The 115343-nt window shown below is 51.6% G+C and carries 120 protein-coding genes, 2 tRNA genes and 1 other RNA gene (2 of these 123 running past the window's edge); 37 read left to right on the top strand and 86 right to left on the bottom strand.

Annotated elements, in window-relative coordinates; translation table 11 throughout:
- The 5 genes from rsmH to rsmI form a co-directional block, all read right to left on the bottom strand.
- Window positions 1-980 carry the 5' portion of a 16S rRNA (cytosine(1402)-N(4))-methyltransferase RsmH gene (rsmH, locus tag CHB59_RS01430; protein WP_089374439.1) on the bottom strand. 55 nt of this gene lie to the left of the window's left edge, so the window shows 980 of its 1035 coding nt (coding positions 1-980); the start codon lies at window positions 978-980; its stop codon lies beyond the left edge, outside the window.
- Window positions 902-1348 carry a division/cell wall cluster transcriptional repressor MraZ gene (gene mraZ, locus CHB59_RS01425; RefSeq protein ID WP_089374604.1) on the bottom strand — a complete coding sequence of 149 codons (447 nt, stop codon included), beginning with the start codon at window positions 1346-1348 and terminating at the stop codon, window positions 902-904. The genes rsmH and mraZ overlap by 79 nt, the downstream gene beginning before the upstream one ends.
- A 382-nt stretch (window positions 1349-1730) precedes the next feature.
- Window positions 1731-2035: RNase P RNA component class A (gene rnpB, locus CHB59_RS01420), an RNA gene on the bottom strand.
- Window positions 2036-2121: 86 nt separating this feature from the next.
- Window positions 2122-3156 (bottom strand): dihydroorotase, encoded by a 1035-nt coding sequence (gene pyrC / locus CHB59_RS01415; RefSeq protein ID WP_089374438.1) that lies wholly within the window; start codon window positions 3154-3156, stop codon window positions 2122-2124.
- Between the two features lie 22 nt (window positions 3157-3178).
- Window positions 3179-4033, bottom strand: a complete 855-nt coding sequence (gene rsmI, locus CHB59_RS01410) for a 16S rRNA (cytidine(1402)-2'-O)-methyltransferase (protein WP_089374437.1) — start codon at window positions 4031-4033, stop codon at window positions 3179-3181.
- A gap of 39 nt (window positions 4034-4072) precedes the next feature.
- Here rsmI and CHB59_RS01405 point away from each other — a divergent pair, with 39 nt between their 5' ends.
- From CHB59_RS01405 to CHB59_RS01365, 9 genes are all read left to right on the top strand, one after another.
- Window positions 4073-5680: a penicillin-binding protein activator gene (locus CHB59_RS01405; RefSeq protein WP_179212028.1), complete on the top strand. Its 1608-nt coding sequence runs from the start codon at window positions 4073-4075 to the stop codon at window positions 5678-5680.
- Window positions 5677-6018: a YraN family protein gene (locus CHB59_RS01400; protein WP_089374435.1), complete on the top strand. Its 342-nt coding sequence runs from the start codon at window positions 5677-5679 to the stop codon at window positions 6016-6018. The genes CHB59_RS01405 and CHB59_RS01400 overlap by 4 nt, the downstream gene beginning before the upstream one ends.
- A 31-nt stretch (window positions 6019-6049) precedes the next feature.
- Window positions 6050-6643, top strand: coding sequence for an SIS domain-containing protein (locus CHB59_RS01395; protein WP_089374434.1), 594 nt, complete (start codon window positions 6050-6052; stop codon window positions 6641-6643).
- Window position 6644: 1 nt separating this feature from the next.
- Window positions 6645-7214 carry a BON domain-containing protein gene (locus tag CHB59_RS01390; protein ID WP_089374433.1) on the top strand — a complete coding sequence of 190 codons (570 nt, stop codon included), beginning with the start codon at window positions 6645-6647 and terminating at the stop codon, window positions 7212-7214.
- 78 nt (window positions 7215-7292) lie between these two features.
- The gene (locus tag CHB59_RS01385; RefSeq protein ID WP_089374603.1) at window positions 7293-7604 is read left to right on the top strand and encodes a DUF3579 domain-containing protein; all 312 of its coding nucleotides are present in this window, start codon (window positions 7293-7295) and stop codon (window positions 7602-7604) included.
- Between the two features lie 126 nt (window positions 7605-7730).
- Window positions 7731-8057: a thioredoxin TrxA gene (trxA, locus tag CHB59_RS01380; RefSeq protein WP_089374432.1), complete on the top strand. Its 327-nt coding sequence runs from the start codon at window positions 7731-7733 to the stop codon at window positions 8055-8057.
- 123 nt (window positions 8058-8180) lie between these two features.
- Window positions 8181-9440 (top strand): transcription termination factor Rho, encoded by a 1260-nt coding sequence (rho, locus tag CHB59_RS01375; RefSeq protein ID WP_089374431.1) that lies wholly within the window; start codon window positions 8181-8183, stop codon window positions 9438-9440.
- A gap of 110 nt (window positions 9441-9550) precedes the next feature.
- The gene (locus CHB59_RS01370; RefSeq protein WP_089374430.1) at window positions 9551-9793 is read left to right on the top strand and encodes a type B 50S ribosomal protein L31; all 243 of its coding nucleotides are present in this window, start codon (window positions 9551-9553) and stop codon (window positions 9791-9793) included.
- Between the two features lie 115 nt (window positions 9794-9908).
- Window positions 9909-11606 carry an ArnT family glycosyltransferase gene (locus tag CHB59_RS01365; RefSeq protein ID WP_089374429.1) on the top strand — a complete coding sequence of 566 codons (1698 nt, stop codon included), beginning with the start codon at window positions 9909-9911 and terminating at the stop codon, window positions 11604-11606.
- On the opposite strand, the gene CHB59_RS01360 is transcribed toward CHB59_RS01365, so the two are convergent.
- Window positions 11603-11950: a winged helix-turn-helix domain-containing protein gene (locus CHB59_RS01360; RefSeq protein WP_089374428.1), complete on the bottom strand. Its 348-nt coding sequence runs from the start codon at window positions 11948-11950 to the stop codon at window positions 11603-11605. The two genes, CHB59_RS01365 and CHB59_RS01360, sit on opposite strands and share 4 nt — an antisense overlap.
- Before the next feature lie 124 nt (window positions 11951-12074).
- On the opposite strand from CHB59_RS01360, the gene moaA reads away from it, so the two are divergent.
- The 6 genes from moaA to CHB59_RS01330 all read left to right on the top strand — a co-directional run bounded on the left by moaA (window position 12075) and on the right by CHB59_RS01330 (window position 18747).
- Complete coding sequence (gene moaA / locus CHB59_RS01355) at window positions 12075-13082, top strand: GTP 3',8-cyclase MoaA (RefSeq protein ID WP_089374427.1); 1008 nt, start codon at window positions 12075-12077, stop codon at window positions 13080-13082.
- 114 nt (window positions 13083-13196) lie between these two features.
- The gene (gene mobA, locus CHB59_RS01350) at window positions 13197-13775 is read left to right on the top strand and encodes a molybdenum cofactor guanylyltransferase MobA (RefSeq protein ID WP_089374426.1); all 579 of its coding nucleotides are present in this window, start codon (window positions 13197-13199) and stop codon (window positions 13773-13775) included.
- On the top strand, window positions 13772-14338 hold the full coding sequence (gene mobB / locus CHB59_RS01345; RefSeq protein WP_089374425.1) for a molybdopterin-guanine dinucleotide biosynthesis protein B: 567 nt from the start codon (window positions 13772-13774) through the stop codon (window positions 14336-14338). Before mobA ends, mobB begins: the two co-directional genes overlap by 4 nt.
- The gene (gene moeA / locus CHB59_RS01340; protein WP_089374424.1) at window positions 14319-15581 is read left to right on the top strand and encodes a molybdopterin molybdotransferase MoeA; all 1263 of its coding nucleotides are present in this window, start codon (window positions 14319-14321) and stop codon (window positions 15579-15581) included. Before mobB ends, moeA begins: the two co-directional genes overlap by 20 nt.
- A gap of 115 nt (window positions 15582-15696) precedes the next feature.
- On the top strand, window positions 15697-17820 hold the full coding sequence (locus tag CHB59_RS01335) for a TonB-dependent receptor family protein (RefSeq protein ID WP_089374423.1): 2124 nt from the start codon (window positions 15697-15699) through the stop codon (window positions 17818-17820).
- Window positions 17821-17946: 126 nt separating this feature from the next.
- Window positions 17947-18747, top strand: coding sequence for a quinoprotein dehydrogenase-associated SoxYZ-like carrier (locus CHB59_RS01330; RefSeq protein ID WP_089374422.1), 801 nt, complete (start codon window positions 17947-17949; stop codon window positions 18745-18747).
- 78 nt (window positions 18748-18825) lie between these two features.
- Here the strand turns inward: CHB59_RS01330 and CHB59_RS01325 are convergent, their stop codons facing one another.
- The gene (locus tag CHB59_RS01325; protein ID WP_179212027.1) at window positions 18826-19425 is read right to left on the bottom strand and encodes a cytochrome b; all 600 of its coding nucleotides are present in this window, start codon (window positions 19423-19425) and stop codon (window positions 18826-18828) included.
- Between the two features lie 71 nt (window positions 19426-19496).
- Window positions 19497-20450, bottom strand: a complete 954-nt coding sequence (locus tag CHB59_RS01320; protein WP_089374601.1) for a beta-propeller fold lactonase family protein — start codon at window positions 20448-20450, stop codon at window positions 19497-19499.
- A 143-nt stretch (window positions 20451-20593) separates the two neighbouring features.
- Here CHB59_RS01320 and CHB59_RS01315 point away from each other — a divergent pair, with 143 nt between their 5' ends.
- From CHB59_RS01315 to lplT, 6 genes are all read left to right on the top strand, one after another.
- Entirely contained in the window at window positions 20594-21526 is a 933-nt protein-coding gene (locus tag CHB59_RS01315; RefSeq protein ID WP_089374421.1) for a quinoprotein relay system zinc metallohydrolase 2, read from the top strand.
- 151 nt (window positions 21527-21677) lie between these two features.
- Window positions 21678-22427 (top strand): energy transducer TonB family protein, encoded by a 750-nt coding sequence (locus CHB59_RS01310; RefSeq protein ID WP_143738676.1) that lies wholly within the window; start codon window positions 21678-21680, stop codon window positions 22425-22427.
- Complete coding sequence (locus CHB59_RS01305) at window positions 22424-23896, top strand: sensor histidine kinase (protein WP_089374419.1); 1473 nt, start codon at window positions 22424-22426, stop codon at window positions 23894-23896. Before CHB59_RS01310 ends, CHB59_RS01305 begins: the two co-directional genes overlap by 4 nt.
- A gap of 85 nt (window positions 23897-23981) precedes the next feature.
- Window positions 23982-24443, top strand: a complete 462-nt coding sequence (locus CHB59_RS01300; protein ID WP_089374418.1) for a peroxiredoxin — start codon at window positions 23982-23984, stop codon at window positions 24441-24443.
- A 4-nt stretch (window positions 24444-24447) separates the two neighbouring features.
- Complete coding sequence (locus tag CHB59_RS01295; RefSeq protein WP_089374417.1) at window positions 24448-25845, top strand: PhoH family protein; 1398 nt, start codon at window positions 24448-24450, stop codon at window positions 25843-25845.
- An 88-nt stretch (window positions 25846-25933) separates the two neighbouring features.
- On the top strand, window positions 25934-27112 hold the full coding sequence (gene lplT, locus CHB59_RS01290; protein WP_089374416.1) for a lysophospholipid transporter LplT: 1179 nt from the start codon (window positions 25934-25936) through the stop codon (window positions 27110-27112).
- An 86-nt stretch (window positions 27113-27198) separates the two neighbouring features.
- Here lplT and CHB59_RS01285 read toward each other — a convergent pair whose 3' ends face one another.
- The 4 genes from CHB59_RS01285 to CHB59_RS01270 form a co-directional block, all read right to left on the bottom strand.
- Entirely contained in the window at window positions 27199-28533 is a 1335-nt protein-coding gene (locus CHB59_RS01285) for an NAD(P)/FAD-dependent oxidoreductase (RefSeq protein WP_089374415.1), read from the bottom strand.
- 255 nt (window positions 28534-28788) lie between these two features.
- Window positions 28789-29319, bottom strand: a complete 531-nt coding sequence (locus CHB59_RS01280) for a c-type cytochrome (protein WP_089374414.1) — start codon at window positions 29317-29319, stop codon at window positions 28789-28791.
- Window positions 29320-29438: 119 nt separating this feature from the next.
- Entirely contained in the window at window positions 29439-30356 is a 918-nt protein-coding gene (locus tag CHB59_RS01275; protein ID WP_089374413.1) for a substrate-binding domain-containing protein, read from the bottom strand.
- Window positions 30357-30489: 133 nt separating this feature from the next.
- Window positions 30490-32367 carry a methanol/ethanol family PQQ-dependent dehydrogenase gene (locus CHB59_RS01270; RefSeq protein WP_089374412.1) on the bottom strand — a complete coding sequence of 626 codons (1878 nt, stop codon included), beginning with the start codon at window positions 32365-32367 and terminating at the stop codon, window positions 30490-30492.
- Window positions 32368-32642: 275 nt separating this feature from the next.
- Between CHB59_RS01270 and pip the strand changes: the two genes are divergently transcribed.
- Together pip and CHB59_RS01260 are read left to right on the top strand one after the other, a co-directional pair.
- Window positions 32643-33602 carry a prolyl aminopeptidase gene (pip, locus tag CHB59_RS01265; RefSeq protein WP_089374411.1) on the top strand — a complete coding sequence of 320 codons (960 nt, stop codon included), beginning with the start codon at window positions 32643-32645 and terminating at the stop codon, window positions 33600-33602.
- Between the two features lie 16 nt (window positions 33603-33618).
- A complete protein-coding gene (locus tag CHB59_RS01260) occupies window positions 33619-34905 on the top strand; it encodes a YhjD/YihY/BrkB family envelope integrity protein (RefSeq protein WP_089374410.1) in 1287 nt (428 codons plus the stop codon).
- Between the two features lie 52 nt (window positions 34906-34957).
- On the opposite strand, the gene CHB59_RS01255 is transcribed toward CHB59_RS01260, so the two are convergent.
- The 3 genes from CHB59_RS01255 to CHB59_RS01245 form a co-directional block, all read right to left on the bottom strand.
- Window positions 34958-35641, bottom strand: a complete 684-nt coding sequence (locus CHB59_RS01255; protein ID WP_089374409.1) for a Fe2+-dependent dioxygenase — start codon at window positions 35639-35641, stop codon at window positions 34958-34960.
- Window positions 35642-35737: 96 nt separating this feature from the next.
- Window positions 35738-37891: a TonB-dependent receptor gene (locus tag CHB59_RS01250; protein ID WP_179212026.1), complete on the bottom strand. Its 2154-nt coding sequence runs from the start codon at window positions 37889-37891 to the stop codon at window positions 35738-35740.
- Between the two features lie 323 nt (window positions 37892-38214).
- On the bottom strand, window positions 38215-40365 hold the full coding sequence (locus tag CHB59_RS01245) for a TonB-dependent receptor (RefSeq protein WP_089374407.1): 2151 nt from the start codon (window positions 40363-40365) through the stop codon (window positions 38215-38217).
- 239 nt (window positions 40366-40604) lie between these two features.
- On the opposite strand from CHB59_RS01245, the gene trhO reads away from it, so the two are divergent.
- On the top strand, window positions 40605-41576 hold the full coding sequence (gene trhO / locus CHB59_RS01240) for an oxygen-dependent tRNA uridine(34) hydroxylase TrhO (protein WP_089374406.1): 972 nt from the start codon (window positions 40605-40607) through the stop codon (window positions 41574-41576).
- A 70-nt stretch (window positions 41577-41646) separates the two neighbouring features.
- Here the strand turns inward: trhO and CHB59_RS01235 are convergent, their stop codons facing one another.
- Window positions 41647-41997, bottom strand: coding sequence for a hypothetical protein (locus tag CHB59_RS01235; protein WP_089374405.1), 351 nt, complete (start codon window positions 41995-41997; stop codon window positions 41647-41649).
- A gap of 147 nt (window positions 41998-42144) precedes the next feature.
- On the opposite strand from CHB59_RS01235, the gene nhaR reads away from it, so the two are divergent.
- Entirely contained in the window at window positions 42145-43053 is a 909-nt protein-coding gene (gene nhaR / locus CHB59_RS01230; RefSeq protein WP_089374404.1) for a transcriptional activator NhaR, read from the top strand.
- A gap of 418 nt (window positions 43054-43471) precedes the next feature.
- Here nhaR and darG read toward each other — a convergent pair whose 3' ends face one another.
- The 13 genes from darG to rpsU all read right to left on the bottom strand — a co-directional run bounded on the left by darG (window position 43472) and on the right by rpsU (window position 57415).
- A complete protein-coding gene (gene darG, locus CHB59_RS01225) occupies window positions 43472-44566 on the bottom strand; it encodes a type II toxin-antitoxin system antitoxin DNA ADP-ribosyl glycohydrolase DarG (RefSeq protein ID WP_089374403.1) in 1095 nt (364 codons plus the stop codon).
- A 1-nt stretch (window position 44567) separates the two neighbouring features.
- The gene (gene darT, locus CHB59_RS01220) at window positions 44568-45221 is read right to left on the bottom strand and encodes a type II toxin-antitoxin system toxin DNA ADP-ribosyl transferase DarT (protein ID WP_089374402.1); all 654 of its coding nucleotides are present in this window, start codon (window positions 45219-45221) and stop codon (window positions 44568-44570) included.
- Window positions 45222-45962: 741 nt separating this feature from the next.
- On the bottom strand, window positions 45963-48815 hold the full coding sequence (locus CHB59_RS01215) for a DUF927 domain-containing protein (RefSeq protein WP_089374401.1): 2853 nt from the start codon (window positions 48813-48815) through the stop codon (window positions 45963-45965).
- 2 nt (window positions 48816-48817) lie between these two features.
- Entirely contained in the window at window positions 48818-49393 is a 576-nt protein-coding gene (locus CHB59_RS01210) for a hypothetical protein (RefSeq protein WP_089374400.1), read from the bottom strand.
- Window positions 49390-49599, bottom strand: coding sequence for a helix-turn-helix transcriptional regulator (locus CHB59_RS01205; protein WP_089374399.1), 210 nt, complete (start codon window positions 49597-49599; stop codon window positions 49390-49392). The genes CHB59_RS01210 and CHB59_RS01205 overlap by 4 nt, the downstream gene beginning before the upstream one ends.
- A gap of 95 nt (window positions 49600-49694) precedes the next feature.
- A complete protein-coding gene (locus CHB59_RS01200; RefSeq protein ID WP_089374398.1) occupies window positions 49695-50414 on the bottom strand; it encodes a hypothetical protein in 720 nt (239 codons plus the stop codon).
- A 68-nt stretch (window positions 50415-50482) separates the two neighbouring features.
- Entirely contained in the window at window positions 50483-51190 is a 708-nt protein-coding gene (locus CHB59_RS01195; protein WP_089374397.1) for a hypothetical protein, read from the bottom strand.
- A 245-nt stretch (window positions 51191-51435) separates the two neighbouring features.
- Window positions 51436-52650 (bottom strand): tyrosine-type recombinase/integrase, encoded by a 1215-nt coding sequence (locus tag CHB59_RS01190; protein ID WP_089374396.1) that lies wholly within the window; start codon window positions 52648-52650, stop codon window positions 51436-51438.
- A 164-nt stretch (window positions 52651-52814) separates the two neighbouring features.
- Window positions 52815-52891, bottom strand: a tRNA-Ile gene (locus tag CHB59_RS01185).
- A gap of 19 nt (window positions 52892-52910) precedes the next feature.
- Window positions 52911-54833 carry an RNA polymerase sigma factor RpoD gene (rpoD, locus tag CHB59_RS01180; protein WP_089374395.1) on the bottom strand — a complete coding sequence of 641 codons (1923 nt, stop codon included), beginning with the start codon at window positions 54831-54833 and terminating at the stop codon, window positions 52911-52913.
- A 98-nt stretch (window positions 54834-54931) separates the two neighbouring features.
- Window positions 54932-56662, bottom strand: a complete 1731-nt coding sequence (gene dnaG / locus CHB59_RS01175; RefSeq protein ID WP_089374394.1) for a DNA primase — start codon at window positions 56660-56662, stop codon at window positions 54932-54934.
- 75 nt (window positions 56663-56737) lie between these two features.
- Window positions 56738-57184, bottom strand: coding sequence for a GatB/YqeY domain-containing protein (locus CHB59_RS01170; protein WP_089374393.1), 447 nt, complete (start codon window positions 57182-57184; stop codon window positions 56738-56740).
- An 18-nt stretch (window positions 57185-57202) separates the two neighbouring features.
- On the bottom strand, window positions 57203-57415 hold the full coding sequence (rpsU, locus tag CHB59_RS01165) for a 30S ribosomal protein S21 (protein WP_067263231.1): 213 nt from the start codon (window positions 57413-57415) through the stop codon (window positions 57203-57205).
- Between the two features lie 87 nt (window positions 57416-57502).
- On the opposite strand from rpsU, the gene tsaD reads away from it, so the two are divergent.
- On the top strand, window positions 57503-58525 hold the full coding sequence (tsaD, locus tag CHB59_RS01160) for a tRNA (adenosine(37)-N6)-threonylcarbamoyltransferase complex transferase subunit TsaD (protein ID WP_089374392.1): 1023 nt from the start codon (window positions 57503-57505) through the stop codon (window positions 58523-58525).
- Between the two features lie 131 nt (window positions 58526-58656).
- On the opposite strand, the gene plsY is transcribed toward tsaD, so the two are convergent.
- Window positions 58657-59247, bottom strand: coding sequence for a glycerol-3-phosphate 1-O-acyltransferase PlsY (plsY, locus tag CHB59_RS01155; RefSeq protein WP_089374391.1), 591 nt, complete (start codon window positions 59245-59247; stop codon window positions 58657-58659).
- Window positions 59248-59311: 64 nt separating this feature from the next.
- Here plsY and folB point away from each other — a divergent pair, with 64 nt between their 5' ends.
- Window positions 59312-59671 carry a dihydroneopterin aldolase gene (folB, locus tag CHB59_RS01150; RefSeq protein ID WP_089374600.1) on the top strand — a complete coding sequence of 120 codons (360 nt, stop codon included), beginning with the start codon at window positions 59312-59314 and terminating at the stop codon, window positions 59669-59671.
- Here the strand turns inward: folB and xerD are convergent, their stop codons facing one another.
- From xerD to CHB59_RS01035, 23 genes are all read right to left on the bottom strand, one after another.
- Window positions 59672-60565, bottom strand: coding sequence for a site-specific tyrosine recombinase XerD (gene xerD / locus CHB59_RS01145; protein ID WP_425435857.1), 894 nt, complete (start codon window positions 60563-60565; stop codon window positions 59672-59674). It lies immediately after the preceding gene.
- Entirely contained in the window at window positions 60552-61040 is a 489-nt protein-coding gene (locus tag CHB59_RS01140) for a methylated-DNA--[protein]-cysteine S-methyltransferase (protein ID WP_245834990.1), read from the bottom strand. The genes xerD and CHB59_RS01140 overlap by 14 nt, the downstream gene beginning before the upstream one ends.
- A gap of 105 nt (window positions 61041-61145) precedes the next feature.
- Window positions 61146-61532, bottom strand: a complete 387-nt coding sequence (gene rplS / locus CHB59_RS01135; RefSeq protein ID WP_089374388.1) for a 50S ribosomal protein L19 — start codon at window positions 61530-61532, stop codon at window positions 61146-61148.
- Between the two features lie 13 nt (window positions 61533-61545).
- Window positions 61546-62304: a tRNA (guanosine(37)-N1)-methyltransferase TrmD gene (gene trmD, locus CHB59_RS01130; RefSeq protein WP_089374387.1), complete on the bottom strand. Its 759-nt coding sequence runs from the start codon at window positions 62302-62304 to the stop codon at window positions 61546-61548.
- Window positions 62305-62336: 32 nt separating this feature from the next.
- Window positions 62337-62831, bottom strand: a complete 495-nt coding sequence (gene rimM, locus CHB59_RS01125) for a ribosome maturation factor RimM (RefSeq protein ID WP_218816188.1) — start codon at window positions 62829-62831, stop codon at window positions 62337-62339.
- A 51-nt stretch (window positions 62832-62882) separates the two neighbouring features.
- Window positions 62883-63131 (bottom strand): 30S ribosomal protein S16, encoded by a 249-nt coding sequence (gene rpsP, locus CHB59_RS01120; protein ID WP_089374386.1) that lies wholly within the window; start codon window positions 63129-63131, stop codon window positions 62883-62885.
- 69 nt (window positions 63132-63200) lie between these two features.
- Window positions 63201-63893 carry a 7-cyano-7-deazaguanine synthase QueC gene (gene queC, locus CHB59_RS01115; RefSeq protein ID WP_089374385.1) on the bottom strand — a complete coding sequence of 231 codons (693 nt, stop codon included), beginning with the start codon at window positions 63891-63893 and terminating at the stop codon, window positions 63201-63203.
- A gap of 51 nt (window positions 63894-63944) precedes the next feature.
- Entirely contained in the window at window positions 63945-64583 is a 639-nt protein-coding gene (queE, locus tag CHB59_RS01110; protein ID WP_089374384.1) for a 7-carboxy-7-deazaguanine synthase QueE, read from the bottom strand.
- Window positions 64584-64588: 5 nt separating this feature from the next.
- On the bottom strand, window positions 64589-65413 hold the full coding sequence (gene ybgF, locus CHB59_RS01105; protein WP_089374383.1) for a tol-pal system protein YbgF: 825 nt from the start codon (window positions 65411-65413) through the stop codon (window positions 64589-64591).
- A 3-nt stretch (window positions 65414-65416) separates the two neighbouring features.
- Window positions 65417-65956 carry a peptidoglycan-associated lipoprotein Pal gene (gene pal / locus CHB59_RS01100; RefSeq protein WP_089374382.1) on the bottom strand — a complete coding sequence of 180 codons (540 nt, stop codon included), beginning with the start codon at window positions 65954-65956 and terminating at the stop codon, window positions 65417-65419.
- A gap of 121 nt (window positions 65957-66077) precedes the next feature.
- Window positions 66078-67364: a Tol-Pal system beta propeller repeat protein TolB gene (tolB, locus tag CHB59_RS01095; RefSeq protein ID WP_089374381.1), complete on the bottom strand. Its 1287-nt coding sequence runs from the start codon at window positions 67362-67364 to the stop codon at window positions 66078-66080.
- Window positions 67365-67485: 121 nt separating this feature from the next.
- Window positions 67486-68307 (bottom strand): energy transducer TonB, encoded by an 822-nt coding sequence (locus CHB59_RS01090; protein WP_089374380.1) that lies wholly within the window; start codon window positions 68305-68307, stop codon window positions 67486-67488.
- A 6-nt stretch (window positions 68308-68313) separates the two neighbouring features.
- Entirely contained in the window at window positions 68314-68700 is a 387-nt protein-coding gene (locus CHB59_RS01085; RefSeq protein WP_089374379.1) for a biopolymer transporter ExbD, read from the bottom strand.
- Window positions 68701-68710: 10 nt separating this feature from the next.
- The gene (tolQ, locus tag CHB59_RS01080) at window positions 68711-69385 is read right to left on the bottom strand and encodes a protein TolQ (RefSeq protein ID WP_089374378.1); all 675 of its coding nucleotides are present in this window, start codon (window positions 69383-69385) and stop codon (window positions 68711-68713) included.
- Window positions 69382-69801, bottom strand: coding sequence for a tol-pal system-associated acyl-CoA thioesterase (gene ybgC, locus CHB59_RS01075; RefSeq protein WP_089374377.1), 420 nt, complete (start codon window positions 69799-69801; stop codon window positions 69382-69384). The genes tolQ and ybgC overlap by 4 nt, the downstream gene beginning before the upstream one ends.
- The gene (gene ruvB, locus CHB59_RS01070) at window positions 69798-70835 is read right to left on the bottom strand and encodes a Holliday junction branch migration DNA helicase RuvB (RefSeq protein ID WP_089374376.1); all 1038 of its coding nucleotides are present in this window, start codon (window positions 70833-70835) and stop codon (window positions 69798-69800) included. Before ruvB ends, ybgC begins: the two co-directional genes overlap by 4 nt.
- Before the next feature lie 198 nt (window positions 70836-71033).
- Window positions 71034-71615 (bottom strand): Holliday junction branch migration protein RuvA, encoded by a 582-nt coding sequence (gene ruvA, locus CHB59_RS01065; protein ID WP_089374375.1) that lies wholly within the window; start codon window positions 71613-71615, stop codon window positions 71034-71036.
- Entirely contained in the window at window positions 71612-72154 is a 543-nt protein-coding gene (gene ruvC, locus CHB59_RS01060) for a crossover junction endodeoxyribonuclease RuvC (RefSeq protein ID WP_089374374.1), read from the bottom strand. Before ruvC ends, ruvA begins: the two co-directional genes overlap by 4 nt.
- A complete protein-coding gene (locus tag CHB59_RS01055; protein ID WP_089374373.1) occupies window positions 72154-72879 on the bottom strand; it encodes a YebC/PmpR family DNA-binding transcriptional regulator in 726 nt (241 codons plus the stop codon). The genes ruvC and CHB59_RS01055 overlap by 1 nt, the downstream gene beginning before the upstream one ends.
- An 81-nt stretch (window positions 72880-72960) precedes the next feature.
- Window positions 72961-73878, bottom strand: coding sequence for a DMT family transporter (locus CHB59_RS01050; protein ID WP_089374372.1), 918 nt, complete (start codon window positions 73876-73878; stop codon window positions 72961-72963).
- 31 nt (window positions 73879-73909) lie between these two features.
- Window positions 73910-74290: a YybH family protein gene (locus CHB59_RS01045; RefSeq protein ID WP_089374371.1), complete on the bottom strand. Its 381-nt coding sequence runs from the start codon at window positions 74288-74290 to the stop codon at window positions 73910-73912.
- Window positions 74291-74315: 25 nt separating this feature from the next.
- Window positions 74316-74786, bottom strand: a complete 471-nt coding sequence (locus CHB59_RS01040; protein ID WP_089374370.1) for a YybH family protein — start codon at window positions 74784-74786, stop codon at window positions 74316-74318.
- A 68-nt stretch (window positions 74787-74854) separates the two neighbouring features.
- The gene (locus CHB59_RS01035) at window positions 74855-75358 is read right to left on the bottom strand and encodes a MarR family winged helix-turn-helix transcriptional regulator (RefSeq protein ID WP_089374369.1); all 504 of its coding nucleotides are present in this window, start codon (window positions 75356-75358) and stop codon (window positions 74855-74857) included.
- Between the two features lie 165 nt (window positions 75359-75523).
- Here CHB59_RS01035 and CHB59_RS01030 point away from each other — a divergent pair, with 165 nt between their 5' ends.
- Entirely contained in the window at window positions 75524-75952 is a 429-nt protein-coding gene (locus tag CHB59_RS01030; RefSeq protein ID WP_089374368.1) for a CBS domain-containing protein, read from the top strand.
- Here CHB59_RS01030 and CHB59_RS01025 read toward each other — a convergent pair whose 3' ends face one another.
- Genes CHB59_RS01025 through CHB59_RS01015 form a run of 3 tightly spaced genes read right to left on the bottom strand, consistent with a single transcriptional unit; the run spans window position 75953 to window position 78867 of the window.
- Window positions 75953-77827, bottom strand: coding sequence for a monovalent cation:proton antiporter-2 (CPA2) family protein (locus tag CHB59_RS01025; RefSeq protein ID WP_089374367.1), 1875 nt, complete (start codon window positions 77825-77827; stop codon window positions 75953-75955).
- A 2-nt stretch (window positions 77828-77829) separates the two neighbouring features.
- Entirely contained in the window at window positions 77830-78444 is a 615-nt protein-coding gene (locus CHB59_RS01020; RefSeq protein WP_089374366.1) for an NAD(P)H-dependent oxidoreductase, read from the bottom strand.
- A 3-nt stretch (window positions 78445-78447) separates the two neighbouring features.
- A complete protein-coding gene (locus tag CHB59_RS01015) occupies window positions 78448-78867 on the bottom strand; it encodes a secondary thiamine-phosphate synthase enzyme YjbQ (protein ID WP_089374365.1) in 420 nt (139 codons plus the stop codon).
- 152 nt (window positions 78868-79019) lie between these two features.
- Here CHB59_RS01015 and fae point away from each other — a divergent pair, with 152 nt between their 5' ends.
- From fae to CHB59_RS00985, 6 genes are all read left to right on the top strand, one after another.
- On the top strand, window positions 79020-79568 hold the full coding sequence (gene fae / locus CHB59_RS01010) for a formaldehyde-activating enzyme (RefSeq protein WP_089374364.1): 549 nt from the start codon (window positions 79020-79022) through the stop codon (window positions 79566-79568).
- Window positions 79569-79673: 105 nt separating this feature from the next.
- Window positions 79674-80792, top strand: coding sequence for an MlaE family ABC transporter permease (locus CHB59_RS01005; protein WP_089374363.1), 1119 nt, complete (start codon window positions 79674-79676; stop codon window positions 80790-80792).
- A 2-nt stretch (window positions 80793-80794) separates the two neighbouring features.
- Window positions 80795-81568: an ABC transporter ATP-binding protein gene (locus CHB59_RS01000; RefSeq protein WP_089374362.1), complete on the top strand. Its 774-nt coding sequence runs from the start codon at window positions 80795-80797 to the stop codon at window positions 81566-81568.
- A 3-nt stretch (window positions 81569-81571) separates the two neighbouring features.
- Window positions 81572-82522 (top strand): MlaD family protein, encoded by a 951-nt coding sequence (locus CHB59_RS00995; RefSeq protein ID WP_089374361.1) that lies wholly within the window; start codon window positions 81572-81574, stop codon window positions 82520-82522.
- An 8-nt stretch (window positions 82523-82530) separates the two neighbouring features.
- The gene (locus CHB59_RS00990; protein WP_089374360.1) at window positions 82531-83121 is read left to right on the top strand and encodes an ABC-type transport auxiliary lipoprotein family protein; all 591 of its coding nucleotides are present in this window, start codon (window positions 82531-82533) and stop codon (window positions 83119-83121) included.
- A gap of 18 nt (window positions 83122-83139) precedes the next feature.
- Window positions 83140-83958 carry an AraC family transcriptional regulator gene (locus CHB59_RS00985; protein WP_089374359.1) on the top strand — a complete coding sequence of 273 codons (819 nt, stop codon included), beginning with the start codon at window positions 83140-83142 and terminating at the stop codon, window positions 83956-83958.
- A gap of 12 nt (window positions 83959-83970) precedes the next feature.
- Here CHB59_RS00985 and CHB59_RS00980 read toward each other — a convergent pair whose 3' ends face one another.
- The 21 genes from CHB59_RS00980 to CHB59_RS00880 all read right to left on the bottom strand — a co-directional run bounded on the left by CHB59_RS00980 (window position 83971) and on the right by CHB59_RS00880 (window position 105316).
- Complete coding sequence (locus CHB59_RS00980; protein ID WP_218816185.1) at window positions 83971-84819, bottom strand: DMT family transporter; 849 nt, start codon at window positions 84817-84819, stop codon at window positions 83971-83973.
- Window positions 84820-84891: 72 nt separating this feature from the next.
- Window positions 84892-86319, bottom strand: a complete 1428-nt coding sequence (locus CHB59_RS00975; protein ID WP_089374358.1) for an efflux transporter outer membrane subunit — start codon at window positions 86317-86319, stop codon at window positions 84892-84894.
- Window positions 86316-87479, bottom strand: a complete 1164-nt coding sequence (locus tag CHB59_RS00970; RefSeq protein ID WP_089374357.1) for an efflux RND transporter periplasmic adaptor subunit — start codon at window positions 87477-87479, stop codon at window positions 86316-86318. The genes CHB59_RS00975 and CHB59_RS00970 overlap by 4 nt, the downstream gene beginning before the upstream one ends.
- Window positions 87469-90687 (bottom strand): efflux RND transporter permease subunit, encoded by a 3219-nt coding sequence (locus CHB59_RS00965; RefSeq protein ID WP_089374356.1) that lies wholly within the window; start codon window positions 90685-90687, stop codon window positions 87469-87471. Before CHB59_RS00965 ends, CHB59_RS00970 begins: the two co-directional genes overlap by 11 nt.
- A gap of 204 nt (window positions 90688-90891) precedes the next feature.
- The gene (locus tag CHB59_RS00960; RefSeq protein WP_143738675.1) at window positions 90892-91239 is read right to left on the bottom strand and encodes a hypothetical protein; all 348 of its coding nucleotides are present in this window, start codon (window positions 91237-91239) and stop codon (window positions 90892-90894) included.
- A gap of 90 nt (window positions 91240-91329) precedes the next feature.
- On the bottom strand, window positions 91330-93420 hold the full coding sequence (locus CHB59_RS00955) for a putative bifunctional diguanylate cyclase/phosphodiesterase (RefSeq protein WP_089374354.1): 2091 nt from the start codon (window positions 93418-93420) through the stop codon (window positions 91330-91332).
- Window positions 93421-93554: 134 nt separating this feature from the next.
- Window positions 93555-93630 (bottom strand) — tRNA-Thr (locus CHB59_RS00950).
- Window positions 93631-93665: 35 nt separating this feature from the next.
- Window positions 93666-94103: a DUF2721 domain-containing protein gene (locus tag CHB59_RS00945; RefSeq protein ID WP_089374353.1), complete on the bottom strand. Its 438-nt coding sequence runs from the start codon at window positions 94101-94103 to the stop codon at window positions 93666-93668.
- Window positions 94103-95254 carry a cardiolipin synthase ClsB gene (gene clsB, locus CHB59_RS00940; RefSeq protein WP_089374597.1) on the bottom strand — a complete coding sequence of 384 codons (1152 nt, stop codon included), beginning with the start codon at window positions 95252-95254 and terminating at the stop codon, window positions 94103-94105. The genes CHB59_RS00945 and clsB overlap by 1 nt, the downstream gene beginning before the upstream one ends.
- Window positions 95254-96012 carry an endonuclease/exonuclease/phosphatase family protein gene (locus CHB59_RS00935; RefSeq protein WP_089374596.1) on the bottom strand — a complete coding sequence of 253 codons (759 nt, stop codon included), beginning with the start codon at window positions 96010-96012 and terminating at the stop codon, window positions 95254-95256. The genes clsB and CHB59_RS00935 overlap by 1 nt, the downstream gene beginning before the upstream one ends.
- A gap of 13 nt (window positions 96013-96025) precedes the next feature.
- Window positions 96026-97165 (bottom strand): quinolinate synthase NadA, encoded by a 1140-nt coding sequence (gene nadA, locus CHB59_RS00930; RefSeq protein ID WP_089374352.1) that lies wholly within the window; start codon window positions 97163-97165, stop codon window positions 96026-96028.
- 10 nt (window positions 97166-97175) lie between these two features.
- Window positions 97176-97655: a dihydroneopterin triphosphate diphosphatase gene (gene nudB / locus CHB59_RS00925; RefSeq protein WP_089374351.1), complete on the bottom strand. Its 480-nt coding sequence runs from the start codon at window positions 97653-97655 to the stop codon at window positions 97176-97178.
- Window positions 97655-98182, bottom strand: a complete 528-nt coding sequence (locus tag CHB59_RS00920; RefSeq protein ID WP_089374350.1) for an adenine phosphoribosyltransferase — start codon at window positions 98180-98182, stop codon at window positions 97655-97657. The genes nudB and CHB59_RS00920 overlap by 1 nt, the downstream gene beginning before the upstream one ends.
- A gap of 458 nt (window positions 98183-98640) precedes the next feature.
- On the bottom strand, window positions 98641-100425 hold the full coding sequence (aspS, locus tag CHB59_RS00915) for an aspartate--tRNA ligase (protein ID WP_089374349.1): 1785 nt from the start codon (window positions 100423-100425) through the stop codon (window positions 98641-98643).
- Window positions 100426-100459: 34 nt separating this feature from the next.
- On the bottom strand, window positions 100460-101062 hold the full coding sequence (locus tag CHB59_RS00910) for a DUF502 domain-containing protein (RefSeq protein WP_089374348.1): 603 nt from the start codon (window positions 101060-101062) through the stop codon (window positions 100460-100462).
- A gap of 28 nt (window positions 101063-101090) precedes the next feature.
- Complete coding sequence (locus CHB59_RS00905; RefSeq protein WP_089374347.1) at window positions 101091-101342, bottom strand: FmdB family zinc ribbon protein; 252 nt, start codon at window positions 101340-101342, stop codon at window positions 101091-101093.
- 153 nt (window positions 101343-101495) lie between these two features.
- Window positions 101496-101765 (bottom strand): cell division topological specificity factor MinE, encoded by a 270-nt coding sequence (gene minE, locus CHB59_RS00900; protein WP_089374346.1) that lies wholly within the window; start codon window positions 101763-101765, stop codon window positions 101496-101498.
- 1 nt (window position 101766) lies between these two features.
- The gene (gene minD / locus CHB59_RS00895; RefSeq protein ID WP_089374345.1) at window positions 101767-102573 is read right to left on the bottom strand and encodes a septum site-determining protein MinD; all 807 of its coding nucleotides are present in this window, start codon (window positions 102571-102573) and stop codon (window positions 101767-101769) included.
- A 49-nt stretch (window positions 102574-102622) separates the two neighbouring features.
- Window positions 102623-103369 carry a septum site-determining protein MinC gene (gene minC / locus CHB59_RS00890; protein WP_089374344.1) on the bottom strand — a complete coding sequence of 249 codons (747 nt, stop codon included), beginning with the start codon at window positions 103367-103369 and terminating at the stop codon, window positions 102623-102625.
- A gap of 63 nt (window positions 103370-103432) precedes the next feature.
- On the bottom strand, window positions 103433-103936 hold the full coding sequence (ssb, locus tag CHB59_RS00885; RefSeq protein WP_089374343.1) for a single-stranded DNA-binding protein: 504 nt from the start codon (window positions 103934-103936) through the stop codon (window positions 103433-103435).
- A gap of 3 nt (window positions 103937-103939) precedes the next feature.
- Entirely contained in the window at window positions 103940-105316 is a 1377-nt protein-coding gene (locus CHB59_RS00880) for an MFS transporter (RefSeq protein ID WP_089374342.1), read from the bottom strand.
- Window positions 105317-105403: 87 nt separating this feature from the next.
- Between CHB59_RS00880 and uvrA the strand changes: the two genes are divergently transcribed.
- A complete protein-coding gene (gene uvrA, locus CHB59_RS00875; RefSeq protein ID WP_089374341.1) occupies window positions 105404-108223 on the top strand; it encodes an excinuclease ABC subunit UvrA in 2820 nt (939 codons plus the stop codon).
- Between the two features lie 57 nt (window positions 108224-108280).
- On the opposite strand, the gene CHB59_RS00870 is transcribed toward uvrA, so the two are convergent.
- On the bottom strand, window positions 108281-108703 hold the full coding sequence (locus tag CHB59_RS00870) for a GNAT family N-acetyltransferase (protein ID WP_089374340.1): 423 nt from the start codon (window positions 108701-108703) through the stop codon (window positions 108281-108283).
- Between the two features lie 178 nt (window positions 108704-108881).
- On the opposite strand from CHB59_RS00870, the gene CHB59_RS00865 reads away from it, so the two are divergent.
- Window positions 108882-109274, top strand: a complete 393-nt coding sequence (locus tag CHB59_RS00865) for a DoxX family protein (RefSeq protein WP_089374339.1) — start codon at window positions 108882-108884, stop codon at window positions 109272-109274.
- Window positions 109275-109325: 51 nt separating this feature from the next.
- Here the strand turns inward: CHB59_RS00865 and ispH are convergent, their stop codons facing one another.
- The 3 genes from ispH to CHB59_RS00850 are packed head-to-tail and all read right to left on the bottom strand — an operon-like array spanning window position 109326 to window position 111721.
- A complete protein-coding gene (ispH, locus tag CHB59_RS00860; RefSeq protein WP_089374338.1) occupies window positions 109326-110252 on the bottom strand; it encodes a 4-hydroxy-3-methylbut-2-enyl diphosphate reductase in 927 nt (308 codons plus the stop codon).
- 9 nt (window positions 110253-110261) lie between these two features.
- A complete protein-coding gene (locus CHB59_RS00855; protein ID WP_089374337.1) occupies window positions 110262-111176 on the bottom strand; it encodes a CobD/CbiB family protein in 915 nt (304 codons plus the stop codon).
- The gene (locus CHB59_RS00850) at window positions 111173-111721 is read right to left on the bottom strand and encodes a GyrI-like domain-containing protein (RefSeq protein ID WP_089374336.1); all 549 of its coding nucleotides are present in this window, start codon (window positions 111719-111721) and stop codon (window positions 111173-111175) included. The genes CHB59_RS00855 and CHB59_RS00850 overlap by 4 nt, the downstream gene beginning before the upstream one ends.
- 209 nt (window positions 111722-111930) lie before the next feature.
- Here CHB59_RS00850 and purU point away from each other — a divergent pair, with 209 nt between their 5' ends.
- The gene (gene purU, locus CHB59_RS00845) at window positions 111931-112785 is read left to right on the top strand and encodes a formyltetrahydrofolate deformylase (protein ID WP_089374335.1); all 855 of its coding nucleotides are present in this window, start codon (window positions 111931-111933) and stop codon (window positions 112783-112785) included.
- Between the two features lie 68 nt (window positions 112786-112853).
- Here the strand turns inward: purU and CHB59_RS00840 are convergent, their stop codons facing one another.
- The 5 genes in view from CHB59_RS00840 to aroE are tightly spaced (at most 48 nt apart) and all read right to left on the bottom strand, a layout consistent with a single transcriptional unit that may run on beyond the window.
- Window positions 112854-113042: a YqaE/Pmp3 family membrane protein gene (locus tag CHB59_RS00840; protein WP_089374334.1), complete on the bottom strand. Its 189-nt coding sequence runs from the start codon at window positions 113040-113042 to the stop codon at window positions 112854-112856.
- A gap of 45 nt (window positions 113043-113087) precedes the next feature.
- Window positions 113088-114335, bottom strand: coding sequence for a diaminopimelate decarboxylase (gene lysA / locus CHB59_RS00835; protein ID WP_089374333.1), 1248 nt, complete (start codon window positions 114333-114335; stop codon window positions 113088-113090).
- 10 nt (window positions 114336-114345) lie between these two features.
- Entirely contained in the window at window positions 114346-114468 is a 123-nt protein-coding gene (gene lptM, locus CHB59_RS11620; RefSeq protein WP_143738678.1) for an LPS translocon maturation chaperone LptM, read from the bottom strand.
- 48 nt (window positions 114469-114516) lie between these two features.
- Window positions 114517-115206, bottom strand: a complete 690-nt coding sequence (gene mtgA / locus CHB59_RS00830; protein ID WP_179212024.1) for a monofunctional biosynthetic peptidoglycan transglycosylase — start codon at window positions 115204-115206, stop codon at window positions 114517-114519.
- A protein-coding gene (gene aroE, locus CHB59_RS00825; protein ID WP_089374331.1) for a shikimate dehydrogenase crosses the window boundary here: on the bottom strand, window positions 115203-115343 show its 3' end. 672 nt of this gene lie beyond the right edge of the window; the window shows 141 of its 813 coding nt (coding positions 673-813); its start codon lies beyond the right edge, outside the window — the gene reads right to left on this strand; it ends in the stop codon at window positions 115203-115205. The genes mtgA and aroE overlap by 4 nt, the downstream gene beginning before the upstream one ends.

Below are 115343 nucleotides of genomic sequence, written 5' to 3'. Positions count from 1 at the left end.
TTACGCTTGATCTCAGCCTCTCCAGGACGAATTGCCTTACCCACCATTTTCAATCTGGGTTGAGGCAAGTCCTTTGCCAGCACCGGGAAATTTGCAGGCAAATCATCCCTATCCTGCTCGGCACGGATGAATCGCTTCACAATACGATCCTCGAGCGAATGAAAACTGATCACTGCAAGCCTTCCTTGCGGAGCAAGCACTGACATACATTGCGGCAATATCAGCGATAATTCCTCAAGCTCCTGATTGAGGAAAATCCGTAAAGCCTGAAAGGTGCGCGTCGCCGGATCTTGGCCAGGCTCGACTTTGGGGACCGCCCCTGCCACGATCTTGGCAAGTTGTCCGGTAGTGGAGATGACCACCCCTCCTGCGCGCTGCGCAATAATCGCCCTTGCAATCTGCTTAGCAAACCGTTCTTCACCATATTCCTTTATCACCCCCATCAGTTCCTGCTCTGTTGTTGATGCAATGAACTCGGCCGCAGTCTGTCCACGACTCTGATCCATGCGCATATCGAGCGGACCATCAAACCTGAAACTAAATCCACGCTCACCTTCATCAATCTGCGGAGATGAAATCCCCAGATCAAGCAATACCCCATCCACTTTTTGAATGTGCATATCTGCCAGTACATCTGCCATCGCAGCAAAATGACTGTGAACAATTGTGAACCTGGCATCCCTGATACTATCAGCGGCCCTAATGGCCGCCATATCTCGATCCAGTGCAATCAAACGTCCATCAGCCCCCAAGTGCTCAAGTACCCTGCGGCTATGGCCTCCACGCCCAAAAGTACCATCCACATAGGTTCCATGCGGCTTGATCGCCAATCCATCCACTGCCTCGTCCAACAAAACCGTGACATGAGGAGAAGTTTGCACAGCAGACTCACGACTGACACTCACAGCGAGAACCCTCCGAGCTCGACGGGCAACTCCATCGCCCCATCCATCATGACCTGTTGCAATTGCTGCTGCCATGCCTCTGCACTCCAGAGCTCGAAGTGACTACCCTGCCCGACCAGCATGACCTGCTTTTCCAGCCCCGCAAACTCGCGCAATACAGGCGAAACCAGCAAGCGGCCAGCGCCATCCAGATCAACATCTTCCGCAAAACCCACCAACAACCGCTGTAACGCACTGGATTGCCGATCAAAACTAGACAAGGCCATGATCTTGGCCTGAATTGGCTCCCAGGCGGGCTGGGGATACAGAAGCAAGCAGCGGTGAAGATGCGCCGTCAGAACCAGATGTCCCTCACTTTGAGCGTGCAGGGCGACACGGTGCTTAGCTGGCACAGCCAGCCTGCCTTTGGCATCCATATTCAAAGATGTCGCACCGCGAAACATGAGGGTCCTTTTCATCATCCCGACACCACCTCGCAAAGGCATCGGCAATTCCATTGAAAGAAAATGCAGCTCTAAGGAAACGCCAGCTGATCTGGAGATGAGCAATCAACTTTCAGCTGGCAATACCCACAAAACCCCACTTTTCTCCACTAGCACCCACTATAGATAAAAAAAAACCGCTATGCAAGGGCTTTTTTAAGGATTTTCCTTTACAGGACAATGACTTAGCTTATTTTGCTTGAGAAAAATTTTCCCTTAATAAATAAGGAGATAGAAAATGAACTGAAAGTTATGCGTGAGAAAAGGCCGAGAGGTGACTGAATCTTGGTATATGGATTATTGCAGTGGAAGGAAACTATAGATATTCAATTTTTAAGTAGAGAAAAGAAGTTGGCCGATAAGCCGGGTTTTGTACCTACAATGCAGGCGGCAGCCATTCATCTAGATCCTGGGTTGCCCCAGGATTCAAGCAACCTACCCGGTAGCAGCGCGAGCCACGCCATTGCTACCCTATTTGGTCTTGCTCCGGATGGAGGTTACCGCGTTTCACATCCACCTTACGGTTTACTCGTCTCTGTGGCCCTATTCCTCGCCTCACGGCGTACGGCCGTTAGCCGTCATCCCGCTCTATGGAGCCCGGACTTTCCTCCCCTTGCTTGCGCAAGCGGCGGCTGCCTGGCCAACTTCTGCGGCAAGTTTACCATAGACAACCTCCTCACCGCAGGGCTGATGATCCAATCATCAGCAAGATCAATACAGGAAACCCGCTGGAGTTATTTCAAACGCCAGCTAATAACGCCCCCTGCCCGCAATGGGATCAGCTCATCCCCAGCAAAAGGCAAACTTTCCGGTACATTCCACTCCACCTTTTCCAGGGTGATCTGGTCAGCATTTCGCGGCAGGCCATAAAAATCCGCCCCATAAAAACTGGAGAAGCCTTCCAGCTTATCCAGCGCCCCGACAGCATCAAATGCTTCTGCATACAGCTCAATTCCCGCATGTGCGGTGTACATGCCGGCACAGCCGCACGCTGCTTCCTTAGCTGATTTCGGATGTGGCGCGCTGTCAGTCCCAAGAAAGAACTTCGGGCTGCCAGATATTGCAGCCGCTACCAATGACTCCCTGTGCTCTTCACGCTTGAGAACAGGGAGGCAGTAATGATGGGGGCGCATGCCACCCGCAAACATGGCATTGCGATTCATCAACAAATGATGCGCCGTAATAGTGGCAGCCACACGCCCGGGCGCCTGCGTCACAAAGTCGGCAGCGTCCTTGGTCGTGATATGCTCAAACACTACTCTCAACCCTTGGAAGCGCTCCAGCAATGGCACCATATTGCGATCAATGAACACTTTTTCGCGATCAAACACATCAATATCCGCATCAGTCACCTCAGCATGCACCAACAAAGGTATGCCATGTTTTTCCATTGCTTCCAGCGCCTTGACACAGTGCCCCAGATTGGTCACCCCGGAATCCGAATTGGTGGTTGCTCCTGCAGGATAGAGTTTGACGCCATGCACAATCCCACTTTCCTTGGCGCGGACAATATCCTCGGCGCTAGTCCGGTCTGTCAGATAGAGCGTCATCAACGGATCAAAGCTGCCCCCCGCGGGCAACACCCGGACAATACGCTCGCGGTATGCTGCCGCCAGCTCAACATTAGTGACAGGAGGACGAAGGTTAGGCATGACAATGGCCCGCCCGAACCGCTGTACCGTATCAGGCAGCACAGCAGACAAGGCCGCACCATCCCGTAAATGCAAATGCCAGTCATCCGGGCGTGTGATCGTGATTACTTTACTCATGAAATTCTCTGATTTAATTGTATTAATGCAATTCTGACTGCTTGATTCTCAAGGCCAGTTCATACAGCATATTCTTCTTACTGCCTGTAATTTCAGTGGCAAGCTTGACTGCTTGCTTCAATGGCAGCTCAGCAAGCAGCAATCTCAACACCTTTTCAGATTCAGCATCAAGCAAGCCATCGTCTTGAGCCACCGCCGGCTCAAGCAACAGGACAAACTCACCCCGCTGCCGATTGGCATCGGCGGCAAGCCAATCTCCGGCATCCGCCAGCGGCAAGCTGTGTATGGTTTCGAAGGTCTTGGTCAGCTCGCGTGCAATTGTCAGCATGCGCTCTCCGCCAAACACAGTCGCCATATCAGCAATACTGGCCACCACGCGGTGCGGAGCTTCGTAGAATACAACGGTCACACGTGCCTCTTCCAGCCCCTGCAATACAGCTCGCCGCTGACCGCCGCTGGCTGGCAGAAAACCATGAAAATGAAATCCGGGTCGCACAATACCTGCCGCCGACAATGCAGCAATCACCGCAGACGCCCCCGGAACAGGCACCACCTTGATTCCGACTTCATGCGCCATAGAAACCAGCACGGCACCCGGATCACTGATCCCCGGCGTTCCTGCATCGCTGACCAATGCCACGGATTCTCCGGCCTGAAGCCGCTGAATCAGCTGCTCACCTGCCTTGCGTTCATTGTGTTCGTGCACGGCCAGCAGCTTTTTCTGGATGGCAAAATGCGATAGCAAACCTGATGTATGCCGGGTATCCTCTGCTGCCACCACATCCACAGCCTTGAGTACATCCAGTGCCCGCAGGGTAATATCCTGCAGGTTCCCAATCGGTGTCGCAACCACATATAATGTTCCACTATGACTCAACGACTGCTAACCCTTCTTTGTTTATCATGGCTGTTGCTCGTGCTCACAACCCACGCCACAGCGGCCCCGGCTGACACGCATACCGCGCCAGAGGCCCAATTCCGTTCGGGCGTTACCTGTCTGCAAAACCAGGATGCCGCATGCGCCAGGCTGGCACTGAACAAGATTCCCAGCCAATCAGCCTACGCCAAGGTACTCGCCGGTGCAATTGCAGTCAGCGAACAGGATTTTGATACTGCCTTCAGTCTGCTGCTGCCTCTGCACTCCAGCACAACGCTTCATGATGAAGCAGCTGCAATTTTACACTCAAGCCTGGCTATCGCCTACGACAACCAGGCAGATACATTGCGCGCGCTTGAACAACGCACTGCCGCAGAGCGCTTCCTGCAGTCCGACGAACAACTGCACCAACACCATACCGCCATCTGGCACCAGCTATCGACTCTGCCCCGTGATGAGCTGGTCACCATCCGTGGCGAAAGCCCGGATACCGTAGTACAAGGCTGGATTGACCTGGCACTTGCCGCGAAGGAACAAGAAGGCGATGCCTTGAAAAACTGGCCGAACTTCTACCCAGGCCATCCGGCTGCCGATGGATTCAGCCAGGAGCTGCTCACGCAACGTCCAACCTCCCCCTCGGGGCACAACACGACAGCCACTACCCAGACTGGCACAATTGCTATCCTGCTGCCATTTTCCGTAGACATGTACTACCCAGTTTCAGATGCCATTATGCAAGGTTTTTCTGCAGCCCAGGCACAAGCTGGCGATCATCGTGAACTCAGGATATATGCCAGCACAGACGACCCTGCAAGCATCAATGACCTTTACCAGCAGATACAGGCCGATAACGTAGACATGATGCTAGGCCCTTTGACACGCGATGAAATCTCACACCTGAGCCAGCAATCCCCGCCTTCCTTCCCTGTTCTGGCACTCAACCAGGCAGACGACACAGCGGATCAACAACAGAATATTTACCTGTACGGTCAGTCCCTGGAAACAGAGATTGCACAAATCATCAGCACCGCTCAGCGGCTAGGGATGCAATCAGCAACCATCGTTGCCGGTAACAGCCCATTATCCGAACGCATGGCACAATTATTCAACGTCATGTGGCAGGATGCAGGTGGACACACCATTACACCCCCAACACCGACTGAAGATGAAAACGCAGACAGCGAAACCAGCGATGCACAGCCTCAGGCAAACCCGAATCCTGCCGACATGATCTTTCTGGCAGCCAACAGCGAAGAAGCCAGCAGAATTCGTCCTCACCTGGATACTGCGACCCCCACATTTTCCATATCCCATATTTACTCTGGCATGGCGCAAGACCCTGACAACTCAGCACTCAATGCCATACGTTTTCTGGATATGCCTTGGCTGCTACAACCGGATGCCAAGCAATTCTCCATGTTCAAGGAGGCAGCTTCCGGCTTGCCCCCGGGTGAAATGCAGCGATGGTTTGCGTTGGGAGCGGATGCTTACCGCATTCTGGACCACCTCAACCGGAATCCTGAGCAAGCACTCACTTTCCAGGGTCTGACCGGAAAAATCGAGATCAGCACCGATGGTAGAATTCATCGCACGCTTGCCACAGGGCGATTCAGCACAGAAGGTGTCATACTGGAAACCATGCCTTGAAACAGATTGGGGACAACGCAGAAATAATTGCCGGCCGCTATCTGGAGTCCCATGGTTTAAGGCTGATCAATCGCAATTATCGCTGCCGCTTCGGCGAAATAGACCTGATCATGCAACAAGGAGATATCATTGTCTTCATCGAGGTCCGCATGCGAAGCCATCTGCAGTTTGGCGGTGCTGCGGCAAGCATTACCCCGAGCAAACAACAGAAACTCATCCGTACTGCCGAACATTTTCTGCAACAACATGGCAATACAGCATGCCGTTTTGATGCCATACTGATGAACAAGCTGGATACTGATCAGATAGAGTGGATCACCAACGCATTCAGCGCATGACAGTAATGCATCACAATTATTCAAACCCGATATGACCGACCTCAATACCCGTATTACCGCTCATTTTGAAGAGAGTGGACGCCTCAAGCTGGCACTGGCAGAGCTACTAGCATCCCCCATCGCCAGCTCTGCAGAAATCATTGTACAAGCCCTGCTCAACGAAAAAAAAATCCTCACATGTGGCAATGGCGGCTCCGCTTCCAGCGCCCAATATTTTGCCTCCCGCATGCTGAATCGCTATGATCTCGAACGGCCAGGTTTGGCTGCCATCGCATTGCCAGCAGACATATCCACCCTGACATCCATTGCCAATGACAGCCACTTTGAACAAGTATTCGCTCGTCAGATCACGGCACTGGGTCATCATGGCGATATCTTGCTGGCCCTGAGTACCAGCGGCAACTCCAGCAATATCCTGCAAGCCATCTCAGCTGCCAAGGATAGCGGCATGCAAGTCATTGCACTCAGTGGTGGCGATGGTGGAGATCTGATGGAACTTCTGACGGATGATGATATCCATATCGGAGTGCCGCATGAGCATCCTGCCAGGATTCAGGAAGTATATATTTTGACTTTGCATTGCCTTTGCGATGCAATTGATTGTCTTTTACTAGGAGTAAATTAAGATGCGTGCAATCAGCCCCCTTTTACTAGCCTTGGTATTGTCCAGCCAGCTTGCGGCCTGCATCCCTGCCGTGATCGGAGGCGCCGCTGCAGGTGGCGCCATGGCAGCAGACCGTCGGACTTCCGGCATTTATATTGAAGATGAGAACATCGAGCTCAAGGCTTCAAACCGGATTTCCCAGGAACTCGGTGAAAAGAACCATATCAACGTCACCAGCTTCAACCGCAGCGTATTGCTGACAGGCGAGGCCGCTGATGCCGCCAGCAAAGAAGCCGCTGAGAAAGCCGTACGCGGTGTTGATAATGTCGTCAACATCACAAACGAAATCGTGATTGACACCAAGAGCACATTCAGCGAGCGCAACAACGACGCTTACATCACGTCCAAGGTCAAAGCACGGATGCTGAAGGAAAACCGCTTCCCAGCCAATTATGTCAAGGTCGTCACTGAAGCTACCACTGTGTTCCTGATGGGTATTGTGTCGCAGCAGGAAGCAGCAGATGCTGTCGACATTGCACGCAGCACCAGCGGTGTCGGCAAGGTAGTCAAGGTCTTCGAATACACTGACTAAACAACCCGCACTCAATCCACTCCAGCAGTGGATTGAGTGCTAAAATTATTAACAGCATGACATTTAATGGCTATCGGCATGAGCACTGCAGAAAAATCCGGAATCAATGAAATCATCATCCAAGGCCTGACACGCGCAGGCAAACCATTCCGCCCAAGTGACTGGGTAGACAGGATGTGCAGTACCTATGCAAGTTTTGGCGCAGACCGCAAGTTGCGTTATTCGCCCTACCTCAAGCCACGCGTGATAGAAGGCGTACGTTGCCTGGCTGTGGATCTCAAGCTCCAGGACACAAATCCGGAGGGATTCAAGCAGCTTATGCACTTCGTGGAAGAAAACCAATTAAACGTTCTTGATGCAGCTGGCAACAGTATCGCTGCTCCAAACTGATCAGGAATACACTTCACTTGCGGGATTTTTTTCGCTAGGATAGCGAAATTGTCTGGTTCTTTTACCTCCAATCACTATCCAGAGATAAACAACCCGGCGTAACCATATCATTATCCAGAGGTTCACATGAGCGATCATATTATTCACATCAGCGACGACGCATTCGATCATGAAGTATTACAGTCCCAGGTACCGGTTCTGCTGGACTACTGGGCACCGTGGTGCGGTCCATGCAAAATGATCGCTCCCATTCTTGATGAAGTCGCACAGGAATATGCTGGTCGTCTGAAAATTGCAAAAATCAATATTGATGACCATCCCGTCACTCCGCAGAAATACGGTGTTCGCGGCATTCCAACCCTAATGCTGTTCAAGAACGGCAATGTTGAAGCACAAAAGGTCGGCGCACTTTCCAAATCGCAGTTGACCGCATTTATTGACAGCAATATCTAATCACGCTACTCTGACGCCAGGTTTCAGTAAATCCAAGTATCAATCGCCTGGAAACCTGGCGCAAATTCTTCAAACAATCCCCGTCTTTCGCAATACTTCTGATTCCCGTAGAGTCTTTTCACCATGCATTTATCTGACCTGAAACACTTACCTGTTACCGAACTTGTCGAAATGGCGATTGCCAATGAGATTGAAGGCGCAAGCCGTATACGCAAACAGGATCTGATCTTTGCCATACTGAAAAACAAGGCGAAGAAAGGGGACAGCATTTTTGGTGACGGCACACTGGAAGTATTGCAAGATGGCTTTGGTTTTCTGCGCTCGCCCGACACTTCATACCTGGCAGGCCCTGATGACATATACGTCTCCCCGTCACAAATCCGACGCTTCAATCTCCATACCGGCGACACTATTCAAGGAGAAATCCGCACGCCCAAGGATGGAGAGCGCTACTTTGCCTTAGTCAAAGTCGACAGTGTCAATGGTGAGGCTCCGGAAAACAGCAAACACAAGATTCTGTTTGAAAACCTGACTCCGCTATTCCCGACCAAACCCCTGGTATTGGAGCGCGATATCCGCGGAGAAGAAAATATTACCGGCCGCGTCATCGACATGATTGCCCCCATCGGCAAAGGTCAACGGGCACTGCTGGTTGCACCGCCAAAATCCGGCAAGACAGTGATGATGCAGCATATTGCCCATGCCATTACCGCTAATCACCCGGATGTCATCCTGATCGTCCTGATGATTGACGAACGGCCGGAAGAAGTCACAGAAATGACCCGCTCGGTCAAAGGCGAAGTTGTCGCATCCACATTTGATGAACCAGCCACCCGCCACGTCCAGGTAGCTGAAATGGTATTGGAAAAAGCCAAGCGCCTGGTTGAACATAAAAAAGACGTGGTCATCCTGCTGGACTCCATCACCCGCCTGGCTCGCGCCTACAATACTGTTGTGCCAGCCTCTGGCAAAGTGCTCACGGGCGGTGTGGATGCCAACGCCCTGCAGCGCCCTAAACGCTTCTTTGGAGCTGCCCGTAATATTGAAGAAGGCGGTTCACTCACCATTATCGGCACAGCCCTCGTTGATACCGGCTCACGCATGGATGATGTGATCTATGAAGAATTCAAGGGTACAGGCAATTCCGAGCTACACCTTGACCGTCGCATGGCTGAAAAACGCATCTATCCTGCAATCAACGTAAATAAATCCGGTACTCGCCGGGAAGAACTACTGATTGAAAAAGATGTACTGCAGAAAATCTGGGTGCTACGCAAATTGCTCTACCCCATGGATGACCTGGAAGCCATGGAATTCCTGCTGGATAAGCTCAAGGCCACCAAGAACAATGCGGATTTCTTTGACTCCATGCGCAGAGGTTGATCGCGCTTTGTCTTGCAATTTCTTGGCAAGCTTAATATAATTTTCGTTTTTCCTGCTCCGGCAGGATTTATTGATCAGCCGCACAAACCGGCACCACAAAGGTAAACATTATGAAACCCGGCATTCACCCAGAATATCGCGAAGTTGTATTTCATGACATCGGCGCTGACTTCAGCTTCCTGACACGCTCCACCATTACTGCCAAAGAAACAGTAAAGTGGACCGATGGCAAAGAATATCCATTGGTCAAGATTGAAGTATCTTCACAATCTCACCCTTTCTACACTGGTAAGCAGAAGATTCTTGATACTGCTGGTCGTGTTGAGAAATTCCGCCAGAAATACGGCATGTAATCCTGGTCTACAGGATTTGCAAAAAGGCAGCTTGGGCTGCCTTTTTTATTTCCCATCCATCCTGCCCGATGATTAAAATAGGCAGAGATTCTCAGCAGGCACTCAAAGGATATCAATGGCATTCGAGATCGAACATGACTGGCAGGCGCACCTGGCGACACCGCGCGCACGCGTGGGCGAGCGCGCCAAGACACACCTGCTGATCCTGCTTTGCATCACGTGGATTTTCATGGGCTTGATCGGGCATGAACCATGGAAGCCCGATGAGGCGCAAACCATCAGCATCATCAAGGACATGACATATGGCAACGGGCTGCTGGCACCCATTGCTGCCGGGCAGCAACAGATAGAATACCCTCCCCTCTATTACTGGAGTGCGGCTGGTAGCGCCAAACTGTTATCAGCAGTATTGCCGCTGCATGATGCAGCGCGGCTGATCAATAGTATCTGGATGACTATTACACTGCTCATGGTAGGGATGCTGGGCCGCGAATTGTGGGGGGTCGGTACCGGACGCCAGATCACTTTCATCTTCATTGCATCAATTGGCCTCATTGCCTCGGCGCACATGCTGATGCCGCAAGTCGCATCACTGGCAGGCCTTTCCATGTCGCTCTACGCACTGGCGCTTGCCAAGCGGCGCCCTTTGCGTGCGGCAGCCCTGCTGGGCTCCGGCATAGGTATCAGTTTTCTCGCTACAGGGCCGGCCAGCGCACTCGTCGTATTATTGACGATGCTGATTCTCCCTATCTTCTTCCAACCATGGCGCAGCAAAAGCTTTGCCATTGTGTGCGGGCTCAGCCTACTGGTAGCCAGTCCGTGGCTCGTCATCTGGCCCAGCCTGCTCTTTCAGATCAATCCTGCACAATTCACTGCATGGATACACAATATCCTGCCTGACCCATCCAGCATCAATTACCTTTATATGCTGAAAACCTTGTTCTGGTTCACCTGGCCAGCATTGCCCATTGCGGCGTGGGGAGTATGGCGTTATCGCAATGTGTTCCTGAACAAACCCAAGATGCAGTTGCTACTGGTCTTTTTCATCGTCAACTTCATTGTGATTGGCGTGGCATTTGAACGCCGGGAAATTCACCTCTTGCCACTATTGCTCCCATTGGCCGCACTGGCCGGTGGCAGTGTAGAAACCTTGAAGCGTGGTGCTGCAAGTGCGCTGGATTGGTTTGGCATGCTGATGTTTGGCATCATGGGCGCCCTGATCTGGCTTGGCTGGTTTGCCATGCTGACAGGCAAGCCTGCCAAAATTGCCGAACGTATGCAATTCCTCGCCGCCACCAACGAGGCCCACCTCAACATTTTCGCCCTGGCTGCAGCCCTCACAGTCACCATTATCTGGTTGTTCGTGATTGCCAACAGCAAGCGCTCCAATCGCGGAGCCCTGACAAACTGGGCAGTGGGCATGACAATGGCATGGGGACTGCTGATGACACTCTGGCTGCCATGGATAGACAACGCCCGTAGTTACAAGCATGTCATGCTTGAGCTCCAAGCTGCACTGCCGGCACAACACACCTGTATCAGCAGTTACGGCATGGGGCCAGCACAAATTGCGTTGATGGATTACTACACTGGATTCACAGTCCAGCCACAGCCTTTACTGCATACCGAACCGGCCTGCGACTTACTCCTGGTTCAGGAGTACAGCAGCCACCCACACCGGACACCAGGCAGTCACTGGCAATTACTATGGGAAGGAAGTCGCGCGCTGGACAGGCGGGAAAGCTTCCGCTTGTTCATACCTGGCGAAACGACTGATCAGGTCGAGGAAGATGAGGAGACCATCCCGCGTTAAAGCGGCTGTAACAGCAGGGCCAGTGATGCTGCATCATCAGCAATACTCTGGCTGGCCTTGCTTTCCATCGCGCGGTATCGCTGCAACACATCCTGTCCAAAGGGAGTGACTTTGGCACCTCCGCCATGGCTACCACCCGTCGCTGTTTCCACCAGCGGCTCGCGGAAACTCTTGTTCATGGCATCCACTAGGTCCCAGGCACGTTTATAGGACATCTTCATGGTGCGGGCACCTGCGGAAATTGAGCCACTCTGTGCAATGGCCTCCAGCAAATCAGCCTTGCCAGGCCCAATAGCCACCAAGTGGCGGTGTGGCAAACGTATCTTGATACTGAGCGCACTCATGTGGAATTTTTACCCCTCAATACTGTCATACTGTACGTAGTCAGCAATATTGTTTGTATTCGGCTAAAGACTTACAATTGGCACATATTATCGCATCCATCCACGGACCCAAACAGCAACTTCAATGTCCTCTAGCATCCACACTCCCCAACTGATCGATCAATTTGGTCGACGTGTGGATTATGTACGCCTATCCATCACTGATCGTTGCGATTTCCGCTGTGTCTACTGCATGGGCGAGGACATGACATTCCTGTCACGCGACGAAGTGCTGTCGCTCGAAGAATGTGCACGCCTGGTCCGGGTATTTGTCAATCTGGGCGTCAGTAAAGTGCGCATTACGGGCGGAGAGCCCCTGGTACGTAAAAATGCACTATCCCTGTTTGAGGATATCGGCCGGCTTCCAGGCCTGCAGGAGCTGACCATGACAACCAACGGTTCACAACTTGAACATCATGCCCAGGCCTTGAGAAAAGCAGGGCTTGACCGTATCAATGTCAGTGTGGACAGCCTGAATCCTGAACGTTTCCGCCAAATCACCCGTGTCGGCGACCTGAATAAAGTACTGCGCGGCATTGAGGCTGCAAAGCAAGCCGGTTTCACCAATATCAAGCTCAACACTGTACTGATGCACGGCTTCAATGACGATGAGGCAGTACCACTGGTGGCATTCGCCATTGACCGGGGCCTGGATATTGCCTTTATTGAGGAAATGCCATTGGGAGAAGTCGACCACCAGCGCAGTGCAACCTATATCAGCAATCAGGCCACACTAAAGCAATTACAAGCACGTTTCCCGTTGGTCAGCAGCACAGAAACCACAGGTGGCCCAGCTCGCTATTGGCGAGTCGCTCACACCAATACCCGCATTGGATTCATCTCCCCGCACAGCCACAACTTCTGCGAAAGCTGCAACCGGGTGCGGGTAACCTGCAAAGGCGAACTCTATTTATGCCTGGGACAGGAAAACAAGGTAGACCTCATGCCATTGCTACGTGAATTCCCGCATGACGACACCCCTGTAAAAGAGGCTATTTTTTCTGCCATGCATATCAAGCCCAAAGGCCATGATTTCGACCTGCGACGCGCAGCTCCCGCAGTCGTGCGTTTCATGTCACATACCGGCGGCTAGATGCCAAGACAGTCCTGCACTGTAGTTCAGTATAAAAATACCGTAAAATTTTGTATTTGGAATCAATCGGGTTCTCATGCGTTCAGCATGCGGGCCCAAGTCGGATAATTACATATGAGTATCACAGGTATCGTGCTTGCCGGAGGCCAGGGCAAGCGTATGGGCGGCATTAACAAGGGGCTTGTTGAATTCAACGGCCAGCCCATGGTAGCCCATGTGTTGCAGCGCCTGGCTCCTCAAGTGGATGAGCTGCTGGTGAATGCCAATCATGAAACCGAGCGTTATGCACAGTTCGGCCATCCTATCGTCCAGGATCAGATCAGCGGCTTTGCCGGCCCATTGGCAGGATTACATGCCGGCATGCAACAGGCACGGCACCCTTACATCCTGACAGCCCCCTGCGACTCTCCCTTGTTGCCGCCCACTCTGGTCAAGCGGCTGCTGAATGCGCTGATAGAGCGCGACGCAGACATTGCCATCGCCAAAACCGGCACCCAGGCTCATCCAGTATTCTGCCTGTGCCGCCGCTCACTTCTTCCCAGCCTGGAGCAGTTCCTGCAACAGGGCAACCGGAAGATGGCAGACTGGGTTTCCCAGCTGGACACTGCAGAAGTCTCCTTTACCGACCAGGCACAGGCGTTTGCCAATATCAACACCCACGAAGAGTTGCACAAACTGGAACACACTGCTTGAACCAGCCTCCATTCCCGCGCCCTGTTCTCGGTTTCTGCGCCTACGGCAGCGGATCAGGGAAAACCACGTTACTGACCAGCCTGATCCCGGTGCTGATGAAGCGCGGTTTGCGTATTTCCGTCATCAAACATGCCCATCACAAATTCGATGTGGACAAACCAGGCAAGGATAGTTTCCGCTTGCGTGAAGCTGGCGCAATCCAGACCCTGGTCGCATCAGATCTGCGCTGGGCGCTGATGACAGAACGGCAACGCATGCCGCAAGAGCAGGCAAACTCCGTCAGCCTGGACGAACTATTGCCGCACCTTGATCCTGATGCCATCGATATCGTCCTGGTAGAAGGCTTCAAACAGGCCAATATCAGTAAGATCGAGATACACCGCCCCAGCCTGAACTACCCCCTGCTGGCCCCGACTGACCACAATATTATTGCCGTTGCCACTGACGCAGCGCTCCCGCAGCTTACAATACCTGCTCTGGATCTGAATGATGCTGAATCAATTGCCGACTTCATCGTGGAGTGGATGAAAGCAACCTCTCACTATGACAAAACCTTCGCTTAATCAGCTACTCAGCTGCCAGGATGACTACGATCCTGACTCCATGCCCGTCGCACAGGCCAGGCAGTTTATCCGCACTTTTCTGGATCCGGTCACCGCCACGGAAACGTTACCGCTCAAGGCGGCGCTGGGTCGTGTCCTGGCCAGCAATGTCATTTCCCCGCTCAATGTTCCCAGCCACGACAATTCTGCAATGGATGGCTTTGCCTTCCACAGTCAAGATAGCGGCCTGGAGTCCTTCCGCATAGCCGGAACTGCATTTGCAGGTAGGCCATACACCACCACACTGCAACGTGGTGAATGCATCCGCATCATGACAGGCGCCATCATCCCTTCTGGTGCAGATACTGTCATCATGCAGGAACGTACTGAAGTCACAGGCGACTTTATGCGCATGACGGAGATTCCCAAACCACATGCCAATGTGCGCTATGCTGGTGAAGACCTAAAAAAAGGGCAGGCAGTGCTGGAAGCCGGACGCCAATTACGTGCCGCAGACCTTGGGCTGATCGCATCACTAGGCATAGGAGAAGTCACTGTCTATCGCAAGCTCCGGGTGGCCTTTTTTTCCACCGGGGATGAACTGGTCAGCATTGGCCAGACACTGGGTGCAGGACAGATTTACGACAGCAATCGCTATACATTGCACGGCATGCTGGCAAAGCTGGGAGTGGAAATTCTGGACTTAGGCGTAGTGCATGATGATCCGCTCGCACTCGAGCAAACCCTCATCCAGGCCACCCAGCAGGCAGATGTCGTCTTGACCAGCGGTGGCGTCTCCGTGGGTGAGGCAGATTTCATGAAACAATTGCTGGAAAAGCTGGGACAAGTCGTATTCTGGAAAATTGCCATGAAACCCGGCCGCCCCCTCGCTTACGGTAAAGTAGGCACAGCCCATTATTTCGGTCTGCCTGGCAACCCGGTATCTGTCATGGTCACCTTTTATCAGTTTGTCCGTGAAGCCATACTCTACCTGGCCGGCCAGAACCCGGTACCGGACCTGCCCCTGCTCCAGGCAAGCTGTACGGAGCCTATTCGTAAACTGGCAGGCAGGACTGAGTTCCAGCGTGGCATCCTGTTTGCAGACCGGGATGGAACATGGAAAGTACGGCCCACCGGCAATCAGGGATCAGGCATCCTGCGTTCCATGTCGGAAGCCAACTGCTTCATTGTACTGGGCGATGCTATCGGCAACCTGCCGGCAGGCTCCGAAGTCCAGGTACAAGTGATGGAGGGCATCCTGTAACTTCTACGCGGGATATCCTTACATGCCAAATTCATGATTATCTTGATGGTCAATTCCGTTGACTTGACCTAAGCTCGGCACATTCAATTATTAAAAGCATTATTGGGGAGTACACATGCGCCATTCCAGATTTCATCTCAAACTCATTCCATTGGCTGTATTGGGTATTTGGGGTAATAACGCGCTGGCAGAAGAAGTCAGTGCCACGAGCGAAAACCAAGCGGGCGCCCAAGTTGTCTCCCCCATCGTGGTAACGGCAACCCGTGCAGCACAAACAAGCTTCGACCTGCCTGTTGCCATTGATGTCGTCAGCAAGGAAAACATCCAAGATGGCCAAGCACAGATGACGTTGTCGGAAAGCCTGATCCGCGTCCCAGGCATCACCGCGCAGAACCGCACACAAATGTCACAGGACCCCCAGATCTCCACGCGCGGCTTTGGCGCACGTTCCTCATTCGGTGTACGCGGCGTTCGCCTGTATGTTGATGGTATTCCCTTGACTTACCCTGATGGCAGCGGTCAACCTGGCAATGTAGACCTTGGTACGCTCCAAGGCATTGAAGTCATGCGTGGGCCGTTCTCAGCCCTGTACGGCAACTCTTCCGGCGGCGTTATTCAATTACTGACTGAAAATGCACCGCAAGGTCATGAACTCTCTGCCGGTGTGCTGTTTGGCAGTTATGGCACCCGCCGTGAGAATGTCCGTGCAGCAGGCACTGCGGATGGCCTTGAATACATGATCAACTACAGCAACTACTCTTCAGATGGTTATCGCGACCACAGCAGCAACAAGAAAGAACAAGGTACAGCCAAGTTCCGCTTCAACCTGAATGAAGATACCAAACTCACCACCCTTATCAACTGGTTTGACCAGGAAGCCAATGACCCATTGGGCCTGACTCGTGCTGAAGTGCGCGCAGACCGCAAACAGGCTACCGCCAGCGCCTATAGAGCCGACACCAGGGTATCTCGCAGCCAGACGCAGGTTGGCTTCAACCTTGAGCACAAGGTCAATGAAAACAACACGATCAACCTGATTTCCTATGTAGGCAACCGCAAGAATGAACAATACTTATCCATCAGCCCGGTGAATGGCAATGGCCGTGCCAGCCTGATCGACCGTGAATTCTGGGGTACGGATCTGCGCTGGACACATACTGGAGAATTGTTAAGCCGCCCGTACTCACTGAGCGCAGGGCTGACTTACGGCAAAATGAATGATGGCCGCACAGATATCGCCGCAGTCAATGGCGTAAAAACCGGCGCACTTAACCGTGATGAGGAAAACATTGCCACCAACTCTGACCAGTATATCCAAGCACAGTGGGCATTGCTGGATAACCTGGATCTGCATGTGGGCGCACGCCGCACCAAGGTAACACTGGAAGTAGATGACAACTTCACCAGCGGTGCCAATTCCAATGGCGACAACAGTGGCCGTGTCACTTATGAGAAGACCACCCCTGTTATTGGTGCAGTATGGAAAGCAACACCCACCCTGAATTTCTATGCCAACTACGGTAAAGGTTTTGAGACACCCACCTTTATTGAGGCTGCCTATGCCTCCACGGCAGCCAACAGCACTCCCAATCTGTCATTGAAACCCAGTGAGAGCCGTAACTTCGAAATCGGCACCAAAGCCATTCTTGGGGACAATACTTCAGCCAACCTGACTCTGTTCAAATCCCTGACCGATGATGAGATTGTCGTCAGCGATACATTGAGCGGACGCTCTTCCTATACCAATGCGGGAAAAACAAAACGCCATGGTGCAGAACTTTCCATTGAGTCCAGGTTTGCCAACAATATTTCATTGTTCGGCTCCTATACTCTGCTGAATGCAAAGTTTGATTCCGACTATACCAATGCACTGGGTAATACCATCAAGTCCGGCGACTACATCCCCGGTACTTACAAAACCCAGATTTATGGCGAAATTGCCTGGAAACACCAGGCCAGTGGTTTCAGCACAGCATTTGAGGCACGTCATAACAGCAAAGTGTATGTCAACGACACCAATAGCGAGACAGCAGGTTCGTACACTATTTTCAATATTCGTGCCGGCCTGCAACAAAAATTGCAAAACTGGCGCTTCAGCGAGTTTGTACGCGTCGAGAACATCTTTGACAAAGACTATATCGGCTCCGTCCGTGTCAACGATGGTAATAGTCGCTTCTACGAACCTGCCGCAGGCCGCAACTGGCTACTTGGCCTGAACGCGACCTATATGTTCCAGTAACCTCGTCGCATCATCAACTTCAAATCCCTGGGGGATGCTGTGTAGCGAATACTACACAGCATCCCCTTTGTTTTATTGTATGCTAGGAGAAAAATAATAATTATCGGGCTATGGAGGAGAACACACATGCGGATGCATCATTACATCGTTATATCAGGCATGCTGGCTATGCTGACACTTGGCAGTAGTCACCCGGCCTATGCCGAAGCCTCAGCCACGCTCTGGCCTGCGCTCAAGGAAGGCTTTTTCCCAAAGCGCCAGATTGAAGAGGCCGATTTCATCAAGCTATCAGGCCCCAGGCGCGCTGAAAGCGGTGCCCAAGTGCCTATTACGTTGACAATTGACAGGCCGCAATCTGCGCCGGATGCCATCAAGTCCGTCTACATCATCGTCGATGCCAACCCCATTCCACTGGCCGCCACTTATCACCTGTCAGAATTGCTCGGCACGCTGGAGCTTTCCACGCGCATCCGGCTGGAAACTGATTCTTACATCCATGCCATTGGTGAAACTGCCGATGGCAGACTTTACATGACAGCCATCACCATTCGCGCCTCTGGTGGCTGTGGCGGCACGCTAGGAGAAGATGAAACAATCCTGTTGGCCGATGCCGGCAAGATCAAGCTCAATGTGGAAACGCCAGTGTCATTCAATCATCCCACTGTGACGACTTTCAACATCAAACATCCCATGTTCACCGGCCTGCAGCGTGATCTGGTCTCACAAGGCTTTCGACCAGCGTTCTACATCAATCAGGCCCGTTTCACCTATAATGGCAGACCTGTGCTGATAGCAGATTTTGGCGTCGGCACCAGCGAAGACCCTTACCTGCGTTTCAACTTTATCCCTCCAGAAGCTGGCGTCCTGGAAGTTCATGCAACAGATACGGAAGAAGGCCAGTTCTCGCACTCGCTGTCCGTGCAGTAAACACCCTCAACAAAAAGCCCAGCAGAATCTGCTGGGCTTTTTTATCTGTCACTGATGTGCACTCACCATTTTCATTGGTTAATCAAATAACGACATCCGCTTCATGATGTTATCCCGGTCCATAAACTGGTGCTTCAAGGCAGCCGCAATATGCAGCCCAACCAAAGTTGCCAGTACAATTGCCGAGAACTCATGGGCCACCACGAAAAAATCGCGTAACCCCGGATTATCCAGGCCAGGCAATACCGGTATAGAAAACCAGTGCAATCCGTATTTGCTATAAAGCGTCGTCAACAAACCCGTGACAGGCATGACAAGCATCATCAAGTACAACAGGTGATGCGTACCATGTGCCAGCACTTTCTCCCAGCGCTTCAGGGAGTCAGAAAGTTCCGGGGCCTTATGCAACAAGCGCCAGTACAAACGCACAGCAATCAGAAACAGGATCGTCAAGCCAATGGACTTGTGCAGGTTGAAATAGAAGGTACGCAGTGACACCGCCTCGGTCAATTGCAGGGTATACAACCCCAGGTCGAACAAATCAACGCTTGCCAACTTGTCCCCGCCTTTGGGCAGTTCATTCATATACCAGCCCAGTGCAAGCAGAAAAAGAATGCCAAGCGCAATCAACCAATGCAGTATGACAGCTACTTTGGTGTATCTAACAGTGTGATTCATGATCATCCCAGCTCAGGCAGCGCTGGCTATCCCACCTGCGCAGGATAGCCGGTCCACTCATTCAATTGCATTTAGTGGACAAACACACCCCATGGTGTATCACCGACAGGGATTTCCTTCAACGCCTTATCATGCTCGGTATCGATCACCGTCACAGAGTTGGATTTACCATTGGCGACGTAGAGCTTCTTGCCATCTGGAGTAACAGACATATTCCAGGGACGCTTGCCTACAGGAATAGTCGTCGTCACTTTGTTGGTCGCGGTATCAATCACGGACAAGCTGCCGTCACCACCGTTAGAGATATACACTTTTTTTCCGTCAGGCAGCACTTGTACTCCGTTGGAACGCTGTCCTACCGGGATGGTCGCAATGACTTCATGCTTACTGGTGTCAAAAACCGACACGGTACCAGCAGCTTCATTGGCGACATAGGCACGTGAACTGTCAGGCAGGAAGCCGATACCACGTGGACGCTCACCCACTTCCACCAGCTTGATGGAGGCGCGCTTGGCTACATCGACGACATCCACATATTTCGCTTCTTCCGCGCTGACATACATCCACTTGCCATCAGGGCTGAATTCCGCATGTTCCGGATTTTTGCCTTGTACGTTCACAATGTAGCTGACTTTATGTGTCTGGGTATCAATAACGGCCACCGTGTTATCTTCCTCGTTCGCTGCGGAAATCCATCTGCCATCATGGGAAATACCCACCCCTTCTGGAGACTCTTCCAGCTTGATCTTGTCAGTCACGGTTTTCTTGGCAAGATCAATCACCAGCAGAGAATTCTGCTTCTGGTCGCTGACAAAAATATATTTTCCATCCTTGGTAATGGCAGCGCCACGTGGCTTCTTACCAGCATCAAACGTATTCACGACCGTATCGGTCTGTGTGTCTATGACGGAAATCGTCCCTGACTTCTCATTCGTGGAATAAGCAAAAGGGGCTGCGAACAAAGCGCCGGAAAACATCATTGCCGCTGAAGCCGCAATGAGCTTTAACTCAAATTTGCATTGCATATACATTCTCCAATAGTGTTTCGAATTTTTATCTTGTAACTACATTGTTTCAGACGCCACAATACTTCTCAAGTTCAATCTTGTATTTACAGAGTTGTATATAGGCATTTAACATGCAGCTTCCACGATGAAATTAACTGATCATGACCAGCCTATCCATCAAATGCGCCTTCTATCTGTCTTGCCTGCTCCTGCTACTGCCCGTAACGGGCATGACCCAGCCACTGACAATGCAGGAAGTCGCCAATGGCGTATATATGCATCAAGGTGCGCATGAGGACCTTGATGACGGTTATCAAGGGGATATCAGCAATATTGGCTTTATTATCGGCAGCAAGGGAGTGGCTGTTATTGATACCGGCGGCAGCAAAGCCACAGGGCAGGCGCTGTTAGCCTCCCTTCGCACACTGACTGCACTGCCTGTGCTTTATGTCATCAACACCCATATCCACCCTGACCATATTTTCGGTAATGCCGCATTCGCACAGGAACATCCTGTTTTTATCGGGCATGCGAAACTTGCAAGCTCCATGACATTGCGTAAAGATGCCTACCTGAAACAGGGACATGATTTACTGGGTGATAAGTTTTCCGGCAGTGAAGTCATCCAGCCATCCGTGTTGGTGGCAGACCGCAAGGAGCTGGACCTGGGAGATAGAAAGCTGCTGTTGACAGCCTTCCCCAATGCCCACACCAATACTGACCTCACCGTCCTGGATGAGAAAACTGGCACTTTGTGGACAGGAGACCTGCTGTTCATTGAACGTACTCCTTCCATTGATGGAGATATCAAGGGCTGGCTATCCGCCATTCATCAACTGCAGCAGCTATCGGACATTCAACATGTGGTACCCGGGCATGGCCCTGTCTCTCAAGACCTGAAAGCCGCCCTGAACCACGAGGAGCGATATCTTTCCGTATTGTTGAATGATGTCCGTAGCGCCATCAAGGCAGGAAAAACCATGGAACAAGCGATGGATAGTGCTGCTGCCAGCGAAGCGTCTCACTGGCAATTGTTTAACGCCGTCAACCGCCGCAATATCAATCTGATCTACCCAGTACTGGAGTGGGAATAAATCCCTGGCGGATCATGATGTCCGGTCTATAATTTAGTCATTCTTTCCTGTTAACTCACCTGCTAGCGTATTGTATATCTTGACTGCCGTTGCTCGCCCCATATTACTGTCAGCCAACAACCACAGTCTCTATTGGCCTGTTCTGGCGTCATTGGCATTGCATCTCGTACTCATGTTGCAGTTTCCCAGGTTCGACTTCACACCGGAAGCGCAACAAGAGCCACTTACGCTGCAAGTGGCATTGGCTCCGCAGCCCAGTCCAGTACAAGCCAATGTCGCCATACCTGCGCCGGAACCCGTCAAACCGGCAGAACCAGAGCCGCCACATACACCGGAACCACCCCCTATACCTAAAAAACCACTGCCCCCTAAACCCAAGCCAGCGCCGAAAACACCTGAGCCTCCAGCTCCCAGCCCCCCGCAGACACAAGAGCCCGCACCGGTACCTGAAGCAGTGCCTTCAGAAGAAGTAGCGACACCAGAAGTCATGACAACCACTGCGCCGGTAACAACACCCATCCCGGCCCCAGTGGCGCCTGTACATACACCGGCACCCGAACCTCCGCCAGCCAATACCGGACCTAGCCAGGAGGACATTGATGCAGCACGCAACCGCTACAGTGGCCTGTTGTCACGTGCCATTGCGAAATACAAGCAATATCCCAAGATCGCCCAGATGCGCGGCTGGACAGGTGAAGTCATCCTGGAGGTACATTGCGATGAACAAGGGCAGGTCATGTCTATCCAGGTAAAACAATCCAGTGGCCACAAGGTACTAGATGAACAGGCCATGACCATGGTAAACAAAGCCTCGCCCCTGCCCCAGCCGCCCGAGATATTGCGTAATAACAAGCATCTGGTCATTCTCGTGCCAGTTCCTTTCACGCTGGAAGCGCCATGAGCCAGCCTCAACAGATCAAATCACTCAAGGATATGCTGCTGGTGCATGAGCTGGCCTTTTTCCTGCTGGTTATTCTGGCAGGAGCCGCAGGCGTCATTGGCATACGGATATGGGATCAATCCTCTCAGGAGTCACAGCGTATTCACCTGATGGTTCAGGAGATTCAACAGACGCGCGGTGACCTGTATCGCCAGATGAAAGAACTGTTTGACCTGCACTTCCTGAAAGATCCCCAGGCACAAGAAGAATACAACGTTTACACCCGCTCCATCGGCGTGCATTTCCGCAAAATGCTGGCGCTGACGGTTGATGACCAGGAAAAAGCTGCCATTACAGAGTTGCATGACAGCTATCAGGATTTACTGCGTGAAACAGAACATATCTTTGCACTGGCAAATGACTATAGCCGTGCAGAGCTGGAAAAAGCGCTGAATACCCACCTGGAATCCAGCATTTTCCATCGCTATGAAATCATCTCTGCCCGTACCGAGGGACTATTGTTCCTGAAACATCAGGAATTGTCCTCACGCCTGCGCGATGTCAAACACACCACTTTCACGCTCATGTTGATCCCGGTTGGCCTGGCACTGCTGCTGCTGCTGTTCTCGCACATATTCCTGAAGCGCGCTATTGTGCGACCTATCCGCAACGTATTGCATGCCTCCACGGAAATCAGTGCCGGCAATCTTTCCCATACTGTTCCAGAAGAAGGTGTAGCCGAGCTTGCCACACTTTCACATGCCATCAACACCATGGCACATGAACTACGCCGCAGCCAGGAAGCACTTGTGCGCTCGGAAAAACAGGCGGCACTTGGTCTACTGGCCCCTATGCTGGCACATAATATCCGCAACCCCCTGGCCAGCATCCGCGCGACTGCCCAGGTCGTGGATGGCAACCACCTGGATAGGGAAACCCGCGAATCCCTCGCCGCTATCATCAGTACTGTGGATCGCCTTGATCGCTGGACGCGGGCATTGCTGGCATACCTGCACCCGCTGAAACCACATGCCAGCCTCACTACCGTACGCCAGGTATTACATGGAGCACTGACGCCCCTACAACAGAAAATTCATGAAAAGCAGCTCATGATATTGTTTCCAGACTGGGAAGCAGTCAATGATCAGTTGTTCACTGATGAAAGCCTGCTAGAGCAAGCAATCTATAATCTATTGCTCAATGCTGTCGAAGCTTCACCCCTGGCAGGAAAAATTGCCATCCGTTGTGATATTGTCAATCATGCCAGCCTGCGCATCAGTATCAGTGACCAGGGAGCCGGCATGCCATTCACACCAGACCCGCATGCGATCAGCCCAGGCCCTACGACCAAACGCTTTGGTACCGGCCTTGGCATCCCGTTTGCGTTCAAAGTCATGGAGGTTCTTTCCGGGGATATTCATTTCACCAATGCAGCTGCAGGCGGTACTGTCATTGAGATCACACTGCCCCGCAAACACCACTCATTGTAAGTTTCTATGCATTTCTTGCCACAAGCTGCTTGCCTTCTCAGTAGTTTTTATCAACAATGGGAAGGTCTAGAGTTTAGTTTCCACCATGTTAAACCAAGCGCTTCCTGATTTTGAGCTTCCCTCCACCAGCGGAAAAATTTTCAGACTTTCCGATTATGCTGGTAAAAAACTGATCATTTATTTTTATCCCAAGGACAATACTCCCGGCTGTACCAACCAAAGCAAGGATCTGCGCGACCTCTATCCGGAGTTCCAGGCCTGTAACACCGAGATTGTCGGCATCTCCCGGGATGGATTGAAATCACACGAAAATTTCAAGGCTAAATTCAGCCTGCCTTTCGAACTGCTCTCTGATACTGAGGAAAAGGCATGTGCCTTATTCGACGTCATCAAAATGAAGAAACTGTACGGTAAAGAAGTACGTGGCATAGAACGCAGTGCTTTCGTCATTGATGAACACGGTGTATTGATTCATGAATGGCGCAAGATCAAAGTAGACGGCCACGCCCAGCAAGTGCTCACTTTCATTCAATCCCTTCAAAGGTAGCCAGATGATCAAAAAGCGTACCGCAAGCACAAAACTGTTCGTCCTTGACACCAACGTCCTGATGCACGACCCGTCGAGCTTGTTCCGTTTTGAGGAACATGACATTTACCTGCCCATGGTCACGCTGGAAGAACTGGACAATAACAAGAAAGGCATGACAGAGGTTGCACGCAATGCGCGCCAGACCAGCCGCAATCTGGAAGAAATTGTCGGCAGCAACCTGACCAAACTGGAACAAGGCAGCCCTCTTTCCATCAATGGCAACAAACTTGCGACTGGTAAGCTTTTCCTGCAAACAGAGGCGGTGTCACTGGAACTGCCCATGCTGGCGGGCAGTAAAGCTGACAATCAAATCTTGAGCGTGGTACTTGCGCTGCAGAACTCCCAGCCGGGTCGTGATGTCATCCTGGTCAGTAAGGATATCAATATCCGCATCAAGGCCAGGGCGATCGGTGTCATGGCGGAAGATTACTTCAACGATAAAGTCCTTGAAGATACTGACCTGCTCTATACCGGAATGAAGGAGTTGCCCGCAGACTTCTGGGAAAAGCACAGCAAGGCCATGGAGTCCTGGCAGGATGCCGGACGCATGTTTTACCGTATCACCGGCCCGCTGTGTAAAAGCTTCATCATCAATGAGTTTGTGTATTACGAATACGAAAAACCCTTCCATGCCATTGTGCGCTCGGTTGAAGGCAATAGCGCCGTCCTGGAGATCGTCAAGGACTATACCCAGCCCAAACACAGCGTGTGGGGCATCACGGCCCGCAACCGGGAACAAAACCTGGCGCTCAACCTGCTGATGGACCCGGATATTGATTTTGTCACGCTGTTGGGCCAGGCCGGTACCGGTAAAACGTTATTGACCCTGGCTTCTGCGCTGACCCAGACCCTGGACAAGAAAATCTACAGTGAAATCATCATGACCCGTGTCACCGTACCGGTAGGTGAAGATATTGGCTTCCTGCCGGGATCGGAAGAGGAGAAAATGGCCCCCTGGATGGGCGCACTGGAAGATAATCTGGATGTACTCAACAAATCGGACGATGACACTGGTGAGTGGGGGCGTGCGGCAACACAGGATCTCATCCGTACTCGCATCAAGGTAAAATCATTGAACTTCATGCGCGGACGCACTTTCCTACACAAGTTCCTCATCATCGACGAAGCCCAGAACCTGACGCCAAAACAAATGAAAACCCTCATTACACGCGCTGGCCCCGGGACTAAAGTCGTTTGTTTAGGTAATATTGCGCAAATTGATACGCCCTATCTCACAGAAGGCAGCTCAGGCCTGACCTATGTAGTGGATAGATTCAAAGGCTGGACCCACAATGGGCATGTCACTCTGGTACGCGGTGAACGTTCCAGACTGGCAGATTTTGCCGCCGACATTTTGTAATAATTAATCATTAGAATGGTTCCACTGGCATGACCAGCCCTAAAGACAGCAGCAACCAACCCTCTTGTCAGGAAGCAATACAACAACGATGAACTGGGGTTTTTATATCATACTGCTAGCGCAGTTCCTCTCTGCGCTAGCTGACAATGCATTGTTGTTCACGGCGATTGCCCTGCTGCGAGAGATGTCCGCTCCCAGTTGGCATGATCCATTACTTCAGTGGTTTTTCGTCATTTCGTACATCATTCTTGCCCCTTTTGTCGGTGCCTTTGCAGACGCCTTCCCCAAAGGCAGGGTGATGTTTGTTTCCAACGCCATCAAATTTATTGGCAGTACTGCCATGGTATTCGGCATGCCACCACTTTATGCCTATGGTATCGTTGGGATTGGTGCTGCCGCCTACTCCCCGGCTAAATACGGTATCCTGACCGAATACCTGCCGCCCAATATGCTGGTTAAAGCCAATGGCTGGATGGAAGGTTCAACCGTCATGGCAATCGTGCTGGGCACTGTCATTGGAGCGATCCTGCCCAGCATTGATATCCAGCTTGCCATGATCATCATCACGATACTCTATCTGTCGGCCGCGATTTTTAATATTTACATTCCCAAAGTCCCGGTGGATCACAAACCGCGAAAAAAAACCCCTATCTTCCTGATCAAGGATTTCTGGCATGCAACCAAAGCCTTATGGAAGGACGCCCAAGGCCAGGTTTCCCTGGCAGTCACCACTTTGTTCTGGGGTGTCGCGGCTACCCTGCGCTTCGTAGTATTAGCCTGGGCAGGTTTTGCGCTTAACTTCAATCAGGAGCAATCTACTTACCTGATGGTAGTCGTTGCCATTGGTATTGCCATCGGCTCCATCTTTGCCGCACGCATGATTAAACTGGAGCATTCAGCACGTGTCATCCCTGTAGGCATCGTCGTCGGCCTGCTGGTTATCAGCATGTCTGTAGTTTCCAACTGGTATATTGCCTGCATTCTGCTGCTGCTAATTGGGGCATTAAGTGGCTACCTGATTGTGCCGCTCAATGCGTTATTGCAGCATCGTGGTCACTTGCTGATCGGTGCCGGACATTCCATCGCCGTACAGAACTTCAATGAAAACCTTGGTATCGCCGCCCTGATCAGCCTCTATACACTAATGATCAAGGCAGATATTCACATCAATCTCATCATTATCGCCTTTGGCCTGTTTGTGAGCTTCAGTATGGGAATCATTTACAAGCTATACCAGATACAGAACGCCAAGCAGCCAAAATCCTAATCTCAGTAGCTCCTGCTCAACCATTGGATAATAAAAAAAGCCCAGAAAACTCTGGGCTTTTTTTATTCCGGCAACTACAAGCTTTATCAGTGTAATTTAACCCTGGCTTCCGTCCTGCGTGTTATCAGGCGCGCCAGTATCTGCAGCATCACGGCAAAAAAGCCGTGCAATGCCATCAAGTGCATCTGGTACAGTGATTGATACATCAGGCGGGCAAACAAGCCTTCAATATACATACTGCCACCTGCAATCGCCCCCATCAGGCTACCGACAGTGGAATAACGGCCAAGATTGACCAGTGAACCATAGTCACGGTACGTATATTCGGGCAATTTATCCTTGCCAGCAACGCGTGCCTTGACGGTCTTCACCAGCATGGATGCCTGCTGATGCGCAGATTGCGCACGTGGTGGCACATTTTCATCGTGACCCGGCCATGGGCAGGCAGCGCAATCGCCAAACGCAAAGACATTTTCATCATTGCTTGTCTGCAGCGTGCGTTTCACAACCAATTGGTTAATACGGTTGACCTCTAGACCATCTAGCTCCTTCAGGAAATCCGGCGCCTTGATACCGGCAGCCCACACTACCAGTGCAGATGGAATAAAACGCCCACTGTGTGTGTATACACCCTTATTTGTCACTTCCGTCACGCGTTCGCCGGCATAAACATGCACACGCAATTTACGTAACTCGACATCCACAGCCATGGATAGCTTGGGTGGCAAAGCAGGCAGTACGCGGTCACTGGCTTCGATAATGGAAATCTTGATATCCTTGTCAGGATCAATTTTATCCAGGCCAAAAGAAGCCAGCTCGCGCGTCGTATTATGTAACTCCGCAGCAAGTTCAACGCCCGTTGCACCAGCCCCGACAATGACAACTTCCAACTGACCTGCCTGAATAGGCTCGACCTGAGTCTGCGCACGAATCAGCGCATTGGTCAGCTGCTTGTGGAAACGTTCTGCCTGGGATTGTGTATCCAGCGCAATACAATGCTCACGCGCGCCAGAAATACCAAAATCATTGGTCGTGCTGCCTACAGCAATAATCAGCGTGTCATATTTAAACGTACGACGCGGTATAACTTCTATATCCTCATCAAAGTATGGCGCGACATATACTTCTTTCTTATCGCGGTTCATGCCATCCATACGCCCCAGACGGAAATGAAAGTGGTTCCAGTGCGCCTGAGCAATATATTCCAGCTCATGCTTATCGGGATTCATACTGCCAGCCGCAATTTCATGCAGCAAAGGCTTCCAGACATGAGTACGTGAAGAATCAATCAGGGTGATATGGGCTTTCTTCTTGCGCCCCATGCTTTTCCCCAGTCGGGTAGCCAGCTCCAACCCGCCTGCACCACCACCGACAATAACGACTCTATGCAAATCCGAGTTTGTTTGTGTTTCCAATTGCATCACTTCACTTTCCGGGACTAATCAATGTAAACCAGTACGCACAACACCAAATGCAGCTTGCCAGTATAAAAAACCAGCTTCCTGACAGAATGTGAACAAGCAGCCGATGCATTGCACGAAAGTAATACTCCAATTTTACCTCTAAAGACATGACTTAGCGCATAAAAAAACGGTCATTGCCTAAACAATGACCGTCTTTTTATATCTACAGCAATATTTCGAGACTACCTCACGGTATCACTTTGCTGTAAGCCATTATTGTGGCTTTTCATCCAACCATGGCTTGTCGCCACCACCCTTGTACTGGCTGCGCAGGAAACCGATAATCTTCAGGATTTCATCAGTAGAAACCAGATCTGGATTACCAGCGACTTGTTTGTGCCAAGTGGCCATACCGCCATTGGAACCACCAGCAATGGTTTCAAACATACCCTTGTCAGTGATGTGCTTAGCATATTGCCAGCGATCATCGGTAATAGGCACCGCTACTTGACCATCGCCATTAGGGCCGTGGCAGGTAGTGCAGGAATACAGACCAAACTTCTTCTTACCAGCTTTAGCCTTTTCCGGATCTGCAGCGTAAATCTTGGTATACGGATTTACACAAGTTTCCAGGAACTGCTTGGCTTCCGGGGTATCGTCATCTGCAACCTTGATGTTTAACGGACTATTGTCCTTGGTAGAAACCAGATTACAGGCTGCATTTGCCTGTATTGGCATTGCCAGGCCAGCCAAAGCCAACACAGAAGCTGCCAGGGTTGCTTTGAACACTCCATGATTCAACATACTTTCTCCTTGCTTTATATATAACCACTTAAACTTCGACTGCGTTTTTACAAACTTGTCAGTCTGTACTTCCGTTAACGAGTCAACAATAGAACCGTTGACTCGTAACATGAAAATTACTATTCAAATTTGGGAATTGCATCACCCCTGTTTTTGGATTTTTTCTCGATATTATCATCGGGAACAACCGGCACATGAGGAATACCGTACTCATCAAGAATTTTTATGATGTCATCATGACGTCGATCCAGCACCTCTTGCAGCATTGCCATACGCTCTTTGTCGCGCTTGCGTACACCCACTGAAATATTCCAATATTCCTTGCCATGTACATTTTCCTGCTCATACTCCGGTGCAGGCACGACTACTAGTGGAATCGGTGCTTTCTTGGCGTAATAGCCTGCAATCGGCCCCCACAGAATAGCAACATCAATGTCACCTTTGACCAGATCATCAATCACGAAACCTGGCGATAAATTCAGGTCGCGCTGCATCCGATAAGGGCGGGAGTTACCCAGCAAGCCCTTGTCACTCAATGGACGTGATGGAGGTGCCTGCCCAATCACACCAATAATACCTTTACGCAAATCCGGGGAATCCCAGTCCTTAATGTCATATCCGCTATCCTTGCGATAGACAAATACATAACCAGAGCGGTAATAAGGCTTGGAAGTCAGCATCATGTCATAACCTGAAACGGTGCCAATAATCACGTCACAACGACGTGCATTCAATGTATTTCTGATGAACCCCATACGGTCATACCAGAACTGGTAGGACAGGGTTTTGCCAAGATCCTTGGCAATCAACTCGGCAATTTTGTTCTCAAATCCTTCTTGCTTGCCATTGGAATAAGGCAAGTTATCAAAATCTGCACAGACTTTTAATTCATTGGGGTTGTCTTCACGTACCGGCAAACCGCCACGGCCTATCTCACTATCAACCTCTAAGGTATTGGTCGCAGTTTCTGCAACAGCCAGCTGGCTGATACCCACCAGCGTTAGCACTAGTGAAACCTTTTTCAGTGTTTTCAACATTGCCTACTTCCTTCCAAATTGATAAGCCTTCAAACTATTTACTTATCAAATACAAAAAGCACCCCGCCTTGAGGCAGGGTGCTTGAGAGCACTAACTTAATGTCAGCTTTGCATCTTCCGTATTAACAGTCGATTACAGGCTGAATATGTTCAGTGCACCGCCGCCAGGAGCAGCGTTCCACTCTTTCAGTTCCTTGTAACCACCAGCTGCACCCAGTGCATCTGTATCGTTATCAAGGCCAAGGTTCATCGCAACGCCAGCCCAACCACCGATACCGGACAGTACGCCAACATATTGCTTACCCTTGTGGCTGTATGTGAATGCATTACCAATCACACCAGAACCAACTTGGAACTTCCACAGTTCTTTACCACTTTGTGCGTCCAAAGCCTTGAACCAACGATCCAAAGTACCGTAGAACACTAGGTCAGAAGCTGTAGCCAGTACACCACCCCAAGCAGAGAATTTCTCCTTGTTGTACCACTTGCTCTTGTTGGTCATTGGATCATAAGCAGCAAAGCCACCCATTACGCCATCAGGACCAGCAAACATGGTCAGAGTAGAACCAACCCATGGTTGACCAGCGATGTACTTGGACTCAACTGGCTCGTAAGTCATACATACGTGGTTAAGTGGGGAGTAGACCAGACCGGTACGTGGGGAGTAAGCAGCAGGCTGTTGATCCTTGGTACCCAGCGCAGCAGGGCAGATACCCTTGGCGTTGTAGTCTTGGTGAGTAGAGTACTTACCATCCTTCAAAGGAATACCAGTAGTTTTATCAATACCAGTTGCCCAGTTAACGAATGGATGAACCTTCTCTGCAGCGATGATAGAACCATTGCTTGCGTCAAAAGTATAAGCAAAACCGTTGCGGTCATGGTGCCATGCGTAGGTCTTACCCTTGTTCTCGAACAAGATCACTTCGTTAATCCCATCATAATCCCACTCATCGTGAGGAGTCATTTGGTAGCCCCACTTGGCGATACCAGTATCCAGATCACGAGCGAAGATTGTCATGGACCACTTGTTGTCACCTGGACGTACGTCTGGGTTCCAAACAGATGGGTTACCAGTGCCGTAGTAAACCAGATTAGTCTTCTGGTCATATGGCCACCAACCCCATGTGGAGCCACCGCCGTGTTGCCAGCCGTCTTTAACAGCTTGTGGCTTCAACCATGTCTTCACACCCAGGTCTTTTTCAGGGAACTTCAGCTTGTCCTTAGGCAGAGCCTTGAAGGAACCGCCTTCTTTGTTACCACCGTTCACGTCTTCATAAACAGACAGTGAGCTGTAGTGTGGGTTGTCCTTGTTGAAGTCAGCGCCGATCAATACTTCGCTGTCAGGACCTGTGCTGTATGCTTTCCATACCAGTGCACCATCCTTCAGGCTGTAGGCAGCCAGGAAGCAACGTACACCGAACTCAGCACCAGAACAACCTGTCAGGACTTTGTCCTTGATCACGTGAGGAGCGTTGGTGTTGGTTGCGCCAACCTTAGGATCGTTAACCTTAACGTCCCAAACCTTGGCACCAGTCTTCGCATCCAGAGCAACCAAAGTACCGTCGTTCTGTTGCAGGAAGATCTTGCCATCGCCATAACCCAGACCGCGGCTAACGTTATCGCAGCACAGAACAGCTTGTACAGATGGGTCTTGCTTAGGGAAATATGCCCAAACAATCTTCTGGTTGTTGTTGAGGTCAAGAGCGTAAACGTTGTTAGGGAATGCTGTATGTACATACATCATGTTACCAACAACAACTGGAGAACCTTCATGACCACGGTTCACACCAGTAGCGAATTGCCAAGCAGCCTTAACGTTCTTGACATTGCTCTTGTTGATTTGGCTCAGAGTGCTGTAACCCTGATTGTTATGTTGACCACGTGGGTGCACCCAGTTGTTTGCATCCTTCATCGCAGCTTCTTGGTCAGCAGCAGCAGATGCAACCATTGGCAGAGCCAAGGACATACCGAATGCTACACCAAGCGCCAGCTTGATTTTGCTCATCTCCATTTTTATAAATCTCCATAGTGATACTACTAAGGGTTTAATCAAGACCCAGCCCCACGTACACCACCTCCCATTTATAATTATGGGGTTCTGCAGCACCGTTGAGACTTTGTCTCTTACTCACTTCCAAAGCGAGTAGACTGCATATTAGTTCAGGAAAAAATGTTTTGCAATACTCCATTTACATTTTACTTACAATTTAATTATTCCTAAACTTAATTAGATAAATTCCCATAGACAACCATCTTGATTCCCGAAACCAACAGAGAAATCCACTCATGACCCATACGCTTTTTCCTGAAATCCAGCCTTATGAACAGAACTGGCTGAATGTATCCCCCATTCATTCGATCTATTATGAACAATCAGGCAACCCCGACGGCGAGCCTGTCGTATTCCTGCACGGCGGGCCTGGAAGCGGTTGCAATCCTGCACAGCGCCGCTTTTTTGACCCTGCACATTACCGCATTGTCCTGCTGGATCAACGCGGCTGTGGCCGCAGTACGCCCCAGGGTGAAATCCAGGAAAATACCATTGACCATCTGATCAAGGATCTGGATAGCTTGCGCACCCATCTGGGCATCGACCGCTGGCTGGTGTTTGGTGGCTCATGGGGCAGTACACTGGCACTGAATTACACGCTGGCATACCCGCAGCATGTTACTGGCATGATATTGCGTGGCATTTTCCTGAGCCGTACCAGTGAACTGGACTGGTTCCTGCGGGATATAGAACATTTCTTCCCGGAGAACTGGGCGACGCTGCTAGCCTACCTGCCGGAGTCTGAACGTCACGATCCCCTCAATGCATTTGCCAAGCGCGTCTTCTCTAATGATGCCGCCATCAGCGAACCTGCAGCCATTCACTGGAATGCCTTTGAATCAGGCATCATGACACTCCTGCCAGGGCCAGTCAGCGAGCAATCAATCAATCCCAAAGTTGAGCTGGCGCGCGCCAGAGTGCAGATTCACTATATACAACACCAATGTTTTGTCGGAGATCGTGACTTGCTCGCCGCCGCATCCCGGCTCCTGCAAGATATTCCCACGGTCATTGTGCAGGGCCGCTATGACATGGTATGCCCGCCACTGACAGCGTATCAATTACATGCTGCGCTGCCACATGCAGAATTCCATATGATTCCTGATGCAGGCCACTCCGGCATGGAGCCAGGTACTCGCTCCGCACTGATTGCTGCCACGGAAAAATTCAAGCACTCTGATAAAATCAGGAAATAAACTGCAGGAGTCATTCTTGGCAATCAATTTTTCCAGGGTCAAGCGCCTGGGTAGCCACCCGGCGCTCAGCAAACCACGTCGTGTTTATGCGCGACAACGCTACAGCACGCCTTTTTTCGTGCTGCGCGAGACCCTCAGCAATTTCCAGGCCCAGAATGGCTTTGGCATATCCGCATCCCTGTCGTTCTATGCCATGTTTGCCCTGATTCCGCTGATTGTGCTCATGTTTTTTCTCCTGAGCCATCTGGTGGTGTCCTCCAACTATGCCACGGTCAAACTCGCCATCCTGGTCAGCAACCTGGTGCCCAACCTCAGCAACCGCATTATGGTCGAGGTTTACAACGCATCACAGCATAAGGCCGCATGGGGGGTTTTCGGCTTTATTGCCATGTTCTGGCTGGCAATCCCGCTTGCCGGAGCCTTGCGCTCAGCGTTCTACACCATGGCGAGCATCAAGGAAACGCCATCATTCATGCGCAGACAGCTCAAGGATATTCTCGGGGTACTCGGCATCCTGCTCATGTTTTTCCTGTTCACCATCCTGGGGCTGGGCATAGAAAAAGTCATCCATGTGCTGGAACCACATGTGACACATGCAAGATATATCAACTCGGCAACTTCTATCGTCCTCACTACGCTGCTGACAGCCATTTTTTACCGCGTTTACTTCCCGGTGCGCCTGCAACCTTCCCATATCGTGACAGGCGCAGTTGTCACTGCCATCCTCTGGCTTGCGATGCGGCCAGCCTTCAGCCTGTTCCTATCGATCAATCCCGCCTATGGGGCTGTGTTCGGCGGCATGAAGAACTTGTTCATTTCCATCGCCTGGCTGTATTACACCTTTGTTGTATTCATGCTGGGTACCACCTTGATTGCCATCCTGCGTAAAAAGGATGTGCTGTTGCTGCGTGGCTTGTTTCATCAAATGCCAGATGACAAGGCGATTTACCTGGAAGAATTGATGGAGCGTTATGGCAAAACCTTCCAGCGAGGGGAATATGTATTCAGGACAGATGACAATTGCCACGACCTGTACTATCTGGTTTCAGGTCAGGTGCAGCTGGTATTGCACGGTAAAGCCATGCGTGAGCTGCAAGGCGGGGACTATTTCGGGGAAATGGCGTTACTGACGCAGACGGCAAGGGTAGCCGATGCAATGGTGGTATCGGATGAAGCACGCGTGGTGGTGATCAATGCCGAGAATATTGAAACCCTGCTGATGAGTGAGCCACAAATCGCCAGGAAATTCCTCCAGCAAATGGCAACCCGCTTGCTGCACAATCATGTGCATGGCACCGCCTGATAGCCTAGCAAGCACTCACACCACTAAGTGCTCACTCATCATATTTCCCTCGCTAGCTGTCCGCCCACATCCGCAGCAGGTTATGGTATACCCCAGTTAGTCGGATCACTTCTGAGTCCTTACCACCCCGCTCTGCTCCAATAGCCTGGATGCTGTTATCCAGCTGGAACAGCAAAGTACGCTGCGCATCATCGCGCACCATGCTTTGCATCCAGAAGAACGAAGACACGCGTGCGCCTCGCGTCACAGGCGTCACATGATGCAGACTGCTGGAAGGATAAAGCACCATATGCCCTGCCGGCAGTTTGACTTCCTGTTTGCCGAACGTATCCTCGATAGTCAGCACACCACCGTCATACTCTTCTGGCTCGGAAAAAAACAGGGTGGCCGATAAATCACTGCGGATGCGGAAATTGGTACCGCGCAACTGGCGGATCGCATTATCCACATGCGTACCAAATGCCTGCCCCCCTTCATACCGGTTGAACAAGGGAGGGAACACTTTGAGCGGCAACGCTGCAGAAATAAACAACGGGCTCATGCCCAATGCATCCTGGATCAGGTCTCCTACCTGGCGCGCCACCTCAGAGTTCTCAGGCAACTGCATATTATTTTTTGCCAGGGCGGACTGGCTACCCGAGGTCACATTTCCATCCACCCACTCCGCAGCATCCATCAACTGCCGGCACTGCGCCACTTGTTCTTTGGTCAATACTTTTGGAATTTCAATCAGCATCTCGCTTACCTATCTGCCCACACGTAAAAAAACCCTATAGAGGTTAACACCTCCATAGGGCTAAAGCATTAAGATATATACACTACAACACGAAATTTAGAACTTGAAGTTCAATGACAGGAACGCAAACCTGCCAGCTGCCACTGTCGCGAGACCGCCATGTGAAGAGCCTGCGTTGCTGAAGTAGCGCTTGTCTGTCAGGTTCTGCACATTCAGCTGCAAGTTAATACGCTCATCAAACTTGTAAGTTGCCATCGCATCCAGACGGACATAAGACGGCACCTTCAGAGTATTGGCCGTATTCACGTACATTTCATCCGTATAGAATGCACCGCCCCCTACAGTCAATTTAGGCAACAACTCATACGTAGTCCACACGCTGGCGCTGTTTCGTGCCACCGTCGGCAATGACTTACCCTTGCCCGCTAGTCCGGTCGCATTAGTGGCTGTCTTTACCTGCTCACTATCCAGATAGGTATAACCAGCAAATACATTCCACTTGTCTGTCAAACGACCAGCAGCACCAAGCTCAAGACCTTGAACCTTGGTTTCACCGATATTATCCAGAAGCCCGGTGTCGACATTGGTTACCCGGCTATCGGTACGCTTGATATGGAACACAGCCGCGTTCAATGCCAGTCCATCCAACACATCCCACTTGGTACCAACTTCAAAGCTCTTGACACGTTCTGGATCAAGATCCTGAGTAGCTACAGAGATATCTGACCCGTTATCTGGACCAACAGCACCATTGCTAATGCCCATAGGAACTGTTGAAGTAGCATAGGTTGCATAAATACTGCCATTAGGCTGCACCTTGTACACCAACCCCAGCTGATAATTGAAGGAGCCATTATCTGACTCTCCAACACCTTCTACACCATCTACAATATTGACATGTCTCCTGGCTTCGAATTTGTCATAGCGTATGCCGGCATTCAACAACCATTGGTCATTGAACTCAATCGTATCAAACGCATAGATAGAGCGATTAAAGCTGGTACTCCTATTATTGGCATCGTGGTCCGGGAAACTAACCGTTGCCACGCCGGCCGGTGCTGTATTGTTCGGATTATTGGCATCCACTTCCGGGTTCACACCGGCTACCGCAACATTCCTGTATTGATATGTCACGTCCCGGCTGATGGTCACACCAACATTCATAGTGTGTTTGATTTCAGCCGTTTCGAAACCAAATGAAACATCTGTCGTATTCGCCACACTGGTCGTTTTCACTTTGCGCGCATGATTGGTGCGAGACAGCATTGGATAAGTTGTCACCCTGGGCGAACTCATGACATATTCATTATCCGATATGCCATAGCGACTGATATTCCTCAATGTCACATCGTTATCAAAAGTATGCTTCAGCTCAAGCGTTCCAATATCTGTTGTGGTCTCTTGATAATCGCGATTGGTATATCCAAAGAAATGATCCTTGCTGGCAGGAATGGGCTTGCCGTTCATGAATGGAAAACCACGGTCCGGAGTATCATCCGACTCCATGTGATACCAACTCATTGTCGCAGTGGTAGGTCCATTCAACCCCAATGTCAGCGATGGCATGAATCCCCAGCGTTTGACATCCACGCCATCACGCCCCGGAGTATCGGCATCATGGGTCATCCCGACCAGGCGGATAGCTGCGTCATCGCCTAACATATAGTTGCCATCAAACGTCACACGTCGATAGTTATCTGTCCCGATACCCACAGAGCCGGCAGTAAAATTATCTGCCTTGGCTTTTTTGGTAACGATATTGATGCTACCACCTGCAGAACCCTGCCCATCAAATGCGCCACCCGGCCCCTTGATGACTTCAACGCGCTCAATAGCAAATACTTCACGATTCTGCGTAGCTAGATCACGGAAACCATCTACAAAAATAGAAGCCTGCGCATCATATCCGCGGATAAATGGACGATCAGACATGGCACCACCAGAGCCTCCCTCACCCACCCCGAATGTAATACCAGGTGTTGTTCGCAATGCGTCCTGCAATGTCAGCGAACCACTATCCTTGATCACATCCTCTGTAATCACCGTCACGGTTTTCGGTGTGTCCTTCAGTGGTGCTGTAAATTTCTGATTGGCAGATTTCTCAACCTTATAAGGATTTTCCTTCTGCGATTGAATCTGCAGCTCAGGTAACGTTACTGCCTCATCTGCCGCATATGCAGATCCGGCAAACAACATGGCAACTGCTGTCGCCACAGGCTTCATCGCAGCATCGTAGTTTCTTATTTTCATTTTGCACATTCCCCTTTACTTAAACTCACAAAGTTCCAAGAACGCGAATGTAAATGAGAAATGTTATTAATACAAATAAAAATTGTTTCTATTTTGTATCAATAGCCGCATAGTGTTGTATAGATACAACAGCATCCAATTAAGAAGTCTCAACAAACAATACGGTCGATCGATCATAAAAACATACGCAATGCATTGTATTAAAATAAAAAACCCATGCCAGATCACTCTGGCATGGGTTACTTTTCAAACATTGAAAGTATTTTGTACCATCGCTCTGCAAAATCTTGTCATTCCGCAGAGCCGACTTACAAAAGTAGATGCTAGAACTTGAAATTCAAGGACACAAATGCCAGTCTTCCTGGAGCCACAGTAGCAAAATGGCGCGTGTAGGTCTGGTTGAAGTAACGCTTGTCTGTCAGGTTCTGCAAGTTAAGTTGCAAACTGATGCGATCATCAATTTTGTAATTCGCCATGGCATCCCAGCGGACATAGGAAGGCACATAAAGCATATTGCCTGGATCGGCATACACTTTATCCATATAGAATGCACCACCGCCGACCGTCAATTGTGGCAATACCTTGTAGGTAGTCCATACACTCGCGCTGTTTTTTGCTACGCCCGGCATATCTTTACCCTTATTCGCAGCACCTCCCAGATCACGATGGCCGCCAAATGCATCGCCAGTTTTGGATTGCTCACTATCTAAATGGGTATAGCCCGCAAATACATCCCACTTGTCTGTAATCTTGCCAGCAGCACCAAGCTCAATGCCCTTGACGTCAAACTCACCAGCATTGGCATACGCACCAGTTGCCATCAGCACGCGAGCATTGGATTTTTGCGTATAAAATGCCGCAGCAGTCAATGACAAGCCATCAAGAACATCCCATTTTGTACCCACTTCAAAGTTCTTGGTACGTTCCGGGCTCAAATCATCCGCAATCCCGTTGTTACCATTCTCATGGTTCGCATCACCATTCCCCAGCCCCACAGGTGTACTTGATGTGCCATATGAAGCATAGATGCTGCCATTTGGCTGCACCTTGTAGACAGCGCCCAACTGGTAATTCCAGAAACTATGGTCTGACCTGGCAGTATTATTTTCCACCTCGAAGCGGTCGTAACGCACTCCAGCATTGACCAGCCATTTGTCATTCAACTCAATGCTGTCAAATACATAGGCAGACTTGCTGCGACTGGTCCAGGTATTATTCGGCGCATTACTGAATGAGACATAACCATTCCACGGATCATTGGGATTTGGATTCGAGAGACTGGTATCTGGACCAGTTGCACCATCACCGAACCAGGTCGCAGTATAGCTATCGGTTTCTTCACGGCTGATCTCAAAACCGGTATTCACTGTATGCTTGATGGAGCCTGTCTCAAAAGCAACAGAAAGGTCTGTCAGGTTCATCAGGGAAGTGGTTTTGGTTTTACGTGCCTGACCGCTACGAGGCGCAATATCAGCTGCCACATTCGCTGCATTAGGCAGGGAGCGTGTTGCGACATATTCATTCCTGGTTTCGCCATAACGCATGGTATTGCGCAATGTCACGTCGTCACTGAAAGCATGCTTGAATTCAAATGTGCCGATATCAGCGGTTGTTTCGTGGTAATCACGATCCTTCAGCCCGTAGAAGTTATCCTTGCTGACGCCCATGGGACGACTCTTTGTATTGCCTGAGTTGTCACGGTACATCAGGCCGCGGTCAGGCATATCATCAGTCTCAAAGTGATACCAGCTTACAGTTGCAGATGTCGGGCCGTTCAAACCAATCGTCAGCGACGGCATAAAGCCCCAGCGCTTCACATCCACGCCATCGCGGCCTGGAGTATCAGCATCGTGTACCACACCTACCAAGCGGATGGCAGCATCGTCACCGATCATATAGTTGCCATCGAAAGTGGCGCGGCGATAGCTATCCGTACCGATACCGATAGAACCAGAAGTGAAATTACCTGCCTTGGCGCGCTTGGTGACCACATTGATACTACCTCCAGCAGAGCCGCGACCGTCGAAAGCGCCACTTGGCCCCTTGAGCACTTCCAGCTGCTCAATGGCAAATACTTCACGCTGCTGGGCGCCGATATCACGCAAACCATCTACAAAAATAGCGCTCTGCGCATCGAATCCTCGGATAAATGGACGATCGCCAATAGGACCGCCACCTTCACCAGTACCGAATGTAATACCTGGCGCAGTCCGCAATGCATCCTGGAAAGTGTTGGAGCCAGTATCCTGGATCAGGCTCTCACTGATGATAGTGACTGATTTGGGAGTGTCTTTCAGCGGTGCCGTGAATTTCTGGTTGGCCGACTTTTCAACCTTGTAAGGATTTTCCTTTTTTGATTCGACCTGCAACTCAGGCAGGGTTGTCGTCTCATCGGCGACAGCGACTCCGGCAAACAGCAATGCAACTGCCGCAGCGGCTGGCTTTAGCGCAACATCACACTTACAATTGTTCATTTCAAAATAACTCCATAACGTTTCATTACAAAAATGCAAAAACCGGAATATAAATGATAAAAGTTATCATTTCAAGTCTCCTCTTTATTACTGTTGCAAATAAACGACAGAATAACCATATGAAACTTATGGAAATTTATTTACAATATGCCGCCTCGGCCCTATTGCCCTGAACTGCAGATTGCATATAACCTGCTCTATTGATTGTATTTTCACTACCCTGTTACGAGAGTTCTACCGTGTCCCAGATTGTTGTTGCCGCTTTATACAAATTCGCCAGCCTGCCCGACTACAAGGACTTGCAACCTGATCTATTGGCACTGTGCAATGCACAAGACATCAAAGGCACTTTGCTGCTGGCTGAGGAAGGTATTAATGGCACCGTGGCTGGCAGCCGTGCGGGAATTGATACGCTGCTGACTTATCTGCGTCAGGATGCGCGCCTGGCAGATATTGAGCATAAAGAGTCATTCACGGACGACATGCCCTTCTATCGCATGAAGGTACGCCTGAAAAAGGAAATCGTGACCCTGGGCGTGCCAGGAGTAGACCCTAACAAGACAGTAGGCACTTACGTCAAACCAGAAGACTGGAATGCCTTGATTGCAGACCCTGACGTGATCGTGATTGATACGCGTAATGACTATGAATACAGCATCGGCACATTCAAGGGGGCGCTTGATCCTGCAACCACGACATTCCGCCAATTCCCTGAATATGTAAAAAACAATCTGGACCCGGCAAAAAATAAGAAGGTTGCCATGTTCTGCACAGGTGGCATCCGCTGTGAAAAAGCCAGTTCCTATATGCTGGAACAGGGTTTTGAGGAGGTTTACCATTTGCAGGGAGGCATCCTGAAATATCTGGAAACCGTCCCGGAAGAAGAAAGCCTGTGGGAGGGAGAGTGTTTTGTATTCGACCAGCGCGTTGCCGTGAAACATGGATTGCAAGTTGGGGATTACGATCAGTGCTTTGCCTGTCGACATCCAGTCTCAGCAGAAGACATGGCCTCTCCTCAATACATCAAAGGCATCTCCTGCCCACACTGTTACGATAAGTTATCTGCGGAAAAACGCGCCAGTATTGAAGAACGCCAGAGACAGATTGAACTGGCGCGCCTGCGGGGAGAGGAACATATTGGCGATAACGCCCGCAAGTACTCCGCCATTCACAAACAGGCCAAAGTCAAAAAAATACCCTCCGAGGACTGATCCTGGAGGGCATTTCCCGGGCAGACAGTTGCAAATATCTGCCCTTTCGTCAGCTTAGCTCACACAGCGCTTACTTGACCCCTCCTACATAACGCTTCACTTTGAAGTGATGCTTGGGGTGAGTCACGTAAACAAACCGCTTGCCCGCATTCCGGTCAGCACTGACACCGCTGGTATCAATACGGTTTACATTAAAATGGTGTCTGGAGTGTGGGCGGTTGTTGCGTGCCTGCACCACTTCCTTGTGTCCGATCACTGCCGATGTTTCACTGACACGTGCATCAGTTGCCAGGCGAGCTGGGCTGATGTTTGCAGCAGCCAACTGTTGATTGTCAAACAAAGCATGATGATCTTCTGCTTGCGCAGCGATACCCCAGCTAGAGATCAATGCCAGCGAAACTACTGCTATCGTCTTTTTCATGATTATCTTACTCCAGGTAATGAATTATATTTTTACTGTCTTGTTATGGTGCGTATCCTACTAGACACAACCATCAATAAAAACATACCATTCGCTGATTAACACTTCGTAAAAACCGAACTATTTAATGAAATAGCGAGGATTATCATGAATTACAAACAACTCAACTACTTCTGGGCCGTAGCCAAAGCAGGCAGCCTGGTCAGGGCCAGTGAGCAACTAGGTGTCACATCCCAAACATTAAGTGGACAAATCTCCCTGCTGGAGGCCGATTTGAACGTCACATTATTCAAACGCGCCGGTCGCGGCTTGGAATTGACTGACGCAGGCCGCATTGCCCTGCCGTATGCCGAACGGATATTTGAAACAGGCAGCATGCTGGAAGAAACCTTGCAGCATCAACCCAGGAAACGCCCCCGCACCTTCAATGTAGGCATCGCAGAATTCGTACCCAAGTCCATCGCCTACCATCTGTTATCTGCCGCCATGGAATTGGAAGACCCGATCAAAATCGTGTGCCGCGAAGATAATTTCGAAGCCCTGCTTGCACAACTTGCCATCCATAAACTGGATATCGTACTTGCAGACCGGCCTATGCCCGGAGAGATCAATATCACGGGCATCAGCCATAAACTGGGAGAAAGTGGCACCTCCTTCTTTGCCACAGCTGAATTAGCCCTGAAATACCCGGGCCAGTTTCCTGACCGGCTTCATCGAGCTCCGATGCTGGTCATGGGGGAAGACAGCCTGTTACAAGGCCAGATCACACGCTGGCTCAATGAACAACACATCGCTCCCAATATCGTAGGCGAATTCGATGACAGCGCACTGATGAAAGCCTTTGGCATGGCGGGAACCGGCTTCTTCACCGCCTCATCCATCATTGCCTCCGAGATAGAAAAAGAATACGGCGTCATCAAAATCGCCGAGACCGACGAGTTCACCCAACACTTCTATGCCATCTCAGTCCCCAAACACACCGATCACCCCGCTGTCGTTGCGGTCAATGAATCTGCAGACAACCTGTTTCTATTCAACAAAAATGCTGCGCCGTAACGTCAATGTAGATAAAAACAGCCTGTAACATCATTAAAAAAGGGGTTACGAATGAACGTAACCCCTTAATTTCATGGTGGCCCAACAGCAATCTAAAAAATCTTTAAACTCCTTGTGCTGCAGTAGTTTTGTTATTTTTATTTTCTGAGTTACCCCGAAAGTTACCCCAGTTTTTTCATTGTCACTCTGTTTGCTGGTGGGGTAGTCCCTGAATTTTTAATTCGTGCCGGGGTCAACTGAACTTAGCATTTAATGCATTGTTTTTTAATGGAACTAAAAATTAAATTTTTAGATACGCCCCCAATTGTGCCCCCTGCGAATCAATATGACTCCAATAAACACGGCTTGCAATTTGGAAGCCGTGGTGGTCTTGAGTCGCTAATTTGGAAGTCGCAATTGAAGGAAGTCTTTGAAAATGTTAATTCATCAGACTGATTTCGTTTTGCTTAATGCTCTCTAAAGGTCTAAGTCGATCAATTGCTTTGGCTATCGAATGATCGTTGAAAAGATTAACCTTTCGCTGAGCTGATGCTTTTCCAGCAGGCCAATGCATTAACCCAGAGCGAATGCTATCGACTTCAAGAGTCGCTTGGTTGTTTTGCACAAGCCAGTCAACAGTAGAAAGAAGTTCAAGGCCATATGCTGATTCGAAACCTTCAATGATCTCGCTCGCGATCTGTGCTACTTCAAGATACTGTTTGGCCTCGGATTGAAGATAGGCATCCAAAAAAGCTAACTTAGATTCATTAGGCCAAATTAGATCTGAAGGGTTGGAGTCAGTAATTCGTTTATCACTATTCAAATAGCTTCCATCCAAAGCTTCAAGTACTTTAATCAAAGAGTAGGAGTATGGACCATATTTGTGAGCTTTGAATTGCAATCTCAACGGATTAGCCATTCCTAAGGCAAGTATGGAGCGCTCCATGAACCAAGCCATCTTCTGAATTTCAAGTAAGCTGCATTCGAGTCCAGCTACCCAATATTGTCTGATGATATGAACAATCAGAGCTCTAGCTGGCGTTAGTTTTTCAACTCCCTCTTTCTTGGCAACATTCTGGTATTGAGCAGTTGGCTCATATACATAAATTTCAGCGGGGAGGTCACCTAAAGCATGTTCTATAAGCGGTTTAACATCAGACCATTTAAGTCCACCGTTACCAGCCCCAAGCGGAGGTATAGCGATTGATTTGATCTCATGAGAAATAATGAATTCTCTTAAGTCATTGAGGCCTTCTGTAATCCACTCAATGCGAGAGTTGCCCTTCCAATGCTTTTTAGTCGGAAAGTTTACAATCCAGTCGGGGCCTTCAAGTTCACCCGTCTGAGTAATAAACATTGTGCCGACTTCAACACGGCCTTCGCGGCAAGCATCAGCGTACTTTTTAAAATTTAGGGCGAATCGCTCTTTAAACATCAAAGCGATACCCTTACCCATGATGCCTACAGTGTTAACTGTGTTAACAAGGGCTTCAACCTTGGCATGAAGAAGATTGCCTTTTGTATAGATGATCATTTCAGAAATACAGCCCAGTGACTTTAGCTACATTAGTTTTGCATCCAACTCGTGCGACTTCTTGAGTAATGGCGTCTTTGAGCTCGGTAGTATAGGTAACTATCGTATCAATGCACTTAATGGGCACATGCCGATGGACTAAAGCTTCAGCTTGATAGCGCTCAAATTTTTCAGGAAACTCAGGATTGCGCTTGAAATCGCGGTTTTGCAGGTCATCCCAACTGATCATACCCAGATCCTCAAAACGGTTTGAGAAATTAGCTAAATCAAGTTTTGCATGCCGGTCGCTAAACATAAATTGTAACCCGTTCTTTTTAATTGTACCTAAACTGCTTATCAAAATACAGATTTCCTCTTGAGATCGTCGTGTCAACCCATTGCGTCCGGAAAGTATATTCAAGAACATTGGGGAGTACGGGGTAAAGTAGAACGGTACGTAATCAGCTAACGCGCCCCCTGGAGGAAGTGATAGCTGTCGAGTGGTTCTTGACACGATCAAAGATGGATTACCTATCGGCACGAAATTTGGATCTTGCACACCAGCAGTTGAACAATAAAGTCCATTTCTAAGAATCCAGGGAATGTTATCCTTGTGAGTGATTCGGAAGATATGGGCTTTTTCGGGAGTAAGGAAAGTTTTTGGATCAGCAGCCATTTAATCTCATCCTGGCAATAGGTGCGGTATATTAGTTGGTTGATACATCAGACTTTAAGCAATTATGAGATAGAATATGAATGATGAGCCTTAATGCTCAGAATAGCCAGCACTGCAGCCGGAGCGGCGGTTTCGTGCTTATCGCGGAGAGATGCAACGGTATCGGACACGTTATAGCGCGATCTATGTCTTGAAGGTGGCTATCAGGGCGGTAGCTTAGAACCATATTAGAGGCTGCAGTGTCCTGAGTCACAGCGTTGACATTTGATTCGGGAAATTATCACCTACACTTATAGTGCTGTGCAACAACAGTTTTGGTTATGTTGTTGCTCAATACAAACCTTCCATTCGCTAATCAGAACAATCCATTGATACTTATAACATAACCCCCTATGTAAAATTTTATGACTAGAAAATGATCACGGTTCGAATTACCCGTGATAAAGAAAGTCTCTAGAAGGACCCGTAAAAAATATACCGATCTGGTATACCTTTATGACATCCAAAACCACCAGTACCCAACTTCAAAAATCTCCGCGCATTTATATTCTGAAGCCCCAGCTTCACACGCGTTTTTCTCTCCCTATGCCTTTTTTAACCCGGGACAGCCGGGGCATCCGGGCAAGCCCGCCATTACTGGGTTTCAGCCGTCCCGGCTATTCCGGTACAACCCGGGACACCCGGGGCAAGACTACCCAAAGCCGTTCAATGCCGTCCGCCCGGCAAAGTCATGGAGTGACGTTAGGCTTCATCATCAGTATTAAAAACCTTGCTGGTGATTCGATAACAACGCACTCCATGCCCGGCATCGGGCAACCTTTCCTTACGTGTATATTCATTACTGCCCGGTATAAGAATGCCCTTGTCCACCAGCAGACGGCAGACAGTATTCTTATCAAATCCTTTGCATATCTCAGTCCTGAATGTCTCGGCATATACGTAGTAATCCGTATCTCTGGCTTCCTTCTCATCGCCCTCAGGGTAGGCGTCGCCACTATAGATAGGCCCGCCTTGATCATCCCGGGCAACAAAGTGCCGCCTATAGCCTGCCCGGTTCACGGTCTTGGGGGCGTGCTGGCTGGTGTCAGAAGCTGGTCTATCCCAGTCAGTGAAACGTGCCTCACCATGCAGTTCAAAGAACTGGCGCACCTGAGCCAACATAGCTGCCTGTTCCTGATTGCCTGCACCGCCACGTTGTGCCAGCCATGCCTTGAAGCATGTAGCTGCTGCCTGGCTAGCCTCACCTGGTTGCCAGCCGGTAATACCCCATTGCGTGGCCAATTCACCCGCTACACTCACCAGGCCAAAGCGTAGGGCGGCACGGAATGCCTGCCCACCAGCATCATCCGGTAAATGGGCCTGATTGAATAACTCCTGCTCCTCCTTGATGGCGCGTTGCACATCCTCATATTGCCCCACCAGCTGTTTGATAAAAGCCAGGGCAGGGGAACCGTAATACTTAACGGCTAGCTCATTCATCACCTTGGAGAATGCAGCACCACCAGCATGGCCGTGAATATCCTCAAACAACCCAAGCCCTTTGCCTGCATCTGCTGGAATATCCAATAAGCGTATCTCCTGGCCAGCTTTAGGCTTCTTTCCAGCTTCTGCCATATGTTCAGCTAGTCCGGCTTCACCACTGGATATAAACAACAAGCGCCAGGTGGCAGTATCACGCATGGCCCCGGTACGGCCCGATCTCACCTTACCGCTACCATTGGCCAGCATATAAGCCACTTCACCTGCTGCCCTGGGATCAACCTGGCTGATCTCATCCAACACCAGCAGGCAATCACTATGCTGGCTTGCCAGGGCTTCCAAGCCATTATCAGTAGCTCGCCACCGCTGCAAGAAGTCAGCACCACCCCATACAGATGAAGCCACGCGTAATGCTGTGGTCTTACCCGTGGAACTATCCCCACGGTAATGAAACCCGCCTGACTCCATGCCTGTGACGTGCAATAACGGACCGGCAAAGGCCGCTGAAATAGCAAACACCAGACGGGAATTACCCGCACATAAGCCCGCCAATGCCTGCCAATCGGCCAGCTTTCCCCGTGTCTTGAATGTGCTAGGGGTAGCATTCAATGACTGATACAAGATGCGTTCATCAACTGTTTGGCCGATAGTTCTATCTGGCATCACAAACACCTGATCATGCCAGCCAGTACGTTCCACGCAGCGGGCGCGGGCTGTTACATTGGCCGTCTGAATGTATTGGCTCAATAGATTGCGGGCCTTGGTAGCCTGGGCAATTAACAGCCCCATCCGGGATAACTCACGCCTGTACTCTGTTCCATCCCCGGCCAGCATCTCCATCGGCAAAGCCCAGGCATGGTGTTGGCCATCCGGGTCATCAAACTCCAACAAGCGTCCCCAGCTTTCACTTTTGGCATCCCGGGTAACAGCCGTAATATCCAACCTGGAACATATCCATAAGGGCGGGGCATCATTGCCGGTATCGGATTTGCCGTAATACCACACCCCCTGATCATTCACATGGAAACGGCTGCTAGGCGTATCAAGTGCGTCATCCTGCATAGGTGCAGCGGCGCTGGTGGGTGCGGATGAAGATGATGCAGCCAGCCTATCCAGCAGGAAACCATCCCCACCAGCTAGCCCGGCCATGCGTTCCACCGTCCATCCACGTGCTACTAAGTCAGCGGCATCATCTTTATCCTGCAGCCCCTCGATCATGGCCAGGTTGATATGCTGTACCGTGGTAGCACCTGCCTTGCGTAGCAGCTCATCCACTGCCTGCATGCACTTCAAACCAGCTTCATCATTGTCCCGCCATAACCAGACCTTACGCCCGGTCAGTGGGGACCAGTCCGTTTTACCGGGTGCCTGTGCACCGTTCAGCATCGTGGTGGTGACGGCGGCAGGGAACAATACAGCGGCGGCATCGGCGGCTTTCTCACCTTCACATACAATCACCAGGGCATCAGGCTTACTCTCCAGACCCGGCAGGTTGTACAAAGGCCGGGGACTATCCAGCCCTTGCCATCGCCATTCCTGCTTAGCCTGGGCATTCTTGCACCAGGTCAATGGCACAAACTGTTTTCTATCGCTAGCCTGTCTAGGTTCAAACCGATACACCAGGCACAACAACCCACCAGCTGCATCACGATATTCCCACTGCATAGAAGGCACACCATACCGATAATGTCGGGCTGGTGGCTTGGGGGCATTCGCTGGTACTGGTAATACCGCTACCCACTCGACTTGCTTGCTGGTGGGTGATACTTGGGTATTGCCTGCCTTGTTTTGTGAGGTTGTGGGGCAATTGTGTGAGCCGGATTTGCCGCTATCCATCCCGAGAAACTGGGCAAGCAGCTTGGAAGCCTCACCTTGCCCGACTCCCTCGATATACGCCACCAGTGAGACTAAATCCCCGCCCCTTGCATCATCGGCAAAATCCGCCCATGCACCGTTATCCAGATTGATAGAGAAAGAACCAGGCTTGCTATCTGCCCGCCTGGGATTCAGGGGCAGATATTCCCGGCCTTGCTGCTTACCCCCTGGGCACCAGTGGGACAGCACACTATCAATGCTGGCGAGTGCTGCCGCCTTTACTTGTGCGATAGAGGCCATGATCAATACTTTTCAATAGGTGGATATGTCGGTATCTCACTCTCACTGCTTGGATTGAATTTAGTATTCTCCACAATGGCTGCTGCCTTTTTAATTTCTAAGCCAATTAGAGAGTGTTTTTCTTTAGGAGTAATATCGCTATTCGCTATTTCTCGTAATGTAGCAATAAATTTTTCCCGTTCATCACAGGGCAACTCATTGACTGATTGGCCAGTGGTAATAATGTCTACAGCAATATCAATTTGCCTGTCGCTGAAATGTTTGCTAGGTTTTTTGTTTCCATCTGCCATTGATTGGCAGTAAGCTGCAATATTAGCCAACTCCTCTGATAACAAGCGCCAGCACTCCACATGGTAGTCAGAATGAACTTTTTTGCTGATAAACCCCTGTAAAGCCAACTCAAGGCCAACTCTTGTATCTATCATCGCCTTTTCAGTGAGGTGAACCATGCTTGTATCCGCTTGAGATAACGCAAGCACCTTGTCCATAAAAATACTAAATTTCCCGATTAAATCTATTTTCTTGATACCGGCGGGATCACATACCGAACATGCATAAAATTGATTATTTGTGCTCATTTTTTACCACCTTCCTGTACAAGGCGCGCAATCAAGGCATGAATATCCTCAGCTTTCCATACAGTGGTATTGGCTCCCAGTTTGATAGGGGCAGGATATTTCCCATTTCTAACGCCAGTCCACCAGGTGGTGCGGCCAATAGGGATAACAGAAAGGATTTGGGGTAGGCGAACAAAGCCAGTGTTAGGTAAAGTATTTTGTAGCATCGCAATAATTCCTATGGGTTTCCAAAGACCACCATTGGCCTTTGCGATGCTTACTATATAAACCGTGAATCACGGTTTGCCGGAAAGCGTGAAAATTAAACCATTCTTTTGTATTTTGTTAACCGATTCTCAATGCTGCCAAATGCTGTTTTCTTCTCACTCCCATTGGCGGCCCGCCAATAGACTGCCTCATCCTCAACACCCTGAATAATCGGATGTGAATTTACTGGGTCAACAAGGTCCGCTAACATTTTGAATATTGATTTTGCCTTGGTTTCCTTACCATGTTCCTGAAGTAATGACAGAATGACATTACCCAGTGCATCACACCCCCTGCTACGGGAGAGGGTGAATTTCTCCCCCTTGGCCGCCAACAGCTCCAGGCTGTTTGTTTTTAACTGGATATCAATCACCCATGCTTGCATAAAGCCAATCTTGATTTCCGTCAGGTGATCTTTAAGTTGATCAGTGTTTTTGATTTTTAATATTCTATCCAGCAGTGCTGTGACTAGCTCTCGTTGGTACGACATTCCCGCAGTCTTGGAGAAATGCATCTCGTATGCTGATGCCTGATTTTTGAAAACTTTCTTTTCCAGATAAGAAAGTTCTTTTATTACATGGGATAGGCTCTTATTCCATGTGTAGCGCAAACCAACCCAAATACACCAAGGGTTATCAGTAGACGGTCGCTGCGCTAAATAATCCATATTTTCAAATGCATCAATTTGTTCACGCAGGCTGGTAAATACATTCTCAAAAACATCCTTCGCCGAAACTGGTTTGTTGTAAGGTGGATTAAAGAAGTTGGACGTCATATTTAATAAAGTAGTATATTAAGATAATGAGACTTGTTTACAATGAAATGCTTGCCTCGGCATTACCCTTACACAAGGGATAGGGCACGATTAGCCAGGCGATATGCCTCCCGCTTTTGTGCCACCTGTACCGCTGCCATAAGGTGACGCCTAATTTCTGCCTGTGCCTCGTTAGTAATTCTATAACGGCTTTCACCAAGTAACGCCTCGGCAAGACTGTCCGAGCACCTTTCAAGCTGCATTGTTAGGAATGACACTACTTGATCACGTGCATGATCAATTGACTGACGGTAACGCTCAGCATCGCATGCTGCCCGCGCCTCGCGTCTCATCTCGATAAGCAACGCTTGCTCATCTCGCAATTTCTTCTCTGCAATTATTGTTCGCTGCTGCTCAGTCATTGGAAAAGCAATCCTTATGCTGGTTTTGCCATTACCAATAACCTGAAGTGCAGGATAAGGTATGCTTTTTCTAGCCCCTCGCTGATTTCCAAAAATGCACATTGGGCCTGCATTTGTGAATACTACTAGCTGTGTATTTTTGTTATTACCTGCAAATCCAGGCAACCAATCAGGGAGTAATAACCCTGCTGATATCAAAACATTGGGGCTGGATGTACAAGTAAGATACCCATAGCCACCAGATACCATTATCTTTCCAAGCGGGATGTCAATGTCAAAGTGAAGCAAACCCCGATCACAAACCTTAAAATCATCAGGGATTGCAATAAAAGGGTAGCCATCGGGTAGTGTAGTGATAGATTCAGCATTCGCCATGATAAAACCTCCCAATTAGGTGTTACTCTTTATCAAAATGCTGGTGGTATATGCCAGCAGAAACATCAGGCGCGTTACAAACCAGCCGGACGGCATTGAACGGCTTTGGGTAGTCTTGCCCCGGGTGTCCCGGGTTGTACCGGAATAGCCGGGACGGCTGAAACCCAGTAATGGCGGGCTTGCCCGGATGCCCCGGGTGTCCCGGGTTAAAAAAGGCATAGGGAGAGAAAACACTTGTAAAAGTGTTATGCCGCTCCCTTCAAATTGATCACCTTTGCCCCTGCCTTCAACTCATCCAAATAATCTGCCCATGCCTGCATCATCTCTTTGCGCTGCTCAATGAACTTGGTTCTGTTATAGGCACTACCCAAAGCATCTGGCACTTTATGCGCTAACTGGTGCTCAATGATATGCGGGTCAATATTCAGACGTTCATGCAGCAGAGTTCTGGCCATTGCCCGGAATCCATGGCCGGTGATCTGTGTCTTGGTGTCGTAGCCCATACGTTTTAGTGCAGCATTGATAGCTGCCTCGCTCATAGGCTTCTTGGGATCATGGCCACCCATGAATACAAACTCACCATGGCCTGATACTGGGTGCAGATCTTGCAACAAAGCAATGGCCTGGCTAGAGAGAGGCACTAGGTGATCTGTTTTGGTCTTACTTACTCTGTAACGCCATTCGCCAACCTCCAGATCAATGTCTACCCATTTTGCTGTGCGTAGCTCACCAGGACGCACGAAAAACAGTGGTGCAAGGCGTAGGGCTGTTTGCACTGTCAATGTGCCTGTGAATCCATCCATGGCACGCAATAGCTCTGCTACATCCTTGGGGTCGGTCAGTGAAGCCATATGCGTAACGGTAGAGGAGGGAATAGCACCTTTCAGGTCAGTGGTGACATCACGCATAGCTCGGCCAGTTTGCACGGCATAGCGGAATACTTGCCCTGCAGCTTGAAGGGTTCGGTGTGCTGTATCTAACTTATTCTGATTTTGAATGCGCTTGATGCATTCCAGTATTTCAGGGGCTGTTATATCGGCAATAGGCTTACTGCCAAGCCAGGGAAATAGATATACCTCAAGACGCCTCACAACCTTATTCCGGTGGCTGTCTGCCTTGTTTTCCATATGAATGGCTACCCACTCGCGGGCGATGGCTTCAAAGCTGTTAGCAGCATTGGTTTGTTTACTTTGCTTGGCTGCCTTGCGATTCTCACCAGGGTCAATATCCTGGACAAGCAGCTTTCTGGCATCTTCTCTACGTTCACGTGCCAAGGCCAATGACACATCGGGATAAGTGCCAAGTGATAACAGCTTTTCTTTACCCTGGTAACGATACTTGAAACGCCACCACTTACCCCCAGATGGGGTAACTTGAATAAATAGCCCCGCTTCGTCATAGAGCTTGTATGTCTTATCACGCGGGCTTGCTTTGCGTATTGCTACGTCATTTAAAGCCATTTGGGGTAACTCCAGGATGGGGTAAGTGTGTTACCCCCAAAGTTACCCCATTAATTTGCCGGATGTCAACGGACTGGATTGAACAGTATTAAACAAAAAACCCCGGAATCACTAGGATTTACCGGGGTTTAGTGTACTGCTCCGAATTGCAATGAACAGGTAATTGGTGGGCCCAACAGGACTCGAACCTGTGACCAACGGATTATGAGTCCGCTGCTCTAACCAACTGAGCTATAGGCCCTTAAAGCTTGTACCGCGCTTTAATCGTTGCCAGTTTCGAGGAAACTGCGCAGACGTTCAGAGCGGGTTGGATGGCGCAATTTGCGCAGGGCCTTGGCTTCAATCTGACGAATACGCTCACGCGTCACATCAAACTGTTTTCCGACTTCTTCCAATGTGTGATCCGTATTCATTTCAATACCGAAACGCATACGCAACACTTTGGCTTCTCTCGCGGTCAGCGATTCTAACACTTCTTTGGTCGCTTCGCGCAAGCTTGCATACACGGCAGCGTCTACCGGTGCCAATGTCGCCAGGTCTTCGATGAAATCACCCAGATGGGAATCGTCGTCATCGCCAATCGGTGTTTCCATGGAGATGGGCTCCTTGGAAATCTTGAGGATTTTGCGGATTTTGTCTTCCGGCATTTCCATTTTCTCTGCCAAGGTGGCCGGGTCAGGTTCCAGACCGGTTTCCTGCAGAATCTGGCGGCTGATACGATTCATCTTGTTGATGGTTTCGATCATATGCACAGGAATACGGATTGTACGTGCCTGGTCTGCAATCGAGCGTGTAATCGCCTGACGAATCCACCAAGTGGCATAGGTCGAGAATTTGTAGCCACGGCGGTATTCGAATTTGTCCACGGCTTTCATCAGGCCAATGTTGCCCTCCTGAATCAGATCCAGGAACTGCAGGCCACGATTGGTATATTTCTTGGCAATGGAAATCACAAGGCGCAAGTTGGCCTCGATCATTTCACGCTTGGCACGGCGCGCGCGCGCTTCACCCGTGGACATCTGCTTGTTGATTTCCTTCAGCTCACGAATGGAAATGCCAACACGATCCTGAATAGCCAACAGTTGTTGCTGTTGATCATCAATGGAGTGTTTGAATCGCTCAAGACGCTCAACATAAGGTTTGTTCACGGTCAGCTCTTTCGCCAACCATTCCATGCTGCCTTCATTACCGGGGAAGCTCTTAATGAAGTGCGGACGTGGCATACCCGCTTTTTCCACACAGAAACCCATGATTTTGCGTTCACAGGTACGTATTTCATCTACCATGCCGCGCACTCGGTCACACAGCGCCTCAACCTGTTTGGCAGAGAAGCGGAATTCCATCAGCTCATCAATGATCGCAGCTTGCAGCTTGATATATTCTTTATCCTGGGAGCCTTTCGTCACCAATAGCTCGGACATTTTGTCATGGGCACTGCGAATGACTGCAAAACGGGCCAGCACTTCTTCACGCAATCTGGCTAGTGCTTCGGCAGAGATGGCTGCCGACTTGGCGCCGTCATCATCCTCTTCGTCGTCATCGCTGTCGTCTTCGGTGTCTTCCTCATTTTCGCCAGCCTCTTCAGCGGCCATTTCTGCACCCAATCCATCATCCGCATCGATCAGGCCGTCCACCAGGTCGTCAACGCCCAGTTCGCCCTTCTCGACCTGATCCACCATTGCCAGCAGTTCAATAATGGTGCTTGGGCAAGCAGCAATCGCCTGCACCATGTGCTTGAGGCCATCTTCGATGCGCTTGGCAATTTCAATTTCACCTTCACGGGTCAGCAGGTCCACAGTGCCCATTTCGCGCATATACATACGCACAGGGTCAGTGGTACGACCAAACTCGGAGTCCACAGTGGAAAGCGCCTGTTCGGCTTCTTCCACGGCATCCTCATCCGCTACGGGTGCTGGCACGTCGGACATCAGCAATGCTTCGGCATCCGGTGCTTCTTCATACACCTGGATACCCATGTCATTGATCATGCCGATAATGCCGTCGATCTGTTCGGAATCCTGCACATCATCCGGCAAGTGATCATTAATTTCCGCGTATGTAAGATAGCCGCGCTCCTTCCCAAGGACGATAAGCGACTTCAAACGTGTGCGACGTAAATCCGCGTCATTGAGCGGAATTTCTGCCTTGTCGTTTACATTTTCGTTCTGTTGCTCTTTAGCCATGCTTGACCTCATCGAACCGCGGTTAATTACGGGAAACCCTGAATTATACCTTAAAAACACTGACATTTTTTAGCAGTTTCACAGCCTGCCACTGTATTTCAGCGAGTGCCAATAGACTTCAGCAACTCCCGCTCTTCCTCTGTCAACTGACTCAAGTTCTTTTCCTTGAGCCTGTCTACAACAGACGCTTTCTGCCTTTGCAGATAAACATCTTTCAGCTGCCTGCGCGCACCGTCGAACTCTGATGCCAGGTCCACACTATCATCCAGCACATTCAGCTCTCGCTGCAGGTCCTGCAGCAAACGCACATCCACCACAGCCTCCAATGCATGCAGCATCGCAGCTGGCCTGGCCGCAGGACTACTCAACGCTACGTTCACGACCTGGCGCACCATTTCATCCTCACCTGCACCTCCGATCGCCCATTCCTGGTCAGACTCTTCGACCAGATGCGGCTGCATGATTGCCATGAGTGCAAACCTGCGCTGCAAGGACATGGTAGTACGCGCCTGTCTTGGTGCAGACCGTGGTTTGCCACGATTAGTTTCCGGCAACTTGATCATGCTGCGCATTTCATCAGCAGAAATTTCTGCCAATTCCGCTATCCGCTTACGCAAAAGCAATGCCAGTCTTGGCGCCTGAATCTGCTTGAGGATGGGTTCAGCCTCATTGAGGAACTGCACTTTATCCTCCTGCGATTGCAAACGATTATTAACACTCAACTCCTGCACCAGATACTGCGACAGAGGCAGGGCTTGCACCATTAATGCCTCAAACGCCTCCTTGCCGAACTCGCGTACATAACTGTCCGGGTCATGTTCAGTGGGCAAGAACAAAAAACCGAGCCTCAAACCGTCCTTCAATGCAGGCAATGCGTTCATTGCTGCACGCCACGCTGCATTACGCCCCGCAGCATCGCCATCGAAGCAAAACACAATATCATCCGTCTGGCGCATGAGCTTGGTAATATGCACTGGCGTCGTGGCAGTTCCCAGCGCAGCAACAGCATACTCGATGCCATACTGCGCCAATGCCACCACATCCATATAACCTTCCACCACCAGCGCCCTGCCGGCCTCGCGAATCGCGCGCCGTGCCAGGAACAGTCCATACAGTTCCTGACCTTTCTGAAATAAGGGCGTTTCCGGCGAATTCAAGTATTTTGCACCTGCATCAGCACTTTCCAGCACCCGGCCGCCAAACCCAATGACCTGCCCCTTCTGGTCATGAATCGGGAACATGATGCGATCACGGAACCGGTCATAGCGACGACCCTGCTCATTATCAATCACCAATCCTGCTGTTTGCAGCACTTCGTGGCGATAATCAGGAAATATAGTTTCAAGGTTCTGCCAGCCAGCAGGCGCATAACCAACCTGGAAACGGGCCGCGATCTGTCCACTCAAACCTCGCCCCTTGAGATATTCAATCGCACGAGGTGATTTTCTCAACTCCGCCTTGTAATAATTGGCCGCCTGCTGCATGACTTCCTGCAAGCCAGGAATTGCTTTGGCCCGAATCGATTCCTCAGGCCGCGTTTCCTGCGGCACAATCATGCCCACCGATTTGGCAAGCTCGTGCACCGCCTCGACAAAACTGATGCCCTGGTACTCCATGATGAACCCCAGCGCTGATCCATGTGCGCCACAACCAAAACAATGATAGAACTGCTTGGTAGGACTGACGGTAAAGGAAGGAGACTTTTCGTTATGGAAAGGACAACAGGCCGAGTAATTGGCTCCCGCCTTTTTCAAAGGCACACTGCGATCAATGACATCGACAATGTCGACACGATTGAGCAGCTCTTGAATGAAAGAATCGGGAATCATGAGTGGAAATAATAGCCGAAAAAAACAAAAAAGGAGCCAGAAGCTCCTTTTCTAATGACTAATTGCACAACTATTTCAAGCACCAAGCCTGGACTTGATCAACCCTGAAATTTTGCCCATATCGGCACGGCCCAGCACTTTTGGCTTTACAGCCGCCATTACCTTACCCATATCCTTGATACCATTGGCACCAGTTTCAGCGATGACACCATCAATGATGGCATTGACCTCGTCATCAGTAAGCGCTGCTGGCAGATACGTCTGCAGTACAGAGACTTCAAACTTTTCCACATCAGCCAGATCCTGGCGATTAGCTGCTTCATACTGAGAAATGGAATCACGACGCTGCTTGAGCATTTTCTCGATCGCCTCAATCACCTGGCTATCGTTCAACTCAATCCGCTCATCCACTTCGCGCTGCTTGATGGCAGCCTGCAAAAGACGAATCGCCCCGAGACGCGCACTATCTTTGGCACGCATCGCGGCTTTCATGTCTTCGGCAAGTTGTACCTTGATCGTCACAGCAGAATAACCAGCTGCTTAGTAAAGCTTAGCAGGCAGAGTCTGGTTGCGGATACGACGATAATGACGCTTAACGGCAGCAGCAGCCTTACGCTTGCGCTCCCATGTAGGCTTTTCGTAGAACTCACGCGCACGCAAGTCAGTCAGAAGGCCAGTCTTTTCAATCATGCGCTTGAAACGGCGCAGAGCCACGTCAAACGGCTCGTTCTCTTTTACACGTACGCTAGACATTTAAATCACTTTACCTTTGAGAAAGGGTGAAAAAGTTTGCTATTCTAGCGCCTCATTATTGTTTTATCAACATTATCTGAAAAACTTATGTTAATCCTTGGCGTTGAATCTTCCTGCGATGAAACCGGCCTGGCACTGTACGACACTGAACAGGGCTTGCTTTCCCATGCGTTGCACTCCCAGATCGACATGCATGCTGCCTATGGCGGTGTCGTCCCTGAGTTGGCATCCCGCGACCACATCCGCCGCGCCCTGCCCTTGACACGGCATGTGCTCGAAACTGCCGGAAAATCGCTGCAGGACATTGATGGTATCGCCTACACTCAAGGACCCGGCCTGTCCGGCGCCTTGCTGGTCGGCACCAGTATTGCCGAATCGCTGGCATTCAGCCTCAATCTGCCCACTATTGGCGTACATCACCTCGAAGGCCACCTGCTCGCCCCCTTGCTTGAGCCCGATCCACCAGAATTTCCTTTTGTCGCTCTGCTGGTTTCCGGCGGACACACGCAATTGATGCGAGTATCCGCAATCGGAGACTATGAATTATTAGGTGACACCTTGGATGACGCTGCCGGCGAAGCCTTCGATAAAACCGCAAAACTGCTCGGCCTGAGTTACCCCGGCGGCCCAGCTGTCTCAAAACTCGCAGCACAAGGCCAGGCAGGCACATATCAACTGCCCCGCCCCATGCTCAACAGCGGCGACCTCAACTTTAGCTTCAGCGGCCTGAAAACCGCCGTGCTGACCCTGGTCAACCAACAGAGAGACACGTTGGACGATACCGCCCGCGCCAATATCGCTTACGAATTCCAGGAAGCGGTGACAGAAGTGCTCACCAAGAAATGTATGGACGCCCTGCGCAAAACAGGTATGAAGCAATTGATCGTTTCCGGCGGTGTGGGTGCCAATGCCAGACTACGGGAACGCCTCAACGAAGCTGCCAGGCGCAGGCACTACCATGTGCATTATCCCAGGCTGGAATTCTGCACCGACAATGGCGCCATGATTGCCTTTGCGGGCGCGATGCGCATGCAACAAAAAATGCAGGAAAGCGACCACAGCTTCACCGTCAGGCCGCGCTGGGATTTGGCTGAACTGACCAAGCCTTGAGTCACTCTGCCAAGCCTTGAGTCACTCTGCCAAGCCTTGATGTTATCCCGGCCTTGAGCCGGGATTCCGTGGGTATGCGGCAATACCGCACACACCCGGCATGACAGTAGCCATTGAAAGCGTTGCCGCAATCAGGATTTCTTGCCGAAGCCTGACTCAGTACCATCCAGCAGCTTGCGGATATTGCCGCGGTGACGCCAGATCAGCAGCAGCGACAACACAAACACCACCAAGATGTACTGAATCGGCAACAATAACCACCAGGCAAAACCCGGAGCAAGCACAGCAGCCGTCAACGCTGCCAACGAGGAAAACCTGGTCAGCGCAAAAATAACAATCCAGCTCAGCAACGTCAATCCAGCCAAGAGCGGTGAAAATGCCAGCAGCACGCCCAGCGCAGTAGCAACGCCTTTACCGCCCTTGAAGCGGTAAAACACTGGATACAAGTGCCCAAGGAATACCGCCAAGGCAATCCAGCACACCACCCCGATTTCCAACCCGTACACCTGCGCCAGCCATACCGGCAACCAACCCTTGGCCGCATCGCCCAGCAAAGTCAGTAAAGCCGCCAGCTTTTTACCGCTGCGCAACACATTGGTCGCACCCGGATTACCAGAACCCACCGTGCGCGGATCAGGCAAACCAAATGCGCGACTGACCAGAATCCCGAACGAAACAGAACCCAGAAGATAAGCAAGAATGATGAAAACTGCGGTATTCATGAGAATTGGATTAAAATTGGATACTATATTCTACCAGCCTCGCGGCCTTAAAGCAGATTCACTCATGGACATTATCTTTCTCAGCGAAGTCAAAGTACAAACCCACCTCGGCGTCCCCGACTGGGAACGCCTGACCGCCCAGACCATCGTCCTCGATATCGAAATCGCCATGCCCGACAGCGGCTCCTGCCAGACTGACGACATCACAGACACCATAGATTACGGCGTAGTTGTCGCCCGCATCCGCGAAACCTTGGCAGAACGCTCATTCAAACTGGTAGAAGCCCTGGCGGAACACATTTGCCAACTCATCCTGCAGGAATTCAACTCCCCCTGGGTCAAGATCAAGGTCGCCAAGCCGGGCATATTACCGGGGTTGAAGGCGCTGGGAGTAGTGATAGAGCGGGGAAGAAAAACCGACTAATTACCCGCGCGGATGATGCATCTGGTGTAGTTGCTTCAGGCGCTCGCGCGCGACGTGGGTGTAGATTTGCGTAGTGGAGATATCAGCGTGGCCGAGCAGCATTTGCACGACCCTGAGGTCCGCACCGTGGTTGAGCAGGTGGGTGGCGAAGGCATGACGCAGGACGTGAGGGGAAAGGTGGGTGGTGATGCCGGCATACGCGGCGTAACGCTTGATGAGATACCAGAATGCCTGACGAGTCATGCCGTCGCCGCGTTGGGTGACAAAGAGATGATCACTGAGGCGCTGCTGCAGAATGGCGTGGCGACCTTCGGATAGATAGTGTGTGAGCCATTCCACTGCCTGTTCCCCTAATGGTACGAGGCGGGTTTTGCTACCTTTGCCGGTCACGCGCACCACACCGTCACTCAAGCTTAATTCCGTGACTTGCATACCCACGAGTTCAGATACGCGCAAACCGGTAGCATAGAGGGTTTCCAGCATGGCACGATCACGCAGACCGAGGTTGGTATTGGTATCAGGCGCCTCGATCAGGCGGTCTACATCTTCTTCGCTCAGGCTTTTGGGCAATGAGCGTGGCAATTTGGGTGTTTCGATATGCAGGCTGGGATCAAGGCTGACAAGTGATTCGCGCAGGGCGAAGCGGTAGAAACGGCGCAGGCTGGCAATCAGGCGGCTGATGCTTCGTGGTTTGCTCTGCGGGAAACGAAAGGCGATGTAGGCCTGAATATCACCCGCCGTCACTTCCAGCATGGTTTTACTGCGCTTTTCCTGCAGCCAGCCTGCGAATCCTGACAGGTCCTGCCGGTAGCTGGAAAGGGTGTTCTTGGCTAATCCATCTTCCAACCAGACATGATCCTGAAAATGATCAAGCAGCGCTTCAGCTGTATGCATTGACATGTTCGTGCTGCAACAGCCAACGCTTGACGTCCAGGCCATGCTTGTCATTCTTCATGAAGCCGCCAATGCCGCTCTTGGCCACAATACGATGACAAGGTATCAGCAAAGGCAGATGGTTGGCGCCACAGACATTGGCAACCGCCCTGGGGCCAGAAGCCACGCGCGTGGCAAGCTCACTATATGTCCACACCTGCCCCAGCGGGATTTCCATCATGGCGCGCCAGACGCGCTTCTGGAATGGAGTACCCTGCATGATATACGGCACATCCAGCACATGGTCCGTATTATCTAGATACTGTTGAATCTGTAGCGCAACATATTGCGCGAATGGCTGCGCAGGACAATGTGGAGACAGCGGACTGGAAATCAGCCTCATGCCTGTGACGTATTCATCGGCAACATTGATACCAATAGCGCCGAAAGGCGCAGTGATGACAGCATCAAATTCGCTAGCATGGTGTGAGCTCATGACAGGCATTCTAGAACAAAGCGATGCATGTACTCAAACAAATACAGCAGACATAAAAAAGCCCCGGCGTACGGGGCTTTTTTTACTGTGCAGTAACTCAGCAGTTTATTCTGCGCTGCTTGGTGTTTCTTTGCGCAGTTGCAGCTTTTCCTTGATACGTGCGGACTTACCGGAACGCTCACGCAAGTAGTACAGCTTGCTGCGGCGAACGTCACCACGACGTTTCACGTCAATGCTGGCGATCAGTGGAGAGTAAGTCTGGAAAGTACGCTCAACGCCTTCACCGGAAGAAATCTTGCGCACAATGAAGGAGGAGTTCAGGCCGCGGTTACGGATGGCAATAACAACGCCTTCGTATGCCTGCACACGCTTACGCGTACCTTCAACCACGTTCACACCGACAACCACGGTGTCACCAGGGGCGAAAGAAGGGATAGTCTTGCCGAGACGGGCAATTTCTTCCTGTTCCAATTGCTTGATAATATCAGCCATTTCTTGCTTCCTTTTAGTTATGGGAATCTTGTTCCTGCTCTATTTCTGCGAGCAGCCGAGATTCCTCTTTCGTCAACGACCTTGCGGCCAATAAGTCCGGGCGTCTTGCCCGGGTTCGCGCCAGCGATTGCTTCAACCGCCAACGCTTGATCTTGGCATGATTGCCGGAAAGCAATATTTCCGGCACCTTTTGCCCCGCATATTCCTCTGGTCGAGTGTAATGCGGACAATCCAGCAAACCATCGGCAAAGGAATCCTCCTCTGCCGAAACGGCATCGCCCAGGCTACCGGGCAACTGCCTGATGATCGCATCCAGTATCACCATGGCGGGAATTTCACCGCCAGACAATACATAGTCGCCGATCGAGTATTCTTCATCTACCAGCGTAGAAAGCAAGCGCTCATCCACACCTTCATAACGGCTTGCCAGGAATATCAATCCCGGCATTTCCTTCAATTGCATCACATGCTCATGCTTGAGCGGGGTGCCCTGCGGTGACAGGTGAATCACTTTGGAATTCTCTATCCCACGTGATTGCTGCCGGGCTCTTGCCGCCGCAATCGCTTTTTCCAGCGGCTCCGCCAGCATAACCATTCCGGGGCCACCACCATATGGCCTGTCGTCTATGGTACGGTAATTGTCTGTGGTGAAATCGCGCGGATTCCACAACGCCAGCTCATAAATCCCGCGTTCCTGTGCCCGCGAACTGATTCCAAACTTAGTCAAGGCATCAAACATTTCGGGGAACAGCGTCACCACATCAAATTGCATGGCTTGCTTTTCCTGCGTGTCGCCAGCCTCGCTCAAAACTCGGCATCCCAATCCACCAACATGGTTTTACTTGCGATATCCACCTCAAGCACCACCTGGCCGACAAAAGGCAATAAGCGTTCACGATCGCCCTGGAGCACAATGACATCATTGGCGCCAGTGGCAAACACATCTACAACCCGACCAAGATCCACACCTTCCTGGTTGCGTACCTGCAAACCGATCAGGTCCGACCAGTAATACTCGCCATCTTCCGGCTCAGGCAATTCATCCCGATACACTGCGACCTGCATGCCTTTACAGGCAAACGCCGCATCGCGGTCATCAATGCCTTTCAGCTTCACCAGCAGAAGGTCATTATGCACCTTTGCCTTTTCAACCTCATATGGCCGCCACTGCTCAGGACATGTAGGGTCACCTCGCCCCAGTATCCAGCGACCATATTCAAACAGGCTATCGATATACTCGGTATCTGGCAGAACCTTGATCCAGCCATAAACGCCATAAGGGGCGACAATGCGCCCCATGATGACCAATTCACTCACAACTGATAGCCGCCGTTTTTCAACGGCTTTGCATTAAGCAGACTTTTGGGACTGCTTAACCAGGCGAGCAACAGTTTCGGACAGTTGCGCACCATTACCTTGCCAGTAAGCAAGACGCTCACTGTTAAGACGCAAGCCCTCTTGGCCTTCCTTGGCCAACGGGTTGTAAAAACCTACACGCTCAATGAAACGGCCGTCACGGCGATTACGGGAATCAGCCACAACCACGCTGTAAAACGGAGCCTTCTTCGCGCCACCGCGGGCGAGACGAATAATCACCATAATCTTGGTTCTCTTTAAACTAGACAGAAAGGCGCGGATTTTACGTTATTTTCTATACTGTTGGCAAGTCTATTCTGCGAAATTTGCAGTTTCAACATACCGAGTAGGGTCCGCCAACCCCGCAGCAACAAATCCTTGCCGACGCAAACGGCAGGAATCACAGACGCCACACGCCCTTCCCCGTTCGTCAGCCTGATAGCAGGATACCGTCAGGCTGTAATCAACACCAAGAGCTACTCCCTGCGTCACGATCTGCGCCTTGGTCATGTCGATCAAGGGTGCATGAATGGTAATGGTACGGCCCTCGATAGCACTTTTGGTAGCCAGGTTGGCCATATCCTGGAATGCACGCACGTATTCACCACGGCAGTCCGGATAGCCGGAATAATCCAGCGCATTGACGCCGATAAAGATATCCTGCGCCTCCAACACTTCTGCCCAGGCCAGCGCCAGAGACAACATGATGGTATTCCGTGCGGGCACATAGGTAATGGGGATGCCTTCACTGGGCATTTCCGGCACAGCAATACTGGCGTCCGTCAGGGCGGAACCACCAAACATGGCAAGATCCAATTGAGCTGTGCGGTGCATGGCTGCCCCTAGGGCAGTCACAATCTGTTGCGCCGCATCAAGTTCGGCACGGTGGCGCTGATGATAATCAAGACTCAGACAATACGCCTCATAGCCTTGATGGCGAGCGATAGCCAATACCGTAGCGGAATCAAGTCCGCCAGATAACAGCACAACCGCTTTCTTGCTCATGATTTCTTTCCTCGAAAGCCACTGCCGCCACAAGGCCGACAGCAAGCTATATTACTTGCCCGGGGTCTCGCCCCAGAGGATTTTGTGCAACTGCACCTGCATACGCACAGGCAGCTTATCTGCCAGCACCCAGTCTGCAAGATCTGTGGGCTTGACTTGGCTGAACACGGGAGAAAATATCACCTGGCACTTTTCATTGAGTGCATGCTCTGCCAGCAACTGTTTGGCCCAGTCATAATCCTCGCGGCTGCACAACACAAATTTGATTTCGTCGTTGGGCTTCAGGCGTTGCAGGTTTTCCCATTTGTTATTGGTCAGCTCCCCTGAACCAGGCGTCTTGATATCCAGGATAACGGCAACACGTTCATCCACGCCATCGGTGGCAACAGCCCCACCAGTTTCCAGCGAAACCGCATAACCTTCGTCACACAGGCGTTGCAACAGCGCCAGGCAACCCTTTTTCTGCGCCAGCGGCTCCCCGCCTGTCACACAGACATAACGCGCGCCATATCCCGCCACCTGCGCCATGATTTCATCCAGCGACATGTTGGTGCCACCTTTGAACGCATATTCGGTATCACAGTAGACACAGCGCATCGGGCAACCTGTCAGGCGCACAAAAACGGTAGGCAGGCCTACACGTGACGACTCCCCTTGCAGGGAGTGGAAGATTTCATGAATACGCAACACGGAAGCTATCTGGACTTGATCGAGTCCAGCACATCAAGCCGGCGCTTTGCACTGGGCGCCAGATCATGATTGGGAAATTTATCCAGCAGATTGCGCAAGGTTTTCTTGGCGTTATCCACATCAGACAACTGGATCTGGCTATTTGCAATACTGTACATGGCATCCGGCACTTTTGTGCTGTTTGGATACTGGTTAATCAGCTTCTGCTGGGTATTAATGGATGCTTTGTAATTTTTCAGTGAGAACTGCGTACTTCCCAGACCGTACATGGCATCCGGTGCTTGCTGAGATGCCGGGTGTGTCTGCAGGAATTTTCCATAGGCATCAAACGCTTCTTTGTATTTGCCTGATGCAGCCAGGGCATTGGCAGCATCCAGTTCGCTTCCTTCCGGGTTGGCATTATTGTCATCATTGACCACTGACTCCCCGTCAGTAATGGTATTTGCCGCTGCTACAGAACCTGCGCCCCCTTCTTCCAGCTTACGCAAACGACCATCAGTATCGGCATAGAGATCACGCTGACGCTGCTGTGCATTCTCTATATTGTGATTGGCAACTTCCAGCTCACCCTTGAGGCGGCTGATTTCCTGATTAAGTTTGTCAATCTGACCCATCAGGTCCAGCATACCCTGGCTTCTTGTTTCCAGGGTTTGCTGGCTCTTTCTCAACTCAACCAATGCAGCTTGCGTTTCCTGACTCTGGGTTTGCACCTTCTGCTCCAGGTCAGCGATTTTTTTTCTTGCCTCATCATCGCCGAACAGTGCGGCATGCGCAAACAAAGGCAGCGAGAATACTGCCACCATAACCAGAATCAGTGAACGCTGCATCATAACTTACTCGCCTTGGTATTGAAGCTCTACACGACGATCCTGCTGCCAGCAAGAATCACTGCTGCAAGCGCCATTGGCCTTTTCCTTGCCGAAGCTGACAGTTTCAATCTGTGCATCTTTCACGCCCAGCAGATTCAATGCCTTCTTCACAGCAACTGCACGACGCTGACCCAGGGACAAGTTGTATTCACGTGTGCCGCGATCATCGGTGTTACCTTGCAGGAAGACCTTAGCGTTATTGTGTGAATTCAGGTATTGCGCATGCGCCTCGACCAATGGGCGGAATTCAGCCTTGATGGCATCGCTATCGTAATCAAAATACACGCTACGCTTGGACAGGATGTTATTGGGGTCTGTCAATGGGTTGCTTGACAGAGATGAGTCAGAAACTCCGCTGGTTGCAGTTTCATTGCCGCCAGTCGTTTGTGACACTGCTGGACTCTTGTCCTCAACCGCTGCTTGCGGTGTTTCTTTGACAGCCTTGCTGGAGCACGCAGCCAACATCGCCACCAGCAAAACACTCATCACTATATTCTTGTTCACTTTGTTCTCTCCTTTAAATATGGGTAAATACCATCAACTGTTACAACACTACAAACCCTGCTGTTACAAACGCTCCCAAAATCCATCAGCAGCTTCAAACACCATTCTGCATGTTTCAAAACTACTGATTTACTACAGGCCCCCATGCTGGCTCACGTACATCACCGCTACTTTCGGTCAGACGCTGTTTCACCTTGCCATCAGCAGAGACTGCCGCAAGCGTTCCACGACTACCGACACGAGTAGCATGCAATATCATGCGCCCATTAGGGGCAAAACTCGGTGACTCATCCTTTGCACCATTGCTGAGCACTTGCACTTGTCCGCTCTGCAAGTCCTGCACGGCAACCTTGAACTGGCCACCGTCTCGGCGTACATAAGCAAGGAGCTTGCCATCAGGAGAAATTCTCGGACTGACGATATAACCACCATCAAAGGTCATGCGGCTGGCCTCTCCACCACTGGACGGCATGCGGTAAACCTGCGGACTGCCTCCACGGTCAGAGGTGAAATAGATATACCGACCATCAGGAGACCAGACTGGCTCAGTATCAATCGCACTTGTCCGGGTCAATTGCTGCAAACCAGTGCCATCGGCATTGATCGCGTATATTTGCGAATTTGCTGCATAAGTCAGCACGATGGCCAGGCGTTTGCCATCAGGAGACCATGACGGAGCGCTGTTGTTACCCTTGAAATTTGCCAATACAGTGCGTTGACCAGACACCAATGACTGGACATAGATAATCGGCTTTTTCTTTTCAAATGACACATAAGCCAGCTTGGTGCCATCCGGAGACCAGACAGGAGAAATGATAGGCTCAACTGAAGACACGACGGTCTGCGGATTGTATCCATCAGAATCTGCCACCTGCAGGGCATAACGTCCGCCCGACTTGCTTACATAGGCAATGCGCGTGGCAAAAACACCCTGCTCACCAGTCAGCTTCTGATAAATCACATCTGCAATCTTGTGTGCTGTCATGCGCAACTGGGCCGGAGTAATGTTGTACTCCATCCCCACTAGCTGGGTCTGCTTATAAACGTCCAACAAGCGGAAAGATACTTTGAGGCGATTGCCAGGCAGAGTTTCGACGCTGCCAATCGTCAGAGCCTGCGCCTGGATTGCAGCCCAATCAGAGTAACTGACTTGCGAGACATCACTGGGCTGGTTAGCCACACCCCGCGTTTCCAGCACCCGGAACAGCCCGCTACGTCGCAAATCTGCGCCGATCACATTGGCAATGGTATCTCGCTGCCCGGACACGGGTGTTTGTTGCGCAAACGGAACGACCGCAATCGGTATCTGCTGCGCAGCACCGCCAACAATCTCAACGGTCAAGTCTGCATGAGCAGTGAATGGCAGGAAGAAAACTAAAAATCTGAGAAATGTGCGTAATTTATTCATCGTTAATTTAGGGTCATAAAATAATGCAAAGTTCCCCGACGGTCAGTGTGTGCATTCTACCAACTCACCCATACACTTGCTATGGGAGTTTGCTGCTTATTATGTTTATATCCTGCAGCTTTCAGCCATCCTCATTAGGACGGAACTTCAGTTTGAGATCACGGAAACGTGAGAACAATTCCGGCTGTGGCGGTACAGGCAATGGCTGAGACTGTAGGATAGCACGCTCAATCGCCTCATCACAGGCCGGTAGCCCGCTACTCCTCAATATCTGCGGCATGCCAATCACGTCACCTGTCGGCATCAAGCTGATACCAACCTCCAGTTCCACCTTGCCAGTCCCACAGAACTGGCGGTTCACATTACGCTTGATCTTGGCCTGGAGCTGGCCGAGATATTTGTCAATCTCGCTTTGATTGGCAACATCAGCGCCATCCTGAGCCGGACCCTGTTTTTGCGCAGGTGCGGGCCTGGAATTTTCCTCCAACAATTCCTGCTGCAGTTTTTTCAGCTCCTCCAGCTTGACCTTGTCTTCTTTCTTCGGCTCTGGCTTTTTAGGTTCTGGTTTCGGCTCAGGTTTCTTGGGTTCCGGCTTTTTTGGCTCAGGCTTTTTCTCTGGCTGCTTGGGTTTCTCCGGCTCTTTCTTCACCTGGATTTCAGCTTGAGGCTCAGGCTCAGCCGGTTTTGGCTCGGGCTTGGGTTCAGGTGCCGGCTCTGGTTTTGGCTCAGGCTTGGGAGGTTCCGGCATGGGCTCTGGCTTCGGCGGCTTGGCAACAGGTTTGTCCGCTGGCAACGCATCCCACAGATCCACTTCTGCCACCCTCATCGGCTGATGTGTCTTCCAGTCGAAAGACACAAGCAGCAGCACGAGCAGCAGCAAATGTACCAGCAGGGAAAGCGCGGCCGCGCGCACCTTGTAAGGATTAGCTTTACGTAGTTTCATTAACGTTTAATTAGCCGGTTTAAGCAGGAGGCCAACCTTATATTGTTTCAGGCTATCCATCAGGGTGATGACTTTGTCGTATTGCACATTTTTATCTGCTGCAATGACAATAGCGCGCTCCGGCGTCTTCTCAACCTGGTTCTTGACTTCAAACAGCAAGACGTCCCGCTCCATGACCTTGCCCTCAAGCTCAGCCTTGCCATTGGCCTTGACTGTAATCACAACAGGAGCTGCCGCCTGCTTGAGCGTTTGTCCAACCTGCGGCAGTTCAACGATACCAGGGTTGGTCATGGGGGCCGTTACCATGAAAATCACCAGCAATACCAGAGTAACATCAATATATGGCACAACATTGATCTGGTTCATCAGGCGACGGGATTTGCGACGACTCATCACAACCTCCTTATGCCTTGCGTTGCAGGATATTGGTAAATTCTTCTATAAAGCTCTCGTAACGTACTGCCAATCTGTCTACTGAGGCGGTGAAGCGATTATAGGCAATGACTGCCGGAATCGCGGCAAACAGGCCAATTGCCGTTGCCACCAGCGCTTCGGCAATACCAGGCGCCACATGCGACAAGGTAGCCTGTGCCATGTTAGCCAGGCCACGGAAGGCATTCATGATGCCCCACACTGTACCGAACAGACCGATATATGGGCTGACTGAGCCAACAGAGGCAAGAAAAGGCAGATGGGAATCCAGTTCATCCATCTCACGGTTGTAAGCTGCACGCATGGCACGCCGCGCGCCTTCGGTCACATCACTGACATCCAGTGTAGGCTGACGCTTGAGACGGGCATATTCCTTGAAACCTGCTTCAAAAATGCTGGCCAGCCCCTGTACATTACGACGACCAGAAGTCACGCTTTCATACAGCTGATTGAGATCCCCGCCCTTCCAGAATACACGTTCAAAATCTTCCGCTTCGCGGTCAGCGCTACGGACAGAGTAGAATTTGATGAAGATGTACCACCATGAAACCAGGGATGCAAATAACAATAACGCCATTACGAGCTGCACAGGCACGCTGGCCCCGCTGATCAGCGTTATCAATGACATATCTTCAGTTGGGTTCATTCAAGCTCCGTTGGATTAATCATGTTACGTACAGCAGCCGGTATGCTCACCGGCCTGAACTGTTCAGCATCGATACATACAATATCTACCGCGGCATCAATCAAAAGTTCATCATCGCGATATATTTGCTGTTCGAATTTCATAAGACTACGTCCCAATTCCTTGAGTTGCGTGACAACTTCCAGCGCATCATCAAAGCGTGCGGGCCGGCGATATTGTAACGCAAGGCTACGCACTACGAACAACACCCCGTATTCATCTTTGAGCTTTGCCTGCCCGAACCCGAGACTACGCAGGAACTCAGTACGTGCCCGCTCCATGAACCTGAGGTAGTCAGCGTGATATACCACTCCACCGCTATCGGTGTCTTCATAGTAAACGCGCACCGGCCAATGAAACTTACCATTCCGGATCATTGCTGCCAAAGCTCTCCAGAGCCGATTTTTCCTGGCATGGACAGGCCAAAATGCAAGTATGCCTGCTGGGTGGCAATACGCCCACGCGGAGTACGCATGAGGTAGCCTTGCTGTATCAGGTAAGGCTCCAGCACATCTTCAATCGTATCCCGCTCTTCACCAATGGCCGCAGCAAGATTATCCAGCCCGACGGGACCACCATCAAATTTTTCCAACACAGCCAACAACAGTTTTCTGTCCATGACATCAAAACCCAGCTTATCCACATCCAGCATTTTCAGAGCCGCATCAGCAATGTCAGCACTTACTATCCCATCAGATTTCACCTGCGCATAATCACGTACCCGGCGTAGCAGGCGGTTGGCAATACGCGGCGTACCACGTGAACGACGTGCAATTTCCAAAGCACCTTGCTGTTGCATGGAAACTTCCAGCAACCCGGCAGAGCGCTGCACAATGCGGGCCAGCTCTTCCGAGGTATAAAATTCCAGGCGCGACACGATGCCAAAACGATCACGCAGGGGATTGGTCAGCATGCCAGCTCTGGTCGTCGCCCCTACCAGGGTGAAAGGTGGCAGGTCGAGGCGCACGGAACGTGCAGCAGGCCCCTCACCTATCATGATATCCAGGCGGTAATCTTCCATGGCTGGGTAGAGGATTTCCTCCACCACGGGTGACAAACGATGAATTTCATCAATGAATAACACATCATTGGGTTCAAGATTGGTCAGCAATGCCGCCAGGTCGCCAGCACGTTCCAGTACAGGCCCGGAGGTCTGACGCAGGTTGACGCCCATTTCCTTGGCAATGATATGCGCCAGCGTCGTCTTGCCCAGGCCCGGAGGGCCAAACAACAGGACGTGGTCCAGCGCTTCGGAACGACCACGCGCAGCATCTATGAAAATCTCCAGCTGGCTACGCGCCTTTTCCTGTCCCACATATTCATCCAGCACCTTGGGACGCAAGGCGCGCTCAAGCGCTTCTTCCTGCGTACCCTGGGTGGATGTGGTGATTAAACGATCGGTTTCTATCATTGGGTGGATCAGCTTTTTCCTGCATCAATCCGCAGCTGCAATCAGCCAGCGGTATATGCGCATGATACAGAAAAGCCTGTGATTGTTCTCCATCTTGCACGGGAGAAACTATAAAACATTGTCATTATGCTGTGTTGAGCAGCATAGAATTGAATTTCCCAACTTCACCATCAACAACCTGCATTAAGGGAAATATCCTTAACCTTTGGACAGGGATTTCAGGGCAAGTTTAATACCCTCGGCGACAGCAGTATCAGCAGGCAATTGCTTGACTGCAGCCAAGGCTTCCCTCTCATTGTAGCCCAGCGCAAGCAAGGCATTGAGCACATCCCCGCTCGCTGATTTTGCCTGCCCCCCGGACAATGCAGAAACGCCATCAATGGAAAATTTGTCCTTGAGCTCAAGCAACAAGCGTTCAGCTGTTTTCTTGCCTATCCCCGGCACCTTGGTCAACAGTCCGGTCTCTTGTAACGCCACCGCCTGCACCAGATCATCGACCGACAGTCCACTCAGGATAGCAAGCGCTGACTTCGCACCTATGCCATTGACTTTCAATAACTGCCGGAAAGTGACTCGCTCCTGGTCAGTGCCAAAACCGTACAACAGCTGCGCATCCTCACGCACGACGAAATGGGTAAGCAGCACAACTTGCTCACCCGTTGCAGGCAAGTTGTAAAAAGTGCTCATGGGCACCTCGCACTCATAGCCCACACCATGACAATCAATCACCACTTGCGGCGGCGTTTTATCTATCAAGATACCGCTTAATCTTGCAATCATATCAATCTGCCACCTCTCACCCGGAATCCCGCCGTCGCCAGCTTACCCAATCCCTGCCCGCCATGCGCATGACAAATGGCACACGCCAGCGCATCCGCTGAATCCGGCCGTGGCAATCCCGGGAGATTCAGGAGCCGCTTGACCATTTCCTGCACCTGGTCCTTGGCTGCGTGACCATTCCCGACCACAGACTGCTTTACCTGCAAGGCCGTATATTCAGATACCGGCAAATTCTTCAGCACCAAGGCACTGATGGCTGCGCCTCGCGCCTGGCCCAGCAACAAAGTGGACTGCGGATTAACGTTGACGAATACCTTTTCAACTGCTGCCTGCTGTGGCTGATAGTCAGCAATCACTTCCGCCAGACTATCCAGTATCACTTTAAGCCTGGTGGGCAAATCCTCTATTTCACTACCTCTGCCTGTGGTGGTCTTGATGGTGCCGCTGGCGACATAGGCAAGCTTTTCACCGGTTTTCTCAATTACGCCAAAACCGGTAAGCCTCAAGCCAGGATCAATACCCAGTATGCGCAAGGACATTACTCTTCGATGACTGCCGTAGTATATACATCCTGCACATCATCCAGGTCTTCCAGCGCGTCCAACAGCTTCTGCATCTTGGCACCATCTTCGCCACTGAACACGGTTTCAGTATCAGGCTTCATGGTCACTTCAGCCAACACCGGCTTCAGGCCTGCTGCCTCAAGCGCTTCCTTCACCGCAGTAAAGTCACCAGGCGCCGTAATGACCTCAATACTGCCATCCTCATCCGTCACTACATCTTCCGCGCCAGCTTCCAGGGCAGCTTCCATTACCTGGTCTTCGCTGGTACCTGGTTCGAATACCAGCACGCCGCAATGCTTGAACATGAATGAAACCGAACCATCGGTTCCCAGGTTGCCACCGTTTTTGCTCAAGGCATGACGCACATCGGCCACGGCACGCTGCTTGTTGTCTGTGAGACAGTCAATGATAATGGCAGCGCCGCCAATACCATAACCTTCGTAACGGATTTCTTCGTAATTGACCCCCTCCAGCTCACCAGTGCCGCGCTTGATGGCACGCGTGATGTTATCTGCCGGCATGTTCTGCTCCTTGGCTTCTGCCACGGCCGCACGCAAGCGAGGGTTGAAATTGAGATCACCGCCGCTCATGCGAGCTGACACGGTGATTTCCTTGATCAGTTTAGTGAATATCTTGCCACGTTTGGCATCCTGGCGACCTTTGCGGTGCTGGATGTTAGCCCATTTGGAATGCCCTGCCATTTGAAAATCCTTTGATTGCTAAATTATGCAAAAAAACCTACTGGATTTTACCATAGAGGATTACTGGAAAATATGCGCCTTTCAGTCCTGTCCCATGGCAGGGTCAACCTCTTCCTTGCGCTTCATGCTATACAGGGAAATGATCAACAATGCGGCACCAATCAACAACATACCCACTATTTCGCCGCGACTGGGTTCTTCCCCCAGCTGCAACCAGGCTGCAAGTACGCCTATCACAGGCGCAAGCAGAGAAGTCATGCTGGCAATTCCCGCAGGCAGGTGCTGCAAGGCATAAAGCCAGAGCAGCCAGGCCAGGGCATTGCACAATACAGCATTGAACAACACGGCGCCGATAAAGTTGATACTCCAGTCAATAGGCGGTGCAGGCACAATAAACGCCACCACCACCAACGGCAAAGAGCCAAATAGCATCTGCCAGGCTGTGAGGGACATGAGGTCCAGGTCAGGCACACGCTGGTGCAGCTTCTTGGCCACGATGACAGACACCGCCCAGAACACCCCCCCCAGAATAGCCAGGATCATGCTGAATAGGTCAGCCCCCAGATGCAATGGATCCAGGATGAATACCAATCCCATGACCGAGGACAATACTGCCAGCCATTGCACGCCGCGGATTTTCTCGCCCAGCAATGGCCATGCCAGCATCATGACCCAGAATGGCATGGTGTAGGTCAGCACTGCCGTCTTGCCAGCACCTCCTTCCACCAGCGCCCAGATAATCAGGCCGGTAAACCCGCAAGTCTGCAAGATACCCAGCCAGATCAAGGTAGGGATTTCACGCGGCTTGAGTGGTTTGCGCATCAAGGCCAGTAATGCGAACAGGCACACCGCTCCATAGAATGTCCGCATTGCACCGAACTGGAACGCGCCCGCATAGTCCAGCGCATGCTTCATGACTACCCAGTTGTACCCCCATAGGATTGCCAACAGCACTAAGGCTGCAAAAGCACGCAAGGTAGTTGAAGTTCCCGCTTTCATGATGGCTCCTGGCCCTTGGCCTTGATGAAGTTTAATTCCAGATATGGCTTAACAACTTCCAGTTACCGTCAGCCTGTTTCCTGTAGAGCAAATGCACGTTGCCACTAAAACTCTGGCGCTGCCCTTCAGCATTCACCACGGCAGCACTCCAGTGTCCGCGCTGGAATGCGAGATTACCATCGGCCTCCGCATGAATCAGCTCCAGTTTGTGATCCACAATACCGCTGGCAATGGCTCCTTGCCAGAAAGTCAGCAAGGCATCCTTGCCGTTCACCTGCCCGGCGCCAGCTGGCAGGACCGTGGCTTCATCATCATAGAAGGAAACTACTTGTGCATGATCCTTTACATTGAAAGCAGCATCCCATGCCTGGTTCAGCTGTGTTGCGACTGCGTTGAAATCTGAGTTTGTCATATCAATTCTCCAAGATTGTTAAAAATTAATTCCATGTATGAGTCAAGATTTTCCAGCTACCGTCATCCTGCTTTTTATAAAGCAGGTGCAGATTGCCGCCGAAATTCTGCGGTTCAGCGCCGTCTACCCCCTTGAGCACAGCGCTCCATTTAGCGCGTTGATAAATCGTGTTGCCCACAATGCCGGTTTCCACGGTCTCGATGTGATGATCAGTCAAACCCTTGGCGAACAGGCCAGACCAGAAATCTGCAATCGCCTTAGTCCCTGTCACTTGCTCACCACCTGCAGGCAGCAAGCTGCCATTGGCATCATAATAAGTACTGATAGTGCCAGCCGAAGCCTGGACAAAGGCCTCATCCCATGCAGCATTCAACTGACTGACAATCGCATCAGCCTTTTCCTTGTCAGGTTTGGCATTACATTGATAAGCCATGACAGCTGCAATGGCAGCCAGTACCAACACAGCCAATACTGCGATACTTTTACAATTTTTCATGATGAGACCTCTCCACTGATGATAGAAATTAATAACGACACTACATTAATGCGCCAGCAAAACACCTGCTAACCAAACGCAGGAATGCCGACATTCAACTTACCCAGAACAACACTCAACAATTCCCGCTCTTCTTCACTTATCCCAGCCATACATTGCCGCAATCGCGTATAGTAATCCGGCATCACCTGATCCAACCTGACCTGGCCCGCATCAGTCAATTGAATGGATACCTTTCTGCGGTCACCAGTATCAGAAATACGCTTTACCAACCCGTCACGCTCCAGGCCATCAATCAATCCTGTCATGGTCGCGCGACTCACTCCCGCCTTATCTGCCAACGTAGAAGGCAAGGCAATACTGTTCTCCTCACGCATCAATAACACCAGCACCCACCAGCGCCCTTGCAACAAGCCATGCCGACTGAGGCAGGTATCAAGCGCCAACGACAGATCACTCGCCACGCGCAAGAAATGCAGGAACACCGCTACCCCACCTGTGTCGGCATCGGGATAGCGCTCGGCAAATTTCGCCAGCACTGCTTTATCAGGAAGATCTTTGAGCTTCAACATAATTAGCCTGATTATAATTAGCTGACTAATTATGTCAACACATATTTACCAACCCTCTAAACAAGCAAAGCACTGCTCGTTGTTCCTGATCGAGGATATTCAACCTCAATTCCAAAAGGTGTATATTGCAATTACAGGTTCAAAGAAAACAAAGGGGAAGCCAACATGAAAACTGTGCGGCAAGTTCTGGAAACCAAAGGGAGCACTGTCTATTCTGTCGCGCCTGAAAGCCTGGTTTACGATGCTTTACTGGTCATGGCGGAGCGTCAGATCGGTGCACTGGTCGTGATGCACCGCGACCAGATGGTCGGAATATTCTCTGAACGAGATTACGCGCGAGAAGTTGCGCTCAAAGGTAAGACGTCCAGGACCACCACTGTCGGAGATATCATGTCGGGAGAAGTGACAACAGTCAGCCTGGCTGATACCGTTGACCACTGCATGAACCTGATCTCCGGCAAGCGCGTGCGACACCTGCCAGTCATTGAGAACAACCAGCTGGTTGGCCTGCTTTCGATAGGTGATCTGGTCAAGGAAACCATTGCCTATCAGGAATTCCTTATCCAACAACTGGAAAATTACATCCAGAGCTGATTATGGAGACTGGGGACTCCCATCCTCACTCTCACTCAGGGAGTCCTCACTTCGACCACCCCAGATGTTGTTGTTGAGTCCGGCTACGATCTCCTCCATGTCGCGACTCAATGTATGCTGCAAATCCTGGCGCGTCCGTACATTGTATGACACCACTTTCTGCATATCGGTATGAATGGGATGCAGATCTCGCATCATCCCTTCATCATGGCGGCGGAACTTCCAGGCGGTACTGTAAGCATGAAACGGGGTGTAGCCCATCTCGCGCAAAGCCTTTTCCCCCAGATGGACAGCACCGAGAAAAGTTTCACGCACACAGTCAATTCCCAGGTCCATGTAATCGAATACATAAGTACGATTGCGCACGCGCGCCAGTATTTTGACATCCGGATAGTGCTGCCGCACATAGCGTGCCGTTTCGATGGCATCTTCAGCATTATCTATCGCCAGTATCAGCAAACGGGCATTGGCAATTCCCGCTGCCCGCAGTACGTCCGGCCTAGTAATGTCACCGTAATACGCACGATACCCGAAACTGCGCATCAGCTCGATCTGGTTGGGGTCATGCTCGATCACTGTAGGCTCCACACCCACCCCGGTCAGCAACCGAGTAACAATCTGCCCCACGCGCCCGAAGCCGGCAATGATGATCGGGCGCTCTTCATCAAACTCATCGAATTTCCTGTTCTGCCGACGCTGCTGCAACCTGCGCCTGTAAGCAAACTGGTATACCAGCAGCAACAACGGCGTTGTCACCATGGAAATCGCCACCACAGAATTCAGTACGGCACTGTGCTCATAGCTGATCACCTTGGTATCGACTGCAGCGCTGAAGATGACGAAAGCAAACTCCCCGACTTGAGATAAAGTAACCGCAAACATCAGGCCACCAGCATTGTTCAGGCGGAACACCTTGGCAAGACCAAACAACAATACAAGCTTGAATGAGACAAATGCCAGCGCCAGCCCCACAATCAGTACAGGATGCTGTAACACCATACCCAGGTTGACAGACATACCGACCGAGATGAAAAACAACCCCAACAGCAATCCTTTGAACGGTTCAATATCCAGTTCAAGCTCCTGGCGATACTCGGAATCTGCCAACAAGACTCCTGAGATAAAAGCCCCCAGCGCCATGGATAGGCCAACCAGGGTCATGAGGATGGAGACGCCAATGATCAGGAACAAGGCAAACGCAATGAATATCTCGCGCAATCCGGTATTGGCGATATAGCGCAACACTGGCCGCAGCAGATATTTACCGCCGAGTATCAGCAGGATCACCAGTGCCACAGCCTTGAGAATGGCCAGCCAGTCCATATGCACGCCGTTGGAGACATGCGCCCCGGGCGCAATGACCAATAACAGGATCATGATGGGAATCACCGCCAGATCCTGGAACAACAGTACCGAAAACGCCGAACGTCCCGAAGGCCGGTTCAATGCACCCTGTTCAGCCAGCACCTGCATGGCAATCGCGGTAGAAGACATGGCAACCCCCATACCGACCACCAACGACAAGCGCCAATCCAGGTTGAATGCCGTACCGACCCCATATACCAGCCCTGCCGTCAGCAATACCTGCAATCCACCCATACCAAAAATGGGCAAGCGCAACTCCATCAGCTTATCGGGATCAATCTCCAGCCCGATCAGGAACAACATCATGACTACACCGAACTCGGAAAAATGCAACACCGTATCGGTGTCAGCCACCAAGCCCAAGCCCCATGGCCCGATCACAACACCAGCAAACAGATAGCCCAGCACCGAACCAAGACCAATACGCCGGAAAATTGGCACTGCCAACACCGCAGCGCCCAGATAGATCACGCTTTCAAGCAATAAGGACGGGATATGGGCTTCTGCCATAGTTATATATCTTTCACATCACGAACTGGCTCCAGGTACTGTGCCTCTTCTGCCTGCACGCTTTCCACGACAGGCGGTCCATCTCCTTCCGCCAGCTCTTTCAACCAGGCCGCATAACTATCTGCCTGCGCTTGCAACGCCGTATCACTGAGCGTGTCCGTCGCCTGGGTAAGGAACGGCTGCAAATACTGCATATTGCACAAACGTGCGCTCTGCTCGAAAGGGCGCAATAGCTCAGCGAGCGTGAAATGATGGTACCCACGGCGCTGATAGACACTGTCAGCCCCGCCTGTGGAGATCGCATGTACCCAGCTCTTGCCGGCAAGTTGGGTAGACACATCCCCGTGCGCCCAGCCATAGCTCAACACCATATCCAGCCAGCTCTTCAGCAATGCGGGACAGGAGTACCAGTGCAGAGGATGCTGAAACACCAGCACATCATGCTGGAATACCAATGCCTGCTCATGCGATACATCAATCATCTGCTCAGGATATGTGGCATAGAGATCATGCACCTGGACACACTCACAACCTGTAGCCGCCTCCAGCAAGGCTCGGTTGATACGCGAGCCTTCCATGACGGGGTGAGCCACCACTACCAATACACGCTTTTTCAATGATCAATCACCAATAATCTTCACCAGCACACGCTTCTTGCGGCGGCCATCAAACTCACCATAGAAAATCTGCTCCCACGGACCAAAATCCAGGCGCCCTTCCGTGATGGCCACCACCACCTCCCGTCCCATCACCTGGCGCTTCATGTGCGCATCGGCATTATCCTCACCGGTATCGTTATGACGATAGTTACGGATCGGCTCGTGCGGCGCGAGGCGCTCCAGCCATTCACGATAGTCATGATGCAGGCCGGACTCATCATCATTGATAAAGACACTGGCCGTAATATGCATGGCATTTACCAGCACCAATCCTTCACGTATCCCGCTTTCCCGCAGGCAAGCTTCCACCTCATGAGTAATATTGATGAATGCAACCCTGGATGGTGCATTGAACCATAGTTCTTTACGATAACTTTTCATATTCCTGCCTTGATAAAATAGTGAATTTGGAAATTATAGCGGCTCACCGTTGTCATTGAGTGACTCACCGGCATCTTTGCAATTGCCCGGAATTTAAGTTACAACTAATCAGAATTGAGATTTCCATTCCATCTACTATCAAGGAGAAACAAGTGAGTGACAAGATTTATATGCGCGTTGGCGAGGCCCTGGTCGCAGGAGGCCCTCCGGGAACAGCGGCAGAACCTGAAGTCATCATTGGTGAAATGAATGGCCCGATGGGTACCGCCTTTGGCACACTGCTCGGCGACCAGGTCAAAGGACATTCTCGCGTACTTGCCATCCTGAATACGGATATCATGGTGCGCCCAGCCACCATCATGGTCAGCAAAGTCACCGTGAAGAATGAGCGTTATACCAACATCCTCATGGGCACCGTGCAAGCCGCCATCGCCAATGGCGTGCTGGATGCAGTCCGTAATGGCGACATCCCCAAAGAAAAAGCCAATGATCTGGGCATCATTGTTTCAGTCTGGCTCAATCCCATCGTGGTAGAGCAGGATGACCTGGACCATCAGATACTATTCGATATCCACCGCAAGGCGACTGCCAATGCCATTCACAAGGCCATGAGCAATAAACCTGACATCGACTGGCTGCTGGAAAATCAGGAAAAAATTGTGCATAAATATTTCCAAATGGGGCTGGACGGCAAGATTTAAGCTCTGTTATAACCTTGGCGATACAGACTGCGGAGCCGTTTTCCGGGTCTGTATCTCCAGTTCCAATGTTGTTCAGCATCCCCTGCATACTTCACGAGGACGTTCATGGCAGCAGCAAGCTTTCAGGTCGAGCATAACAGCCAGGGCAACAAACACGTTACCCTCTACGGCCAGTGGTCGTTACGCGACCTGGATAACGATTTCGCCCAGTTGCGTAAAGCGCTCAAACCTTACTTTGCTGACAATACTGTCCAATGGGATATCACCCATGTTGAACAACTGGATACTGCCGGTGCTGCCGTGTTACAGAATGGCTGGGGCAGCCATCTTGACGATAAGGTAACACTCACCGACCAGCAACGCGCATTGTTCACATCGCTAGCGGATATTCCGCAATTGCCTCCTGCAAAAGCATTCTCACTTGATTCGCTGAGACTAATCACCAATGCAGGAAGGCTGACGATCTTCCTTAGCAGCCACATTGCAGATTTTGTCAAACTGCTGGGGCTGCTCGTACTGGAGCTGGCATATCTCCTGCGCCGACCGCAAGATTTCCCCTGGCGCGAATTCAGTGCCAACATCTACAAAAGCGGCATTACCGCCCTGCCAGTCACCGCCTTGCTGGGCTTCATGATCGGCATTGCCATGAGTTTCCTGATGGCAACCCAGTTACGCACATTCGGCGCTGACATTTTCATCGTCAATATTCTGGGGCTCGCAGTGATACGCGAGTTAGGTCCTATCCTCATGGCCGTGCTGATTGCCGGCCGTTCCGGTTCCGCCATGGCAGCACAGATCGGCGTCATGCGCGTGACGGAAGAAATTGATGCGCTTGCCACCATGGGTATATCACGTATCCTCCGGGTCGTATTGCCCAAGGTGTTAGGACTTACTTTCATTGCACCCTTCCTGGTCATATGGACTTCCGTCTGGGCACTGCTCGGAGGTGCGATTTCCGCCAATATTGAATTGGGCCTTGGATTCCGTTTCTTTTTCGAGTATCTGGCCACGGTAGTACAGCCCGTCAATATCACGCTAGGCCTGATCAAGGGACTCATGTTCGGCTTTATTGTCGCCATCATGGCCTGCCACTTCGGCCTGCGCATCAAGCCCAATACTGAAAGCCTCAGCCGCAGCACAACCAGCTCTGTCGTGACAGCCATCACCTGTGTCATCCTGATCGATGCCAGCTTCGCCATCCTCACCAGCAGCATTGGAGTCTGATTATGAGTACTCCAGCCCCCCGTCCGATCTGTGAAATCCACAAACTATGGACCGTATTTGGCCGCAATATTATTCACCAGGATCTCGAACTCACCATCAATGCTGGCGAAGTTGTCTCCCTGGTAGGGGGATCGGGCAGCGGCAAAACCACATTACTCCGGCATATTGTAGGATTGACACAGCCAACCCGAGGCGAAGTATTGCTTTTTGGCAAGAACCTGCATGCCATGGACAGGGTACCGCAACAACGCTTGATGAATAGGCTGGGCATGCTGTTCCAGCAAGGCGCATTATTCTCCGCACTCAGCGTATTTGATAATATTGCTTTTCCATTACGGGAACTCAGGCAGTTTAATGAAGCCACCATCAGGCAACTGGTATTGCATAAACTGTCTCTGGTGGAAATGGAGCCCGATGCAGGCAACAGACTACCTTCACAACTTTCGGGAGGCATGATCAAGCGCGTGGCCCTAGCCCGCGCCCTGGCATTGGAGCCGGAACTACTGTTGCTGGATGAGCCCACAGCAGGGCTCGACCCCGAACGCAGCGAAAATTTTGTAGAGTTGATCAAGCAAATTAAACATGCATTGGGGCTAACAGTGATCTTTGTCACACATGATCTGGACACCCTGGTGTCATTGAGCGACAAAGTCGCCGTCCTCGCCGATCAACGCATCGTAGCCAATTGCAGCCTGCAGGAATTGGGGCATATCGACCACCCCTTTGTACAAAACTTTTTCCAGGGGATTCGTGTCAGACTGGAAAGAACTGGATAATTTATGGAAAATCGCGCTCACGCTTTCGCCGTCGGCATCATTACACTGATTCTGGTCGGCATTCTCGCTTTTGCATTCTGGTGGATGAGTGGCAGTCGCCAGGCATTCATGGAGTACAGGATTATTTCCAAGCAACCTGTCACCGGCCTCAGCCAGGAAGCATCGGTCAAATTCCGTGGCGTCAATGTCGGCAAAGTGTCGGATATTGCACTTGATCCCGACTCGCAATCCTCCATTGAAATCACGATCCGTGTTGATGAGAAACTCCACCTGACCAAGGATGCGTACGCCGAATTGCGCGCCCAAGGGGTGACTGGACTGGCCTATATAGACCTGAACGACCTGAACGATGCAGGCGAACAAATCCCCCCCGGCTCCTTCATCACCATGCGGCCTTCTCTGATCGACCGGATATCCGAACGCGTACCGCAACTGGTGGACAAAGTGGAAGCCTTCATCAATCATGGCGTAACTACCGTAGAACAGGCCAGCACCGTGGTACAAAGCATTGATGTGCAAACCTTGAACAAAACACTGGCGAACCTGGAACAGGCATCCTCAAACCTGGAACCAGTACTGGCCTCGGCCAATGAGGCATTCGGCAAAATCAGCCAACTCATGTCAGAACAGAACCAGCAGCAATTCTCACAGGCACTGAGCAACCTCAATGAGGCAAGCAATGCCGCTACCCCACTCCTTAATGAGTTGACTAACACAATACAAGACGTACGCAGTATGACCGGGGATATCCGCAACAGTACCAGCCAGATTGGCGATACGCTCAACAGCGAAACCCTGCCGCGCCTGAATGAGTTGACGACCAATGCCAATGACGATGCGCGACGCATCAGTCGCCTGCTGGACATGTTGGAGGAAAATCCGCAAAGCCTGATTTTCGGCAAACCGGAAGTTCGTCCAGGCCCCGGTGAATCCGGATTCAGATCTGCACAATGAGGTATTTCATGCGCATTACATCTCCCATTGCCATCCTCCTGCTGTCACCTATTGCGTTGAGCGCATGTGTCAGCTCAATCAAGCCAGAAGCCAAACAGCTGGATTTTTATGACTTCGGTTTGCAATCTGCAACCCAGCGCGTTACTTTCAACCTGCCGGTTGCAGAATTGAATGCAAGCAATGCCATCCAGCATAGCAATATCCGCTATCGTCTCAACTACAAGAATCCTGCGCAGATTTTCTCGTACGCGGAAAGTCGCTGGTCTACCCTGCCTGTGGATCTGGTGCGCCAGAAAATCGACAAGACCAATGCCAGCAAATCGTCCTGCAGCCTGAAATTGCAAATTGTGGCATTTGATCAGGTATTTGATACAGCAGACAGCAGTCATGGCATTGTGCAACTGCAAGCCAGCATCATAGAAAACCGCTCACGGCAGCGGATCAGCACTACCTTGATTTCAGCACAAAGTACGGCAGGTAGCGCAGATGCAAAAGGTGGTGTCAATGCACTTGATACGGCCAGTACAGCAGCATTGCAGCAAGCTGCCGATTGGGCCAGTGCAACCAGTGCAGCGGCTGACTGCCAGCCAAGCAGCTGACGCGCAATCCAGTCCCTGATGCCAGACACGAGAATTCATCCGGTCTTCACTGACCTGAACGGTGTAGGCCCTGACCCAGATCAGTCCCTGTTACCAGTTGTAGCGAGAGTGGGTACATACTCCAAAGGCTGGCAGGTAGAAACCCACGCCCATAGACGTGGCCAGCTCATGTTCATCATTTCGGGCAGTATGCGAGTGGAAACACGGGATGGCTCCTGGATCACGCCTCCCGGGCGAGCATGCTGGATACCCGCGGCAGCCATACATGGCGTCACCTACGCCCAGGCATCAGAAATGCGAACCGTGCTGATTGCGCCAGAACTGCTTGCCCCACTACCCAGGCACTGTTGTGTTATCAAGCTGACTCCTTTGTTGCGCGAGCTGGTATTGCAGGCTGTGGCCATCGATAACCAGTACTCACTTAACAGCGCGGAGCACAGGTTGATGCAGGTATTAATCGACCAGATTGGCATGGCGCAACAAGCACCACTTTTCCTGCCGGAAGGCCGGGATGCACGCTTACGCAAGGTGACTGAGAGCCTGCATCACAATCCAGGGGATGACCGGAACATCGAACAATGGGCCAGCGTGGCTGGCGCCAGTACACGCACTCTTGCACGCTTGTTCGTGAAAGAAACCGGCCTGACATTTTCTGCATGGCGCCAGCAGCTATGTCTGATCAGGGCGGTAGAAATGCTCATAGATGGCCAGAGCGTCACCAACACTGCCATCGCACTGGGTTATGAAAGTACGGCAGGTTTTACCAGCATGTTTTCCCGCACCATGGGTGAGTCACCCAGCAATTACCAGACACGCTGGTCTCAGGCACAAGCCTGACCCTCAAATCAGTCAGTTTGCATGCCTGAATGTCACCACCAGGCCGATAATGATCGTCAGCATCCCCACCATGCTCAACGCCGACATCACATTTCCGAGAAAGATATAATCCATGACCGCAGTAATAACCGGCACCAGATAGAACAGGCTGGTCACATTGACCAGATTACCTGCCTTGATCATCCGATACAGTAGAAGCTGCGCCACTACGGAAATAATCAGACCCAACCATAACCATGGCACAACGAAACCAACCACCCACTCCATATGATAGGGCTTGAATGGCAGGAAAATGAGGCACAAAACCAGGCTGACAAGGTATTGCAAAGGTAATACATCCTCGGGCGACTGTTGAATCTTCTTCTGGAGTATTGCCCCGACCGTCATGCTGCCCAGTGATAAAAGGGCATATGCCATACCTGAGAACGAAAGATGCACGTTGATCAAACTTTGCGACACCACAAGTACCAGGCCCAGGAGCGCGATCACCAACCCGGCAATGCGCAGCAGCGAAACACGGCGCTCGACAAACATCAAGGTAAGAATAGGTTGCACCCCAAGCACGGTCGCCAATACACCAGGCGTCATGCCTTGTTCCAGGGACAAGAAATAGAAAACCGAGTATCCGCCGATCAATAACAAGCCCGTCACGGCAACCTGCCAGTTCAGGCTATCCCTCACGCACAATCGCTTGCGATAGGCGGCAATTGCAGCAAGAGCAAGGAGCGCCAGGCCGAAGCGCCAGACCAGGATAGCAAATGCTGAACTATGATCCAGACCCCAACGTGAGAAAATTGCCCCACTGCTCCACAACAGCACGAACAATGCAGTTGCGCCATAGGAGGAGAAAAGGTTTTTCATGACCATCATTCTGTCAGCCTGAATTCAGGCTAAACAATCCAACACTCAATTTTCAGCGTCAACACTCCCTGCTTACTCAGCCGCCTGCGATTGCTGCCAGCCGCCTCCCAGGGCGCGCACCAACTCAACGCTGGCACGCAGCTGACTGACATTCAACGTCAGCAACTCACGCTGGGTATCCAGCGCCTGCGTCTGGGCTGAAGTCACTTCCAGATAATTAGCCGCCCCTTCACGATAACGATTCAAGGCAAAATCCAGCGTCTTTTGTGCCGACGCTGCAGCCAGCCGCTCGGCATCTGCCGCACTACGGTAATGGTTAAGGCGCGCAAGATTGTCTTCCACTTGCTGGAATGCTTCCAGCACCACGCCACGATAACGTGCCCCATTTTCGCTCAGCACCGCTTCCGCCTGTGCCACTTGCGCCTTACGACGTCCGCCATCAAATAACTGGAACACCATGGTCGGGCCGATAGACCAGAAATTGCTTGGTGCGCTCAACCAGTTGCCGGTCGAAATGCTCTGGTATCCCAACGCTGCTCCCAGGCTCAATGCCGGGAAAAAAGCAGTCTTTGCCACGCCCACACTGGCATTGGCAGCTTCGACCCGTCGTTGTGCTGCAGCAATATCCGGCCTGCGCTGCAACAAAGTGGAAGGTAATGCCACGGGGATATGGGGCAATGCAATCTCTGCAGTATTGTCAGCCATGCTGAAACTGGATGGCGACTCCCCTACCAGCACAGCAATGGCATGCTCGACAATGGCACGCTGTGCCTTGACCTGCTCAAGCTGGGACCGAGCGGATTCCAGCTGTGTCTGCGCACGGCTGACATCCATGCCTGGCACAATACCGGCATCATGTCGTGTCTGTGTCACTGCCAATGCCTTATCCCTGGCCTGCACAGTTTCCTGCAGCAGGTGTAATTGCTGATCTAATCCACGCAGCACAATGTAATTGTCTGCAAGCTGAGCTTGCAGACTCAAGCGGGCAGACTCAAGGTCTGCCTGAGCAGCCACGGCCTCCGCATCCCCTGCCTGCACTGTATTGCGTACGCGCTCCCACAAGTCCAGCTCATAGCTTGCCTGTAACCCAATACTGTAATTTGAATAGGTAGGAGGAATTGATGAGTTGGCTGGCACCAGAGGACGGTTCTCCGATACCCTGTTGCGTCCGGCCTGGCCATTCGCGGATAAGGAGGGAAACAGAGCAGAACGCGCCTGCTGGCTGTATGCTGCTGCTTGCTCATACCGTGCCAACGCGACTGCCAGATTGGGATTGCCTGCCACCAGCTGATCTTGCAGGGTATTCAGTCCAGCGTCCCCATATAAAGTCCACCAGGCTCCACGTGGCAATTCATCTCCCGGCTGGGCCGGCACCCAGGGCTCTATTTCCTTATAAGCCTGTGCAACCGGGACTTCAGGCAGCTTCAATTCCGGTGCAAATGAGCACGCCCCCAATACAGCGAGCAGGCTGAATGACAGCACATGCCTGTTCATCTTCATGACTTACTGGCTCCTGCATCAGGCTTGGAAACCACCTGTACCTGGAGACCGTCAGCAATATCATCCAGAGGACTATCGACCAATCTGTCACTGGCCTCAAGACCCGCACTGATTTCTATGGTCTTGCCCAGATCACGGGCAATAGTGATAGTTTTCAGCATGACCCTGTCATGCTCGTCCAGTGTTGCCACCTGCACTCCATCCTGGCGGATGATCAAGGCACTGGCAGGAATACTCAGCGTTGCTTTATCTGCAGGCAACTCAATACTGACACGGGCAAAACCACCTGGCAGCAATTCCCCGCCATCATTCGGCACCATGAACTGGAACAAAGCCGTCCCCGATGCAACATCAACAGCTGGTGCCGAAGCAACAAGAGTCGCTGTATACACCTTGCCAGGTTGTCCCGGAATGCTGACTTTGGCTACTGCACCCTTGGTAATGGCCGGGACATAATTCTGTGGTACGTTGACATACAAACGCAGCTTACTGGTATCTGATACCACAAACAGTGGCTGACCTGACTCACCGGCATTGATCAAAGCACCAATATCCGTTGTCCGCGCTGTCACAACGCCAGCAAAAGGAGCTACCAGCCGTGTAAAGCCCTTGGTGGCCTGCATGCGGTCCAGGTTTGCCTGAGCCGCCTGCAGAATTGCCTGCTTGGCAGCATAATCACCCAGACGCTCGTCCACTTCCTGCTTCGATACTGAATCAGTATTCAGCATGGATTGCCAACGCCGAGCAGTCGTTCCGGCCAGCTCGGCATTCACCTTGGCACTTGCCACATCAGCCTTGGCTTGTAGTAACTGCTGATCCAGATCTGGCGTTTCAATTTCCCCTAGTAGCTGACCAGCTTTGACCGGGCTGCCTATATCAGCATGCCACTGTTTGAGGTAACCACTGACGCGAGCATAAATCGGGGCACGCGCCAACGCTTCCAGACGTGCCGGAAGCTCCAACGCCCGGGCATTGCTGCCAGTCGTCGGATTGATCAGCGTCACGGCAGGAATGGCCTGCTCATTCGTCCATTGCTTCAACACCTCATTTTCCTTGGCGCGGATACTCAACCCATACACCACGATCACAGTGGCCACCAGGGCAACTACCAAACTGCCTCTCCGTACTGTACGACGTGGCGCACTAAGATCAGACGACATTGACTTCTCCATTATTCAAATTCTCTACATTCTTTTCTGCATCGGTTTTACGATAATGACGATGCACAATACTGAACACGACAGGCACAAAGATCAGCGTTGTCACTGTTGCAAACAACAGGCCACCAATCACTGCGCGTCCAAGCGGTGCATTCTGTTCGCCCCCTTCTCCAAGTCCAAGCGCCATGGGTGCCATACCGATCATCATGGCCAGGGCAGTCATCAGCACAGGACGGAAGCGCACAAAACCCGCCTCAATGGCAGCCTGGGTTGCGTCACCGAGTTCGGCCAGTCTTTCGCGCGCGAAACTGATCACCAGCACACTGTTCGCTGTTGCAACCCCCATACACATGATGGCACCGGTCAGAGCCGGCACAGACAAGGGAGTAAAGCTGGCAAACAGCATCCAGACAATCCCGGCAATAGCCGCTGGCAAGGCACTGATAATGACGAATGAATCACTCCAGGACTGGAAGTTCACGACAATCAACAGATAAATCAGCACAATGGCGCCCACCAGGCCAAACAGCAGGCCCGAGAATGCCTGCTCCATGGTCTGCACCTGCCCCAGCAGCGCAACACTGGAACCCTTGGGCACATTGTCGGCTTGCTCAGCCAGAATCTGGCGGATATCCTTGGCTACAGCGCCAAGGTCGCGCCCTTGTGTAGCCGCATTGATCTGCACCATGGGCTGGATGTCATACTGGCTGACCAACGCATTGGCATTACTGCGAGAGAAAGTAGCCAGCCCGCCAAGAATTTGTGGCGTGGCTCCTGGCGCACTGCCACTGATCGGCAGGTTTTCCAGCGCAGAAAATGTATCCATCCGGTACTGCGGTGTCTGCATCACAATCGGATAAGACACGCCATTTTCCGGATTCAGCCAGAACGTCGGTGCCACCTGGCTGCTGCCCGCCAAGGTCACCACCATATTATTGGTAACATCACGGGTATTCAGCCCTACCTCCTGCGCACGCGAACGATCAACATCCACGTTGAGCACCGGATTGCGACGGGACTGCTGGATGCGTACATCCGCAATACCCGGCACTTTGCGGATTTCAGCTACCAGCTTGTTGGCATAATCAAAATTCGCATGCAGGTTGTTGCCGCGAATCTGCAGGTCAATTGGCGCCGGAGAACCAAAATTCAGGATCTGGCTCACAATATCCGCGGGAGGAAAGCTGAATGTAGTATCCGGAAACTGCCGTGGCAACTCCTCACGCAGTCTCTTGATATATCCTGCCGTTGGCTGGTGCTCCTTGGTCAGTGCAATCTGGATATCGCCATCCTGCACTCCCATAATCCCCGTGTTGTTGTAGGTCAGATTGATTGAACTGATCGGCAGGCCGATATTGTCCACCAGGGTTTCCACCTCATGCTCAGGAATAATATTGCGGATCGCCGACTGGATATTGGCAAACTTTGCCGCAGCATCTTCTAAACGAGTACCTACCGGCACTCGTACATGCATGAGAATCTGCCCACCATCCACATCAGGGAAGAAATTACGACCCAGGAATGGCACCAGGGCAAAACTCAGCAAGATGAACGCCATGAAAGCAACAACAAATTTCCGGCGGTTGGCAAGCATCAGTTCCAGCACACCGCGATATCCTGCACGAAAATGCTCGAACTTGCCTTCAAAACCACGCTGGAACCTGACCAGAGGATTACGCGACGGCGGCAATGACTGGTTGTTTCCATGCAGATCCGTATGCGGCGCATGCGGTTTCAGCAGGTATTTAGCCATAGTGGGCACTAACGTACGTGACAGTATGAATGAGCTGATCATCGCAAACATCACAGCTTCGGCCATAGGCACAAACAGAAAGCGTGATACACCTTCCAGGAAAAACATCGGCACAAATACAATACAAATACACAGCAATGACACAAATGCCGGCGTCACAATCTGGCGGGCACCATCCAGAATAGCAGGCTCTACCGCCTTACCTTGCTCCAGATGCCAATTGATGTTCTCAATCGTCACCGTGGCATCATCCACCAGAATACCCACGGCCAGCGCCAGCCCGCCCAAGGTCATGATATTCAGCGTTTCCCCAGTCATTGCCAGCCCGATCACTGCTCCGAGAATGGACAATGGAATGGAAACGGCAATGATGACGGTAGATCTCCAGCTACCCAGGAACAACAGGATCATGATGCTGGTCAGGGCTGCCGCAATACACCCCTCCAGCACCACACCTTTAATCGCCGCACTGACAAAAATCGACTGGTCATTGATAGGCCGGACTTCCAGCTCATCAGGCAGGGTAGGCTTGATTTCCGCAAGTTTCTCCTTGATACCCGCCACAATGGCCAGAGTGGAAGTCGCGCCATTTTTCAAGACTGACATCAGGACCGAACGGCCACCATCCACATGTACGAGATTGGTCTGGGGTGGATTACCGTCGCGCACATGCGCTACATCCCGGATATACACAGTGGCACCATTGACAACCTTGATAGGAAGGTTACCCAGGTCGTCGAGTGCAGAAGGTGCGTTATTCAGCTGTATCGTGTACTCAAAATTACCTATTTTCTGCGTACCTACCGGCAGGATCAGGTTCTGGGCCGCCAAGGCATTGGCAACATCCTGGCCTGACAAACCGCGCGCCTGCATTGCATCAGGATCAAGGTCTATCTGTACCTGGCGCGTTTTGCCGCCGAACGGATAGGGAAGCGCAGCCCCCGGTACAGTCACCAGTCTTGTACGTATTGCATTCATGCCAAGGTCAGCAAGGTTTTGCTCTGTCAGCCCCTGGCCTGCCAGCGCCAGTTGCAAAATAGGTACGGTCGATGCATTGTAATTCAGGATCAATGGCGGCTGGATGCCTGGCGGCAATTGCCGCAACATGGTCTGGGAAACCGCTGTCACCTGGGCATTGGCTGTGGCAATATTCACCCCTGGCTGGAAGAAAATCTTGACGATACCAAAGCCGGTATAGGAATTGGCTTCAATATGTTCAATATCATTCACCGTGGTCGTCAGCACACGTTGGAATGGCGTCATGATCCGGCCAGTCATCTGATCAGGCGACATGCCAGTGTACTGCCAGGCCACTGCGATCACCGGAATACGGATCTCCGGAAAAATATCCGTCGGCATGCGCAATGCCGACAAGATACCGACGATCATGATCAGGATCGCCATCACAATAAACGTATAAGGGCGCCTGAGCGCAACTTGCACTATACCTAACATACTGGAATTACCATGGTGAATTCATTTGACGGACTAATTTAGTCAACAATTATTCCAGATATCGCACAAGCAGCGCTTAATCAAAACTGCCACATTGTTGCTTGATCTTGCCATCTTGTCCTGACTCACAGTAGGGATTATGAGCAGCAGCAAGGCAATAAAAAAGCCGCTCCAAGAGCGGCTTGATCCTGCTTTATGCTGTTATCACTTCTTGGCAGGAGCTGAAACCTGGCAATTGTTGAAGTCATGCTTATACCCATCATCAAGCTGGGCTGTATCCCCTTCTATCACCAGCTTGGTGATGCCATTGCCATATTGTCCTGCAGCCTCACCCTTCTCCAGTGATAACTCGCGGTCAGGTAGCGCCAACCATACCGTATTGCCACTGTCCTGTATCAACACATAAAATTTACGGTCTTTATCACACACATATTCGGTTGACCCTGCCGGTCCGCGGGTCCGTACTTCATCTTCCCCAAACGGCCACATACTGGCTCCACCGCATGCAGATAATGTGCATGCCACCATCATCAACAATATAAATCTATTCATCCAGAACATATTCCAACACCTTAATCATCTATCATCATTGCGCGAGGCGCATATCGGGAACAAGTATAAACCAAAGCCCCCCTCTTTCGCCTAAGCCTTGCAATAGTTTGCATAGCGCTCCCGGACCTGCTCAACAGTCATGGGCAATGCCAGCCCGAACCCCTGCAACTCATCACAACCCAGATGTTGCAGACAAGCCTGCTGTTTGGCAGTTTCCACACCTTCCGCCACCACCCTGAAATTCAAGGTATGTGCCAGATTGATGATGGCAGACACGATCGCTTCATCATCCATTTCATTGCCCTGCCCCAGGTTGCTGATGAATGCACGATCAATCTTGAGCTCATGTGCAGGCAGACGCTTGAGGTAAAGCAGGCTGGAATATCCGGTACCGAAATCATCAATCGAAATCCGCACGCCTAACTGGTTCAGCTGATGCATCATGTCAAGCGTCGACCTGACATTGTACATGGCTACAGTCTCTGTAATTTCCAGCGTCAGGCATTGCGGCGGCAACTGCCAGCGTGCCAGGGTTTCCTTGACGATTTCCAGCAGGCGCTCATGTGCAAACTGTAATGCAGACAGATTGATGGACACATGCCAATGCGGATACCCAGTGTCATACCACTCCCGCATCTGCCTGCATGCTTCATTCAGCACCCACTCACCGATGGGAATAATCAGGCCGGATTTTTCTGCCAGCGAAATAAACTGGCCTGGCAATACCGTACCCAGCTTGGGATGCCGCCAGCGTAGCAAACCCTCGAATCCGACCACCTCACCGGTACTGGCATCAAACTTGGGTTGATACATCAGGACCAGCTTCCGCTTCTCCAGTGCAGCACCCAGATCCAGCATCATATCCAGCCGCTCCTGCGTATCTATATGCATGAAGGACTCAAAAAAGGAATATCCGTTGCGGCCAGTGCGCTTGGTGTAATACATGGCGGCATCAGCATTGATTGCCAGTTCCCGGTAGCTACCGCCATGTTCAGGATAGATTGCGACCCCTATGCTGATGGAAATATATAGTTCCCGCTCTTCGGCAATAAAGGGTTCCCGAAAAACGTCTGCTATTTTCTCCGCCACCAGTATGGCATCCTCGGACTTGGCACCGTCCAGCAGAATGACAAACTCATCACCGCCCAGCCGCGCCACAATATCCTGTGCACTGACCGCCTGCTGCAATCTTTCTGCGGCCTCAACCAGCAATGTATCGCCAATATAATGTCCCAGAGAATCATTAATCGTCTTGAAGCCATCAATATCAATGAACAAGACAGCAAAGCTGCCCCGGTTCTTCCTGGCTTTCTGCAGAATATCTGCCGCCTTGCTTTCCAGTAGCGTACGATTGGGCAACCCTGTCAGATGGTCGTGCAAGGTACGATGAACCAGTTCATGATTGGCCTCTTCCAGAGAGCTCGCCAACTGCATCCACTTGCCGATACGCCGCTCCAGCTTGACATCCAGAACCGACAAGGTCAGCGCAACCAGGCACAGGATGCACGCCCCTGTAATGACCAGCACCGTCAGATCATCAAGATTTTCTCCTGTGGCCATCCGGCACACGCTGTCGAGAGGAAAGCTGGCTGCCAGCATACCGGTATAGTGCATGCCGCCGATGGCGCTACCCATCACCAGCGATGCCAGCATCCGGAGCCATAGCGTCCGGCGCCCCCGCTCCCTGCCACGCAACCTGAAGGCAATCCACATGGCGGCTCCAGAAGCCCCGATCGCGATCAGAATCGACAACAGCACCAGCCATGGCTGGTATTCCGGCGATGGGTCCATCAGCATGGCCTCCATGCCGAGATAATGCATACTGGCAACACCCAACCCCATGACTACGGCACTAGCGATCAGTCGCTTCATTGGCAACGTTGGTTGTACTGCCTGATACAAGGCAAACCATGTCACCACAATGGCCAACGCCAGCGATATCAGCGTGATTCCCAGGTGGTATCCCAGCGGGATACTCATGTGCAGGGCCAGCATACCGATAAAATGCATGGACCAGATACCGACCCCCAGGGTCACGGCACTGCCCATCAGCCACCACTGTGCGATCGCGCCCCGTGCAATATTGACGCGTTCGGTCATATTCAATGCAACATATGAGGCAAACATCGCCACCGCAAGCGAGATTGCCACCAGTTTCAAGTCATAAAATTCTTCCAGCATGACATCGCACTTTCCGGTACATGAGTCTGTTCTTTACCATCTGCATCTGTAATTATTGATGATACCCAATCACCACCTTCATTCTGGTGCGACATGCAGCATCGCGGTTCTTACGCAGGAAAAATCCGTGAATCTGGTGCCGGTGAGAGGAATCGAACCCCCGACCTTCGCATTACGAATGCGCTGCTCTACCAACTGAGCTACACCGGCATCTTGCCTATATTACTGCAATCTATCGAATACCTTCAGCCCCTGAATTCCTCGATGATATCCGTGGAAAGAGCAATTTCTCTCAGAAAGCACAACAATCCTCCCACCAGCGAACACATGGCACAGATGAACAACAAAGAAACCAGCCTTGACGGATTCCAGCCCACCTCAACGGCAGCAAACAGGGTGGCAATCACGATACATACCAACAATGCTGCGAGGGTAGACAAAATAATGGCCCGATGTATCCAGCGCGAACGCTTGAGCAACATGGTCATTTCCAGGGATTGCCCTACATGTTCCCAGCCGCCAGTGTCCTGTAATTCACGAAACCGATCCACCACCCGGGCCAGACGTCCAGCCATCACGCCAATCATGGCACCACTGCCCGTCAGCAGGAATGCCGGCGCCACTGCGAGCTGGATGACATTGGCTACACTCGCCACATTGAACACATCAGGCACTGGCAACATCAATGTTTCTCCTTCGATCCCACCAATCCTATCATCAGTCGCACCACAACATAGACGGCCCATGAAAACATACGTTTGAACACATGACGCCGCGACCAGTCTCCTGCGCGCACCTGTACAGATTTCTCGGCAATTGCCTGCTCCAGGTCAGCCTTGAGTTCAGCGTTGAAAGCCTTGTCCTGTACCAGGATATTAGCCTCTCGCGCCAGCAATAGGCTGAATGGATCCAGGTTTGACGATCCGACGGTTGCCCAGCGATTATCCATGACGGCTACCTTGCTATGCATGAAACTGGCACGATATTCATAAATTTCAATGCCATGTCGCAGGAATATCCCATACACTTCGTGCGTCGCAAACATCAGCCAGTATTCCATGCGCCCCTGCAACAGCAAGCGCACACGCACCCCGCGTTCTGCTGCCTGAATCAAGGCCTGGCGAAATTTCTTCCCCGGAACGAAGTAAGCACTTGCAATCACAATCTCGCTCCTCGCCTTGCCTATGGCTTTAAGATAAGCACGTTCAATATCCCGCCTGTGCAGCACATTATCCCGCACCACAAAGGCAGCACGCATGCCGTTATTGATAAACGCAGGCTCAGCCAGACTGGGGTTGACAGGCACTTCTCGCAAATGCACCCAAGCCAGGCGACGCCATAGACTGCGTGTACTGGCATGTATGCTCTGAACCAAGGGACCTTCGACACGCACGGCATAATCCACTCGCGGCGCATCCAGGTTATTCGGTACATTCATGTCATCAATGATATTGATACCACCGACATAGGCATGCTGCCCGTCAAACACAGACACCTTACGATGCAACCGACGCAGACGGCTGCGCTTGAAAGACCAGGCAGAAATCTTGGGGCGATAAAACATGACCTTGATCCCAAAAGCCTCCAGCTCCAGCACATACTCTGGCGGCAAGTCACGGCTGCCAAACCCATCCAGCAGGAGATGCACCATGACACCTCGTATCGCCGCCGCCTTGAGCTTATTGCCTATCATCAGGCCAGTATCATCCAGTTCGTAGATATAGGTCTGGATATAAATTTCACACTGCGCAGACTCTATCGACGTGATCAGTGCAGGGAAAAACTCCGTACCATTCCTGAGCAAGGTAATGCGGTTGCCAGCCTCCCAGCGCATCATATTCTCGACAATACTGCAGTCAGCGCCGCATGGTCGGACACCTTGGCAAATTGGGGGCCGGCGTGGACCTCCACATGCCGGACATGGAATCCGCGGACATAGATACGATCCAGGCGGAACAAAGGCAGGAACGAAGGAAAACTGCGTGCCGGTTTTCCGCTGCCATGGTGATGTTCAAACACCTCATGCAGATGCAACCCCTGCACCAGTTCGCGTCCCGCACTCATGCTCCAGTCATTGAAATCCCCGGCAATCACCAACGGCGCATCTTCCGGCACCATTTCGGCAATCCTGTCCCGCAACATGCTGATCTGTTTACGACGCCAGCCAGCGAACAGCCCGAGATGTACGCAAATACAATGTAAAGGCTGCTGCCAGCCTGGTACCGCGATTTCACAATGCAACAAGCCACGCTGTTCGCTATGATGCGCGGAAATATCGGTATTTTCGTACTTGATGATAGGGTATTTGGACAACAATGCGTTACCGTGATGTCCTGCGGGATAAATAGAATTTTTACCGTAAGCGTAATCAGTCCATACTGCATCGGCGAGGAACTCTACTTGCCCGGTCAAAGGCCAGGCGCTGAAACGGCGACTATGCTTGAGATGCTGATCACGCACTTCCTGCAGGAACACCACATCAGCCTGCAACTTGCGGATCAGCTCGCGTTGCTCGTGCAGTGCAAAACGGGCGTTGAAGCTGGTCACGCCCTTGTGGATGTTGAAGGTGGCGATCCGGATAGTGCTTTGCAAACTCACCCCTTCATCAGGATGCGTCCAGCATGCGCTGCAATGTCAGGCGAGCCAGATCAGCCTCATGCTCCGGCACCTTGATGCGGTTGACCACATTGCCCTCTGCCAGGTTTTCCAGCGTCCATGCCAGGTGCTGCGGATCAATACGCGCCATGGTGGAACACTCGCAGATTACGTGTGACATGAACTGAACAACCTTGCCCTGCGGCTTCATCTGCTCCGCAAGACGATTCACCAGATTGAGTTCTGTCCCCACCAGCCAATGTGTGCCTGCAGGTGCGTCGCTGACAGTTTTCAGGATGTATTCCGTGGAACCGACATAATCAGAATTAAGGCAGACCTCGAACGGCGATTCCGGGTGCGAAATCACGATGCCGTCGGGATGCTCAGCGCGGAAACGTGTGATGTTCTGCTCGCGGAACATCTGGTGCACGGCACAATGCCCCTTCCACAACAGGATCTTGGCATTCTTGATCTGCTCTTCCGTCAGGCCACCCATCGGCAAGTCGGGGTCCCATACCGGCATCTGCTCCAACGGGATCCCCATCTTGTAGCCAGACCAGCGGCCCAGGTTCTGGTCTGGGAAGAACAAAACTTTCTCACGCTGCCTGAAACCCCATTCGATGATCTTGGTGGCATTGGTGGACGTACACACAATCCCACCGTGTTCGCCGCAGAATGCCTTAAGATCGGCGGCGGAGTTGATGTAGGTGATCGGCGTAATAGTGGCGTCGAAATCCAGTATCTTTGAAAGTTCGCGGCGCGAACGCTCGACCTTGGCCAGATTAGCCATATCGGCCATGGAACAGCCTGCGGAAAGGTCGGGCAAGATGGAAATCTGCTCGGGGCGCGAAAGAATGTCTGCCACCTCGGCCATGAAATGCACACCAAGGAATACGATGTACTCGGCATCCGTCTCGGCGGCAAAGCGCGACAGCTTGAGCGAATCGCCAGTGTAATCAGCGTGGCGATAAACACTTTCCTGCTGGTAGTGGTGGCCCAGGATCACCAGTTTCTTGCCCAGTTTCTTCTTGGCGGCAATGATGCGCGCCTGCAGTTCGGCTTCCTGCGTCGCCTGGAAGCGCTCGAACTTGATCGGCTCGGCAATCACCGTTGGTGCTGGTCTTTCTTTTGTTTCTACAGTTGCTTGCATGGCTGCTAATTCACAATGTTAAGTTGTTACGTTCACCCAGTTTGCGCAGGGCCTCGACATTTGTCCATGAGAATACACGTTTTGCTGCTTCGCGCCAGTCTACCCACTCGTAAGCTACATGCTCACGGGGAGCAAGTTGGACAGCAACCGGCGCTGGTAATTCCAGGCCGAATATATGCTCGGTATTTTCCGCCACACCGGGCGCATAGCGGAAGCGCCAGTGAGGGTAGATTTCATATACATGCGAGCAGTGCCAGTCTACCAGCTTATAGTCCGCCGCATCGAGACCAGTTTCTTCCTTCACTTCACGGAGCGCCGCATCAATCGGTCGCTCCAGCTCACCACTCGGCAACCTTTCCAGGCTGCCGGTCACTGATTGCCAGAAACCCGCCTTGTCAGCACGCTCCATGATAAGCACTTGCAAATCACTGGTATGCACCAGCACCAAGGCTGAAACCGGTACCTTGTATTCTGCTGATACCTGACTCACTATTCGCCCTCGAATTCGCACAAGGTGAACGTCTTGTAGCCCAACGCCTGCAGGCGTTGCTGCCCACCCAAATCAGGCAAGCCAACAATAAAAGCACACTCCAGCACCTGCCCGCCGAGCTTCTCGATTAGCACGGCAGCCGCTTCCGCGGTGCCGCCGGTGGCAATCAGGTCATCCAGCAATAAAACTGTTTCATCGGGACAGATAGCATCGCTATGGATTTCCACCCGGTCGGTGCCGTATTCCAACGCATAATCATGCCCCAGCACATCGCCCGGCAGCTTACCCTTCTTACGCACCGGCACAAACCCGACCCCGAGCTTGTACGCCACTGCCGCGCCAACAATAAAACCACGTGACTCGATACCCACTACTTTATCAATATTGGCATCCGCATAACGCTCAACCAACGCATCCACCACCTGTCGCAAGCCATCGGCATCCTTGAGCAGCGTAGTAATGTCGCGAAACTGGACGCCGGGTTTGGGGTAGTCTGGTATGGTGCGGATGAGGGATTTAATGGTCATTACTCTCGTCCAGCTTTACTGGGCAGACTGCAAAAATCTGATCTGCACTCAGCGGTATTTGGCTAATTATCATTCAGGAACGATATTCGCTAGAGGGCTGACCAGCCAACAGACCAGCGGACTAGATAACACCCGCCCCTCCGCTAGATTCACGATCAACTCAGCCTCCGTGCATTTGACCGATTGCACCAAAGGTTCAGCGTGCAGAATCAAAGAACTCATTTCATGCCTCCTTGAACAATGCTTCGTTCTCCCGTACCAGTTTATGCAACTTGCTTGGCATACAAGAAAAACCGATTAGCGCCTACTCTCAATATCGTTGGCATCAGCGCTGCCTTACCTCATGCCCTCATATCTCACAAAATGAAATTCGCGCCGGGCTGGCAAGGCGTGCTTTCGCAGACAGTACATTAAGTACGGTAAGAAAGCGCAACGCCGCCAGCACAAGCAAGTTCATTTTAAGCAGCAGGATTCTGCTGGCGCACGCGGATATGCAACTCGCGCAACTGTTTCTCATCCACGTCGTTTGGTGCCTTGGTCATCAGGCACTGCGCACGTTGGGTCTTGGGGAAGGCGATCACGTCACGGATGGATTCTGCGCCCGCCATCAGGGTCACCAGGCGGTCAAGGCCGAAGGCAAGGCCGCCGTGTGGTGGCGCGCCGTATTGCAATGCGTCGAGCAGGAAGCCAAACTTTTCCTGCGCCTCTTCCTTGCTGATCTTGAGCGCGTCGAACACCTTGGACTGCACTTCCTGCTTGTGGATACGCACAGAACCGCCGCCGACCTCCCAGCCATTCAGCACCATGTCGTAAGCCTTGGACAAGGCAGCGCCAGGGTTGCTGGTCAAGAGGTCCTCGTGGCCATCCTTGGGGCTGGTGAACGGGTGATGCAAGGCGACCCAGCGGTCGTTTTCCTCGTCGTGTTCGAACATGGGAAAATCCACCACCCACAACGGCGCCCAGGCGCGACCATCGACGTGGCCCTTTTCATGACCAACCTTGGCACGCAACGCGCCCAATGCTTCATTGACGATCTTGCCCTTGTCGGCACCGAAGAAGACGATGTCGCCATTTTGCGCGCCAGTGCGCTCGATAATGGCCTTGAGCGCGGTTTCGTGGATATTCTTGACGATAGGGCTTTGCAGGCCTTCCTCGTTCAGCTTGGTAATGTCATTGATCTTGATGTAGGCCAGACCCTTGGCACCGTAAATCTTGACGAATTCGGTGTAGGCATCAATCTCGCTGCGGGACAATGCAGCGCCGCCAGGCACGCGGATGGTAGCCACGCGGCCGCCTGCGGAATTGGCTGCACCAGCGAACACCTTGAAGTCGACGTCTTTCATGACATCGGTCAGCTCGGTGATTTCCAGTGTTACGCGCATGTCTGGCTTGTCGGAGCCGTAACGATTCATCGCTTCGGAGAACGGCATACGCGGGAACGGATTGGGCAGGTCGATATCCTGCACCTGCTTGAACATCTTGCGGATCATCTCTTCCACAGTGTTCATGATCTCTTCTTCATTGAGGAAGGAGGTCTCGATATCCACCTGGGTGAATTCCGGCTGGCGGTCTGCGCGCAGATCCTCGTCGCGGAAGCACTTGGTGATCTGGAAGTAGCGGTCGAAGCCGGACACCATGAGCAATTGCTTGAACAGTTGTGGCGATTGCGGCAAGGCGAAGAACTGGCCGTGATGCACACGCGAAGGCACGAGGTAGTCGCGCGCGCCTTCTGGCGTGGAGCGGGTCAACATTGGGGTCTCAACCTCGATAAAGCCCTGGTTATCGAGCTGATCGCGCAGTGCCTTGGCAACACGGTAGCGCAGCATCAGATTTTTCTGCATCGCAGGGCGGCGCAAGTCGATGTAACGGTGCTCCAGACGCACCATCTCCGACAAATTGTCGTCGTCCAGCATGAACGGCGGCGTTAGCGATGGATTGAGTATCTCGATCTCGCTCGCCAGCATTTCCACTTCGCCGGTCGGGATGTTGAGATTGACAGTGCCCTCAGGGCGAGCACGCACCTTGCACACCACCTTGAGCACGAACTCATTACGTACGCTCTCGGCCAGTGTGAAAGCTTCCGGCGTATCCGGATCAATGACAATCTGTGCCATGCCTTCGCGGTCGCGCAAATCGATGAAGATCACGCCACCATGGTCGCGACGGCGGTGCGCCCAGCCACAGAGGGTGACAGTCTGGCCAATATGTTCACGGTTCAGGTGACCGCAGTAATGAGTACGCATAACGTTTTTCTTGTATAGGAAATAAGGTTAAAAATCAGGATTTAAGTTTATTCTCGGGAGCCACTACTCCCATGGAAATAATATATTTAAGGGCTTCGTCCACGCTCATGTCGAGTTCCACCACATCTGCTGCCGGCATCATGAGGAAAAAACCGGACGTAGGGTTAGGCGTCGTCGGGATATAGACGCTGACGAACTCCCCTTCCAGATAATTGGCAACATCGCCCCCGGGCTGACCAGTCAGGAAACCAATTGTCCAGCTTCCCTGGCGCGGATACTGCACCAGCAACGCCTTGCGGAACGCCTGGCCAGAATCGGAAAACAGCGTATCCGATACTTGCTTGACGCTGTAGTAGATAGACTTCACCACCGGCACGCGGGCAAGCAAGGCTTCCCAGAATTGAATCAGGCGTTTGCCGAAAAAATTGGTCGCCACCAAACCGGTACCCAGCACAATCAGCAAGGTCAGGATGGCGCCGATTCCGGGGATGGCGCGCCCAAAGTATGCTTCGGGACGCCAGGCTGCAGGCAGCAGCAGCAAACTCTGGTCCATCAGGCCAATCAATGTGCTGAGCACCCAGATGGTGATGCACAACGGCACCAGCACCAGCAGACCAGTAATAAAATAGCTTTTCATGGCAACCCTGAACGTAAGTGCGGAAGCGTTAATGACAGGCACAACCTGTACCACAGGCTGCAGGCGCCGCTTCTTCAGATTTCTTTGCCGGGCTGCTGCCCTTGAAGTCGGTCGCATACCAGCCACTACCTGTCAGCTGGAAACTGGGAGCAGATACCTGCTTCTCAAATGTTTCCTGAGCGCAGGCCGGGCATACCGTGGTGGTACCGGCTTCACTCACCTTACGCATCAGCTCGGCTTTGTGACCACAGCTACTGCATTGATAATCGTAAATAGGCATATCAGTGTCCACTTCGAAAGTCGAAACGACAAAAAAACGAAATTATACTCGAAGCTACCCTCTAGAACATGGCAATGATTACTTCAACATCAAGTGTTTATTCCGGGAAAGCCGGCGATCTCCATCCCTGTCGGCCCTCCCTGCCTATCATGTCTAGCTTTTGCCTTGTACTTGCATCTCTGGCAACACCACATTGAGTTCCAGCACAGCCACTTCATCCTGGCGGTCCAGATTGACATGAATTTTATCCACATCAATTTCAATATATTTTGCAATAACCGCCATGATCTCTTGCTTCATTGCAGGCAGATAATCTGGCGCACCACGGCCATTATGCTCATGTGCCAGGATGATCTGCAGACGTTCTTTGGCAACGGAGGCAGTTTTCTTGCGGCTGCCAAGCAAATAACTGAGTATCGACATATCAACCTCCAAACAGGCGTTGCAGAAGACCGGGCTTTTCGGTGGTGAAACGCATAGGGCGCTCCTCACCGAGGAAGCGGGCAATGGCATCGCCATAGGCTTCTGAGACATCGCTACCATTCTGGTGAATGGCCGGCGCACCAGCGTTGGAGGCTTGCAACACGACTTCCGACTCCGGGATCACGCCCAGTAGTGGCACATTGAGAATTTCCTGCACATCAGCGACAGACAGCATTTCGCCATTCTTGGCACGCTTGGGGGAATAACGCGTCACGAGCAAATGCTCCTTGACCGGGCTTTCGCCCTTTTCGGCACGGCGCGACTTGGCCGACAGCATACCGAGAATGCGGTCAGAGTCGCGCACAGAGGAAACTTCCGGATTGGTCACCACCAGCGCTTCATCCGCGAAATAAAGTGCCATGATCGCGCCCTTTTCAATACCGGCAGGTGAATCACAGACGATGTAGTCAAACGATTCTTTCAACTCATCAATCACTCTCTCCACACCTTCCACTGTCAGCGCATCCTTATCGCGCGTTTGTGAGGCAGGCAAGATGTACAGATTATCGCAGTGCTTGTCCTTGATCAGCGCCTGTTTCAGTGTTGCTTCCTGGTTAATGACATTAACGAAGTCATACACCACGCGCCGTTCACAGCCCATGATAAGGTCCAGGTTCCGGAGACCGACATCAAAATCCAGCACCGCTACTTTGTGACCTTGCAACGCCAGGCCAGTTGCAAAACTGGCGGAGGTGGTGGTTTTGCCAACTCCGCCTTTGCCCGATGTAACCACGATTACTTTTGCCACTTATAAATTTCCTTTATGCCATTGATTTCAGATTGATTCATTCCTTGAATTACGCCATGACTTCGATTCGCAACTGCTCGTCAACCAGATAGGCTTGTACCGCCTTGCCATGCATTTCGCGTGACAGCTCTTCGTTAATGGCCTTGTAGGAGCCAGCGATGGAAATCAATTCAGCTTCCATCGAGCGTATGAAAATACGCGCCGACTCATCCCCCCGGGCGCCCGCCAACGCGCGTCCGCGCAACGAGGCGTATACATGAATGTTACCGTCAGCCAACACTTCCGCACCTGCAGACACCGGCGCCAACACGATCAGGTCCCCACCCTTGGCATAGATCTGCTGTCCGGTACGCACCGGACTGGTGATAATTCTTGCCACGCGCGAAATTGCCACCGGTTCCGCAGGCGGCTGCGGAGCTTCCTCAACCGGCGCTGGCTCAGCTACACGAGGTTTGGTCAATACACCACCATTGAATAAGCCCAAGCCAACTTTCTGCGCAGCCTCAGCATGCTCTTCCCCGGCATTGGCAACACCGACCAGCACCAGCTTGTGTGAGTGAAGAATCGTCCTGATCGCAGCATAATCAGGCGTTTCCTGCTGATTGCCAAGCTTGCTCATGTCCAGGACCACAGGATCATAAGAGAACAAGTCCGGCGCACTCAACATACGCGCCTGAACCTGCTGCTCTATCGCAGACAGGTCAGTGCTGTAGAGATACAAAATCAACATGGGAAAAGTCGAACCCTTGAGATCAAAGGCCGGGGTATCACTCGCCGTAGCGGCGATCTTGCTCATGCAGTGCTCCAACAAAACATACTGTTAACGGGATGGCATCCAGGCGCCAGGCTGGGAATGGCATCAAAACGGGATGTCATCCTCAAAATCATCAAAACTGTTACCCGCGGCAGGGGCTGGTTTAGCAGCTGCAGGGCGCTGCGTCGGAGCGGCCTGTTGCTTGGGCGCGGACTGGCTGTACTCCTGGTTGAAATCATCGCCGCCATCGTAACTGGCGCCACCACTACTTCCCGCGTCACGACCACCTAGCATCTGCATCTGGTCCGCAATGATCTCGGTGGTATATCTGTCCTGACCTTCCTTGGTCTGCCATTTACGTGTTTGCAGACGACCTTCCACATAGACAGGCCGGCCTTTTTTCAGGTATTCACCAGCAATCTCCGCCAATTTGCGATACATGACGATATTGTGCCACTCTGTCCGCTCCTGGCGCTGACCATTCTTGTCTTTCCAGTTGTCCGTCGTCGCAATACTGAAATTACATACCGCCTCGCCATTCGGCATATAGCGCACTTCAGGATCGCGCCCCAGATTGCCTACCAAGATTACTTTATTGACCGATGCCATTTTTCAACCCCTTATTAATTGCAGCGCCGCGGAATCATCCCAGCTCGCCTGCATATCCACTTTCAATATCACCATACCCTCAGTGGGTAATACCACGGATTCCCTCACGCCTGGCAAGGCTGCCAACTGGCGCGATAATTGTGCTGTGTCCCCCGCATAACCATCCGGCAGATGATACATCCTGCTGCGCACTGCAGCCGGTGCCTGCATGGTCATGACACTCACCAGCCATAACAACATGAGTATGCCACAGAAGATAAAAACTGCTGCATAGCCGTACTGACTTGAAAGCCATCCCCCTGACACCCCGCCAACAAAAATGCCCAGCGATTGTGCCGTGTTGAATACTCCTATCGCCGTTCCCTTAGCGGCAGCGGGCGCCTGCTTGGAAATTGTGGAAGGCATGATGGCTTCCAGCACATTGAAAGCAATGAAGAAAACCGTCAATGCCGCAACAATGCCCCAGAAGCTGCTGATCATGAGCCCGAATGCAACCTCGGACGCCAGCATCACTGCCACACTGAGTATGAACACCTGCTTGAGCCTGGCCTTTTTCTCGCCAATGATAATGGCAGGCACCATCATGATCATGGACACCAGCATGATGGGCAGGTAAATCATCCAGTGATCCCCTTCATTCAGGCCGCTGGTCTGCTTCAGGGCAAAAGGCACCACCACGAACATAGCCATGTGCGAGGCATGCAGGGCAAAAATACCAAAATTGAGCCGCAGCAATTGTGTATTCTGCAGAACAGTACCCAACCTGGCAGGCGCTGCCTGCGTATCGGAATGGAAACGACTGACCTGTGGATCCGGTACCAGATATTTGACATCCAGAATTGCCAGTAACGCCAATACGCCGGTGAGGATGAATATGCCCGGCACGCCTATCCATTGATTCAACGTAGGGCCAAGGATCAAGGACAACGCAAATGTAATGCCGATACTGCCGCCTATCATGGCCATGGCCTTGGTGCGATGTTCTTCACGTGTGAGATCGGCCACCAGCGCCGTCACAGCCGCCGATACTGCACCTGCTCCCTGAATAGCCCGGCCGATGATGATCATATGAATATCGTCTGCCGACGCGGCCACAAAACTGCCGATGGCAAAAATCAGCAGCCCGATGTAAATCATGTTCTTGCGTCCCAGGCGATCAGACGCCATGCCAAACGGCAACTGGAACAACGCCTGGGTCAGGCCGTAAGCACCCAGTGCTAGGCCGATATAGAAATGGTCATGTCCTGTTGGCAGGGTTTCTGCGTAGATGGCGAAAATCGGCAGAATGAGAAACATCCCGAGCATGCGCAAGCCATAAATGGAGGCAAGGCTCAGGGTGGATCGCAGCTCTACAGAAGACATGCGTTCAGATTGTGACATTAAAAATCATTGAATTAAACACGCGAAGTTGCGTATATTAACAGGTTGCCCCACCCAAGTAACCAAACTGACAGACGACAATCACCCATGGACTACATACGCATACGTGGTGCCCGCACGCACAATCTGAAAAATGTTTCGCTGGATCTTCCACGCAACAAACTGATCGTGATCACCGGCCTTTCCGGCTCAGGTAAGTCCTCACTTGCATTCGACACCCTATATGCAGAGGGGCAGCGACGCTATGTAGAATCTCTGTCAGCCTATGCCCGCCAATTTCTGGCACGCATGGACAAACCAGATGTCGATCTCATCGAAGGCTTGTCCCCGGCTATTTCCATTGAACAGAAATCCACTTCCCACAATCCGCGCTCCACTGTCGGAACCGTCACGGAAATCCATGACTACTTGCGACTGCTGTATGCGCGTGCCGGTGATCCCGAATGCCCGGAGCATGGCATCAAGCTGGAAGCGCAGACGGTCTCCCAGATGGTGGACAGCGTATTGCTGCTGCCGGAAGATACCAAGCTGATGATACTGGCACCCGTTGTCAGCAATCGCAAAGGCGAACAACTTGACTTGTTTGAGGAGCTCAAGGCACAAGGCTTTGTCCGCGTCCGCGTCGATGGGAACATCTACGAGCTTGATAGTGTGCCCAAACTGGCCAAGACCGTGAAACATAATGTGGATGTTGTCGTGGACCGCCTCAAGGTGCGTGAGGACGTCAAGCAGCGCATTGCAGAATCCTTCGAAACAGCATTGCGCCTGGCTGATGGCAAAGCCGTGGCACTGGAAATGGACAGCGATAAGGAACACCTGTTTTCTGCCAAGTTCTCCTGCCCGGTGTGCGATTACTCACTTGCAGAACTGGAGCCCCGGCTCTTTTCATTCAACAACCCGATGGGAGCCTGCCCGAAATGCGATGGCCTGGGCCAAATCAGTTTCTTTGATCCCAAACGGGTTGTCGCTTTTCCTCACCTGTCATTGGCCAGCGGTGCCATCAAAGGCTGGGATAAACGCAACCAGTTTTACTTCCAGATGTTACAAAGCCTGGCCCAACACTATGGGTTTGATCTGGAACAGGCTTTTGAGGAGTTATCCGTAGAGGTACAGGATGTACTGCTCAATGGCAGCCATAAGGAAGCCATTACCTTCCATTACCTTAATGAACGCGGCAAGCTCTATGAGAAATCCCATGCGTTTGAAGGCATACTCAATAATCTGCAACGCCGCTATCACGAGACCGACTCCACAACAGTACGCGAAGAACTCTCAAAATACCTGAATTCCCAGGCCTGCCCGGATTGCGGCGGCACTCGCTTGCGCCGCGAGGCGCGTCACGTCAAGGTAGGTGGCAAAAACATTCATGAAATTTGCGAGTCCCCCTTGCGTCAGGCCCTGCATTTTTTCGACCATATCGAACTAACGGGGCAGAAACTTGCGATTGCCGACAAGATTGTGCAGGAAATCAGCAGCAGGCTGAAATTCCTCACCAATGTAGGGCTGGAATACCTGTCCCTGTCGCGCTCGGCTGAAACCCTGTCCGGCGGCGAAGCGCAGCGTATCCGCCTGGCTTCACAAATCGGCTCTGGCCTCACCGGTGTCATGTATGTACTGGATGAGCCATCCATTGGCCTGCATCAACGCGATAATGATCGCTTATTGCAGACATTGCTGCGCCTGCGTGATATCGGCAACAGCGTTATTGTCGTGGAGCATGACCAGGATGCCATCATGGCGGCCGATTATGTTGTCGATATCGGTCCGGGAGCCGGCGAACACGGTGGTAACATCATTGCTGCAGGCACACCGACAGAAGTGCAACAGAACAGCCACTCCCTGACCGGACAATACTTGAGTGGCGCCAAGGAAATTGCCGTACCGGCACAGCGTCATACACCAGATCCGAAACGCTGGCTGACACTGACAAAAACCAGCGGCAACAATCTCAAACATGTGGATCTCGCCATTCCTGTCGGCCTGCTGACTTGCGTTACCGGAGTTTCCGGGTCCGGCAAGTCCACTCTGATCAATGACACCCTGTATCGTGTCGTGGCGAAACACCTCTATGGCAGTTCCACAGAGCCTGCCGCATTCGAGAGTGTCAACGGCCTGGAATTCTTCGACAAGGTCGTGGATGTAGATCAAAGCCCGATAGGACGCACACCTCGCTCCAATCCGGCTACCTACACCGGCGTCTTCACACCTATCCGCGACCTGTTTGCAGGCGTTCCGGAAAGTCGTGCACGTGGCTATGGTCCTGGACGCTATTCATTCAACGTCAAGGGTGGCCGTTGCGAAGCCTGCCAGGGCGATGGCGTTATCCGCGTGGAAATGCACTTCCTGCCTGATGTGTATGTGCCGTGTGATGTATGCAAGGGACATCGCTACAACCGGGAAACCCTGGAAATCCAGTACAAGGGGAAAAACATCCGCGAAGTGCTGGAAATGACAGTAGAACAAGCAAGAGAGTTTTTTGATGCCGTACCTGTCGTCGCCCGCAAGTTACAGACCTTGCTGGATGTTGGCCTGGGCTACATCACCCTGGGACAGGCTGCCACTACTTTGTCGGGTGGTGAAGCACAACGTGTCAAACTGGCCCTGGAGCTTTCCAAACGCGACACCGGGCGCACACTGTATATCCTTGACGAACCCACTACCGGCCTGCATTTTGCCGATATCCAGCTTTTACTCGATGTCTTGCACCGCCTGCGCGATCATGGCAACACCGTTGTGATCATTGAGCATAACCTTGATGTTATCAAGACTGCTGACTGGATTATCGATATGGGGCCGGAAGGAGGGGACGGTGGCGGCACCATGATCGCATACGGAACCCCGGAAAGCGTGGCCGACACACCAGCCAGCTATACCGGCAAGTACCTGAAACCCATGCTGAAACGCTGATGTCCGCTGCAGGTGGAATTGGCCAGCTGTATTATCCTAGCCCCTCTGTGGTTCAGGTCAAACATGTAACTTCATGGCTTTGTGTGGAATGCCGGCATCCATATACTCATCACTGATGACCTCGAAGCCGGCCTTTTCATAAAAAACGACAGCATGGGTCTGGGCAGAAAGATGGATATCCAGCCAGCCGTGACGCTGACAAGCCGAAATAGCAGCCTGCAACAAAGCACGACCAACGCCCTGCTGCCGCCATGAAACCAGCACGGCCATACGGCCAATACCACCATCGCTCAATACCCGGGCACACCCCATCACTTGGCCATCCTCGGCCATGGCAAGCAAATGCAGCGCTGACTCATCCAACCCATCCCACTCCAGCTCAGGTGGCACATGCTGCTCTTCGATGAATACCTGACTCCTGATGGCAGCAATGGATGCCTGCTCGGTGACCCAGTCTGCCTCTCTGACATAAAAATGCATGTTGTTTGCTCTTTCCGGTTGATGCCTCGGCTTGGTTGACAGTGCAAAACCCGCCACATCCACAACAACGGTTGCGATAGTTTGTGCTTACAGGCATTATTTGCCTTCGCCCTGAGCGATGATAAATCAATATAAACACGCACCCACGCGCTGTGCGATTGGATGAGAAGGTAAATCGATGACAAAATTCCTAAGTTTCCTGGGCCGTATTTTGCTGGCACAGATTTTTCTTGTTGCAGTCCTGATTCAGCTGTACATGATCACCCAACACCCCAGTGGCTATGAAAGCTACCAAATGTATCTGGCCCAATTTGGCCTGGTGCCCTTCTTCGCACCATTGACCATCCTGATCCAGCTGGTGTTCGGCCTGATGCTGCTCTTGGGTTACAAAACCAGGTTGGCTGCCTACATACTGGCGATTTACGCCATCTTTGTCGCTATCGTGCTCAAGCTGCAAATCGGCGACCTGATCGGCTTTATGCAATACCTTGCCATTGCCGGTGGTTACATTACCCTGGCCGTCCATGCTCCCACGGCGTGGAGCCTGGATAATCTGCGCAAGAAATCCTGAAACCCCATGCACTGAATGAAAAAGGGCGGTATCACCGCCCTTTTTCATTGTTCAAGCTTCTGCAAGATTACGTGGTATCTTGAAGATGACGTTTTCCACCACGCCACTCAATTCCTGCACATCAGCAGCTCCCAGCTCCTTGAGTTTTGCAATCACTTCCCGTACCAGCACTTCGGGCGCAGATGCCCCCGCAGAAACGCCAATGCGCTTCTTGCCGACAATCCATGCCGGATCAAGAAAAGAGGCATTATCCACCATATAGGATTCCACTCCCTGGTTCTGCGCAACCTCGCGCAGGCGATTGGAGTTGGAACTATTGGGAGACCCCACCACAATCACCAGGTCACAATCTCGTGCCATGACCTTGACCGCGTCCTGGCGGTTTTGTGTGGCATAGCAGATTGAATCACTGCGCGGAGATGCAATCTCCGGGAATTTATTCTGCAATGCGGCTACCACAGAGGCTGCGTCATCAATGGACAGGGTGGTCTGTGTCACATAGGCTAGCTTGGTTGGGTCAGTCACTTCCAGCCTCTCGACGTCCTCTGGTGATTCGACCAGGTACATGCCGCCTTCAGATTGCCCCATGGTGCCTTCCACTTCGGGATGCCCCTTGTGGCCGATCATAATGATTTCCTTACCAGCAGCCCGCATCTTCGCTACTTCAATATGCACCTTGGTCACTAGTGGACAGGTTGCATCGAACACTTGTAAGCCGCGCGCCTCGGCCTCAGCCCGGACATCCCTGGAAACCCCATGCGCGCTGAAAATCACGGTATTACCTGCCGGGACCTCATCAAGCTCCTCGACAAAAATAGCGCCCTTCTTCCGCAGGTCATCCACAACAAACTTGTTATGCACCACCTCATGCCGCACATAAATCGGCGCGCCGAACTTTTCCAACGCCTGTTCCACAATAATGATCGCGCGGTCTACGCCTGCACAGAACCCGCGCGGATTTGCTAATACAATATCCATGAATCTCTCTTACTGCCCCAGCCAGTGCGCAAAAGTCAGCAACAACAACAAACCTATAACCAGCGCCAATACCCGCCAGACCAAGCCGACCGCACTACGTACATAATCCGCATCAGCAGTCTCGCCCAAACCTATCTCCGGCCGGTACATCAGAATACCGTTCATAGGCAACGGCTCACCTATCCTGACACCCAGTGCCCCTGCCCCGCTGGCCAGCACCATGCCCATGGCCTTGTCGCTCCATGTTTCAGCCTGGGCCCTCCAGCAATAAATTGCATCCTCAAAATCGCCAACAATAGCAAAACTGCCCGCTGTCACGAATGCAGGAGGCCAATTGAACCAATAGAACACTTTACGGGCAAGATGATTGAACTGGGTATCTTCCTCGGACTGCCATTCCAGCGTTACGATATGCGACAAGCGGTAGAACAATGCGCCTGCCGGCCCGAAGACCACAAACCAGAAAATCGGTGCCAGCAAACCATAATGAGAGCGTGTCAGCACCGTTTCTATGCTGACTTGCGCCACCTGGGTAGTATTCAGGTGATCGCTGTCTACTTTGGCCCATTGCTCCAGCAATAATCGCGCTTCACCAATATTCCCGGTACGCAAGGCCGCAATCACACCCTCTGCGCGAGGGCCGAACTGGCTAAGCCTCAGTGTGAAATACAGCACCACCAGGCCGAATACGAGGCCCAGAATGGCATTGATCTGCAACAGGACATAATAGACGATACCGACCAGCACACTGGGCAGCAATACCGCCAGCACCCAGGCAGTCGCCCCCTGCAGACGATTACCGCCGTTGAAACTGCGCTCCAGCAGCTGGGCAAAAGGAGAAAAAATTTCCTGCAGCCAGTCCTGCCTGCGATGTGGGCGGTAATAGGTAAGCGCCAGGGCACCAATCAGAGCAATAAAGTTCAAGGCGAAACTCCTGTACTTGTAACTGCCGGAGCAACCGGCTCCAGCGGCATTTCAACAGTTAACACGCTGTCATCCACAATTTCCACTGTCGGCAGGTTCAGATTTGTGCCCTTGGATTTGACATACTCCAGCAGCTTGGAATAGGTCTTGCCATACGCAAGTAGCGGATGTGCCTTGATACTGGCAACCAGCACCTGCCGCATAGGGACTGTATCAACCTTGAGTGGTGCTACTGGCTTGGCATCTGCATCGACAATGAAGCCTGCACGTGCATGCAGTTCCTTGTATGGTGTCGTGCGAGGATCACTGAAAATCAGGGTGATCTCCGGCCCTGGCTGTATCTTCTGTTCCACCAGAGTATGCAGTACATCTTCCTGCTTGCTGGAAAGTTTGGAGTAAGGCCCTTCTGCATCCAGATAAGCATAACGGTAATCGCCACGTTCTGCGATTTCCACGGTAGCAGATGCAAACAGCCCCCACCACCACAACACAGCAGTCACAGGTAGCAGGAACACCAACAGAAAATAAGGTAATTGTTTTTTCACGGTCTTGACGTCATGCAGCAGTTATCAACGATCAACCTGCAACCCAGAAATATTACGAGTCACAGTTATTTTTATCGGTAAAAGATACCACAGACCCAGCTTGGCTTCATCATAACTTTTCAATCCTGGAGCGATGGTCACTCCCGGCACCTGCATAAGCGATAAATCCCAGTATAATGTCATTCTTTGCTTTTTAAGCTGCCAGTACGATGAAAAACACAGCAACCCTTCTTGTCACCTGCCCTGACCGCAAGGGTATCGTTGCATCCATTGCCGACTTTCTCTACCGTCACGATGCCAATATCCTGCATGCCGACCAGCATCAGGATGCGGAAAACAACCTGTTCCTCATGCGCGTGGAATGGAATATGGAAGGATCAGGGCTCACCATTGACAATTTTTCCGGGCACTTCTCCCCGATTGCCGAAAAATTCGACATGGACTGGGACCTCAAGAGTTCGCAGCGCCGCCCGCGCATGGCCATCATGGTGTCACAATACGATCACTGCCTGGTTGACCTGCTGCATCGCCACCAGAGTGGCGAACTGAACTGCGACATTCCCCTGATTATCAGCAATCATCGTGACACAGAAAAGCTAGCTGCCTTCTACAACATTCCTTTCGTCCATATTGCCGTGACCAAGGAAAACAAGGCAGAAGCGGAAGCCAGGCAATTTGCCCTGTTTGATGAACACCAGGTGGATCTGATTGTGCTGGCACGCTACATGCAGATTCTTTCACCGGACTTTGTCAAACGCTACCCGCGCCGCGTCATCAATATCCACCACTCATTCCTGCCTGCCTTCATCGGCGCGCGCCCCTACCATCGCGCCTTTGAACGCGGCGTCAAGCTGATAGGCGCCACCAGTCATTATGTGACCGAAGTGCTGGATGAAGGCCCGATCATTGAGCAAGACATTACACGCATCTCCCACCGTGACCAGGTTGAAGACCTTATTCAGAAGGGGCGTGACCTTGAGCGCGTGGTACTGTCACGCGCCGTGCGCTGGCATATCGAGAACCGTATCCTGCTGTACGCAAACAAGACGGTTATTTTTGACTGATCCTTACCTCTTAAAACCAGCCAATAAAAAAGCCAGCAAAGCTGGCTTTTTTCATTTTATGCTGCTGCTTACTTTCGCAAGGCTTGCTGGATCTTCTGGTCAGTCTTGTACTGGCTCAAGGCATACACAGACCAAATTGCCGCTGGCAGCCAACCGATAATGGTCAGTTGCAGAATCAGGCAGATAATACCGGCAATCGGACGACCAATCGTAAAGAACTGCACCCATGGCAGGAAAATGGCAAGAATCAAACGCATTGATAACTCCTTCTTTCTATTATTTAAACTTGTTTCCCGGCTAATTTAGCCGACTATCTTTTCCAAAGCGAACAGCTGCTCTATGGTTTCCCGTTGGCGGATCAAGTGCACCTTGTCGCCATCCACCATGATTTCCGCAGCACGTGGACGGGTATTGTAATTCGAACTCATGCTCATGCCATAGGCACCAGCAGACATCACTGCCAGCAGGTCGCCCTGTTGCAATGCCAGCTCACGGTCATGCGCCAGAAAATCGCCACTCTCGCACACAGGACCCACAATCTCATAGACCTGCGCGGCTTGCTCAGTCGCCGTCCTGACCGCCAGCACTTCATGATAGGCATCATACAGCGCCGGACGCATCAAATCGTTCATGGCTGCATCGACAATGGCAAAATTCTTGGCTTCGGTATGCTTGAGATATTCCACCTTGGTCAGCAAGACACCTGCATTACCCACCAGCGCCCGGCCTGGCTCGAACACCAGTTTGACAGCACGCTTACCCAGTTTCTGCCGCATTGCTGCCGCGTACTCGGTAAAATCCGGAGGAGTCTCATCGGCATAGCAGATGCCAATCCCGCCACCCAGATCAATATGTTGGATATGAATGCCATCGGCCTCCAATTGATCCACCAGCACCAACACCCGGTCAAATGCATCCAGGAATGGGGATAATTCCGTCAATTGCGAGCCGATATGGCAATCCACGCCATGCACCGCTACATTGGGCAGGCTGGCCGCACGTTGATAGAGGCTGAAAGCATCCTCATAAGCCACACCAAACTTGTTGTTCTTGAGCCCGGTTGAGATATAAGGATGGGTCTTGGCGTCCACATTCGGGTTTACGCGCAAGGACACCGGCGCCACTCTGCCCAGGCGGCCTGCCACCTCATTCAGGCGTTCCAGTTCGCTCGCGGATTCCACGTTGAAACAGAAAATACCAGCATTGAGCGCCGCTTCCATTTCAGCCTCGGTTTTCCCGACGCCGGAAAACACCACCTTGGCCGGGTCTCCACCAGCAGCCAGCACGCGTGCCAGCTCCCCGCCGGAAACAATATCAAAGCCAGCGCCCAAGCGGGCAAACAGGTTAAGCACCGCCAGGCTGGGGTTGGATTTCACGGCAAAGCAAACCAGGTGGTCCGTGCCGGCAAACCCTGCCGCAAAACGTGTATAGGCAGATTCAAGGGCAGCACGCGAATATACATACGTCGGCGTAGAAAATTCCCCAGCGATCTGGTCAAGTGCAACTTCTTCAGCGTGCAACACGCCATCTTTTAATTGGAATGGATTCACGGAAAAATCATCAAGGTTGTGTTGGTGGAGTAGATGCCTGCGGATACTGCTTTTCCGGGATATAAAGATCCCCTTTGGTACCGCATGCAACAAGTGTCAGGCTTGCAATCAGGATCAGGAAACAGAAGCGCATGGTATTTGACTTCAAAGTGTTTATTCTAACATAAGGCCACAGCCACCATCACGGCACGGCAGCGTGGCGCATGCGCGACTCAATGATTGCGGCCTTTCTCACCAGGCCACGCGCCTCACGGTGCTGGTCATAATAGCGTGGATTGGGAATCATCGCTGCCAGCCTGGCAGCCTGCGCACTGTCGAGATTGGCCGCACTGGTCCTGTAGTAATGACGTGCGGCAGCTTCTGCGCCAAATACGCCATTCCCCCATTCAATCACATTCAGGTAAATCTCGAAAATCCTGCGCTTGCTCATCATGCTTTCCAGCATCCAGGTGATCACAGCTTCTTCCAGCTTACGCCAAGGAGTGCGCTTGGTGGATAGAAACAGGTTCTTGGCAAGCTGCTGGCTGATGGTAGATCCACCTGCCACTATCTTGCCTTTCTGCCAGTTCTTCTCATAGGCCTTCTGGATACCATCCCAGTCAAACCCCTCATGCCCGACAAACTTGGCATCCTCAGAGGCAATGACTGCCCGCTTGAGATGACGCGAAATCCTGTTGTATTCCACCCACTCATGCTTGAGTGTCGCCTTGGCGTTGTCCTCGCGCAGAACGCTCAGACTGGTACGCATAAACGCGCTACTGCCCGGGTTATGGTCTACCCACCAGAGAATATTGATGAATATCCATAATTGGTACAGCACAATCAGCACCAGAGCCAGCAACAAGCCTTGCCATAAGAGCCGCTTGATCACAATGCACGCACCATTTCCATGACAGGCGCAGTAGCCGGTCGCATCTGACGCCAGATGAAGAATGCCTCTGCTGCCTGCTCTACCAACATACCCAGTCCATCCACCACACGCTGGACGCCTGCTTCCCGTGCGAATGC

This window comes from Methylobacillus rhizosphaerae, from assembly GCF_900187985.1.
GTDB classification, from domain to species: domain Bacteria; phylum Pseudomonadota; class Gammaproteobacteria; order Burkholderiales; family Methylophilaceae; genus Methylobacillus; species Methylobacillus rhizosphaerae.
This window is presented reverse-complemented; position numbering and strand designations above follow the sequence as displayed.

Bases quoted from the DNA above. Each gene is read 5' to 3' on its own strand.
- mraZ (WP_089374604.1), bottom strand. From the start codon at position 1,348: ATGTTTCGCGGTGCGACATCTTTGAATATGGATGCCAAAGGCAGGCTG.
- pyrC (WP_089374438.1), bottom strand. From the start codon at position 3,156: ATGAGTAAAGTAATCACGATCACACGCCCGGATGACTGGCATTTGCAT.
- CHB59_RS01395 (WP_089374434.1), top strand. From the start codon at position 6,050: ATGACCGACCTCAATACCCGTATTACCGCTCATTTTGAAGAGAGTGGA.
- CHB59_RS01390 (WP_089374433.1), top strand. From the start codon at position 6,645: ATGCGTGCAATCAGCCCCCTTTTACTAGCCTTGGTATTGTCCAGCCAG.
- CHB59_RS01385 (WP_089374603.1), top strand. From the start codon at position 7,293: ATGAGCACTGCAGAAAAATCCGGAATCAATGAAATCATCATCCAAGGC.
- trxA (WP_089374432.1), top strand. From the start codon at position 7,731: ATGAGCGATCATATTATTCACATCAGCGACGACGCATTCGATCATGAA.
- rho (WP_089374431.1), top strand. From the start codon at position 8,181: ATGCATTTATCTGACCTGAAACACTTACCTGTTACCGAACTTGTCGAA.
- CHB59_RS01370 (WP_089374430.1), top strand. From the start codon at position 9,551: ATGAAACCCGGCATTCACCCAGAATATCGCGAAGTTGTATTTCATGAC.
- CHB59_RS01365 (WP_089374429.1), top strand. From the start codon at position 9,909: ATGGCATTCGAGATCGAACATGACTGGCAGGCGCACCTGGCGACACCG.
- CHB59_RS01360 (WP_089374428.1), bottom strand. From the start codon at position 11,950: ATGAGTGCGCTCAGTATCAAGATACGTTTGCCACACCGCCACTTGGTG.
- moaA (WP_089374427.1), top strand. From the start codon at position 12,075: ATGTCCTCTAGCATCCACACTCCCCAACTGATCGATCAATTTGGTCGA.
- mobA (WP_089374426.1), top strand. From the start codon at position 13,197: ATGAGTATCACAGGTATCGTGCTTGCCGGAGGCCAGGGCAAGCGTATG.
- moeA (WP_089374424.1), top strand. From the start codon at position 14,319: ATGACAAAACCTTCGCTTAATCAGCTACTCAGCTGCCAGGATGACTAC.
- CHB59_RS01335 (WP_089374423.1), top strand. From the start codon at position 15,697: ATGCGCCATTCCAGATTTCATCTCAAACTCATTCCATTGGCTGTATTG.
- CHB59_RS01330 (WP_089374422.1), top strand. From the start codon at position 17,947: ATGCGGATGCATCATTACATCGTTATATCAGGCATGCTGGCTATGCTG.
- CHB59_RS01325 (WP_179212027.1), bottom strand. From the start codon at position 19,425: ATGAATCACACTGTTAGATACACCAAAGTAGCTGTCATACTGCATTGG.
- CHB59_RS01320 (WP_089374601.1), bottom strand. From the start codon at position 20,450: ATGCAATGCAAATTTGAGTTAAAGCTCATTGCGGCTTCAGCGGCAATG.
- CHB59_RS01315 (WP_089374421.1), top strand. From the start codon at position 20,594: ATGACCAGCCTATCCATCAAATGCGCCTTCTATCTGTCTTGCCTGCTC.
- CHB59_RS01305 (WP_089374419.1), top strand. From the start codon at position 22,424: ATGAGCCAGCCTCAACAGATCAAATCACTCAAGGATATGCTGCTGGTG.
- CHB59_RS01300 (WP_089374418.1), top strand. From the start codon at position 23,982: ATGTTAAACCAAGCGCTTCCTGATTTTGAGCTTCCCTCCACCAGCGGA.
- CHB59_RS01295 (WP_089374417.1), top strand. From the start codon at position 24,448: ATGATCAAAAAGCGTACCGCAAGCACAAAACTGTTCGTCCTTGACACC.
- lplT (WP_089374416.1), top strand. From the start codon at position 25,934: ATGAACTGGGGTTTTTATATCATACTGCTAGCGCAGTTCCTCTCTGCG.
- CHB59_RS01285 (WP_089374415.1), bottom strand. From the start codon at position 28,533: ATGCAATTGGAAACACAAACAAACTCGGATTTGCATAGAGTCGTTATT.
- CHB59_RS01280 (WP_089374414.1), bottom strand. From the start codon at position 29,319: ATGTTGAATCATGGAGTGTTCAAAGCAACCCTGGCAGCTTCTGTGTTG.
- CHB59_RS01275 (WP_089374413.1), bottom strand. From the start codon at position 30,356: ATGTTGAAAACACTGAAAAAGGTTTCACTAGTGCTAACGCTGGTGGGT.
- CHB59_RS01270 (WP_089374412.1), bottom strand. From the start codon at position 32,367: ATGGAGATGAGCAAAATCAAGCTGGCGCTTGGTGTAGCATTCGGTATG.
- pip (WP_089374411.1), top strand. From the start codon at position 32,643: ATGACCCATACGCTTTTTCCTGAAATCCAGCCTTATGAACAGAACTGG.
- CHB59_RS01255 (WP_089374409.1), bottom strand. From the start codon at position 35,641: ATGCTGATTGAAATTCCAAAAGTATTGACCAAAGAACAAGTGGCGCAG.
- CHB59_RS01250 (WP_179212026.1), bottom strand. From the start codon at position 37,891: ATGAAAATAAGAAACTACGATGCTGCGATGAAGCCTGTGGCGACAGCA.
- CHB59_RS01245 (WP_089374407.1), bottom strand. From the start codon at position 40,365: ATGAACAATTGTAAGTGTGATGTTGCGCTAAAGCCAGCCGCTGCGGCA.
- CHB59_RS01235 (WP_089374405.1), bottom strand. From the start codon at position 41,997: ATGAAAAAGACGATAGCAGTAGTTTCGCTGGCATTGATCTCTAGCTGG.
- nhaR (WP_089374404.1), top strand. From the start codon at position 42,145: ATGAATTACAAACAACTCAACTACTTCTGGGCCGTAGCCAAAGCAGGC.
- darG (WP_089374403.1), bottom strand. From the start codon at position 44,566: ATGATCATCTATACAAAAGGCAATCTTCTTCATGCCAAGGTTGAAGCC.
- darT (WP_089374402.1), bottom strand. From the start codon at position 45,221: ATGGCTGCTGATCCAAAAACTTTCCTTACTCCCGAAAAAGCCCATATC.
- CHB59_RS01215 (WP_089374401.1), bottom strand. From the start codon at position 48,815: ATGGCCTCTATCGCACAAGTAAAGGCGGCAGCACTCGCCAGCATTGAT.
- CHB59_RS01210 (WP_089374400.1), bottom strand. From the start codon at position 49,393: ATGAGCACAAATAATCAATTTTATGCATGTTCGGTATGTGATCCCGCC.
- CHB59_RS01205 (WP_089374399.1), bottom strand. From the start codon at position 49,599: ATGCTACAAAATACTTTACCTAACACTGGCTTTGTTCGCCTACCCCAA.
- CHB59_RS01200 (WP_089374398.1), bottom strand. From the start codon at position 50,414: ATGACGTCCAACTTCTTTAATCCACCTTACAACAAACCAGTTTCGGCG.
- CHB59_RS01195 (WP_089374397.1), bottom strand. From the start codon at position 51,190: ATGGCGAATGCTGAATCTATCACTACACTACCCGATGGCTACCCTTTT.
- CHB59_RS01190 (WP_089374396.1), bottom strand. From the start codon at position 52,650: ATGGCTTTAAATGACGTAGCAATACGCAAAGCAAGCCCGCGTGATAAG.
- rpoD (WP_089374395.1), bottom strand. From the start codon at position 54,833: ATGGCTAAAGAGCAACAGAACGAAAATGTAAACGACAAGGCAGAAATT.
- dnaG (WP_089374394.1), bottom strand. From the start codon at position 56,662: ATGATTCCCGATTCTTTCATTCAAGAGCTGCTCAATCGTGTCGACATT.
- rpsU (WP_067263231.1), bottom strand. From the start codon at position 57,415: ATGTCTAGCGTACGTGTAAAAGAGAACGAGCCGTTTGACGTGGCTCTG.
- tsaD (WP_089374392.1), top strand. From the start codon at position 57,503: ATGTTAATCCTTGGCGTTGAATCTTCCTGCGATGAAACCGGCCTGGCA.
- plsY (WP_089374391.1), bottom strand. From the start codon at position 59,247: ATGAATACCGCAGTTTTCATCATTCTTGCTTATCTTCTGGGTTCTGTT.
- folB (WP_089374600.1), top strand. From the start codon at position 59,312: ATGGACATTATCTTTCTCAGCGAAGTCAAAGTACAAACCCACCTCGGC.
- xerD (WP_425435857.1), bottom strand. From the start codon at position 60,565: ATGCATACAGCTGAAGCGCTGCTTGATCATTTTCAGGATCATGTCTGG.
- CHB59_RS01140 (WP_245834990.1), bottom strand. From the start codon at position 61,040: ATGAGCTCACACCATGCTAGCGAATTTGATGCTGTCATCACTGCGCCT.
- rplS (WP_089374388.1), bottom strand. From the start codon at position 61,532: ATGGCTGATATTATCAAGCAATTGGAACAGGAAGAAATTGCCCGTCTC.
- trmD (WP_089374387.1), bottom strand. From the start codon at position 62,304: ATGCAATTTGATGTGGTGACGCTGTTCCCCGAAATGTTTGATGCCTTG.
- rimM (WP_218816188.1), bottom strand. From the start codon at position 62,831: ATGGGGCGCATTGTCGCCCCTTATGGCGTTTATGGCTGGATCAAGGTT.
- rpsP (WP_089374386.1), bottom strand. From the start codon at position 63,131: ATGGTGATTATTCGTCTCGCCCGCGGTGGCGCGAAGAAGGCTCCGTTT.
- queC (WP_089374385.1), bottom strand. From the start codon at position 63,893: ATGAGCAAGAAAGCGGTTGTGCTGTTATCTGGCGGACTTGATTCCGCT.
- ybgF (WP_089374383.1), bottom strand. From the start codon at position 65,413: ATGATGCAGCGTTCACTGATTCTGGTTATGGTGGCAGTATTCTCGCTG.
- tolB (WP_089374381.1), bottom strand. From the start codon at position 67,364: ATGAATAAATTACGCACATTTCTCAGATTTTTAGTTTTCTTCCTGCCA.
- CHB59_RS01090 (WP_089374380.1), bottom strand. From the start codon at position 68,307: ATGAAACTACGTAAAGCTAATCCTTACAAGGTGCGCGCGGCCGCGCTT.
- CHB59_RS01085 (WP_089374379.1), bottom strand. From the start codon at position 68,700: ATGAGTCGTCGCAAATCCCGTCGCCTGATGAACCAGATCAATGTTGTG.
- tolQ (WP_089374378.1), bottom strand. From the start codon at position 69,385: ATGAACCCAACTGAAGATATGTCATTGATAACGCTGATCAGCGGGGCC.
- ybgC (WP_089374377.1), bottom strand. From the start codon at position 69,801: ATGATCCGGAATGGTAAGTTTCATTGGCCGGTGCGCGTTTACTATGAA.
- ruvB (WP_089374376.1), bottom strand. From the start codon at position 70,835: ATGATAGAAACCGATCGTTTAATCACCACATCCACCCAGGGTACGCAG.
- ruvA (WP_089374375.1), bottom strand. From the start codon at position 71,615: ATGATTGCAAGATTAAGCGGTATCTTGATAGATAAAACGCCGCCGCAA.
- ruvC (WP_089374374.1), bottom strand. From the start codon at position 72,154: ATGTCCTTGCGCATACTGGGTATTGATCCTGGCTTGAGGCTTACCGGT.
- CHB59_RS01055 (WP_089374373.1), bottom strand. From the start codon at position 72,879: ATGGCAGGGCATTCCAAATGGGCTAACATCCAGCACCGCAAAGGTCGC.
- CHB59_RS01050 (WP_089374372.1), bottom strand. From the start codon at position 73,878: ATGAAAGCGGGAACTTCAACTACCTTGCGTGCTTTTGCAGCCTTAGTG.
- CHB59_RS01045 (WP_089374371.1), bottom strand. From the start codon at position 74,290: ATGACAAACTCAGATTTCAACGCAGTCGCAACACAGCTGAACCAGGCA.
- CHB59_RS01040 (WP_089374370.1), bottom strand. From the start codon at position 74,786: ATGAAAAATTGTAAAAGTATCGCAGTATTGGCTGTGTTGGTACTGGCT.
- CHB59_RS01035 (WP_089374369.1), bottom strand. From the start codon at position 75,358: ATGTTGAAGCTCAAAGATCTTCCTGATAAAGCAGTGCTGGCGAAATTT.
- CHB59_RS01030 (WP_089374368.1), top strand. From the start codon at position 75,524: ATGAAAACTGTGCGGCAAGTTCTGGAAACCAAAGGGAGCACTGTCTAT.
- CHB59_RS01025 (WP_089374367.1), bottom strand. From the start codon at position 77,827: ATGGCAGAAGCCCATATCCCGTCCTTATTGCTTGAAAGCGTGATCTAT.
- CHB59_RS01015 (WP_089374365.1), bottom strand. From the start codon at position 78,867: ATGAAAAGTTATCGTAAAGAACTATGGTTCAATGCACCATCCAGGGTT.
- CHB59_RS01005 (WP_089374363.1), top strand. From the start codon at position 79,674: ATGGCAGCAGCAAGCTTTCAGGTCGAGCATAACAGCCAGGGCAACAAA.
- CHB59_RS01000 (WP_089374362.1), top strand. From the start codon at position 80,795: ATGAGTACTCCAGCCCCCCGTCCGATCTGTGAAATCCACAAACTATGG.
- CHB59_RS00995 (WP_089374361.1), top strand. From the start codon at position 81,572: ATGGAAAATCGCGCTCACGCTTTCGCCGTCGGCATCATTACACTGATT.
- CHB59_RS00990 (WP_089374360.1), top strand. From the start codon at position 82,531: ATGCGCATTACATCTCCCATTGCCATCCTCCTGCTGTCACCTATTGCG.
- CHB59_RS00985 (WP_089374359.1), top strand. From the start codon at position 83,140: ATGCCAGACACGAGAATTCATCCGGTCTTCACTGACCTGAACGGTGTA.
- CHB59_RS00980 (WP_218816185.1), bottom strand. From the start codon at position 84,819: ATGAAAAACCTTTTCTCCTCCTATGGCGCAACTGCATTGTTCGTGCTG.
- CHB59_RS00975 (WP_089374358.1), bottom strand. From the start codon at position 86,319: ATGAAGATGAACAGGCATGTGCTGTCATTCAGCCTGCTCGCTGTATTG.
- CHB59_RS00970 (WP_089374357.1), bottom strand. From the start codon at position 87,479: ATGTCGTCTGATCTTAGTGCGCCACGTCGTACAGTACGGAGAGGCAGT.
- CHB59_RS00965 (WP_089374356.1), bottom strand. From the start codon at position 90,687: ATGTTAGGTATAGTGCAAGTTGCGCTCAGGCGCCCTTATACGTTTATT.
- CHB59_RS00960 (WP_143738675.1), bottom strand. From the start codon at position 91,239: ATGAATAGATTTATATTGTTGATGATGGTGGCATGCACATTATCTGCA.
- CHB59_RS00955 (WP_089374354.1), bottom strand. From the start codon at position 93,420: ATGCTGGAAGAATTTTATGACTTGAAACTGGTGGCAATCTCGCTTGCG.
- CHB59_RS00945 (WP_089374353.1), bottom strand. From the start codon at position 94,103: ATGTTGCCAGTGCCTGATGTGTTCAATGTGGCGAGTGTAGCCAATGTC.
- clsB (WP_089374597.1), bottom strand. From the start codon at position 95,254: ATGCGCTGGGAGGCTGGCAACCGCATTACCTTGCTCAGGAATGGTACG.
- nadA (WP_089374352.1), bottom strand. From the start codon at position 97,165: ATGCAAGCAACTGTAGAAACAAAAGAAAGACCAGCACCAACGGTGATT.
- CHB59_RS00920 (WP_089374350.1), bottom strand. From the start codon at position 98,182: ATGACCATTAAATCCCTCATCCGCACCATACCAGACTACCCCAAACCC.
- aspS (WP_089374349.1), bottom strand. From the start codon at position 100,425: ATGCGTACTCATTACTGCGGTCACCTGAACCGTGAACATATTGGCCAG.
- CHB59_RS00910 (WP_089374348.1), bottom strand. From the start codon at position 101,062: ATGAAAAGCTATTTTATTACTGGTCTGCTGGTGCTGGTGCCGTTGTGC.
- CHB59_RS00905 (WP_089374347.1), bottom strand. From the start codon at position 101,342: ATGCCTATTTACGATTATCAATGCAGTAGCTGTGGTCACAAAGCCGAG.
- minE (WP_089374346.1), bottom strand. From the start codon at position 101,765: ATGTCGATACTCAGTTATTTGCTTGGCAGCCGCAAGAAAACTGCCTCC.
- minC (WP_089374344.1), bottom strand. From the start codon at position 103,369: ATGAGCAAGATCGCCGCTACGGCGAGTGATACCCCGGCCTTTGATCTC.
- ssb (WP_089374343.1), bottom strand. From the start codon at position 103,936: ATGGCATCGGTCAATAAAGTAATCTTGGTAGGCAATCTGGGGCGCGAT.
- CHB59_RS00880 (WP_089374342.1), bottom strand. From the start codon at position 105,316: ATGTCACAATCTGAACGCATGTCTTCTGTAGAGCTGCGATCCACCCTG.
- uvrA (WP_089374341.1), top strand. From the start codon at position 105,404: ATGGACTACATACGCATACGTGGTGCCCGCACGCACAATCTGAAAAAT.
- CHB59_RS00870 (WP_089374340.1), bottom strand. From the start codon at position 108,703: ATGCATTTTTATGTCAGAGAGGCAGACTGGGTCACCGAGCAGGCATCC.
- CHB59_RS00865 (WP_089374339.1), top strand. From the start codon at position 108,882: ATGACAAAATTCCTAAGTTTCCTGGGCCGTATTTTGCTGGCACAGATT.
- ispH (WP_089374338.1), bottom strand. From the start codon at position 110,252: ATGGATATTGTATTAGCAAATCCGCGCGGGTTCTGTGCAGGCGTAGAC.
- purU (WP_089374335.1), top strand. From the start codon at position 111,931: ATGAAAAACACAGCAACCCTTCTTGTCACCTGCCCTGACCGCAAGGGT.
- CHB59_RS00840 (WP_089374334.1), bottom strand. From the start codon at position 113,042: ATGCGTTTGATTCTTGCCATTTTCCTGCCATGGGTGCAGTTCTTTACG.
- lptM (WP_143738678.1), bottom strand. From the start codon at position 114,468: ATGCGCTTCTGTTTCCTGATCCTGATTGCAAGCCTGACACTTGTTGCA.